The following is a 115,343-nucleotide window of genomic DNA, read 5'->3' as shown; positions in this document are numbered from 1 at the left end:
TTTTTGATGATAAAGACAGCGGAAAGTTGCATGTTATTGGGCGTACAGCAAGCATTCCACACCAGTATTACTATCGATACCAGCATAAGGATATGTGGAGCGCATGGGAGAAGATAGAAGTGGATGTTGAGGGCGACCACCTGCTCCCAGTTGTATGGAATGGTCGGCTCATACTCTTTTGGGGACAATTTACTGAGAAGCAGGAGCAAAGTTCAGCCAATTCATCAATTACTGGGAGTTTGTCAAACAAGGATCAAGAAAACGTAAGTGAAGCAAACTTGTCTTTGAGTTCTGCTGAACCGGTAAAGTATTACGATATGAAACTGGCCTGGACGGAGTACCGAAATGGAGGTTGGAGTGGGAAGAAGATGTCGAAACAGGTGATGAAAATCAGCGGCGGAGCACTTTTGCCTATTGACAGATATTCGCTCTCGAGTAGCTTTAAACAAGAGGAATTAAGAATTGGCACTTACCTGAAGAACGGCGGCGGAGTTTCAGGAGAATATGCGAGTGAATACATATTAACAAAATCGACATCCCCAAATTCTTTTTACTTTACTTCTTGCAATACAGATCGCCTGATTAACAATTTGAATCCTGATTATTTTTGTAGTCATAACAACAGGAATAATAAATTAGATTTTGAAGATCGCTTGGGATTAACCTTGTATTCCACACACAGCTTTTTTTCACCTAAATATTCTAACCTCGGCCCTACACAATTCACTATTTTAAAAGAGGTTGAAAATTCAAATTATATATCAACCGTAAGACATGATCTTGATAAGAGCGCTTTACCCATATTTTTTTTAGGAGGCTCGGAGATTTTATTTTTTGCAAAAGGTCAAAAAAGCACACTCGTCATTCCAGACATCCTCTCTACTCTGCCGCGTCGTGATACGACAGCAGCGGTTCTGTTTGACACGCCCGTTCAACGTGGAGATTCGTCGGAAAGGGAGTTACTTTTAAGAGCAGGCGTGCCACTCAACACCTCCGTCCAAAATGGAGACACCTCGGAAAAGAGATTCGGAGTTTTTTTTACTACAACCAAATACAAATTTTCAAATCACTTTCATTCATCGGTCTGCAGCTTCATCAAAACGATTAATACTAAAGGAGTTGATTCTCTTTATCAGCCGCAAAAGGAAAATGTGAGTTCCGAGGATATTTTCAAGGACAAATACAAGCCTTCTCTGAGTGTTTTAAAGCCTTATCCAAAAATAGGAGAGCTGGAATTTGATGCCAGAGGTTCGTACTCACTTTACAACTGGGAGGTTTTTTACCATATACCAATTACCATTGCCTCGCAGCTAATGGTTAACCAAAAGTTCGATCAGGCGCGCAAGTGGCTGCATTTCATTTTTGATCCAACCCAGGCAGGTAATGTCTCGGATGGTCTTAAGCGTTTTTGGATAATGAGACCCTTCCGTGATTGGGCAGATAGCCCGCTAAGCCTGACGGATCTTCTGCAAGACGAAGCCCAAGCGGCGAACCTGTCCGCCCAATTGGACTATTGGGAAGAACATCCATTTAACCCGCATGCAGTTGCCCGATTACGCATTTCGGCCTACATGCGTAAAACCGTGTTGCTATATCTTGACAACCTGATTAAATGGGGTGACCAGCTTTTTGCAAGGGATACCATTGAGAGCATCAATGAAGCTACATTACTCTATGTGTTAGCGGAAGAAATCCTTGGAGATCGGCCTCAGGTAATCCCTTCTCCGGTGAAAACCCCTTCTAGGACATTCAATGACATAGCTGAGAGTCTGAATGACTTCAGCAATGCTGATATAGAGGTTTTGATTCCCTACGGAAGCGGCGGCACGGAAAATCAAGTACCTGTACCTGTCCCGTATTTTTGTCTACCTTCCAACAAGGAGATTTTAAAATATTGGGACACTGTGGGGGATCGCTTGTTCAAAATCCGCAATTGCATGAATATAGCCGGCACTGTAAGAAGTTTGGCCTTGTTCGAACCACCTATTGATCCTGCTATGCTCGTAAGAGCTGCGGAAGCTGGTATATCTCTAAGTCAGATGCTTGATGAGAGTGTCTCTCTACCGTACTATCGTTTTCAGATTGTACTTCAGAAAGCCAATGAATTTTGTAACGACGTCAAAAATCTTGGAAGCATGATGCTTGCTGCTATCGAAAAGAAGGATGCAGAGGGGTTGTCTCTTCTTCGGTCAACACATGAACTAAGTATGTTGGATGCCGTGAAGCTGATCAAAGAGCGCCAGCGGGACGAGGCCAAGGAAAATCTGAACGGTTTGGAAAGATCAAGGGTGGTAGTGGAAGAAAGATATAGCTACTACTCTTCGAGGGAATTTATGAGTATTTGGGAAGCCTTGTACTTTCAATCTTCGTATTTGGGACTAGGTTTTCAGGCGGCGTCAGCTGAGGCGAAAGCACTTGCCGCAACTATTAATATAATCCCTGACATTAAAATGGGTTCGGGATTTACAATTGGCATCACTTCTGGAGGCAGTAACTTAGGAGCTGGCGCTGATGCCGCTGCAGACACCCTATCGGCCATAAGTTTTTTAAACAATGCCGCAGGTTTGATTTCCAACACACTAGCAGGTTACAAACGTCGCAAGGAAGATTGGGATTTTCAGGCTAGAACAGCCGAATTGGAATTGAGACAAATCGAAAAGCAGGTAATAGCAGCTGAAATCAGAGTGGCTATTGCAGAACAAGACCTGGAAAACCATAACCTTCAAAGGGAACAGTCGAGGGAGGTTGATGCGTACATGCGTAGTAAATTTAGCAACACAGAACTCTACAAATGGATAATTAAGGAATTAACCAGCCTTTACAACCAATGCTACCAGCTGGCCTACAAGATGGCAAGAAGAGCTGAGATGTGCATGCGCCATGAGCTAGGTGTCCAAAATACTGAATACATCAGATTTGGCTATTGGGACAATTTGAAACAGGGGCTGTTGAGCGGTGAAAGGCTTCAGTTTGACCTTAGGAGATTGGAAGATGCTTATATGAATGAAAATGTTCGCGAATTCGAACTTACAAAACATATTTCTCTGGCATTGATTGATCCGTGGGCTTTACAGCAACTCAAAGTTGAGGGCAAATGCGACTTCAAACTGAATGAGACGCTTTTCGATCTGGATTTCCCTGGACATTATTTCCGAAGGATTAAGGCAGTAAGCATTTCAATCCCGTGTATTGCAGGTCCATATACCTCTGTAAACGCGACCCTTCGTTTGCTCAGTAATACGGTTAGGATAAATCCCTCCATAACTGGCGGTGCATATGAGAAAGTAGGAAGTAATGACAACCGCTTCAATACGAACAATATTTCCTGCAAAGCAATTGCGACCAGTAATGCACAAAATGATAGCGGTATGTTTGAGCTGAATTTCAGAGATGAGAGATATCTGCCATTTGAATACGCAGGTGCAGAAAGTGATTGGCAGCTGGAGTTGAGTGGCAAATCCAAAGATGGAAATAAAGTGATAGATTTTTCAAGCTTTGATTTTCAAACGATTTCCGATGTGATCATACATTTAAGATATACCTCCAGGGATGGTGGGGATATACTTAAAGATCAGGTTTACAAACATTTAAATTCTAGACTTTTTACTACTCAACAAGAACCCCTACAACTTTTCGACAAGGTTATTAGTTTAAAAAATGACTTTCCGAATGCCTGGTTTGAGCTACAGAGTTCGGCAAAAACAAGTTTTATGCTGGGCGCGAAAGACTTTCCCTTCATTTCCAGAAAGAAAAGTATTAAAGTTACAAAAACAATTGAGGCCTATTCAACCACGAATGTTACAGAACCCTTGGATGCGACTGAGGGCTTTTCAATTGAAATGAACAGCCTTGATTTCCCCGCCAAGGATGGAACCAAGATATCGGTAAACAATTCGAACGAAGCGAATGTATCATACGATGATTTGATTCTTAAGTTCAGTTATAAGGTTAGCTGATAAAGTCGGTTGACAAAACTTGTATTCTTCGTAGTTTCAGACCGGAAACTAAAAGGCAAATCTAGCTATAAGTGAGTAGGTTTACCTTTACTGAACCCACTTGAAGAAGGAATTTGGGATATGGATAAACCTGGACATTTTGTAGTTGTAATATAGTAAATAACTTTATACCAATGATTAATACTTTGGGTTCCCAGCTCGACTTTAAAGAAATATCACCATATTTTAATACTCTGGGGTTCGAATTTGATGTACCGAATAAATGGAAGATTTGCCACAGTCTCACAGTACTTCACATTTTTATTGATGTGTCTTAACATTCATTCGGTTTTAAGCTGTTTCAGCCGGTCTTGCGCTTTCCTAGCTTCGGCTTGTCGCTGCTTTAACATTGCTTCTGCCTCTTTTACCGTTAGCTCATGCGCCTCACGCTTCTGGGTTTCAAATTCCGCCCGGTCAGGATCTTTGTAGTACATACTATCAGCTTTTGCTGTAAGGGCTGGACTGAGCTGCCTTGCAATCCGGAATTTGAGATCGCTTTCCTGCAAACGGCTGCTTTCAGTGTGACTGCTGATGGCAACGGCGATGCTTATGGCCGTTGTGATCAGAAGCATCGCTGCTGAGATAATAAAGCCTCTCGAGCGAAGGTCTAAGTGATGGTGGTGCTGGACTTCTGATGTTTTGGGGACAGTTACTAAAGCTTGCTTTATCTCCGAAAGGTAAGTCTCTAAATGTTGACTTGACAAATGCTGTTTTAAATCCCTTTTTAGCTCAATCAGCGTATCGGCAAATGTCTTGTTTTGAGATTCAGTCGCCGTTTGGATAAGGTTCTCAATAGATGCGTTTTTCCTTATCACAAGTGAAAGCACTTCTTCAATCGATTCGAGTTGTTCTTCTATCTTTTTCATAAGCTTTGTCCTAAGTATTTTTTACGTTTCTTCTTTTTTAATGGATTTGTAATCTGTTGGTCATATTGCTGGACAGGTCGGAGCAAGTCATCAAGTATTATGTCGTCCGTAGTTTGCTGTGAGTAAGTTGCGGGCCGAAATCTTTCTTCTGGGCGGTTGGGTACATATTCTGGCCGCTTTCGAAACTGCTGCACCATCGCCAGTTTCTGATTTTGCTGGATCAAAGCATCCAGTTTGCCAAAGCTCACGCTTCGGTCGATCTTAGACCCTTTGAATTGCAGACCACTTTTGCTGAAGCTGACACCCTGAATCTCACTAGTCCCAGAGTTATACTTGAAGATTGTTTCTATGCCATGCCTTCCAAGCTTCGTAGTCAACTCATTCCAGCTTGCAGCGGTTGCGCTTGCTACTTTGATTGCATCATGCAATTCATATCTGATTTTGTCTGCACCTTTAAGCTGCTGCCGGTTGACGAGCTGTTTTCCCCTGCCCAAATGGAATCCGTGTTTGAGCGTGATCTCTTTGCAGACCTTGTGGTTCCTGTCTTTCTGAAACCGGTCTGAGATAGTCTTGCCTTCGTTGTTAACCCGGTTGTAGATTAGATGCAGATGTGGATGATTTTTATCCCGGTGCTCGACCAGGATAAACTGGGTACCGGTGATCTTCATCTTTTCCATATAGTCTAATGCACGTTGCTTCATAATCTCAGGCGAAAGCCGGGCTGCGTCTTCCTTGCTCCAACTCAGCGAGATATGCCCGACTGCCTTTGTCAAGTCAGGGTTTAATTTCCTTTGCATATTAAAATCATCGATCATGGAGCGCACTTGATCTGTTCTCACGCCTTCGGCTAGCAACAGGCTCGCTTCCTGCTTTTCCATCGCATAGCGGATCACACCGCCGAAGCTGCTGCCAATCGTCACCTTACCGATCATCGCCGCCAAGCTTTTTAAGGATTCCATCGATTTGCAAAAGCAGTTCTTTGCAGGATTGCCGGATGAATGTTAATCCTTCCTTATGGGCAAGGTGCGTCAGCTGATTCAGGTTGTTGGCCATGCCTGTCATCGTCCTTAAATGTTTGAGGTCATCAGGTTTTAACCTGGCCAAAACTTTTGCTTTCTTGGCAGCCAACCTGAACCAGGCGCTTGGTTTCATCCCGGCATCCTTGGCTTTTTCTTCGATCAAAAAACGCTCGGTTTCTGTCAGCCTGACCATGAGTTGGCTCTGCCTTTTTACTTTTTTTAGTGGCCTGCCGCCTTTGGGGTTATAGGGCTTTCGGCCTTTGATTTCTGTCCTTTCCATCTCACATTCCATTTTCGTTTTAAACCTTTTGCGACCACCGGGAGAAAAAGGCAAGTTTCAGTCCCGCGGGAGCGGGACGGGTTTTTGCGAAGCGAAAACACAAACTTGCTCTCTGAAGACACTTACAAATTCAACCCGCTAGACTTTTTGAAAGTCTGCTGCTTTTTCATCTCTTTTTGGCTTGATTTCTGAGCCATTAGATAGTCATTGACATCTTTGTATTGCTTGTAGATCCCGGAAGCATCAACCGTATTAAGTCCGGCTAATTGGTATTTTTCTTGCGTCTTTTTGCCTGCATTGTCATGATCCAGATACAGGAAAACATTCTGGTAATCTTTCAAAACGTCCAGACTCCTTTCAGTCAGACTTACCGAATTCAGGATCAGAAAGTCACTCTGAATTGGATGCAAATTTTTTCGCAAAGTGAGCAGCGATAGAAAATCCATGAAGCCTTCAACTACACAAATTGACTTGCCTCGGTTCTCAATATGCGTAATATCCTTGGGTGAGGATGCGCCTTTGAAGTAGGCATTTCTCAGCTCATAGCCACCAGACCGATTTTCAAATCCAGCGGCGAAGTATTGTCTCTCTTCCAGCTGGTAATACACTTCCTTGCAATAAGGCCTTGCAATGTCGAGCGGAATACCCCGGCTTTCCAGATAGCTGGTTATCGCCGGATTATTTCCCAAGGGTTTAATCTCGTTGACAGTAATAGCAGGAGCATTAACCCGTTTCTCAATAACGCTTTGCCATATAGGTTGAGCCGTCAATGAAGAGGTCGGGCTTTGCTGTTCAAATAGAAAAAGACTATTCAATTTTTCTACCAGGTTACTTGCATCCTGATTTGGATAGAGCCTTTCGGCCAGGTCAAATAATTTCCCGCCCTGCATGAGCGCGTAGTCATACCATCTGTTAATGGCCGTGTTCACTTTAAACGACGGGGAATGCTCGGGCTCTCGGATAGGCGACACGTACCATTGACTTTCGCCTCTTTTATAGCTGGGCTGGATACCGATTTTACTCAGAAAATCAGTGATTGGTAGCTGGTTTAATTGCTTGATATTCATTGTTTTATTTTTTGATTAGCAACCACCTGTTTTAAGCAGGCTGGTAGAAGCCGTTTTTGTGATGAGAGGATGAGAAATAGAGATAAATAATTGGTAATGACATAAGTTAAGGGCTCATCAAAGCCTCATCAAGCATATTTACCATGATGAGTTTTGTCATCGTGCTCATCATACCTCATCATAAAGTAAGATACTTTGATGAGCATGTTACGTGTTGACATTTAGTTGGTTAAGTAGCATTTTATGGCCCCTCATCAAACTTTTGGCTAATCCAGTCCATAGAAACACTGTAATACCTGCCCGTTGAATGCACGGCAGTAAGGTCATTGCAGCTGTTGTACAAATAGGTCTGGTAGTTTAAACTGTTGGCTACGGGCTTCAACCCCCAATCATTTTGCAGCACATTGGAAACCTGCTGGCGCGTCAACCTTGGCATATTCCGCTTCAACAGTTCGAGCATGTCCTTATTGGTGAATTCAAGCTTGCTGATGCCCGTGTTCTCAAAAATCTCTCGAAGGATAAACAGCATTTCCGTTTCCAGCCGGTTGCGGTTATTTCGGATGACACTCATCAAAGCTTCCGTCCGAATTTGCCTTTCCGAAAACCACATTCTGGTTTGAGGTATGGGGACTGAGAGATTCCGGGAAAGCAGGTGATTCAAAAATGCTGGAAGCTCGCTAGCCATCAAATCCAGCAGATGGATATTTTCCGAGGGCAGCACCGGCACTTTCCGTACCCAATACCGGGTTTCGGCCGGGTCAATGACAATGAAGTTCTCTTCATTGTTGGAGCATAGGACAAACTTGCCAAAAAACTCGGTTTCCTTTCGGTCCTTGCCTTTAGCTTCTACCTTGGAATTGCGGGCCGTGCTCAGGTTCTTGATCTTTTCTGAATCCTCCCTTCGGTCAAGCAGCACTTCATCGACAGCAATTATCAAGGTGTTCATCCAATCGGAATTGAACTGCGAGCGGAAATCACTGTTGCCGTTAAAGGTCATGTTCTTTCCAAAGATCATTTTCAGAAAGTTTAGAAAAGTGGTCTTTCCGGTTTTGCGTTCTTTGGAGACCAGGCAAAGCACCGGAAGCTTTTGAGTCGGCCTTTGGTAAAGAAGGCTCAGATAGTCCAAGCCGAGCTCAAACTGCTCCCCGAAAATGTGCCGTATAAACCCTAGCGTAACAGAAGGGTCACCTGGCTCGGGCCCCGCTTCCAACCGGTGATAGAGATTGTAAAAGTTTCCGACAATCTCTTTGTAATCCAGATGGTCCGGCACGCAGCAAAAACCATCAAACTTTCTAATCTTCTTAATCTGGCTGGGTTCCAGGTCTTGCCTGAGCATTTCGGCTGACCATGGAATCCACATCTCCATAAATTCCTTGCTGACCGTGGGCTGCATACACTTTTTGTAATAGCCGGTCTGCACCCGTATGTAGCTGCCTGGCAGGTTCAACGGATAATTGTTGGCGGACATCATCAAATAAACCGCTTAGTGACGTCTTCCTTTGCGCCCACCCGTACATGTAGTAAGCTGCTCCCGAAGCTCTGACATTGTTTTCTTCTTGCCAGATTTGATCCACTCTTCCAGCTCGGATTTGTAGAAGTAAAGCCGTTTGCCCTTCTTGCTGACCGGGATCTCCCTGTGGCAGACTTTTCCATACAGCGTTTGTACAGAGAGATTAAGAAATTCGGCAGCCTGAGAAATGGTCATAAGCTCGACGGCTTGCGGAACGGGTTGCCGGGTTTCTAAAAGAAGGTCTTGGATACTGTCCAGCTTCTGGTGAAGCTCTGAAACTGCGCGGGGCAGCTGGTCAAATGAGTATTGCTCCATAACAATGCGTTTTTGTTTGATACCGCAATGTTAGGTGCTTGTTTTGGTGGGTTACAAGTAGGGAGCATTGTTACCTTACTTTTACCTACTGATATTTATTGATTTTTTGCTGAACGGGAACGACTATGTGGCGTGCTGAGATGATCGGTGGCCTATCCGAGGATACCAGGTTAAACAAAACGAAGAGCCGAGCTATTTAGCAGAGTAAAAAGTGAAAAGAAATAACTGGCGCAGAAGCCAGAAATCGCCGGGTTTCTATCAGAATCAATTGTTTCCTTTATATTTGATCAAACGTTGCCCTCAAAAATGCTAACCACGAAGAATATAAGATTTTTGATTATCTGGTTCTCAATAATCGCATTCGCGTTTATATGCAATGTCGTCCCTATTCACGGACATGTGAGCGACGTCAGCTGGCGAAAAGTAGGGAAGCCTGCATCAACGCCAATTTACTTATTTTCTTCTGGTTACAACAATGATGGCTTTTGGCCTTTTAGCACTTATATAATTGAATCTGAATATATGACGAATCCAAGCGAAGAAAATCTGGCAGAAAATGAAAGTAGAGAATACGCTAGGAATCATCCAGATATGTATGTTAGCGAGTCGCATCTTGACGTTAAAACATACAATGTTACCACGTTTAACGGAGTTTTCAATGGGTTTGATTATTGGGAGTTTTTAATTTACGGGATAATTGGTTTGGCCTTCGTTTATATTCCTAAGGTCTGGAATTGATTTTGACTGATGTTGTATACCACATATTAGTAAAGAAATGCAAATTATTATACCTTACTAATAGAGCCAGTACAAAGAGAGTTCGCTCGTGGCTAAGGTTACAGATATAAAAATCTGTCATTATGTGGAATTTGTCATCCGCATAACAACAATGCTAGGTTATTAGCTAATATCGTGCTTATCATTTAGGTCGTTAATCAGTTTTTCAGACTTGATATTAACTTCAAAAGGCGTTCTCTTTATAGCAATTAGGTCATCTAAAAGTAGAATTGTCCTTATGATACAACGTCGACATTCCTGTCTATGTGGGTCACTATGAGCTCCTCGATTGGATAGTTCATAAAGTTTCTTCCATTCCTCAAATAGTGTTGAAGTATTAGTAACAATTAAGTCAATGTTTTCTTTACTTTTAAACTCTCGTTTAGCAAATTCCAAAAGTCTATTTTTGTACGCATCTTTTGTTAACGAATGTCCTTCGATTATTTCGTTTGAAGCAGGAAATAAACAGTCTGTCACGTATTGAAATACTCTCCTACAGGAAGTCATTGCTTGGGCATATTGCTCACCCGTTTTAGCATTTAAGAAGTTTTGATTGATAGACCAAAGCTGATCTGTTAAATTTGGGGCTATGTCTGTTAGTTTTCCAATTATCTCATCAGTAATAGTTGAAAAAATTGAATCCATACCTTGCTTCCATTCAGTTACTCTTTTAGCGTTTTCATAATTATGTTTATCATCAAATATGATATGCCTATAATTTGAAACTTCAGTATTTATCTTATCAAATGGGATATTTTTTAGACGGTCTTTTATATCTTCAAAATATTCCAAATTCTCAGGTTCATTGTCATCAATGAGAATATTTATTTCTTTATTAAGTAATCTAAATTTAGGTCCAATACATTCACCATATAACCACCAGTGAAGTTCAAGCGAATTGTCAATTTCCAAGGCACCTAAATATCTTTCTTCATTTAACAGTGAGTCGTGTAATTTAATAGCAAGCTCTTTTGGAATTGTTTCAAAACATATCACAAAGGGAATGTCATTGACAAAGTATTTTACTCGATCTATGATAATTCGCTTCCAAATGTCTCCATTGTTTTGAAATAAGTGATTTAAGAAATCGTTTGGATCAATGTTTTTTGTTAAATATTCTGAAATTAATAAATCTCCAATTAGAATCTTAGAGGAAATAAATGCTTCATTTAATCTAAGAAGGTTATTGAAGATACGTCCATAAAATATACTGTCATACCTTCCCGAAATATCTGCACATTTAAAATGATATGCTACTTTCATCTTTTGAATAATTTATTATTTCTAGGCGAACTTAGGCAAAGGTATCCTATTCCTAAGCTATCAGTAAATATTTGATGGTTTACTATGAGTAAAGCTAAGTACTTGTTTAAGTTAGTTATTCAATTTTTCGAAGCTCGTCAATTAGCCCTGGTGCGATTTGTTTAGCAAAGTCAATTTCTGCAACAGTTAACCTTTGTTCTTCTCCATGAATTGCAGGTGATGCAATAGAAAATAAGTTTCTAATTACCTTATGTTGATTAGGTGTTATTATCTGTTGTTCTACAAGTCTCGGAAGTAACATAACAACTGGTCTAGGCCTGTCTTCTTCAATAAATTTTATTGTAATTCTTCTTAGTTCTTTTTCTATGCTATATCTTACTCCAAAAAGAAACTGTACATCATCTGAAACTTTGATAGATTGTTCTTTTGGCTCAGTTTTTATTCCTAACTCTTGGATTGTTTTCTTTATAATATCTTTATCAAAGTTAATTTCCTTATCTGGCTTTGGATCAATTAAAAACATCTTTTGAAAACTTTCATCTGTCTTATAGTCACTCGGGGCATAAATGACTTTTGTATTGAAGTTTAATGTTAGGAAAAATAGTATAATTAATAGTGTTGGAAATAGAATCACAAACCAAATAAATGTTTGTTGAAGTTCTTTATCAACAAGTCCAATAGAAACCGTTGCATTAATTTCCGCTAATGCTGCGAAAATTGCAATTATTGTTAGAGGATTAGAAATAAATTTTACCTTTTCGGTCATGGTGTACGTTTATGGATTTTTCTAGCTTTCTAGTCTAGGTATCTTAAAAATATGTGTAACTTATACCTTAAAGCCAGTTTTGTATTCAGTCTAACTAAATGTCCCTTTCCTGCACCTGGCGCCGGCCGTGAGTCGACCATCTTTAAAGGCCTAAAAATTGCATCATTTCGTTATCTCAGGAATCCATGCGTCAATTTTAACCACGCGACTAAGTCTGTGAGACACTGTTCTTAGAAAGCTGAATTAGTATTTTCATGGCCGCTTGGCTATGCTGCCTGCGGCATTTTCTCATTTATAAAGATTTCCAGGGGTAATCCTAAGTGCTTATGAAGGTTATGAATTTGCTGCAAGGTAAAGTATCGCTTCCGGTTAAGTATTTCAGACACCCTTGATTTGGGACCTATGAATTGCTCCAAATCTTTATTTTTCCAGCCATTTTCTTCCATCAAATATTTGATTGCGTCAATCGGATCCGGATAAGGAATATCGTTGTGCGTTTGTTCATAAGCATGAACCAAAGTGCTTATGACATCAAGCTCATCGTCCAATTCAGAATAAGGGGTCGGATCTAAAATAAGTAATTCGTCGATGCGCTTCAGGGCATTTTGATAGTCTAATGCTGTTTTTATGGGGGTTACAGTTACTGTATTCATTGATTGCTTAGATTTGAGTCGTTTGAACAATAATATGATTTATACGGTATGGGCATCAATCTTATCATATTCGGCATGTGTACCAATCCACCTGATGTAAACAATTTGCCGGTGTACCAGGACGACGGTAATGATTCGATACTTATTCCCTTTGATATCAAATATTACTCTATTGTTTCCAATAATGTCCACTGAATTAGCCACTTGTTTAAGATCGTTCAGGTTTTGGATATTTATATCCTTGATTTTAGCAATCCACACTTCTAACGCGATCTTCGAATCTGCATGTGTGTGATAGAACTCTCTTAAACGGGTTGTTGTAATAATTCTCATGACGCTAATTCACAGTAAAGTTACATAATTGGTAACCTAATTTCCAATAGATTGTTACATATTATGTAACAAATTTGTTGAGTCGATAATTTCTCCTTGCCTTTTTGGCTAACACATTGCCACAGTATACAAGATGTTGTGATTTGTTTGTCAATTACTCTGCAAGAGGATTTACACTGAGCTATCACTTCCCTTCTTATTTCTGCTAATAGCAGCCAAAGCGGGCTCTCCGAATCCTTTTCTGTTCACAGTCAAAATTGGTGACTTGCAAATTTTAACATCTGATGAAATGATACCATTCAGGTAGCCAGTTGTGAACGGCTTGGCGTGAGCATTTGAAACGTATTGAAAATTCTCTATAATCCAGCTTTCAAGTTCCGCCTTATTGCAGGAAACAATTAAATTCGCTTCGATGAGCTGTTTGAAGGCATCAGCAAGCTGATTGCCATTGCTATTGAAAAGCAGTTTCTGTTTGGGAGAAATGTTGTTGTTCAGCAGCGTGAATAACGGTTGCTGGTCTTTCTCTTCAAAATATTCCTTGAAGATCTTGAAAAACTGATCGGCTATACCTTCAACAAATACAGGATAGCGGCGGATTCGTATTGGCGTTGGTTTACCATCACCTATCTTTTCTACCTCCGAATCTTGACCTTCCGTTTTTACGAGCGCAGTGATTTCTGTGATAAACTCGGCCAAGCTTTCTTCTCTTTCCCGGATTGAATCGCAAAGGTCTTCAATAAATTCCGGGGTGACGATTGCATCTGTCTTATTAGGCTCCAGAAGATCGGTGTAAAAGATTTCGGCAAATTCAATCACAAGCAAAAAGTTGTCCTGCAAGTTTTCTCCATTCGCAGGGTAATGACGGAAGTAATTTTCCCAAAACCTGTTGAATAGGGATAAAAGCTTCTTTGCCTGATCCAAATATGCTTTTCGTCTCTCAGGATCTGCGCCAATGATGTCGATGACGGCCAAGTCCTTTAAGATTTGCAGATGCTTTGCAAACTGCAATGAGAAATGTGGGGTCTGATGGGTGATGTCGTATCCTGATTTGAAGACTGGGCCGAGTTCGGCAGGTTCGCGCTTGTCCCTGATTTCAGATATTTGAAGGTCAAATTTTTGTAAGAATGTAAAATATTCCTTGAAGTGTTCCATGCTTTGAAATTTCATTACTGGCTATTTAGACGATGTTAAAGGGCAGAAACTATAACAGCGCGCTGAGATATTTCTTAGTTTGTTCATCGTCAAAACTGCCTAAATAGCTTTCCGTGGTCGAAATCGAAGTGTGGCCGAGCGATTGGCTAATGAAAGCAAGTGGTGCTTCTGATTGGAGAAGGATCGTTGCGAAGGAATGTCTGGCGCTGTATGTATTAACGTCTCCTGTGATTTCATTAGCGGCCGCAATGTCCTTCATGTATTGATTTGTGATTTTCACCACCTGATTGATTACGGTCTTTTGTCTTTCTGGTGTCATATCGTGCTCCAAAAATGGGAAGACATAATCCTTTGGGTTTTTGCTCTTTACCGCCCAGCGTTCAATAATATCAAAAGTTTCTTTGAATAAGGAGACTTTGATCGTGTTTTGGTTACCTCTGGTTGAGCGAGCAGTCTTTTGGCGGATAAAGGTTAATCGGTCACCCTCTATATCCTGCCAGCGAATACGACAAATGTCATTCATGTTCATCCCATTACATAAATAGGAAAAAACCCATAGATCACGGCTTCGCTGTTCAAATCCTGGATTGCATTTATGCGTTATGATTTTTAGTACGTCATCCTTGCTGAGTGCTTTTTTGGTATTGCTGCCAGCTGGTATCATATACCTTCTCTTGCCAAAAGGGTATAACTCCCTATTCATAATGCCCGCGTCAATGGCGTCATTACAAACAGATCTGATGTGCCGGCAATATATGCCAACGGTTGTCAGGGTAGCGGGGGACGAGCTTCCTTTCGGTCCCCTACGTTTTCGACCATGCTTGAGCATCCATTTCTCATAACTTGTCAAAAACGTTGGAGTCAGATATTCAAAGCGGAGTACAATCTCCTTTTTCTTCGCCTCCTTGATTGTTACAGGCGGAAGGTTTAGCAATTCCTGACGTTGCTTTTCGGTAAGAGACTCGAGAAAACGTAGTAATGAGGTCGACGTTGAAGTGTAGCTCAATGCATTTCCAATCCGGCCTTCCTTATTCATATCGTTTGCTTTCAAAGTGAGAGCCTGAATGACATTGTTTTTATCCCTTGTCTCTTTGCTAGGCTTCGATTCCTGACCAAACATACTTATCTCATATGCGAATCGCTCAAAGCTGAAGTCGTCATCAAGCTTGCCCACAATTGTCCGGGCTCTGCCGAGGAAACTTTCAACTTCCTTGCCGGTATACTCTTCCTCATACGTACTTCCGAAAAGCTTGTTCCATAACTTCCTTCTGTAGTCGTTTTTCACTTGTCCGGGCATACCGGATTTGTGCTTTTTGAGAAAGTCCCAATCCTGCTCTGAGATTTTCAAACCCGTGGTAAAAAGTCGTTGTTTTCCTTCATGAGAAACCAACCATTTTATCACACCTTCATCACCTTTTGATGCTCTTTTGTCGAGGAATAAATTTACCGTTGTAGCGCTCATGATCGTTGGTCATTTCGTTCTAGTTGCAATAAACTTGCAATAGTAAATTAAAAAACATCGAAAGACATCACCAAATAAATCTGGAAATTAATTTTTCAATATATTGATAGTGAAGCAATTATATAAATATCGAAAAATGAGTGAAAACAAAAAAAGGCGTATTTTATGTGACTGTTAATCAGAGGGTCGTTGGTTCGAGCCCAACTTCGGGAGCCCTAGTTACGAAGCACTTAGCATTAATTTGCTAGGTGCTTTTTTTGTTGCAATAGATGTTGCAATAGTTATCGAATCGGTTGAAAGTGATTGGTGCGTGTTAATCTTAGGCTCACAACTACGAATGGGCTTACAAGGAAAGTTGATAAAATATTTGAGCTGTCTCAATTCCATATTTCCCAATCGGTTTTTTCGATCGGTTTCATCTAAAAATAACGTTTTGCGAATAAAGTCAATTTTTCAATATTTGCGTGATGCTACTCAAAATGAACATTTTATCTATTAGACAAAGAAATGATGAAAGCGAAACTATTTGTATCGATTATCCTTTTGACCATCTGTTTTGCAACATTCGGGCAGGAGAAGCAAAGCACGGCTGTTGTTGAGAAAGGTTTAACCAAAGTGTCCGTCATGTATCCGTTTGCCGAAGGTAAAACCTTTGATATGGAATATTACGAAACCAAGCACATGCCGATGGTAGCGGCGTTTTTAGGATCAAATCTGGTTAAATATACCATAGATAAAGGCGTTGCAAGCGGCATTCCTAACCAACCGTTGCCGTTCATGGCGATAGGGACATTTTATGTAAAAAACCTGAGTGAGTACCAGGCGGCCATCGCTCCAAACCGGGACGCTATCCGCGCTGATTTTCCAAGGTATACCAATATCAGCCCGGTCATACTGGTAAGTGAAGTGGTAAAATAGATTTTGATATATAAGTTACCACCCCCGGGTCACTGCTTCATTGATAATTTATAAATTTGGGGCAACTACTTTGTTTTTATCCTTATATGTTTTCAATCAAAGACCTTATTTCAAAATTTCGGGGGGTGGATAGGCGTTCGCAGGTTCATCAATATGATTTGGCCCTTTGTTGTATCGTTAAGGATGAAAACAACTATTTGGAAGAGTGGATTGGTTATCATGAGAAAATTGGTGTACAGGCGTTTTTTATTTATGACAATGGCAGCAAAGTGCCGATACGCACTGCATTAACAGCCATAAATACTTCGGCCAATGTGACGGTGATTGATATGCCTGGAAAAAACCAGCATGTTAAAGCTTATCAGCATTGTCTGGACACCTTCGGCGGCTCATCTACTTGGATCGGCTTTATTGATATTGACGAATTTATCGTACCAAAAACGGATAGCGCCAATCTGCCGGAATTTTTGAAAAACTATGAAAATTACGGTGGTTTAGGTGTTTCCTGGCTGATCTTTGGCTCCAATGGACACATCCAAAAGCCGACCGGGCGGCAGTTGGAAAATTTTATAAAACGCTCGGATGTTTCGTTCCCGCCCAACAGACATATCAAAAGCATTGTACAGCCCAGGTTTGTTAAATCGGCCTATAAGTCGCACTGCTTTCATTATAAACCCGGATATTTTTGTGTCAATGAGCACAACCTTCCCATTGACGGTGCGACGGCGGATGTCAGCGTAGATAAAATTCAGCTAAACCATTATTACTGCCGGTCTTTGGAGGAATATCATCAAAAGGTCGAACGCGGGATAAGCGATACCAAGCGCAAGAGAAAACTGGAAGAATTTCACAATCACGATATCGAATCTAACCTGATTGAAGACACCACTATCTTGAAAGTTTTAGAAAAACTAAACGCCGGTGTGAACTGATGAGGGCTATTTTTTAGACAAATGTTCTTTCTCTATAATGAGAATTTCTTGTAAAAGAGGATCATTAAGTATCATTTGTAATCGTTTAGGTTCAGGATATGGGATCTGGAAACCTGGTTTATTTATTGTAGAAAAATCCTTCGTAGCGAGATAGTTGCGGACATTTTCTGTCTGGGTCAGTCGCCTCACACGTTCTTCCTTTAATACCCTGAAATCCAGTACGGACCGTTGAATGTAGCTGAAAAAGACGGCGACGAAAAAAACGGCAACTACGGCCAAAATGGCCTTCCGGGCCAGAGGTTTGCCCGGTATGCTCGCAAGCCTCAAAACAAACCAGCTGTTCGCTGCCAAACCCAGCAGCAGAACTTCGGCATAGCGCGGCGGCATATGCGTAGAATCATGTCCGCGCCCGTAAGCGAGCGCAACGATCTGCATAGCGGTCCATGCGAGGCAGCCAAACATTAACAGATCGGTTTTGCTGATTTGTTGTCGCAGGAATAACAGGCGCAAGACGAAGAATAAGCCCGGCAACCACATGACTCCAATAAACAATTTGCTGCCACGCAATGGCCAGCCCATCAGGCGAAGCATTGTGGAAGCGAATTCTGAAAAATTGGTCGCATGCAAAATATAATGTTCTTCCACTCGGGGCATTGTGAGATAGGCAGAAACAGCCATTACAAGCAGAATAACCATTAGTATGACCACGTTTCCACTTATAAAACGTTGAAAATAAGCCCGGGCAAGATAAATAGATATTACTGCCAGCGGGGTCAGCAGGCCCGATGCCAATGTTAAAATGCTGATCAGGCTCAGGGCCAAAATCAGCCAAACCGACCAGTGCCTGTTATGGAAATGCGCAGCAATAATCAGCGAGGAAAGGGTAAAGAAGTTAACAAAGTAAAATTGGCTCTGAAATCCAATCAAAAAATTTTCCCAGGAAAAAGGGAGTGATCCGCCTGCAATGATAACGGCAATGACCAGCCATTTTAAACCGGATATTTTTTCAGTTCGGGCCAGGATCCAGATAAAAAGCAAGGGCGTTAAGGCGCCGAATGGAATGTTAAAGCGTGCTTCGACGATATTGTTCCATGATCCTGTCAGCGAGAAAATGAACAATGTCATGATGCGGGTAGGCAGTATGCGGTGCTCATTGTGCGCTATAAACAGGTCTTGAAATTGAAATTTCCCCTCGATCCACGGTTTCAGCAACCCGAGCCATTCGGCATCCCATTGATCCCAAAAAGGTAAGGAAACAGCAAACCGTTCCACATAATACAGGCGAGGGATGATTAAAGCTAGGGTAGAAAATCCTAATAGAAGGCTATTCTTGCTGTACTTATTCACAATTAACAGGCTAACATTTGACAAATATACGTTGTGCCTGATGAATTTAAAGTAAATCCATGAACCATATGAAAGCATTGCATAAAAAGCCGAATGTCGGGATCCCCAACATTCGGACTGAACACCTAAACCGTTTAATTAGTCATCAAAACTTCCTAAATATATGAACACACTAGAAACGACGCACAACCAACCAGCCACCGGTGAGAATGAACGAATTAACGGTCACTTTCCTATGCGTGAACACGTTGTGAATCAGCTTAGAATGGTGACTTTGATTGCGGATTTGAATGAAGTTCGTCGTATTAATTAGGGATTGAAAATTCGCCAAATTATCTTGCAAGGGCACATTCGCATATTACGTGCTATTCCTTCGTTTGCAATTGAGCGTATAGTTTGTAATATTTATTTGATAGATGCGCGCTTGACTAAAAATGCTTTGAAATGAGAATCTCAATCGTCTGCACGCTCATGCTGATGTCGATGATAATACCGGCCTTCGGTCAGGTGGAAATGATCCGTAAGTTGCAGCGATCGCTTCCGCAAATCACTGACAGTCTACGTTATGTGGACGCAGTTAATAAAATCTCCCTGCTTTTTTTTGAGCAAAATGCCGACAGCACTTTCTATTATTCTATGCAGGCGCGAGAAATCGCCACCAGGCTGGATTACCCGAAGGGCATTGCCGATGCGACCAATAATCTGGGAATTGTATTTGACATAAAAGGCAATGTGCAGCTCGCATTGCGCTATTATAACGATGCGTATAATCGTTACGTTGCCATCGGAGACTCGTCCAACATTGTTCAGACGCTCATGAACATTGGCCTGGTTTACAAGATCACCGGCAAAGACGAGAAGTCGATCGCCAACTTCGAGCAGGCACTGGAACTTGGCAGCCGTATTTCGCAAGATTCGATTACGGCGCTCGCGATCCTGAATTACATGCTGATTTACCCGGAAAATTTTGACGAGGAGCAAAAAAACAAGAATATCCGCCGCGCCAAAGCCATCGCCGAAAAGTATAAAGACCTTCGTGTCCAACTGGCAATTGAGCAGTTGCAGGCGGTTCATTATCTTTCTAACAATGAGTGGGATAGGGGAATTGGAATGCTGAAAAAAACGCTGAAAAAAAGCCTGGACATGAAGCTGTATTTTTTCAGTATGGACCTGCTTATCAGCCTGGGCGACCAGCACCTCAGAACCCTTCCTGACACCGCCATTGCTTATTATGAGCAAGCATTGCAGATATCGGAGCAAAAGGGATATCGCCTGTATGCGAGGGATATAGCAAACAAGCTTTATGATTTTTACACGGCGCGAAAGGACACAGCAAAAGCATACAGCTATGCCGAGAAAATTATCGGGTTGTTCGAAGAGCAGATTGAAATTGACAAAGTTTCGGGCGTGGACTACATTGAATATGCAGTTAAGGATCAGGAATTAAAGTCGGAGCAGTTGAAGGTTGCTTATAATAAACGGTTTCTATGGCTGGCAGTGGCCATATGCCTGCTGACGATCCTCAGCATCGTGTTTTTACTGCGCACCTGGATCATGTCCAAGCGGACCAATGTAATGCAGAAAATGCAGTTCCGGCAGCTCGAAACGACGATGGAAGCGCTGGAACTGACCAACAAAAATTATGCGCGCGTGATCAAAATTGTTGCGCACGATCTCAGAAATCCGATTGGCGCAATCAACGCAATGAGCTCAATGTTAATGGAATATGAAACAAGTCCGGAAGAAACGAAGGAATTTGTGCAAATGATCCATGAGTCGAGTAAGAATTGCATGACCATGATCGGCGATTTGCTCGTAACCGATTTTGATTTAAAAGAATCAGAACTGAATAAAGAAGAAACTGACCTTTCGGTTTTGCTGCAACAGGTTGTTAAATTATTGAATTTCAGAGCGAAAGAAAAAAATCAGGAGCTGGTTTTATCCAATGTTTTGAATGCAACTATTCTGGTTGACGGCGACAAAATTTCCCGCGTTTTGAGTAACCTGGTGATCAATGCAATAAAATTTAGTCCTCAGGGCGGTTTGATCCAAATCAGCACTTCTGACGCGCAAAATGGGATTTTAATAGCCATTCAGGACAATGGCCTTGGTATTCCCAAAGAATTCGAAAACAAGATATTTGATCCGTTTACGTCCTCAAAACGCGCCGGAACAGCCGGTGAACAGCCGTTTGGTCTTGGCTTATACATAAGCAAACAGATCATTGAAGCGCATCACGGCCACATTTGGTTCGAAAGTGAGCCAGGAGTAGTTACTACATTCTACATCCTGCTTCCCAGCAGCGTCATTTTAAGGACAGGAACACAAGCGTGACATGCATTGCTGCGCCTATCTGAGTTTCAATAATTTAACCACTTCCACCTTTTTGCGGCGGGATATTTCGACCTCCGTGCCGTCGCTTACAACAATGTACCCGTGATCGTGGCTCATTTGGGAAATGTGCCTGGGATTCACCAGATGTGATTTGTGGGTGCGGATAAAACCAAATTCATCCAGCATCTCATCGAAATATTTCAGTGTTTTGCTGGTAACGATGGGCTTCTTGTGGGTGGTGTGGATAAATGTATAATTGCCGTCTCCCTGCATACGGATAATTTGTTCCAATGTCAGAAAAAGCACACCGTCCTTGGAAGGAATAGCAAGCCGGAAGTCCTTGGTTTTACCTTTACGGATATTCTGGACGAGGTTATCATACAGGATCAGGTTGCTTTTGACATCCGGCAACTGCATTTTCAAATACCTGTCAATGGCATGCCTGAGTTCGTCAGGGTCAACGGGTTTGAGCAGAAAATCCAGCGCACTGAAACGGATCGCCTGAATCGCATACTGGTTGTAGGCAGTTGTGAAAATTACCTCGAATGACGGGTTTACCAACGCACGTAAAAAATCAAAACCATTACGTTTGGGCATTTCCACGTCCAGGAACACAATATTTGGACTAAAATTCCGCAAGATTTCAAGTCCATGGTCCACGGACTCGGCCTGCCGCACGTCAGTGATTTCCTCAACAAAAGTTTCAATATAATATTGTAGCACCGTTCGTGCTTTGGGTTCATCGTCAATAATCAGCGCTTTTATCATTTTCTTGCTTATACATTGTTGAGATACGTTGATAGTTCAATTTCAATGAGCGTGCCGGAAGCCTCGCCGTTTTCATCATAGAGGTCAAAAATAAACATCTCAATAATGTGAAGTAGCTCATTAACGGTGGCGCGTATACTTACCGTTCACCGTTAAATAGCCGGAACCGACCGTTCCCTCGTTGGTTTTGAAATTTAGCGTTGGATAAGCCAACTTTATAATGCAAGAAAGGCAATTGGCGGTGAAAAACCGACTTTAACCATTCACTTCTGCAAGCAACATTACTATACACATCAGGCGCAGCAATGCGCCTTTCTTTTTTATAGGATAAGGGGAAAGTTTGAAATCTTTGAAGTAATATTTTGCCCCTACTGTCTTGTATATGAATACAATTCAGATCTAAACTCTTAACTCATGTTGGCTTGCACACAAGCAAAGAACGCCGGACGCGTTGCCCGGTTTCTGTGTTCCCTGCTATTGCTATTCTTTCCCTATTTAGCCAATGCCCAGGAAATTGACCTTCTGCTAAAAGGCGGGCACGTCATCGATCCCAAAAACAACATTGATGCGGTTATGGATGTTGCCATTTCGGGCGGAAAAATCATACGGGTAGCCAGTAACATTGCAGCTTCGGACGCGAAAAAGACGGTGGATGTAAAAGGGTTTTATGTCACGCCCGGGCTGATTGATATGCACGCACACGTTTTCGCAGGAACTGTCCCCGACGCTTACATTGCCAATGCCTCTACCAGCCTGCCGCCGGACGGCTTCACGTTCCGCGCCGGAATTACAACGGTTGTCGATGCGGGCTCATCCGGCTGGCGCAACTTCCGGACTTTCAAAGCACAGACGATCGATAAAGCGCAAACGCGCGTCCTGGCGCTGCTCAACATTGTGGGCACAGGCATGGCGAGCCGCTATGAAGAGCAGGATCTTACGGATATGAACCCGGTTATGACCGCCAATATGATCCAAAGGCTTTTTCCAAAAATCATTGTGGGCGTGAAAGCGGCACATTTCTGGGGGGATTATGCGCAGGTAACAGCCGCGGTTGAAGCTGGGAAACTGGCCAATGTGCCGGTTATGGTTGATTTCGGTGAACACCGGCCGCCATTATCAATTGAAAAATTATTCAAAGAATATCTCCGTCCGGGCGACATTTTCACTCACACCTTTTCTTACGGACCGGCAGACCGTGAAACGGTGGTTGATGAAAATGGGAAAGTAAAACCATTCGTTTTCGAAGCGCAAAGAAACGGGCTGGTTTTCGACGTCGGGCATGGAGGCGGGGCATTTGCTTGGCGGCAGGCGATTCCGGCCTTGCAACAGGGATTTAAACCCAATGTAATCAGCACCGACTTGCATACCGACAGCATGAACGGCGCTATGAAAGGGCTGGACAATGTTATATCCAAGTTTCTCAACATGGGCATGACGCTTCCGGACGCCATTCTGCGTGCGACATGGAATCCCGCACAAGTCATCAAACGCCCGGATCTGGGAACATTGTCGTTAGGTTCAGAGGCGGATATTGCTGTGTTTAATTTAAGAAAAGGGGATTTCGGATTTTTAGACACCCGGAAACTGAAACTCAAAGGCGATAAAAAACTGGAAGCCGAACTGACCATTCGCGCGGGTAAGATCGTGTGGGACCTGAACGGGATCAGCGCGGCGGGCTGGGACTCTGAAACATTGGCTAAATAACGGATAGGGATGGATTTAAAGAATCTTCATAGCCACATTAATCTTGGCAAAAACTACTTCTGCATAGTGCTTTTACTTGCGCTTTGCGGCACTGTTTTTGGTCAAAAATTTGATCTGATCATAAAAGGCGGCCATGTGATTGACCCTGCAAATAACATTGATAAAGTAATGGATGTGGCTATAAGCAAGGGTGTTATAGCAAGAGTCGCTACTAAAATAGATGAGCCTGCTGAGAAAACGATCGATGCGAAAGGTTTATACGTGACGCCCGGCTTCATTGATATGCATACGCACGTTTTTGTCGGGCCTCATGCAGGGCTTTTTGCCAATGGTGTGAACAGCGTTTCTCCTGATGATTTTACATTCCGGTCCGGGGTGACGACGGTTGTGGACGCGGGGACTTCCGGCTGGCGTAGTTTTCCTTTGTTTAAAAAACAGGTGATCGATCAGTCCAAAACGCGCATTCTGGCTTTTATAAACATTGCAGGCGACGGAATGACGGGTGAGGAGCATGAACAAAATATTGCAGATATGGTCCCGGATTCCGCTTTGAGCGTGATTAACCAATATTCAGGGATAATCGTTGGGGTAAAAATCGGGCATTACAACGGGACCGACTGGACGCCTTATGACAATGCGATAAAATTAGCCAGGCAAGTTGAAAAGCCGCTTTTCGTGGAATGTCATTTACCCCAATATTCCTTACAGAATCAGCTTGCCAAGCTTAGTCCGGGCGATATGATTACGCATACTTTTGAAAATATTAAAGAGCGCATGCCCATCATTGGCGAAGATGGAAAAGTCCGGCCATTTGTCCTGGAAGCAAAAAAGCGGGGTATTTTATTTGATCTGGGGCACGGCGGCGCAGGTTTCTGGTTCGACCAGGCTGCTCCGGCGGTTAAGCAGGGTTTCGCTCCGAATTCTTTTGGGACAGATCTACACCGTTTCAGCATGAACTCGGCCATGAAGGATATGACGAATGTAATGTCAAAATTTATGGCACTGGGTTTGTCGCTCAATGATGTCGTGCAAATCGCCACCTGGAATGCTGCAACGGCCATTAATCATGAGGAATTAGGAAATATGAAAGTGGGCAATGTGGCTGATATAGCAATTTTTAAAGTCAGTGAAGGTACATTCGGTTTCACGGATTCTGCTGGAAAAAGCATATCCGGCTCAAAAAAACTGGAAATGGAAATGACGGTTAGGGACGGAAAAATTGTGTGGGATTTGAATGGGTTAGGTGCTAAAAAAATAGATAATTGAAATAATGGGATCCAATTTTTACCAACAAAAATGGAGGCTTGCACAGCGATATTTTTGCTTCGGCCTAGTAGTAATGCTTCTTTCAGGTGCACAAAGGCAGGATCTGCTTCCAAAAGGTGATCCGGACAATGGCGGCCTGGCCACACCGGCGGGTTTTGAAGCCCTCGTCGTGGCCGACAGCACCGGACTTGCCCGGCACATTGTGGTGAATGATAATGGGGATATCTATGTAAAGCTGCGGTATTTTGGAAAAGGCCAGCAAGGAGGGACGGTGGCGATCAGGGATACTAACCGGGATGGAAAAGCCGATATCATCAAAAATTTCGGCAATTATCCTGATCAGAGCAGCCTTGCCAACGGCATCATGATCCGTAATGGATATTTGTATTACAGTTCGTCACTGTTTGTTTACCGCAGTAAACTGATCCCGGGCCAGCTTCTGCCGGACAGCACCGTGGAAGTAATTTTAAAAGACGATCACGAGCACGGCACGCATTGGCACATTACCAAACCAATGGCTTTCGATGACAAAGGCAACATGTACGTGCCTTTCGGAGCGCCATCGGATGCGTGCCAGGATATGGTTAATTCCCCGGGTGGCAAGCCGGGAAACACTGGTATGAACCCTTGCCCGGACCTGGAAAAGCACGGTGGGATCTGGAAATTCAGTGCAGATAGGCTCAATCAAACGCAGGCAGACGGCACATTGTATGCGACAGGTTTGCGAAGCATTGTGGGCATGCGATGGAATCATGCAGACCAAAACTTATACGCAGTTGTGCATGGGCGCGATAATTTGCGCCGCCTGTTTCCCGACATTTATTCATCCTGGCAAAGTGCCGTTTTACCTGCCGAAGAATTTGTGAAAGTGACGCAGGGAACAAACCTGGGCTGGCCTTACTATTATTTCGATCAGATGAAGGGCAAAAAAGTCTTGAATCCCGAATATGGCGGTGATGGGAAAAAGGAGGGAGAAGGAGCTAAATATCAAAATCCGATCATTGGATTTCCGGGACATTGGGCGCCTAACGATATCTTGTTTTACACCGGGAACCAGTTTCCCGAACGCTATAAAAACGGCGCATTCATCGCATTTCATGGATCTACAAACCGCGCGCCCTATCCGCAGGCTGGCTATTTCGTTTGCTTTGTGCCTTGGGTCAATGGTAAGTTTTCGGAGAAATGGGAAGTTTTTGCCGACGGTTTCGCAGGCATGGACCCTATCATTAATGTAAGCGATGCCAAGGCGCGGCCTATGGGCCTCGCACAAGGGCCGGATGGTTCGCTTTATATTAGCGATTCAAAAAAAGGAAAAATTTGGCGGATCATGTTTAAGGGCAATAAGCAATCATTTGGAGCGCCGCAACTGGCTGCTATGGAAAAGCATAAGTTGGCGGGGAACATCCGCACGCCGGATGTGGTGAAGGATAATCTGGATAAGGATACAAAGCTCGCCGGAGAAAAAGTTTACAGCACGTATTGCACGCCATGCCACCAATCCAACGGCCTCGGTGACGGCAGCCGTTTTCCGCCGCTGGTGAATTCCGAATGGGTTACGGACGACAAAAGAAAGCTTATCCAGGCGGTGGCCAATGGTTTGGAAGGGCCGATAGAGGTGTTGGGCAAACCTTACAATGATCTCATGCCCAAGCACGATTTCATCCCGCCCGAGGAAATGGCGCAGCTGCTAACCTACGTAAGGCAACAATTCGGCAACATGCCTGACCGGGTTTCAGTGGACGAAGTGAAGCGGGTTTTGAAAAAATGATTTATGAAAAACAAAATTTATTTTTCAAAATCAAACGCACCTCACATGCAAAATGCGCACTTCCTCCGAGTGCATTTCGACATTGATTTTTTGCTGATCGTTGAAATTCAGCACATGCCCGTCGTGTCTTACTTCCTCGATTTTGGCGAAATCCAGCTGCTGGATCAGCCAGCCTTCTTTTTGAGGGATTTCCGCGGCAATGATGCCTTCTTCTGGTAAACCTTTGTCGGGTGTGGAATAGAATGCAGAATAACCGTAGTTGATATCCACTGCTGGCGACCAAGTTGCGTTGCCAACTGTTTGGGAAACAGCTGTGTAAGCCTGATTTTCCAAAGCGCGGGCCCTTGCGCCCACGTGCACCCGCGTAGCGCCCCGGATGGTTTCGGTGCAGCTTGGAACGAGAATTAGCGATGCACCTGCGCTGCAAAGCAATTGAGATCCCAGCCCGAATTCAATGTCATAACAGATCTGAATGCCAAATTTCCCCCATGCGGCTTCAAACACCGTAAGCACTTTGGGCGCGCTCTGGATGCCCCATTCTTCATTTTCAAAGCGCGTCATGAAAAATTTGTCTTGGTAACCAGCGAGGCCTTTGTCCGAAAACACAAAAACACGGTTCAAATGCTTTCCATTATCGATAACGGGCATGCTCGGCGCAACGATCACGACATGATGTTTCAGGGCAAGCTCAGCAAAAACCCCGCAGAACGACTCGGTAAAGTCATTCATAGCTGCAATTTGAAGGAAAATATCCTGTTGAATTTCAGGAGATAAAATGCTAATCAGTTCCATCGCACCATATTCAGGAAACAGCAATAGTTGGGCTCCCTTCGCAGCCGCGTCGGCCACCCAGTTTTCAATGTGTTTTTGCCAGCTTGCAAAATCAGCATGCTGGGAGATAGGATATTGCGCTGAGGCAATGGTTACAGACATAGGCAGTTAGCTATCAAGTGGTTTGATCCAGAAAATCATTTGTTTGGCCGAGGACGACGTTTCGCCAATATCAGGCCATTCCATGGTGCTTTGCAACGCAGGTTCCTTTATATATCCGCGTTTGATCCAGAATGCATCATTAGACCGGTAATCGGCTGGCCTGGCAGGGTGATTTTCGCCCCGGTCAACGGAACAGAAACAGCATAAATGATAATGTCCAAAGCTCCTGGTATGTGCTTCACGCTCATCAAAAAAGCGGTGCCCGAGGCCCAGACCGCGATATTGCGGAAGTAAAATGCTTTCTCCAAAGTAAAAAATGTTGCTGATATCAAATCCCGCATCTTCAAACGGTTTCCGGACTTCCGCCGCTTCGTCGGTTAACGGAATGCATGTCGTCGCGCCGACCATTTTCTCACCATCAAAAACAGCGAACAAAAAGGCGCGTTCAGACTGGACGTATATTTGCAGATATTCTTTTTCATAGTCCAGCGAACCCTCATACAAATAAGGATAATCGTGGAAAACGGCAATCCGCAATGCGCCCAATGCTTCTACAACGGCTGCTATTTCGAGGCCTTTATAAGATGCAAAAGTCAGTTGATCAGTCATTTTTCGGATTTGAAACCAGCTCTATCCAATGCGGCAGATTGTAGAAGGTGGTAACGCGGCAGATTTTTTCGTTTTTTAATTCCAAAAAAGCCGCAGCAGGAAGTTTGTAAGACTGGCCGTAAGCCTCGGGAAACCCTTCTTCGCCTTTTTTATAAATTCCTCTTACTGTGAATTCCACGGCCACACGAGAATCGTCCGCTGTTGTGAAGAAGACCATGTCGGTCAAAGTTTCTTCATAGGACTCGTCCATCTGGCCCAGAAACTCGGTGAATTTTTCAATGCCGATGCGCACTTCGCCCTGGTTGGGCTCGTGCCTTACTTCAGGGTGCAGCAATGCGAGCATGCCCTCCCAATTTTTATGATTGAAGCTTGAATAATATGCTTGTACGATGTCCAGAGAAGCCATGTCAGATCATTAATGTTTGTATTGATAATAAAATAGAGCGGTAACTAGTTCACCGGGACATATATAAAAGTGCCGTTAGCACTCCATTCTTTAACATAATGTCTGCCATGGTAATGCAAATGGTTGCCCTCATCATGTTCGGCAATAATGCAGTCGGGATTAAATGTTTTATGTTCCAAAAACTGCGAAGGATTGCGCACCATAACGTGTTCAAAGTGCCTGCCCGGCTTTCTGAGGACATATTGGTAAGCATAATCGAGGCTGGATTCAATAAAATCAAAACCAATTTTTTTCGCTCCGATCGAATCTACGTAAGCCCGCATGTTTAAGGCCTGTTCCTGGTAATCCCCCCAGACGATCTTTGTTGGTGCAGCAAATAAAATGCTGGGCTGTTTCAGGTTCATATTTCCTTTCCCAATGTGAATGTTCAGGTTCAATCCCGAGTTGACTTTTGGAAAAACTTCTTCAAAAAACCATTTTGTGGAAAGCAGCGGATGGCTCGTACTTAACACCGCAAACGGCAATGCCGCAAGCCAAAGCACAATGCTAATCAATGAAGGAATGGCAGGGGTGGAGAGCGATCCGTAAATGATGCCGATCACAGGCGCAACCAGCATAAAGAAAGTAATATGCAGCCGCGAGCCATAGATCTGGTAACCAATAAAAAAACAAAAGATCAGGAAGCTGGCAAATGCCATCAAGTTATACCAGCGGGCGGTTTTTGATAATTTAGTAAAAAACATCAACGGCAGCGAGAAGATAACCAGCCACATAGCAAAAAAATTATGTGCGAAATCTTCGTTGAAGTTGAGCTTATTCATTTTAAACTCCATTCCGGTGCCCGGCGAATTCAAGGGAATGCCGATCATTTGATGAAATCCGTCCAACACCTTCACCATAAACTGGTTATACTGATCACCCGGAGAAACGAATCCCAAATGCAGGAAAACATGCTTGGCTGTGGAGGAAAGCAAATTGCCGGGGTTCGAAATGTCGTTTTTGTTGCCATTGGTCATGGTGCCGATGGGTGAATCGAAAATCAGGTAAGTCCGGTACCAAAACGGGCCGTTAAGTAAAAGTACAAGCACCAAGGAACCGCAGACCAGCATAAAAAGCGCTCTGCGTTGCAGCGGTTTTGTAATCATAAAAATGAATACATACACGGCAAAAGGCAGCGTGTAGAATATAAAAGTACCCTTCGTCATCATGCCTAATGCCGCTGCCGGTGCCAGGAGCAGAAGCGAAATTCTACCGGGCTGCTTAACATAATCGACTGCATAAAATGCGCACGCAACAACGAAAAATGCGACGACAATGTCATTTTGGGTCGTCATGGATTCCAGGATGACGATAGGAACCGTAACAGCAAAAGAAAGCGCCATCCCCAGAGCAGTCCGGCTACCTGAAAGCAACTCGGTCAACAGCGAAATGTACATCAGGATGCCTGCAAAGCAGCTCCATTGCAACAATTGAAATGCGCGATCGCTATTGGAAAGCAAAAATGTATGCAAATGCACATATTCGGAGAACGGGCTGAACGAAATGGAGCGGACGATATGGGACGCATAATGTTCAACATTGCCATGCTGGATCCAGTAACCCAGCCGGCTCAAGTGATAGGCCATCGAATCCATATTATTGGGCGTGGCTACCACCGCAACAAGGCACGTTAAGCCCAAAATCGAGAATACAATGACATTGGTAAGAACGCCGGTTCCACGAAAAAAAGCACGCGCTGAGGAAAGCCATACTTTTGAAATGGATAGCATTGAAACATTTTCCTTATTGCTTAACCACCTGAAAATGAAAAAGAGGCCGATGTTGAGGATTGCCCACGCTATTTTTATAGCGACAGCATTGATCAGATTTACCACGCTGAGCAACTCCGTCAGACCTGCCACAAAAAATAATGATGCTATGCCAGCCGCCAATATGGAGCGACGAAACGCCTGCGGGCTTCCTTTGTAAAATGCCAGAAAACAATTGGCCGTGCCAAGCCAGATTGCCAGCGGAATAAGAAGGATCATGTAAATGGGTTAATGGTCAGTTTTATTCCCGCCACCAGGTCAGCAATGGTGAAATATTTCGAAGCTTTTTGCTGCCATTCCATTTGCCAGACTGTGTCTGCTCCGTCGAGGCTGCAACGGATTTTAAATGTGGCATTAGCTTCGTCGGTAATCCCGAAACCTTCGCGCTGCAATGCTCGTCTGGTCCAGAAAGTCAATATAGGATCGCCTGAAATGCTTATTGAATGTATGCAGACGTCCTGGTAAATATTAAATGTGCCGCTGGACTTATCGAAGAAGAAGCCGTTTTTCTCAAACGCAGCTTCAAACGCCCCGTTCAGGACGAGATCTTCCGCAACACCGGCAACAAATTCTCCGTTTTGCTGCATAAGCCACAGCATATCAGCTGCCTGTAACGCGAGGTCGAGTTCATGTGTGCTTAATAATATGGCTTTTCCGGTTTGTCTGGCGAGGTTATGCAGCAGGCGCATCATTTCCACACGGTTGGGCAGGTCCAAATGCGCGGTGGGTTCATCCAGCAGGATCAGCTCCGTATCTTGTGCAAGTGCACGCGCCAGCATGACCTTTTGCCGTTCACCATCACTTAGCTGGTGGATTTTTCTGTTGGTTAAATCTTCAACATTCGCCAGCGAAATTGCTTCATCAATTTTTTGATGGTCAATATCACTTAATGCGCCCAGCCAACCGGTGTAAGGTGTACGTCCTAATGTGATGACTTCCAGTGCAGTAAGGTTACCGGCTTCAATGCGCTCAGTCAAAACCAGGCTTAATGTTTGCGCCAGTTGAGCCGATTTCAAGCTTGCAAGAGGCTGCTCTCCAATATAAACAACGCCTTCCAAAGCTGGTTGCAGGCCAGCAATTGTGCGCATTAATGTTGATTTTCCAGAACCATTTGAGCCCAGCAGACACACAAGTTGTCCGGGTTTGAGCGTGAGGTTCAGGTTTTTTGAAATTGTCCGTTCTGTTCTTTTGGTTTTATATCCAATAGACAGATCCTTCGTTTCCAGAAATGGTTTGACGACACTCATGAGAAAGAAGAACGGAGGTTATTGCGACTGATAATGATCCAGATCACCACCGGCGCACCAAGTAAAGAAGTAACAACATTCACCGGAATGACGGTTTGCATGCCGGGCAATTGCGCAATAATATCGCATAAAAGCAGCAATACCATGCCGGTAAGGCAGCAGCCAGGAATAAGCACACGGTGATCCGAAGTGCCAAACAGTGAGCGGGTTATATGTGGAATAGCAATGCCTACGAAGCCGATCGGGCCGCAAAATGCGGTAATGCTGCCGGTTAACAAGCTGGTGCTGAGCATGATGATCAGCCGTGTTTTTCCAATGGTAAGCCCCATGCTTTTGGCATAATTTTCTCCCAGCAGTAATGCATTAAGCGATTTGGAAGAAATAAATGCAAGTAAAAGGCCAAATGCAACAACGCCGGAAAGTGCATACAAATGATACTGCGTAACGCCCCCCAACGACCCGAATGTCCACATAATGTATTCCTGCAACTGTTCGGGCTGACTGAAATATTGCCAAATACTAACAATAGATAGGGTTATTGTCCCAATCATCACTCCGACGATCAGCAAAATAACATTATCCCTGATCCTTCCTGCGATCAATAAAATCAGCGAAAGCACCAGTGCAGATCCCAAGGAGGCCATCACAATGATCAGCCAGCTGCCCGAAACACCGAGCTTACTGATGGCATACATGCTCGCGCTGCTTCCTCCCGCAAGCATTACCGCCGCCACGCCCAGTCCGGCGCCGGCTGTAATGCCCAGTTCCGACGGCCCTGCCAATGGGTTCCGGAATAAAGTCTGCATTTGTAATCCGCTCACAGATAGTCCACAACCGACCAGCATGGCCGTTATTGCTTTCGGAATGCGTATTTTTTCAATGATGAATAGCCAGGCAGTATTTTCAGATTCTTTTAGGAATATGATTTTAAAAACCTCTTTAAATGGGATTTGCACGGATCCCAGCATGACATCCAGAACAAAAAACACCACCGCAAGCGTTACCAGGCATAAAAAAGTCAGCCGGTGTGTGTTTAGGGGTGTTTTGGGCAATGGTTGTTTGTTGAGGGTTTCCGCCATTATTTAAGCTGTTTGTAATAGACCAACTTATGATTCGGCAGGAGTTCCGGATGCAAAATTTTGATCAGATCGGAAAGGACAATGTGCGGATTTACAGTTCCGGATTCAAAAAAATCGTTAGCACCCTGGTCATTAACGCGGCCATTGTAACTATACATTTGTCCAGACTTATAGGCCTTAAAATCGTTGTAACGAGAATCTTGTGCCAGAATGTTGGCTTTTGTGTCACTTTTATCGAACCCGACATTCAGCCAAACATCTGCTTTCAAAGCAATCGGATATACAGATTCGAAGTTAAGCGGCAAGCTGCCCGTTGCCTTTTTATCACTCCAAGGATAATTCCCGCCCGCGTCCCGGAAAAACTGCGCCATATAACTATCCCCATTCGGCAAAAACCAGGCGTCTTTTGTATTCAAGCCCGAAATAATTGTCGGGTTAGTCTTAACCTCCTTGGCAAGCTCAGCCAAACGAAGATATTCGCTTTCGATCTTACCAAATCTTTCATTAACCAGCTTTTCCTTGTTCAACAATGCTGCAACGAGTTTAACCCATTCAGCACGGGCCAGCGGCGTTTTTTCAATCCATTCTGAATTTATTAAAACAGGGATTCCCGCCTGGGTTAATATGCTGTATTGATCGACTTTGGCTCCCGGCCCGCCCATGGCCATCAGCACATCCGGGCGCATTTCTATGATCTTCTCCTCATTCAGCCCCTGATCCCGCCCAATATTTGCAACCTTCCCGGCTTCGATCAACGCGTTAATTTTTGGCGAAAAAATATATTGCGGATTGCTAATGCCAGTGATAATGGTCTCAGAATCCAGAAATTCCAGCAAAGCAGCATGCATGGAAGATGTCGCAACGATGCTCGCAACAGGAATGTAAATCACCTGCGCATCTTCGAAACCTTTCGGTCGCGACGTTCCCTTTTCCAGTAAAATATATTTCGAAGTATCCGTCGCCGTCTCAAACGGGCTCAGGATGTTTACGATTTTGTAATGGTTATAATATGTAATGGTAAAGCCTTGTGCGTGGTTGATTTTGGCTTGGTCCTTATAGTTAACCGATTTCGAAGTTATGTTCTCCTCTCTTTTCGATGAATTTTCGGGATTACAGCTAAGGATTGTTAGACAAAGAAAAAACGAAAGGCAGAGGTTTTTGATCATTAGACGATGTAAGGAGCGTTGAGCAGAATAAAAATGCAGAAACCAAGAATCAGATATAAGATAGCATTTGCTTCACATTTGCTAAGCCGTTCTGGATGACCTCAGCAGATTCTGTTCCTTGATAGTAACCAATAAGATGTAATTCGCTGTAAGCATTGATCGTATGTCTCAGCAACTTTTTGTCATATTTTCTTAATCTACCCTTGTAATCCTCAATGCTTTGTGGCTTTACAAAATGAATACCTTCGTTTTGTTTCAGATATTCATCAAGAATTAGCAACGCCGCTGAATAAGCAGTGCCTGCGGCCATTCTTACATATTTAATGTCCGAATACAATCCGTCCTTTTTGCCTGCTTTTTCAGTCAGTATTTGTCTGGCATTTTCAAGATATCTCGCTGCTTCCGCACTTGGAGATAAGGGGTTTTCCATACTTTTCTTTGACATAGTTGTGTATTTGATTACGATTTTTGTTTAGACGCAGGCCAGGGAAATTGGTCACTCAAAAATAGCACTTATTTTTTAAAGGCGTCGGAAGCCCCGGTCGGCAATTGGCACACTTTTAATATTTTCCAAGCCATGCCAGCACAATCTCTTTTACAATTTACAGGGAAAAGTATATACTGCGCCGTTGCAAATGCGCACATTGATCCGTGGATCCCCGTTGACCGGGCGATCATCACGCACGCGCACAGCGACCATGCGCGCTGGGGAAGCAAGCATTATCTGGCCCATAAGGATAGCGAGCCCATTTTACGGCTGCGCCTTGGGCAGGATATTTCATTACAAACTGTTGAGTATTACGAGAAATTTGTGATCAATGGGGTCACGTTTTCATTGCATCCTGCCGGGCATATCGTAGGTTCGGCGCAGGTTCGCGTGGAGTATAAAGGTGAAGTCTGGGTGGCGAGCGGTGACTATAAACTGGAAAACGATAATTTCGCAACGCCTTATGAGCCAGTTAAATGTAATGTGTTTATCACTGAATCAACATTCGGTTTGCCTATCTATAAATGGCAGCCTCAGCACGAGGTTATGAGTGAAATTGACAACTGGTGGCGGCAAAACAAAAGTGAAGATAAAGCCAGCGTGCTGATGGGCTATTCGCTGGGCAAAATGCAGAGGATTTTGAAGAATATAGAATTGCAAGACAAGGTTATCTACGCACACGGCGCTATTTATACATTAAATGAAAGGTTAAGGCAAGCCGGTTTCGACTTACCCGAACTGACATTGGTGACCAAAGAAACAGACCGGAAACTATTCCGCGGCTCATTGGTTTTAGCGCCACCATCGGTTGACAGCAGCACGTGGATCAAGAAATTTGCACCGTATTCCCTGGGCTATTGCTCGGGGTGGATGGCCCTGCGTGGCGCGAAAAACCGCCGTGCCGTAGACCAGGGTTTTGTACTAAGCGACCACGTAGACTGGCCGGATTTAAATACCGCGGTAAAGGAATCGGGAGCTGAAAAAGTGTACGTTACGCACGGATATACAAGCATTTACGCAAGATACCTGAATGAAAACGGCATTGAAGCCGGCGAGGTCCACACCATGTATGGCAATGAAGATGAGAACGAGGAGGAAGAAGTTGTACAAGATATCAGCGCCGGAACCGAAGCCTATGAAAAGCACAAAGAATCATTAGATGACGAAGTCATCATAGATACAAAGCCATCACCGAAACAGTCCCAAAAAGAAAAGTCCCCTTCCGGGGATTTAGGGGCAAACACGCACACAGCATGAAACAATTCGCAGAGCTCTTCATGAACCTGGACCGCACCAACAAAACCAATGCAAAGGTGGAGTTGATGAAGCAATATTTCCTGACGGCTTCCGACGAGGATAAGCTTTGGGCTTTAACACTTTTCACCGGCCGCAGGCCGTCGTTTAAGGTAAATCGGACCATGGTGAAGGAATGGGCGGCGGAAGAAGCGGGCATTCCGATGTGGCTTTTCCAGGAAAGTTATCATAGCGTCGGTGATTTAGGGGAAACCATTTCGTTGCTTTTACCGAAGAGTAAGGTCGATGGATCGGACAAATCGCTTACCGAATGGTTCTATTATTTAGGAATGCTGCCGGGCATGACCGACGAAGAAAAGCGCGACCATATTTTGCAGGCCTGGATGCAACTGTCTCAGCATGAAACATTTGTTTTCAATAAATTGCTGATGGGCAGTTTCAGGATCGGGGTTTCGCAAACATTGGTGGTGCGTGCATTGGCAGAAGCTACCGAAACCGATTCCAATGTGATCGCGCACCGGGTTATGGGTCAATGGGAGCCAGCCGGGACGACTTTTGAACAGTTAATTTTGGATAAAGGTGAAAATGACAACGCCTCGCGCCCTTATCCGTTTTTCCTGGCTTACCCGATCGAAGGCGACGTTTCGGGGTTGGGAAATCCCGAAGATTGGTTTGCCGAATGGAAGTGGGATGGGATCCGGTCTCAGATCATTTATCGCAATAATGAGCTTTTTATCTGGACGCGCGGCGAAGAACTATCAACCGAAAAATTCCCTGAACTGCATTTCCTGAGCGAGATTTTGCCAAACGGAACTGTTCTCGACGGAGAAATCGTAAGTTACATGGATGACAAGCCGATGCCATTCAATGTGCTGCAAACGCGCATTGGGCGGAAGAATCTATCCAAAAAAGTCTTGGAGGAGGCGCCGGTTGCGTTTCTGGCTTATGATATTTTGGAAGTCAATGGGGTCGACATTAGAAACCAAACCCAACAGCAACGCCGGGCCGAGCTGGAAATGATTCATGAAAAAGCGCCTGATCAGTTCATATTCAACCTATCGCCACTTATTGATTTTAAAGAATGGTCGGTTCTGCGGGAGTTACACACACTTTCCCGGCAGAATATTGCGGAAGGTTTTATGATCAAAAGGAAAGAGAGCACTTACCAGGTGGGTCGTAAAAAGGGCGATTGGTGGAAATGGAAAATCGATCCGCTAAGCGTAGACGCCGTGCTTATTTATGCTCAAAAAGGCTCCGGCAGGCGGGCTGAACTATTTACTGACTATACATTTGCCGTTTGGGGTGAAGATGGCAAGCTGGTTCCATTCGCAAAAGCCTACTCCGGCTTAACCGATGTAGAAATCGGCCAGGTCGATTATTTCATTAAACGCAACGTGCTTGAAAAATTCGGCCCTGTAAGAACAGTAAAACCAGAACTGGTCTTCGAAATCGGCTTCGAAGGCATCAATGAATCATCCCGACACAAGTCCGGCATCGCAGTAAGGTTTCCCAGGATCCTCCGTTGGCGAAAGGACAAGAAAGCCGAGGAAGCAGATACTTTGGAGGCTTTGAAGGGGATATTGGAGATGTATAAGTGAGGTTGAGCAGCAATCTTAATATCACTTGTCCAATTTACGGAGTTCAGCCCATGCCAAAAGTTTTGCTATTTTTGTATGTCAAATGAAAAAGTCATAATGATGGAAAATTATCTGGAAAGAGTCACGATAAATGAGGCAGTTTGTAACGGGAAGCCGACAATAAGGGGCTATCGTATCACTGTGAAATCGATTCTTGAATATTTGGCTGCAGGAGAAAGCTATGACAATATTTTAGAGGCATATTCCTTTCTGGAGGAAGCGGACATTAAAGCGTGCATTCAATTTGCCGCAAAAACAATGGATAGCGAGCACCACTCCCTAATTGCTGCCTAATGGCCCCCGTTCGCTTCCTTATCGATGTAAATCTTCCGAAGTATTTTGGTTTCTTCAATTCAGATGCATTTGAGTTTGTTATTGATATTAATGGCAGATGGCCTGATAAGGACATTTGGGATTATGCGAAAGAACATAATCTGGTTATCGTAACCAAAGACACGGATTTCTATTATCGATGTCTGTTAGATAATGAACCGGCCAAAGTGATATATTTAAAACTAGGTAATCTACTAATTCGTGATTTGCACATGTTTTTTCAACAAAATTGGGATGCAATCATAAGTCATCTTCCAGGCGCTAGAATGATTATCGCAACGCCCACGGGAATGGATATTATCGGGATTTAAAGACACGGGTGTTTCCGGGTACGATATTTATCCTACAACATTAGATATAACCACTACATCCTTTGGCCAAATCCTCCGGACATACAATTGTTGAAAATTGGTTTAAGGCCAAGAAATGGAAGTGGGCGGCGTTTCAGAAGGAGGCGGCGGAGGCTTATCTGGATGGGAAAAGCGGTCTGGTGAATGCGCCAACGGGCAGCGGAAAGACGTATTCGCTCTGGCTTCCTATTTTGATCCGGCATATTAATGAGAAGACCAATAAGGAACTTAAACCAAAACGGGGTCTCCAGGTTCTTTGGATAACACCTTTGCGTGCATTGTCCAAAGACTTGTTCCGGAATATGGAAAGTGCTTCGCTGGAAATGAACCTGACCTGGCGTGTAGGCATTCGCACCGGCGACACCAATTCCAAAGACAGAAGCGAGCAGAAAAAGCAAATGCCCGATGCGCTGATTATCACCCCGGAAAGCCTGCACATTCTTTTTGCACAAAAAAACAGCTCAGAAATATTCAAAAACCTGCATACCATCGTCGTGGACGAATGGCATGAGCTGATGGGCAGCAAGCGGGGAACGCAAACGGAGCTGGCACTGGCAAGGCTCAGAAGCATTAAGCCGGATCTGCAAACCTGGGGCATTTCAGCGACCATTGGAAACCTGGACGAAGCAAAACATGTGCTGCTCGGGATGAAGTTTCCGGTTGCAAAATCCGCCGTAATCAAGGCGAATACCGACAAAAAAATCCTTGTCGAAAGCATTATCCCTGAACGCGTTCAGACCTTGCCATGGTCGGGATATATGGGGACGAGCCTGGTTGATCAGGTTGTCAAAATCGTCAATGAGAGTAATACGACACTTCTTTTTACCAACACACGCTCCGGAACGGAAATCTGGTATCGCACCATTATTGATAAATATCCTGAATTTGCGGGCATTATGGCGCTGCACCACGCGTCGCTGGATCGGGAAATCAGGGATTGGGTGGAAGAAGCATTGCACGACGAGCGGCTCAAACTCGTCATCTGCACAGCCAGCCTCGATCTTGGAGTCGATTTCCGACCGGTTGACACTGTGATACAAGTCGGCAGTCCGAAAAGTATTGCGCGATTTATCCAGCGGGCGGGCAGGAGCGGGCACCGGCCTGGTGTGGATAGTAAAATTTATTTTTGTCCTACCAATGCATTGGAGCTCATTGAAGCGGTTTCACTTCGTGAGGGCGTTGCAAAAAATATGCTGGAAGATCGTCCGCCTGTCGCGCACGCTTTCGATGTGCTGGCGCAGTGGATGATGACTTTGGCCGTGGGAGAAGGTTTTGATGAAGCCCAATTATTCGATGAGGTCTGCGACGCTTACGGCTATCAATATCTCAACAGGCAGGAGTGGGAATGGCTTTTGGGATACATTACGACGGGCAGTTCGTCGCTGCATGTTTATGATGAGTACAAAAAAGTAGAGCGCATTGATGGCCTGTATAAAGTTACAAACCGGCGCGTTGCATTGCGTCACCGACTGAGTATGGGCACAATTGTCTCAGAGACAGGCATTAAGGTGAAATTGCAAAGTGGCAAATATCTTGGAACGGTTGAGGAATCATTTGTTACGTGGATGAAACCGGGTGATGTTTTTACTTTTGCCGGAATGACCGTTGAGTTTTTGCGAATTCATGAAATGACGGTCAGTGTTAAAAAAGCTGAAGGGAAAAAAGGCTTTTTGGTTCGCTGGGCGGGCGGACGAATGCCGCTATCTTCACAGTTGTCCACATTCATCCGTGAAAGACTCGCAGACGCCCTTGAAAATCCGCATAAGGAGCTCGAACTGGCCAAAATGCAACCATTATTGGAACTGCAGGCGAGCCGCTCTATGATCCCGAAAACCGATGAGCTGCTGATAGAGCAATGTGAAACGCGGGAAGGGCATCATATTTTCATTTTTCCGTTTGAAGGCCGTTTGGTGCATGAAGGAATGTCGATTATTTTGGCTTATCGTCTTAGCCAACTCAAACCCATCACCTTTTCGGTAGCAATGAATGATTACGGATTCGAATTGCTGAGTGATCAATATGTTGATTTTGAGAAAGTAATGGGCGAAGTTGACCTTTTTTCTACAAAACATTTGGTCGACGATATTTACCAGAGTGTGAATGCTACGGAAATGGCCAAACGGAAATTCAGGGAAATTGCAGCCATTTCGGGACTAATGTTCCAGGGTTACCCGGGGAAAAATGTCAAGACGCGGCAATTGCAGGCTTCCAGTTCGCTGCTGTTTACGGTGATGACCAAATATGAAGACAACAATTTATTGATCAAACAAGCTTACCAGGAGGTTTTAACCTATCAATTGGAGGAAGTGCGGATGCGTGACGCGCTGGACCGGATTGCAACTCAGAAAATTATTGTGAAACAAACCCGGAAACCGACGCCTTTTTCGTTCCCTATTATGGTGGATCGGTTACGCGAGCAACTTACATCGGAAAAGCTGGACGACCGGATCCAGAAAATGATCAAACAGTATAGTAATGCAGATTGAAATCAAAGAAAACCATTTTATTTTACTCACACAAAGAGCCATTTTTTGGCAGGAAACGCAGACATTATTAATCGGAGACCTTCACTTAGGCAAGATCACCCATTTCAGGAAAGAAGGAATTGCGGTGCCGCCTAATGCCATTGAAAACAATTTTCAAAGACTCAACGAGCTGGTTCAAAACACCGGCGCAACCCGCATCATTTTCCTAGGGGACTTATTTCACGCTCAATACAATGCCGAATGGGAGCTTTTCAAGAACTGGCGCACGGAGCACCATTACATTGAAATGCTTATCGTCATCGGCAACCACGATATTTTGCCCGTAAGTATGTTCCTGGAATGTAACCTGGAAGTGCATTTAAACGATTATGAAGAAGGAGATTTTATCTTCACCCACCACCCGAAAGTAGACGCCATCTCAGAAAAATTCATCTTCGCAGGCCACGTCCATCCGGTTTTTACCACTTATGGAAAGGGTCGCCAGAGCGTCCGCCTTCCCTGCTTCGTCATCGATAACCACCAAGCCATCGTCCCAAGCTTCGGCGTCTTCACAGGCGGTTTCCAAATGGATCTGGCAAAGGATCGAAAGATTTACATTACGACAGAGACGAAGGTCTTTTCTGTTTGTTAGGGAGTTTATTATCAAGTTATTAAACAAAAACCGGAAAAATATGGAATCAGATTCCATATTTTTCCGGTTTTTGTTATCTTCAAGTTATGATAGAACGTTTTGCAGCTCCAAAAATAGTCCAACTGGCTCGTTCCTTTAAATCTGTGGCCATAACCGGTCCCCGCCAATCGGGCAAAACAACGCTAGTAAAAAGCTTATTCCCGAACAAACCATATTTGTCTCTTGAAAATCTGGATGTCAGAAGATTTGCCCAGGAAGATCCCCGCGGATTTTTGAGCAGATACGAACAAGGCGCTATTTTTGATGAAGTCCAGAGAACACCTGAGCTCTTTTCTTATTTGCAAGAGATTTTGGATAATTCCACTCAAACCGGCCGCTTCATTTTAACAGGTTCAAATAATTTTCTGCTTCAGCAAAATATTTCACAAACCCTAGCAGGACGCGTCGCTATCATTAATTTACTTCCTTTTAGCACAGCCGAATTATTTTCTGGTCAAAAATCTGCCCCGGACGAAAACGTATTGATATTAAAAGGGCATTACCCGCCAATTTATGATCCAGGCATTCCTCCGGAAGACTGGTTTCCAAATTATCTGCGGACTTACATTGATCGGGATGTGCGTCAAATTAAAAATATAACTGATCTTATTGTTTTTGAGCGTTTTATCCGTCTGTTAGCAGGAAGAACCGGACAGGAATTAAATTTAACCTCGTTAGCTGTTGACACAGGGGTTGATACCAAGACGGTACAGTCCTGGATTGGTATTCTGGAAAGCAGTTTTATCATTTACTTATTGCGTCCGCATTTCAAAAATTTCAACAAAACACTTATAAAAAGGCCGAAAATATATTTCTATGACACCGGTCTGGTTTGTTCATTGATGGGGATTATTACAAAGGAGCAGCTAGCTGTGCATCCGTTAAGGGGAAGTTTATTTGAATGTTTGGTTGTAACTGAACTTTTGAAAAAGCGAACAAATGCTGGCAAGCCTATCAACCTATATTACTGGCGTGACAGAACGGGGCATGAGATCGACGTTGTTATTGACAACGGACTCTCGTTGCTGCCGATCGAAATTAAAGCTGGAAAAACCATAAATGGTGAATATTTCAAAAACCTTTTATATTGGAACAAGCTAAGCGGCGAGCAAAAAGCATACATTATTTACGCCGGCGATCAGGAAGAAGACCGGTCAAACGGCGTAACTGTTATTAATTGGTTTGAAATGGTTAATAGGGACATTTAGCTAAATACTGTTTTGCTTATATTACCAGATGTCTTTAATTCTCCGCTCTTCGAGCCGTTATAACTATCCCCAAGCCTAGCAATCAAAGTTGCCACACGGAGCTGGTTCACAATATGTTCCCGCATTTCTGGTGATACTTGGCTCAGATTTTCGGAAAATAAATAGCTTTCTACCATTGCGTGCAGCGATCCGATCATTTCACTTCCGCTGTCTGTTTGAAAAAACTCTTTTACGATCTCGAATTGCTGCATTAACGCAGCTTCATTACCGATAAATTTTTCATTCCCGCCGTTCATTTCTTTGTTTGTTGATTTTTGTTGTGTGTACATATTTTTGATGAAGTTTGATTGTGAACTTGATTGAACGAACCCGGATGCCATTGTTCTGTGGCAATGCTCCGGGTTTTTCGGTGCGTCTGTCTTGGGGAAGTTTCCCCAAATTAAATGCAAATAAAAAGCCCGTTACGGCTTATATGTTATAATCGTCTCAATTTCAAAGTGACCGTATTCGATTAGAATTTCCTTCATTCTGGACTCCGACATGCTTCCCTTATGCGTGTAATCCCGCCATGCATTTGTCAATTTTCCCTTCTTCTCATCGGGAGAAAGATTTGGATAAATATTCTTAATCCACCAGTCGAATGCCTCTTTAATTGTTGAGAATTTCTTCATTAAACAAACATAAAATTTATTTGGGGAAATTTCAACAAATTAATCGAAACTGAGATTTTAATTTTTCAAAAGCTCCCTAACCTCATCCTTGAACTCTTCATCAATACGCCTACTTATCAGAAGACCGTTGATGATTTTTTGGAATTCAAATTCTGTAATAACTCCGCAAGATGGGATGTCTCGCTTTGCATTTAATGCTAATAATTCACTTTCTGTGTAGGAAAAGTAATTGTTGCAATTGACGTAAGTAAAATCATGCAATCGATTATTGGCAGTTTCATGGTCAATGCAGACCAATGTATCGAGACTTTCCCTGACGCGCGTGATATGCTTAAGATTTTTCTCAAACTGAGAGGTGCAGCAAACCGTAGTTAAATAACCGCCATTCATTTTCTTGATAAAGATGTGATAGTGCGGAATGCCGTTGGCGATTTGCGGGTCAGAGATATATAGGATGTGTCGTGCAACGAGTGCGTGCATTAATTCTTCTGCCTTCATGTTGTTGGCAGACTAAGCGTTGGCTGTTTCGAAAAATAGCTCCTTAGCTATTTCCAAATCTTCCTTTTTGTCGTTGAATAAGCCTTTATCATCAATGTAGTTTTCAAAAAAATCATTGATATCCATTTTGTAGCTGGATCCTGACGTTTCTATTTTTTCCTGAAATCTTTTCCACTCAGGGAAATAATGAGAGTAAGTGGCAAGCTCGAATTGATCGAGGGCGTTGTAGTTTTTCAGTATTTCATCAGCTGCTTCCAGGTCAGTTTCTGAAAAAACCTTTGCATTTACCTGTTGAATGGAAGTGATAGTCTGCCCATCCAAAGACAAATACTGATCAAAATATTGCTTTTCTGCTGACTGAGGACTTACCTTACTTTCCACAAAATCCTTGGTGTTTGACGGCACCGGGCCCCAAACCATTGCGTAATGTGTGTCTCCTGTTACAGTGCGGGCATATCTCCTCAGGTGCAGCCTGTTAACCAGCCAAATCAATTTAAATGCTTTCATTTTATTAATAGCACCATAATTGTGGGCAGCGAAATAGTTGATTAGCTGGGCAGCTTTTTTGTAGTTATAACCCTTCATGATTTGTGCGTGAATATGCGTTACAAAGATAGCCTATTAGCCTCGCAATTCATGACCAGCAATCCACATCAAGCGCTATCACTTACCCACCGCCGCCTCCCGCTTATCCTGCGGCATTCTCCTCTTATTATCCGCGGTTTTCATGAACTCTACAATCTCCTCATATCTGCCATTCCAGGGATTGAAAAATTGGGTGATCATGGGAATGTGCTTTTTGCTTTTTTGGATGTGGTAAGGCGTTTTTGGGGCGTAGGCTTGTAGGGCTTTGATGAATTTTTCGTTGCTTTTCAGGATGGAGGGATAGGTTTTTCCGCCCCGGTAAATGAGCATAGGGGGCATGTTTTGGTGCAAATGATAAAGCGGAGTGGCTTTTTTCCAGGTAATTGGGTCGTTGGTGAATGTGTTGAGATAGGTGTTTCCCTTTTCAAACTTTTCTTCCAGCAGATAACCATGCATATCCAGCCCTGCAGCGTCGATGAGGATGAGCCCTGCGAGGGGGTTTTCCAGGCCTATGTTTTTGAAATAATGGTCGTCAAGCGCTACAAGTGCCGCAAGATGGCCACCTGCCGAATGTCCTGACAGAAATATTTTATCTGGATCTCCTCCATACTGACTGATATTTTCCTTCACCCATTTCACGGATCTAGCAACGGAAATGGCCATAGCATCATAATCCGCAGCCGGACTTAACGGATAATCAACGATCACTGTCACAACATCTTTCTTAGCCCAATGTCCGCCGATAATGTTGTACTGCGACTTTTTACCTGAATTCCAGTTGCCGCCATGGACGAAAATCAGAACGTTCTTAGGTTCGGAATGCTTTTTAGGTGCAAAGACATTCAGTTGCTGTTCCGCGGAAGTTTTATCTGCTTTTTGGTATACAATATTCTTCGACTTCGTTATTCTTTTGAAAGAACAACCTGATAATGTGAGCATAAACGCGCCCAACAAAATGATCAAAAGTATCAGTGCGATCCGCGCCTGCGTTTTCATAAATGCTTTCTAATTATGATAACACATACGCAGAAAGGATGTTGAAAGATCTAAAAGCAAGTAGTTAAATGATGGCTCAGGCTTAATTTTAGTATTCTGATCGCTAAACACAGTGCAATATGGCTGAGCTGATTAACATTAAAGTGAATGGCAAAAACCACCACGTTACGGTGGATCCCGAAATGCCGCTGCTTTATCTTTTACGGAATAACCTGAGACTGAACGGCCCGAAATATGGCTGCGGAATTGAGCGTTGTGGCAGTTGTATGGTGCTGCTGAACGGCAAAGCGCAACCCTCATGCGTTATTCCCGGCGCTGCGGCAGCGGTTTATGAGGTTACGACTTTGGAAGGTTTGACCAAGAATAATGTCCTTGATCCCATTCAGGAAGCATTTATTGAGGAGCAGGCTGCGCAATGCGGTTATTGCATTAGCGGAATGATCATCTCCGCAAAAGCATTGTTGACAGAGAACAAAAATCCAACCGATCAGGAAATACGGCAGGCTTTGCAACGCAATTTGTGCCGTTGCGGGACACACACGCGCATCATCAATGCTGTGAAAAAGGCGGCGGCTAAAATGAACAAAGGATGAAACAGTTCAACGATATAAAGTCTGGCAGGCGCGAATTTCTTCGGGGTTCGGGTTATTTATTGATGGGTTTTACACTCATGCCCGGGCTGGGATTTACCACTGAACCGGACGAATGTTATTTGCCGGAACAAACATTAATAGCTGATCGTGAAGCGATTGACTCGTGGATCCGGTTTGATGCCGACGGGATTTTGACGGTCTTAACGGGCAAAATGGAGCTCGGTCAGGGCATCCGGACGGCCTTAATGCAAATGGCGGCGGAAGAACTGGACATTGATATCAAAAAGGTTCGGATTATCATTGCGGACACCGGCCAAACACAGGACGAGCGCTACACAGCCGGAAGCGGATCCATTGAAGGAAGCGGTAATGCGATCAGAAATGCTGCTGCTGAGGCCAGGAAGTATCTTATGGCATTGGCTGCAAAGGAATTGGGGTCAAATGTTGCGGAACTTTCGGTTAAGAATGGAATTGTAAAATCTAACAAAAATCAGAAAACGATTGCCTATAAAGACCTGGTGAAGGGCAAGCGGTTCGAGGCGGAAGTTTCAGAAAAGTCTGAGTTGAAAAAGCCGGCTGATTACAAGCTGGTTGGAAAATCCATTAAACGGACAGACATTAATGACATTGCCGCGGCGAAATCGCGTTTCATACAGGACCTGCGCCTGCCGGATATGGTGCATGCTCGCGTGATGAGGCCGCCGGTTTACAAGGCCAGCTTGGTTTCGCTGCCAACGGAGCAAGTTCAAAAATCACCTGGCGTTTTGAAGGTGGTGGTGAATGGGAATTTCGCTGCAGTAATTGCTTCGCAGGAATATGAGAGCATGAAGGCGCTGGAAAAAATGAAGCAGACTGCCAAGTGGGAAAGCAAGCCCATCATGCCATTGCAAGCTCAGTTATATGCTGATATGGTCCAAAATGGCAATGCTGGTGAAATGGTTGAAGGTGATAAAAAAACAAGTAAAAAACCTTCGGAGAGCGCAGTTATGCTTGAAGCGGAGTACAAACGGCCTTACCAAATGCATGGCTCCATTGGCACCTCTTGTGCAATCGGGCTTTGGAAGGATGGTCAACTGACGATTTGGTCGCATACGCAAGGTGTGTATCCGTTGCGGAGTACGATAAGCGATTTGGTAAACCTTCCATTGGAAAAAATCAGGGTGATCGGTGTGCCGGGGGCGGGGTGTTACGGGCATAATGGCGCTGATGATGTGGGCGGCGATGCTGCCTTACTGGCTTTGCAAATGCCGGGAAAGCCGGTTCGGGTGCAATGGATGCGGGAAGATGAACATAAATGGGAGCCTTACGGATCAGCAATGGTGCTGAAAATTAAAGCGGAACTCAATCCAGAGGGTAAAGTAACATCCTGGCAAACAGACATTTGGTCGGATACGCATAGTTCGCGGCCCGGCGGAAAGGCGGGACATTTGATTGCGGGACAGCATCTGGAAAAGCCGTTTACGTTCGAAGGCGGCGGTTTTTCTGGTGGAAGTCATCGGAACTCGCTTCCGTTATATGATTTTGAAACCAAAAATGTTGCTTTACACAATTACAAAGGCCCATTACGTACGTCTGCCCTGCGAAGCCTGGGCGCTTACGGGAATATTTTTGCATTGGAATCCTTTATGGACGAGCTGGCGTTGAAAGCGGGAAAAGATCCTGTTCAGTTCCGTTTGGATCATTTAACTGACGATCGCGCCAAGGAAGTGATTACGACATTGGTAAAAAAAACAGGCTGGGATTTGAAAAAGGAGCCAGGCATAGGAAAAGGTTTCGCTTTTGCCCAATATAAAAACAATGCTTCCTATTTCGCTGTAAAGGCGGAGGTCAAGCTGGATCGTGCTGCTCAAACTTACCGTTTGGTGAAATTAACAGGTGTAATTGACTCAGGACAAGCCATTAACCCGGACGGCATTATCAATCAGACTTCCGGCGGAATGATCCAGGCTGCGAGTTGGACCATGTTGGAACAGGTTAATTATAGTTCCGATGGCATAGAAAGCAATTCCTGGGAAACTTATCCAATCTTTCGCTTTGAAGATGTGCCTGATACAGAAGTATTTGTCATAGATCGGCCGGAACTCGAACCGCTCGGAGCAGGAGAAGCTGCGCAGGGGCCCGTTTCCGCTGCGATTGCCAATGCGATCTTTGATGCGACGGGAAGCAGGTTGAGGGAAATTCCGCTGACGCCCGATAAGATCGATTGGAGTAAAGTCAGCTGACAATCACCGGACGGGCAGCGTTACTGAACGCAAGATGTCTTGAAATGACGCGGATCAGTTCTTCTGCTTTAAATGGTTTGGTTACAAAATCATTGAAATGGCATGATGCAAGTTCAGGGGCGTTCTCAGCGAAAGTATCTGCTGTAAAGGCAATTACAGGAACGTTGGCGTATTTTGGATAATGGCTTCGAATGGTTTTCATCGCAGTAATGCCATCCATCACAGGCATCTGAATGTCCATTAAAATCAGGTCATAATCACCGTCTTCATCCAGGCTGGTGAGCACTTCCCTGCCATTTCCGCAAATTGTAAATTCTGCTTCCCATTTTCGAAGTAAATGTTTGAGTAACATTTGGTTAGCAGGAACATCATCCGCTGCGAGGATCCGGAAACCTTTGAGTGACAGCGTCTCCGGCGCATTGGCCTTTTCTTCTTCTATCGAAATTCCCCCTTTTCCGAAATTAAGCACAACACTGAAAGTCGCACCTTCTCCGAGCTTGCTTTTGGCTGAAATCGTGCCATTCATTAGCTCCGTAATTTTCCGGGTAATGCTCAAACCGAGCCCGGTGCCGCCGAAATACCTGGTTGCGTTATTGTGATGTGCTTGTGAAAAGCTGTCGAAAATGTCGTTTAGTTTATCTTCGGAAATACCTATACCTGAGTCGGATACGTCAATTCTTAGGTCAACATTCGTGCCGTAATCTTTTTCCAGACGGACGGTAATTTTAACAAAACCATTTTCAGTAAACTTAATGGCATTGCCAACCAGGTTGACCAAAATCTGGTTTAAACGATACGCATCGCCCAGCAAGATTTGCGGGACATCATCGTCACATTCAAAAAGCAGTTTGACCAATTTTTCCTTGGCCCTTACATCAAATGTCCTGACCAAAACATCCAGCTTTTCTTTCAGGTCAAACTGAAAACTTTCCAGCCCGAATTTCCCGGCTTCAATTTTAGAGAAATCCAGAATGTCGTTCAGGATAACCAGCAGGTTATCAGCGGAATTTTTGATCATTTTCAAATATTCCTTATCCTGTCCTTTGAAATCACTGTTTAACAAAATATCGGTAAAACCAATAATCCCGTTCATCGGCGTGCGGATCTCGTGGCTCATTGTCGACAGGAAGTCGGACTTGATGCGCGTTGCTTCTTCGGCGTCACGTTTGGCTTGTATGAGTTCCTGTTCGGCCTGTTTTCGGCTGGTAATGTCTATCGCCGTGCCGAGCACCTCCTGCACGTTTCCTTCTTCATTTCGCTTAAAAGGCACTTCCCGGGTGATAATCCAGACTTCCGAACCGTTCTTGTGTTTCAGCCTGAACTCCTTTTCGATCACATCTTCGTCCTTCACATAATGCCGCATATAATGATAATGCTGACGGAAATTAAGCTGATCCTGATTATTAATAATCTGTTTCAGGCCGTTCTTCGTATCAGTAACAATGTCATTTTCGGAGTAGCCCAGGATTTTCCAGATCTGCTTGTTATGAAAGATATTGGTCCATTTCTCAATGTCGATGACGTAGATAATGTTGGGCGACAGGAGGGCAATTTTATTAATAAATTCCTCTTTTTCAGCCAATTCCTGCCTGGCGTCTTCCCTGCCTTTCTCCACCTCAATCATTTGCCCGAGCGTATGAAAAGCCTTCGTCAGCCGTTCTGCATTGATCTCCGATTTGGGATAGTAATCTGTTGCACCGGCCTTCATCATTTCCACCGCAATCCGCTCGTCGCCCTGGGAAGTGAGTACGATCACGGGCAGTTGCGGCACCATTTGCTTGATCTTTTTAAGCAATTCCAAACCGCTCGTTTTGGGCAGCTGATAATCCAGAAACACACATCCCGGCACCCAGGTATCCAGGGTTAGCAACGCATCTTCGGCATATTTGCAGATTTTGACCTCTCCGATTTCCACCTGAGATTTCTTGATCGCACGAAGCAGGTTCATCGCGTCGATCTCATCGTCCTCAACCAGAAGGATACTTAATGGTGCCATAGGAGGGTAAATAAGCGTTTTTGTGATTTTATCCGGGATATTCGCAGAGTGTCCAGTAACTGTTAAGCGTAGAAACGGCTGAAATGAAGCGGTCCATTGAAAGGGGTTTCAGAATGTAGCCGGCTACATTCAGATTAAAGGCTTCAATCTTGTCGCTGTCCTCATTGGAAGTTGTCATCACGAAAACAGACAAAGAACTCAGTTCCGGATCCTGGCGGATTTCTTTCAAAAACTCAATTCCACCCATTCTGGGCATATTAAGATCGAGTAACACGATCCTTGGCCTGGGATTTTCGGGCGAGACGGAGCGAAGCACTTCCAGCGCTTCAATGCCGTTGGATGCGACAACAAGCGGGTTCGAAATGTTGTTCTTTTTAAATGCGCGCTTCACATTCATTACATCTACTTCATCGTCTTCAACCAATAATATGGTCATGGGGACTGGGGTTAAGAGGGACATTTGTGTAAAAAATTCTAGTTAGGGAAAAGGGTTATTTTAGAGTGAGATTTCTTCTGCTTCTTTGACTTCTTTTTTTGGCCAGGTGAAAATGAATTTTGTGCCTTCTGTCATGGTGGATTCGATACGGATCACGCCGCCTTTTTCATCCAGAATTTTCTTCACAATGGCCAATCCTACGCCGGTGCTTTCGATTTCGTCACGTGCCTGCAATGTTTGGAAAATGACAAAAATGCGTTCGTGAAACTCGGGGCTGATGCCCGGGCCATTGTCGCGGACGTAAAATTCGTATTTACTTTCTTCTTCCGTCCAGCCCACGGTTATTTCAACTTCGGGCTTGTCGTTGTACTTGATGCCGTTGGAAATCAGGTTTTGCAGGATTTGGGTCAATGTGATTTTCTCCGTTTCCAGCTCCATCGCCATATTTCCGTCGAACACAAAACTCACGGGTTTTTTGCTGTTGAATGTTTCGTGCAGGTCATCCAAAAGAGAGCTGATCACAAAACGCTCTTTCACCGTCTTCATCCTGCCCGCTCGGGAATAGGACAAAATGCCGTTGATCAGGCTCTCCATGCGGTGAACACGTCCGCGAAGCAGCTTGAACTGATCCAAAGTGTCCCCTTCGAGCAAGTGGCTGATATCTTCTTCAATCCACTCCGAAAGGTTGTTAATCGCCCTTAAAGGCGCTTTCAAATCGTGACTTACGACATAGGCAAACTGGTCGAGTTCCGCATTAATACGTTCCAGGTCGCGCATGTAGGATTTCAATTTCTTTTCAGCCGAAACACGCTCGGTAACATCTGAAAATGTGCCGATATAGCCTGTGAGCGCGTCATCGCAATATTGCCTCGTCAGCGACACGCCTATCCAGATTTCCTTTCCTTTGGCAGTGAAGATCTTGATCGTAGCGTGAATAGTTGTCCGGTCCGTAAGCAGCATTTCACTGATCTCCTCAGCCGAATCGGAGAAGAAATCCATCCAGTTCCTATTAATGCATTCATTTACAGTGTATCCTGTGATGGTTTCCCAGGCTTTGTTCATGTAAATAATGTTGCCGTTTTGATCCAGCTGCACCAAAACTTCGGTAATGCTGCTGACCACTTCTTCCAGCCTTTTATTCGTTAATGCAGCTTCTTCGGTTTTTTCTGCGGCAATGCGGCTTAGTTCGCGGTTGGCTTTGAAAAGCTCGCCGGAGCTTTGTTCCAAAATGAGTTCCACACGGCCGAGATCGTCCTGGTATTCAGTATATGCCTGATTTACAGACATTAAAAAGTCCTGCAAATCGGGATGTTCGGCTAATTGGGGAGGCAGTGATTTCCGGATCTGACGTTTCAGCAACCGGTGATAATTGACGTCCGTAAGTTCGGGCATGTTCATCTTAATATTCTCTGAAAGTTGTAACGGTCATTGTCTGGTTGTGCAGCTCGCAAAGCGAATTGCGGTTGAATGGCGCGAGCTCCCCATAGGAGTAAAATCCGGTAATAACCGGGCTGCCCAGCACATCCGAGACGCTCTCAACTTCTTCTTCAACCATTTGTTTAAGCACGAGTTTTCTGCCCACACAACTAACAAGAATGGCAAATTCAGGGCTGTTTTTCAATCCTTCCGAAGCGGCCTGCGCGGCTTCTTCGGCACCGTTAATCAGCCTGTCGTTATTCGCTTTCATCAAACGGACAAATGACCCCTCAGGAATGTCTCCTGCGAAAGTGAGGCTTTTTTCTTCTTCATTAATCCCTAAAATCGTCCGCACTACCGGCGCACGATCTTCACTGTCACGCATGCTGAGCGGGAAAAGGAGCCCGGAAGCAGGCAGTTCCTTGGCCTTGTCGCCCAGAAACGATTTATACAGATCGAGCGCGGGCTCGCCGTCAATTTCAAACAATATATTTTCACGGGATCTGGTCACGCGCCTGTCCAGCCCAAAGCTGTCCCAGCCGCCGCGTGAGCCAAAACCGATCGTCAGGTTTTCACCGTAAAATCCGATTGCCGCCACCGTTTCACTGGCAATGTTTCCATCTGGTTCAACAATTACCGTTCTGGCGAAATGAGATCCGTCACCCGCAAGTCCGCCTGTAAGCGAAACTTCGGAACCAAGGCCTTCGGCCATGCCTTTTACAAGGTCGGTGCCATTTACTTTTAGACCGTCCGAAACCACAAAAACGTGTTTCAGGCCTTCTTTGGGAAGTTGAGAAACGAGTTTTTTGCCCGCTTCGCTGCTGCTGAATTGAATGTCTTCCAGCGCAACTTTGGAGCTTTTTACCATCGTATCATCAAAGCGGATGGCAGTGATAATGATGGTGTTGTCCTTTACCGAAACATTTGAAATTTCGCCTGCTGTGGAGCAGCCAGAAAAAAGAGATTCAGGATAAAGTGCTGCCAGTTGGGCGATTACGTCACTTTTTTCAAGAAGTTCTCTGTTTCCAAAAACAAAAAAAAGTTGGGGTGTAAAGGGGAATGTAATGTTAGAGGAGGCATTGGTGTACACCAATTGTTTGATTTCCATAAAAAGATTGATCGGGCTTATGAATTAGATCAACAATTTACAGAAAACTTTTGACAGACGAATTAATTTTACATTTAACCAAAAGTTTCTATTTCAAAAAACATTTTCAGGAGAGCGAAGGGAACGAAATACCCTTAATTTTTCTGAATAACTCCACTGCATACAGATCCGTCATGCCCGAAACAAAATCCAGGACCGTTTGAATTTTAGCATATTCGTCGGTTTTTGAAGTGATAAATTGTTTAGGAATCAGGTCGACCAACTTCCGTGAATAATGTGAATTGTTGTTGAGATAAGCCGGGACAAATTCTTCGAGCAAGCCGCCCATCACCTTATAACCCGCCACTTCGATCTGAACAACGGACGAGTAATTATAGATTTTGTTCACAGAAATGTTCACAATGTCCTTCATCACCGAGCGATATGGCTCCTGAATTGCATCGATCAGCCCTGAGTTAAAGTCGCCGCTGAGAATGGCGTCCTGTTCATTATAGAACAATTCCGAACATTGGAAAATCAATGTACTGATGGATTTGGCCCTTAACAAACTGATTTTGGCGTCTTCGTCATCAATTTCTGTTAGGCGCGCAGGCATTTTCGGATCATTACAAAGCCGCAGTAGCAATGTTTCAACCTCGCCGTAAGATAAGATTTTCAGCCGGTGCGCATCTTCAAGGTCGATAATGTTGTAGCAAATATCATCTGCTGCTTCAACGAGATAAACCAGCGGATGTCGCTTGTAAACCAATGGGGAATCCGTAACCATATCCAGTTCCAGATCCGCTGCAATCTTCTGAAAACCAGCTTGCTCTGATTGGAAGAAGCCGTATTTTTTTGTGTAGATGTTAGATTTATTATGGCCGGCAATCGACTCGCACGGATATTTTGCAATGGCCGCAAGCGTGGAATAAGTGAGCGCAAAACTGCCGTAACCCTTACCGGCATAAGGGTGCGTAAGAATGCGAAAAGCATTGGCATTTCCCTCAAAATGCGTCAGATCAGCCCATTGTGATTCGGTGACTTTGTCGCGATACTGCAAGCCGGCATCATTGGTAAAATAATGTGAGATCGCAGCCTCGCCCGAATGTCCAAATGCCGGGTTACCGAGGTCGTGCGCGAGGCAGGCAGCCGAAACAATGTTCCCGATTTCGCTGATTAACGGCAGCTTGTCGTCGATGTTAGGATCGTCTTTTTTGAGTTTATTATAAAAAATTCTTCCTAATGACTTTCCTACGCTGGCCACTTCCAGGCTGTGTGTGAGTCTGTTATGAACGAATACGCTTCCGGGAAGCGGGAAAACCTGAGTCTTGTTCTGCAATCTTCTGAATGGTGAGGAGAAAATCAGCCGGTCGTAATCGCGCTGGAATTCCGACCGCGCCTCGGCCGGATCCGCATTGTATTTGTCTTCACTGCCCCACCGCTTCGCCGAAAGTAATTTCTCCCAATTCATCATTCAAAAATTTTAATTGCCGGCAAAACTAATCCCTTTCCGGTAATTAAGGAATAACCGGCGTTGTCCTGCTGGCCGCGGAGAAACTCACATTGGTAGTTTCGCAAGGCATGGGGCTTTTGATTTATACATTGTTCTAATGTGAATTTCTCAAATAAGATATAGATGAAAAAGTTTCTGATAGTAATCGCTCTGCTGTTCAACATGCTCATATTCAGCGGTTCAATGTTTTTATGGGCCGCAGGGAATGATATTGATAAAGACCTTGCAAAAGACGAAAAGTTAGCCAGAGAAATGGCAGTTGCCGCCACAACATTCCTTCAATCACTTTCAGCAGAACAGCTGGCAGAAACCAAGTTACCCTACGACGATCCTGCCCGCTTCGACTGGAATTTCACTCCCCGGAAACGGAAAGGAATCACATTCAAAACCATGACTGCCGCCCAGCGAAAAGTGGCTATGGATATGATCAAGCTGGTTTTGAGCCAGGAAGGTTATGCCAAAGCCGAGCAGATCATTGACCTTGAAAATGTACTGAGAGTTGTTGAAACACGGCCTGCCAACGACACTTACCGCGATCCTGAAAACTTTGCTTTTCTGGTTTTTGGAGAGCCAGGTAAGGATCCCTGGGGCTGGCGGGTGGAAGGGCATCATTTGTCGCTGCATTTTTCGTCCATCAAAGGCGAGATCACTTACACACCGAGTTTCATGGGCAGTAACCCTGGTAATGTGCAGGCGGATGTGCCGCAAAAAGGTTTGCGCATCCTGAAAAACGAGGAAGATTCAGCATTTGAGTTACTACACTTATTCGATGAAAAACAGCTCGAAAAAGCCGTCATAGGCAGCACCGCACCCAACGAAATGTTTACTTCCAATTCCAGAAAGGCATCGTTGGAAAAAATGCAAGGCATCCCCATGGCTGAAATGACCGCACCGCAAAAAGCAGCCTTCAAAAAACTGATTATGTCGTATTTACAGCGTTATCACGTGACATTGAAAAACCAGCAATGGGCAGAATTGGAAAAAACAGGCCTGGATAAAATACATTTTGCCTGGATGGGCGATCAAAAAAACATCATCGGATCCGGCCAGGGCCACTACTACCGCATCCACGGCCCCACCTTCCTCATCGAATTCGACAACACCCAAAACGAAGGAAACCACATTCACTCTGTTGTGAGGGATTTGGTAAATGATTTCGGGGAAGATATGTTGCGGAGGCATTACGAGAAGGCGCATTAACTTTGGGCATGAATTCAATTAATAAACCGCACCGTTACTTTATCATCAACAAGCCCCCCAATATGGTTTCGCAGTTTGTGAGTCCGGATGATGTGGGGTTGCTGGGGGATCTGGGGTTTGATTTTCCGGAGGGGATTCATGCGATTGGGCGGTTGGACGGGCATTCTGAGGGGCTTTTGATCCTTACTACAAATAAGCGTGTTACCAATTTGCTGTTTCAGGGCGAGGTGCCGCATAAGCGGACTTACTGGGTGAATGTAGGCCATCATGTCAGTGAGGAAACGCTGCATAAGCTCAGGACGGGGATTGGAATAAAAATAAAAGGCGGCGTTGAATATGTGACGTCATCATGCGAAGTTGAAATCATTCCAAGGCCCGTAATATTGCCTCCGCATTCGAGTGAAAGCTGGGAAGGCGTGCCGAACACCTGGCTGAAAATCACATTAACCGAAGGGAAATATCATCAGATCCGCAAAATGGTGCGGACCGCTGGTCACCGCTGCAAACGACTCATCCGCGTAAGCATAGAGGACCTGGAATTGGGCGACCTGGTTGCCGGTGGTGTAAAAGAGATTGAAGAGAACGAATTTTTTAGGTTATTGAAGATCAATAATTGGAAATAACTAAAACGACCTCAACATGAACTTAATAGGTAACATCATCTGGCTGATCTTTGGCGGATTTATCGTTTTTCTGGAATACATGATCGTTGGTTTTGCACTCTGCCTGACCATTATCGGCATTCCATTTGGCGTCCAATGCTTCAAAATCGGGATGCTTACATTGTTTCCTTTCGGGCAGCAGGTGAGAGATGTTCCGGGGAATACGGGTTGTTTGTCCACTATTTTTAACATTATCTGGATCGTGCTGGGTGGGATCTGGATTGCAATCACCCACCTTGTTTTTGGCATAATCCTGGCCATTACCATCATTGGCTTGCCATTTGCGAAGCAACATTTCAAATTGATGAGCTTGTCTTTCACGCCGTTTGGCAAAGAAATTTACTAGTCATTATCTCATTTGACAGTAAAAACATGAAAGCCATTATAATATCACAGCCCGGCGGCCCGGAAGTGCTTCGTATGGAAGAGCGTCCAACGCCACAACCTGCTGACAACCAGGTACTAATTAAAGTTTATGCAGCCGGGATCAACCGTCCCGACGTTTTCCAACGCAAAGGAAATTATCCGCCGCCGGCCTGGGCACCACAAGATATTCCGGGGTTGGAAGTGGCGGGGATCATTGAGCAGGTTGGGCATCAGGTTACTAACTGGAAAAAAGGCGATGCCGTTTGCGCGTTGCTGGCGGGAGGCGGTTATGCTCAGTATGCCATCGCACAAGCCGGACATTGTTTGCCCGTCCCCAATGGCTTCGATTTCGTGCAGGCTGCGTCTTTGCCGGAAACGGTTTTTACCGTCTGGCATAATGCATTTCAACGTGGGAAACTTATTGAGGGAGAAAATTTTCTGGTTCATGGCGGCACAAGCGGGATCGGAATTACGGCTATTCAACTTGCAAAAGCATTTGGTGCGAAGGTTTTCACAACGGCTGGCTCGGATGAAAAGTGCAATGCTTGCCTTGGGTTAGGCGCAGATATTGGCATTAATTATAAAACCGAAGATTTTGAAGAAAACCTGAAGAGTGAAGGTGTGGATGCGATCCTGGACATGGTAGGAGGCGATTACATTCCAAAAAATATCAGATTGTTGCGGGAAGACGGCCGGCTTGTCTTTATCAACACCATGAAAGGCAGTAAACTTGAAGGGACCGAGGTGGATTTTGGATTAATTATGAAAAAACGCCTTACGATCACCGGGAGCACATTGCGTAACAGAAGCGACGAATTCAAAACTGAGCTTGCAAATGAAATTCTCGACAATGTTTGGCCCGTAATCAATTCCGGAAAGTTTAAAACTGTGATCGCCGCTCAATTTCCTATGAATGAAGCATCCCAAGCACACGCATTAATGGAAACGAGCGATCATATCGGAAAGATTATTTTGGTCAACGAGTGGGCGTCGTGACCCAGTTATCGCTCAGTTTTTTATTTAAAATATCCGATATCTGCTTGGCTTGGGCGTAAACCATCAAATGGCCCGCGCCATCAATGGACACATCGGGTTTTACCATTTTGATGGGGATCAACTTATCTGCCGTGCCGTGAATGTGATACAGATTTTCAAGGTTGTCCTGCCTTTTCCAGGTTCCCATTCTTACCAAAGCCCATTTCAGGAATTTGCTGTCGGTGTCATGCAAAATGGATTTCAGCAGAGCTTTCAGTTCTGGCGTGTCGGCGCCGAAAAATTTGTAGGTAAATGTATTGGTAGACTTCAAAAACGGTGCAGCAAATGGGCTTAGCAACAAAAATTTTGTTAATCCCTGATAAAATTTGGAGATCGGAACGCCTGTTGGTGTGCTCGAAATAATGATTATTTGCTCCGGGTGAACGATTTCAGAAAGCTCGGAGGCAATAATCCCGCCAAATGACAAGCCTACTAATTGAAATGGCCGCGTGGTGTCAATCTGCGAAGCCAGCCTGCCCGCATAGTGTGCAATTGTTTCTTTTTTCTCCGGCTTGATCCAATCGATATAATGAACAGCAAACCGTTCGTCCAAAACTAATTTGCTAAAAACGCGCTTGTCAGCTCCTAAGCCGCTTAAAAAATAGAGATTCATTTTATCGGGGTCCGGCGCGGAAGATCGTTCGTGAGTAGTCGCCGTTCCATCCGATAAAGTATGATCATTCTCCTGATTTAACGCAAATGATTTTTCTAACGGTCGGTTTGCACCATTTACCGTAGACTGACCAAAAATTTCGGCGCTGCGGACCGTTAGGTAAATGGTCAGGAAAATTGAGGGGATGTAGATATTCGAAAGCATAATCATGTCAGAAAGCTATTCGAATATACGGGCTGACAGATAATAAAGATTCTCTATTTGATAAAATTGAATCTCAAACCGGCCATCGCCCATCGGCCCGGCATTTTGGAGCCAAGCAGATCGCTGTACTGAACGTCAAATGCATTGTCGGCCTGCACGAATACGGCCAGGCTGCGGTTCAGAAAAGCATATTCCGCCTTTGCATTTAGTAAAAAATAATCTTTCGAAATGTTCGCTTCAATGGCTGATGCCGCACGCTCTGCCCTGTTTTTATACAACCCATTCAGACTAATTGAAAACCCGGAGACCTGGTAAATGGCAGAAAAGTTGCCCAGGAATTTCGCGTGAGACGATACATAAAAAGAAGGCTGCGCATTGCTGCTTTCGCTTTTCAACCACGTTAATCCTGCATTGAATATCAGCTTTTGATTGGATGAGAGAGCATTAACAGTCTGAAAATCAAGCTCGAATCCCGTTGTATTCACTTCTGCAATGTTCAGTGCCAAGCCAAAAGTCCCGGTTGGAGATAAGTTCTCTTTACGTGGCATTTGGGCATAAGGGGTTGAAACGTAATCAATTAGGTCGTTTTGTAGTCTTTGAAAAAATGTCCCGGAAATTTTGAGCTGATTTGTGTTGCTGTTGGTCAAAAACCAATCCGCACCTGCTTCATAACTGAATGATTTTTCAGCTTTTAATGCTGGATTGCCCACATTTCCGCCTGTTACCAAGGTTTTTTGATAGTTATTAAATCGCTCGGTGAAGTCAGCGTCGCGGATCGTTTTACCAGCGCTTCCGCGCACTTGCCAGTTGTCTTTTTTATAAGATAAATTGATCTGCGGGACCACTTCCGAACCAATGCTTTCGCGCCAATCCAATCTTACAGAAGGTGTTACTGTGAAATTGGAGCCGATATTTTGGACCAAAGAAACAAACGGCGCGAGCTGGCTCAGCGAATGGTCGCCGCGGTCATTGGAAGCAATGTTCCGGTTTTGGTAATTTACGCCAGCAATCAGGTTCGTGCTTTGCGTGAATGTTTGCTGCCAGGTTAGCAGGCCTTGCCACAACTGCGATTTGCTGTTATTAGCGATGGAATGAGGGTTAAATAGATACTGATCGCGAACAAATTTATAGCCTCCATCTAGCGTAATGGCCGTTTTTTCTTTCTTAAAACCGATTTTAATCTGATTCCAGGATGTTTTTACCTTCTCACTCGCTGTATCGGATTTGAGGGCTGTGTAAAAATTCTGGGCAGCAAAATCGCGGTGATCGTAGGCACTCCGCACGGCTACATTCAGACTGGGAGAAAGCGCATAATTGAGCGAAAGCGACGCCGTATTGTTATGAAAATATCCCTTAATGCCTCGCTGCTGAACGCCGGAAGCGTTATTTGATAAAAAACCACCTGAAACCGCCAGCCTATTTCGCTGTACAAACGCTCCCACATTGGCATTTTTTAAGCCATATTCACCAGCGGTTAACGCGCCATTAATGCTCGTTCTCTGCACTGCATCTGTATTTTCACCATTATTTCCTGATTGTAAGCGTGCTGCAAATGTTTTGGAAATTACATGAATCACACCACCCACAGCATCGGAACCATAAATGGCTGAGGAAGCGCCTTTCAAAACTTCGATACGCTCGATTTCAGAAGGGGAAATAGGTATATATGCATTAAAATGGCCTGTATTAGGATCATTCAGCCTTAAACCGTCCAGAATAATGAGCACTTGCTGAAAGGTCCCGCCGCGTAACACAATGTCACTTTGCGAACCCATCGGCCCACGCGCCTGGATTTCCACGCCCGGCACATAACGAAGCAAATCATCAATGCTATGAACAGGCAGGTTCTGAAAATATTCGCCTTTGATAACAGCAATGTTCCGGCCAGTCTGCGAAGCCCGTTGCTCAACAAGCGAAGAAGTTACGGTAACAGGATCCAAAGAAATATCCTGCGCATAAAGCATATTGGAATACAAAATTGCAAAGCAAAACATTGCCGGGCCTTTCAAAATTGAAAAGCAAAACATTGCCGGGCCTTTCAAAATTGCAAAGTAAAACATTGCCGGGCCTTTCAAGGCCCGGACTAAAAAAGATAATAGCATTGTCATCATGGCTGAAATATCAGAATCAAAGTTATTTTGGACAAACTTACTATCTTGCCGGACTGTTAACATGCTCCGGTTTTAAGTTTATGAGTAGTCCGGTTGAAATTCCATTCCAAAGTATTGTCACCATCGACCGGCAAAATGAGACGCCGGTTTATCTGCAAATATCTCGTCAGATGATCAATGCGATCCAGCGTGGCGTGCTATATACAGGCGCCAGATTGCCGGGGAGCCGTTCGCTTGCAGAAATTCTGGAAGTGCACAGAAAAACCGTGGTAGCAGCTTATAATGAGCTTGATGCACAGGGCTGGATCGAGCTCAGGCCGAATAAGGGAACATTTGTAACCCAAAAGTCACCCGCACATTCCGGAAATCCGTTGCCTTTTAATGCTGATTATTTGGTTAAATATCCTCAAAAAGCAGGCTTTGCATTTGAAGAAAGCATGCTTCTGGACAGGCCCGTCTCCGTTTCCAAAGCCGAACTCGAATTCACCGACGGACTTCCCGACGTGCGCCTGGCTCCCATGGACAAGCTTGCAAAAGCCTATTCAAGTGTTTTAAGAAGAAATAACAACCGGAAATTGCTTAGCTATTCCCATGTGGAAGGCAATGCTTTTTTTAGGACAAAGCTCGCTGATTATCTGAATAATACGCGCGGTCTGCATATTGGAGAAGAGAACATTATCACCACACGCGGCATTCAGATGGGCATTTATCTCGCTTCTATGCTGCTTCTTAAAAAGGGAGATAATGTGGTGGTGGGGAACCTGAGTTACTATGTGGCGAACATGATTTTTCAGCAGGCCGGGGCCAATATTATTTCGGTTCCGGTGGATGAGCAGGGTATTTCCGTGGACGCTGTGCGGAAATTATGTGAAACGAAGCGGCTGAGGATGCTTTACATTACGCCTCACCATCATTATCCTACAACTGTGACTTTGAGTGCGGAGCGGCGCATGGAATTGCTCAATCTTTCGGTGCAGTATGGCTTTATCATTCTGGAAGATGACCATGACTACGATTTTCATTACAACAGCAGTCCGGTTTTACCGCTTGCGAGCGCCGATCCGGCTGGAATGGTGGTTTATATCGGCTCATTTTGCAAAGCGCTGGCACCCGGATTGCGTTCCGGCTACATTGTTGCTCCACAAAATCTGATCACAGAACTCGGGAAATTCCGCAGGATCATTGACCGGCAGGGTGATCTGATGATGGAACAGGCATTAGGAGAGCTTTTGGATGAGGGTGAAATTCAGCGACATATTAAAAAGGCGCAGAAAGTTTATCACCAGCGACGCGATCTTTTGGATACATTACTGCGCACTAATTTCGACGAATTTCTCAATTTCAAAACCCCTCCCGGCGGACTGGCGATCTGGACGGAGTGGCGAAAAGACATTAATCTAATGCGGGTTAGCAAGACCTGTTTGAAACAAAACCTGCATTTGCCCCAAACATTGCTTTTCCAAACCGGCCAGCTCAGCGCTATGCGGCTTGGATTCGGGAATCTGGACGAGGGAGAAATCAGAACGGCGGTTGAAATCCTGAATTATTCAATTAATTTGTGATTTAATCATATCCATCTGGTTTTCATTATGCTTTCTCCCCAAACTATGAATAAGAGAACATTTATAAAACTTTCATCCGCATTAATGACAGCTCCATTATTTACACCATTAACCGGCTGGGCGAAAGCCGATAAATTGAAAAACTGGGCCGGTAACCTGGAATACAGCACCGGGAAACTGGATCAGGCGAAGACTTTGGGGCAGGTTCAGGAAATTGTAAAAAAATATCCCAAGCTGAAAGTGCTCGGAACCCGGCATTGTTTCAACAACATTGCGGACACGAAGGACCAGTTTATTTCGCTGGTAAATGCGGAGGAACACATTGTTTTGGATGAAACGAATAAAACGGTGACGGTCAATTCCGGCATGAAATATGGTCAGTTAAGCCCTTATCTGCATAAAAAAGGCTTCGCGCTGCATAATCTGGCCTCACTGCCACACATTTCTGTTGCGGGCGCTTGTGCAACGGCTACGCATGGATCCGGCGACAAAAACGGAAACCTTGCAACGGCTGTTTCGGCGATGGAAGTTGTGACTGCGGCTGGTGATGTAATGCAATTGAGCCGTAAAAATGATGGGGAGAAATTCAATGCTGCCGTTGTGAACCTGGGCGCTTTGGGCGTGGTCACAAAAGTGACATTGGATATGGTGCCAACGTTTATGATGGGGCAGTTTGTTTACGAAAATCTGCCTCTGGATCAGTTGAAGGATAATTTTGAAAAGATCGAATCTAGCGGATATAGCGTGAGTTTGTTTACAAACTGGCAAAGTCAGGACATTACGGAAGTTTGGGTTAAGCAAAAGATAGAAGACGGGAAGCCCTTAAAAGCCGAGCAAGAATTCTTTGGCGCAAAACTGGCCACCAAAAACCTCCACCCGATCCCTGAACTTTCTGCCGAAAACTGCACCGAGCAAATGGGCGTTTCCGGCCCCTGGTATGAACGCATGCCGCATTTCAAGATGGGTTTTACGCCTAGCAGCGGGGTTGAGCTGCAATCGGAATTTTTTGTGCCCAGAAAAAATGCTGTGGATGCCATAATGGCTATTTCCAAGCTTGGAAGTCAGGTTGGGCCGCATTTGCTTACTTCGGAAATACGGACCATTGCGGCAGATGATTTCTGGTTGAGCCCTTGTTATAAGCAGGATTCTGTGGCCATTCACTTTACCTGGAAACAGGAATGGGATGCGGTTAGCAAGCTTTTGCCCATTATCGAGCGAGAATTGGCGCCTTATGATGTGCGGCCGCATTGGGGCAAATTGTTTTCGGTTTCTCCGGATCTGCTTGCGAAGCGCTATGTCAAAATGGAAGAGTTCATCACACTGGCTATTGAAATGGATCCGAAAGGGAAGTTTAGAAATGACTTCCTTAACCTGAATATTTTCAGGGTTTAGAAAATTATTAAGCGGTTTGGTGAATGATTACTGCCCTTTATTTTGTTGCTAAATAGTCCGCTATGAATATTTTAAGCGGCCTGACATTCGTTTTGTAAGCGTGGATTAACACTTTGTAAACAGATAAAATAATGGCAGCAAAATTGAAGGAAGTTCCGGGTGGTGCCCTACCAAATGCAGCCCGGGAAATCACGTCCGATAAGATCATTGAATTATATATGCACGATTGCCTTGAACACAACAAAAAGCCGGAATCGGTTTATTTGTTCTGTAAGCGGCACGGCATTATTGAAAAGGAATTTTACAAACATTTCTCTTCGATTGAGGCTATTGAAAAAAGCGTTTTCGTGAGCTTTCACAGGCTTGCGGTTGAGCTCATGAACCAAAGCGGCGACATGCCTGCGCTTGGTTTCAGGGACAAGCTTTTGACTTACTATTTCACTTATTTTGAAATACTTACGGCTAACAGAAGCTATGTAGTGTTTGATCTGAAAAGCGAAAAGAACCGCCTGGCCGGACTAATGAAATTGAAAGATTTCAGGAACCAGTTCAAGTCTTTCATCAGCCAGATCAGCGAAGGTTATCTCAAATCCAAAAGCGAGCGGATCCGCAAGGCGCAGCAGGATGCGTTGGAGGAAGGCGCGTGGATCCAGTTTATGGTAACACTCAAATTCTGGCTTGACGATGAATCTATTGGCTTTGAAAAGACAGATCTTTTCATCGAAAAATCAATCCGTGCAACATTTGATCTCATTGATATCACGCCGCTGGAAAGTGTGATCGATTTTGGTAAATTTCTCATTAAAGAAAAGTTGAGGTAAGGAATGGAAACAATTGACAGCATACCTACTTCGAAAATTCAGCGTGCAACCAGATTGATTTCGACCGGTGTAAAAATCGGGGGTAACTATTTAAAATATTATGGTGAGAAGATCACCAATCCTGAGTCGGCGCGGGATAACCTGAATACCAACAACGCTGAGGATATTTACGACGGACTTAAAAACCTGAAAGGCAGCGCATTAAAAGTGGCGCAAATGCTGAGTATGGAGAAAAATTTTCTTCCGCAGGCTTATGTGGAGAAGTTTTCATTGTCCCAATTCTCTGTTCCGCCGTTGTCGGCGCCGCTGGTTGTGAAGACATTCAAGAAATATTTTGGCAAAGCGCCGCTGGATCTTTTTGATTCATTTGACGCCAATGCAATCAATGCTGCGAGCATTGGTCAGGTGCATAAGGCGACGAAAGATGGGAAAGATCTGGCTGTGAAAATCCAGTATCCGGGCGTCGCAGAAAGCATTTCTTCTGACCTGGCGATGGTGAAACCGATTGCCATGAGCATGTTCAACATTCAGGCGAAGGACTCGGATAAGTATTTCAAAGAGGTGGAAACGAAGCTTACCGAGGAAACCAATTATTTTCTTGAAATAGCCCAGAGTACAGAAATCGCTGAGGCTTGCGCCCATATTCCTAACCTGCGTTTTCCTAAATATTATCCCGAGTTATCCTGCGAAAGGGTGATTTCAATGGATTGGATGACGGGCAAGCATTTGTCTGAATTTACGAAAATCAACACTGATCAGCATTTAGCGAACAAGATCGGGCAGGCACTTTGGGATTTTTATATGTTCCAGGTTCATCAGTTGAGAAAAGTGCATGCGGACCCACACCCGGGCAACTTCCTGGTTGACAATGCTGGAAACCTGATTGCCATTGATTTTGGCTGCATTAAGGAGATTCCGGAATCGTTTTACACGCCTTATTTCGAGCTGGCCGAGCCAGAAAAACTTAATGATCCTGAGATTTTCTATTCGAGAATGGAGGCTTTGGAGATTCTTTCAAGTAAGGATACGCCACAGGAAACGGTTTATTTTTCGAAGCTTTTCAAAGAAATCCTATCATTGCTAACCCAGCCTTTCCAGTCTGAAACATTCGATTTTTCGGATGAAACATTCTTTGGGAAATTAGCGGCGTTGGGTGAGAAATATGCTAATGATAAGGAGCTTCGGAAAATGAATGTGAACCGCGGATCCAAACATTTTATTTACATCAACCGCACATTCTTCGGGCTTTTCAGTCTGTTACACGATTTGAAAGCGACTGTGGAAACGAAGCAATTTGTCATGTAAATGATTGATTATTAAATTATTCAAACCGGCGAAAGACTAAACATCTTCGTCGGTTTTCTTTTTGGGTTTCCGCTTGTTTACAAGCCTGAACAAGTTATTATTCGCCTGTTCGGGCGTTTGGTCGCCCAGTAAAATCCCCCAGGGTTTAAGCTCGTCAATCCGGTCAAAGACCACTTTCATCATCGCGATCGCAGGAATAGAAAGGAACATTCCCGACAAACCAGCCAAGGCACCACCGACCAGCACACCCACAATGGAGACCAACGCATTGATCTTCACTTTGGAACCGACAATCAATGGCACCAGGAAATTATTATCCACAAACTGGACCGCAATAAACACACCCACAACACCCAGTAACGTATGCGCATCGGGATGGCTGATGAACGTCACCATTACCGCCAGGGCAGTTGCCACAAGTCCGCCAATGTATGGGACGAGGTTCAGAATAGCGGCCATAATGCCCAGCAACATGGCGTACTGAACATTTAAGAGTAACAATCCCACTGAATTCAGCACGGCAACAGCGGCAGTTTCGAGCAGTAAACCCACCATGTAACTCTGGATAATGGACTTAATTTCTCCCAGCACTTCCAGCACCCGCGGTTTGTATTCTTCTGCAAACAAAACGACCATAAAGTGCAGCAGCATAGTCCGGTAATAGAGGAGCAAAAAGGCGTAAATAGGGATCAGGATCAATGTTCCCAGTGGTCCGGTTACCACGCCTAGCGTCTCGGCACCCTGGAAATTTTCGAGCGTTTTTGTCTGGGCGTTTTTGAGATATTCGGCCTGCTTGCTATAACTAACGCTATATTCCCGCCTGATCCAGCGCCGCGCATCGCGGTAAAATTCATTGATGTTTCGTTTTAGCTTAGGCCATTCATCCGAGAAATCGGAAAGCTGCATCGAAAGCAAAATCGCGACGCCGGAAACGATCACAACCGCCAGCAGCACAGCCAGAGTGATCGCCAGCACCTTATGCACCCCCATCCGCGTAAGCCAGGCCTCCACCGGCCTCAGCAAAACCGCAATCAACCCCGCCATCGCCAGCGGGACAATAATGTCTTGTCCCAGATAAATCCCCAGCATGATCAAGCCTATGGCCAGGAGGGAGTAGGTTAGTTTTTGGTGGAAGGGGGCGGGGGAAGTAGATAAAGACAATGTGGTTTGTTTAGATTTTCTAAATAATTTTTAAAAATATTAATTTTCTCGTAAGTTTGATTTGGAACACACTATCTCATAATGGTAATACTTAGCTATAAAGCTATAAGAGAATTTGGGAAAAAGCACCACGATTCGGAAGAAGCTTTAAAGAGCTGGTATAAGATTGCCGAGCGATCAAACTGGGCTCATTTTCATGACGTAAAGCAAGTCTTTAATTCCGTCGATTCGGTTGGAAACGATCGATATGTTTTTAATATCAAGGGAAATAATACAGGCTGGTAGCCCTCATAAGCTTCAATGTCAGAACCCTTTATATTCTCTTTATTGGTACGCACGCTGAATATGACCAAGTTGACGCCTCGCTTATCAAATTTAAATAGAAGAACATGGAATTTGAAGAGATAAAAAGTGAACGAGAGTATGACCGTATCATGGAAGAGATACTGGACATAATGAATAAAGGGGAAGCTAACCTCTCCTCGGACGAGTCAGAAAAACTCCGTTTAATGGCGCTCGCGGCGCAGGCTTATGAGAAAAAGCATTACTACGTGGAGCCGCCGAGGACTTTTCAGGGGATGATTGAGTTGCGGATGTATGAATTGAAATTAAAACAGAAGGACCTGGCTACCAAGCTGGGTGTAAGTAATGCTAAGTTGTCACTCATTTTAAGTGGAAAGCAGCGGCCTGATGTTCCCTTCATCAAGGCAGTGCACACTGAACTTGATATTCCTGCGGATTTTATTTTACACCATATCTAAGCAAGGAATTTTCTAAACCAGCCGCTTCCTCATAAATACGCTATGCCCGATTTCATGATTTTGACCGGTTTTTTCGGAAATCGAATAGCCTAGTTTTTGGTACATTGAGATGGCTTCGGATTGTTTGTTGCCGGTTTCAAGGACTGCTTCCTGGAAGCCTAGTTGTTTGGCCCAATGTTCTAATTCAGTCACCATGGCGGAAGCAATGCCCTTTCCTCTGAGTGCTGGGGCGACGAACATGCGCTTTAATTCGATGGTTTTTTCGTCATGAATTTTGAAGCATCCGCAGCCGATGGCAGCGTTATCCGCGTAAGCCAGGATCACCGTCGGCAGGTTTGTAATGCGGTTGTATTCTTCGTAATCCGCTTTTTGTGTGTTGTATAGGAGGCAGAGCTCGTCGTCCAGAAGATCCGTTAGGCGTTTGAAATCCGGATTCTCGCTATTTGTTCTGATCATTGTTGGCATGTCTGGGAAAATGGATTGCGAAATTAGGCGATAAGCTTATGATTAGCAGCTTATTGTTTGTCCAGTTTCTTCAAAAAATCATCAGCGTGCTGTAAATGGGCTTGCTTTTTGGCTTCGTCCATATTGTCAAATGTTCTGATTAGCATGCCTAATCTCGGATTTTTCAGGAAAAATTTTCGGTTTTTATCCATGAACCGCCAAAAGAGCCCGTCCCAGGTTTGCTGCCATTCGCCTTTTGGGAAATCGCTCATTTTCATCAGATAGTTGCTGCCGCTAATGTACGGTTTGGTTGCCATGAGCCCACCGTCGGCGAACTGGCTCATGCCGTAGACGTTGGGCACCATTACCCAGTCGTAAGCGTCGATGAACATTTCCATAAACCACCGATACACATCATCCGGGTCGAATTCACATAATAGCATGAAGTTTCCGAGCACCATTAAGCGCTCGATGTGGTGGCAGTAGCCAATGTCAAGCACCTTGTTGATGACAATGTCGACCGGCTCAATGCCCGTTGTCCCGGTCCAGAAGGATTCAGGCATTTTTCTTGTGAAGCCCCAATAATTTCGTGTCCGTTCTTTGCTTCCTTTGAATTCATATACACCATGAATAAATTCTCGCCAGCCAACGATCTGCCGGACAAAACCTTCCGTCGAATTAAGCGGGATGTTGTGTTTTCGTGCATACTTCAATGTTGCGTTGATGACTTTTTTCGGCGTTAGTAAGCCGGTGTTAAGCATTGGTGTCAACACGCTGTGATGGAGAAAATGTTCTGAAATGACCATGGCATCTTCATATTTGCCAAATTCTTCAAAACGTTTTGCCATAAACTGTTCCAGCCAGGCATCGCTTTCCTCAAAAGTGATCGGAAAGCGTATTTCATCCGGAATGTTCCCGTAATTATCCCGATAATGCTTCTCAACGTAGCGCTTCGCCTCCGCATATTGATCATTAGTTGCTGGAAACTGAATTGCAGGAGGCACTTGTTTTTTGGGATATTTCAAACGGTTTTCCGTATCAAAGCTCCATTTGCCGCCTTCGGGCTCACCAGATTCGTCGAGCAGGATTTTGTATTTCTTCCGTTGAGCGGTGTAAAAGTCTGCCTGGAAATAGCGCTTTTTATTCATGAAATACATTTCCAGATCCTCTTTGGAATTCACAAACATGGGCGTTTCGAATTCAATAAGCTCGATCTGGTTCTTTTTAGCCGTTTCTGCAAGTCTTTTTTGCAGCCAGTTATCAGTTACATCAGCGTAGAAAATCACTTCAACACCTTTCTTTTTCAGCATAGGAACCAGTTTCCGGACGTCTGAGAACGAATCCTGCGCCTCAATGTAATGCACGGTGATTTTTTGGCTTTCCAAATACAATTTGTAAGCCTGCATGGACGCACGGTGGAAGCATATTTTATGCTTGTGAAATGAGAATTGGTTGAAAAACAAATCTTCTTCAACCAGAAAAACGTCTCTTTCTGACGTGAGCGCAGGATGTTTCTCAAATAACTGATGCGGGAAAATTAATGTAATTGACTTCATTTGTCTATTAAATGTCGATTCCTTTCGGCCAACTTCATTACTAAAATCATGCGCATCCTGTTATCATCAATCTCGGCCTTTATTCTTTCGATTTGCTTTTGCCTAGCGCAGGGCGGTTTTCGTGTTGTGCCGCTGGGCGTGCGCGGTGGAGGGGACGATGGCAACTTGTCTGCTTATATGGTAGCGCCAGTGAATTCCAATGCGTTTGTATGCCTGGATGCCGGGACTGTCACAAATGGGATTTCAAAAGCGGTGGCTAATAAAGTTTTTACAGTTCCGGCTGATGTTGTTTTGAGGAAATATATCAAAGCGTACCTGATCTCGCACCCGCATCTGGACCATCTTTCAGGCATGGTGATCAATTCTGTGGAAGACACTGCGAAGCGTGTTTATGGGACGGAATATTGCATTGAAACGCTTAAAGCGCATTATTTCAACTGGCAAAGCTGGCCGAATGTTGCGAACGAGGGCGTGGGGCCAGAGCTAAAAAAATACACTTATAAAATGCTGGGCGAAGATCAGGAAGTGAACATTGAGCAGACAGAAATGTCGGTGCAGGTTTTTAAGCTCAGTCATTCAAATCCCTACGAAAGCACTGCGTTTCTGATCCGAAAGGGTGAAAGATATCTGTTGTATTTTGGCGATACAGGCCCTGATGAAATCGAGAAATCGGATAAAATGCAGCAGGTTTGGAAAGCGGTCGCGCCACTGGTAAAGGCAAAGCAGCTTGCAGGGATTTTTTTAGAAGTCTCGTATCCTAATAAGCAGCTGGACAGGCAATTATATGGTCATTTGACCCCAAAATGGTTTATGAAAGAGTTAGATTTTCTTGCAGGAATTTCCGGCGCAGGAAGTTTGAGAGGCATGAATGTGGTTGTTACGCACATGAAGCCAGGCGGTGATAATGTATTGAAGATCAAAGCAGAACTGGCAGCTGATAATGCGCTGGGATTAAATCTGATCTTCCCTGAGCAGGGCAGCGCATTTGAATTGAAATAACAACTTCCGGTTCAAAAATTACATTCGCCCCGAAAGTTGATAACATTATTTTTTAGTGGTAATGGGTGTCGGTTGCGCTGGCACTGTGAGCTTCGTTCCCAGCTTTTCGTTGAATTTTTCGATCAGGTAAGCAGATAATAATGGCGATGCCTCTTCGTGATTTTGGTGAACGAAGAAGTAAATATTTTTAATCCCTTCTTCCGTCCATAATTTCAATCTTTCAAACCAGTCATCCAGCCTGGTGTAATCAGAATCCACATTTGCACCATTATAGCGCACAAATGCAGTCGGTGTTGTCAACCGCATGTGCAGCAAATCACGGCGACCGGCTGAGTCTGTGACGATGTGGGTAATGTTGTTTTTTTCTAAAACTTTATAAAGTTCTTCGCTGTCGAAAGACCCGTCGTACCAGCCTTTATGACGCAGTTCCAGCGCAAGTGGAAATCCTGATGGCCATTCTTCGAGATACGCTTTCAGAAACTCCCAGTTTTTCGGGGCAAAGTTATCAGGCATTTGTAAAAACAGCATTCCAAGTTTTTCCTGCAAATGCGCAATGCCGTCCAGATACACTTCTGTTGGTTCCTTCGCTTCTTTTAATCTTTTCCAGTGACTTATTCCCTGATGCAGTTTTGGGAAGAAACGGAATTCGGCGGGGGTTTTGTTGTACCAGCTTTCGATCGTTTCAACGGGGAAATTGTTATAAAAAGTCGCATTTAACTCAATGCTGTTGAACTGCGTTGCATAATAAGCCAGCTCGTCTTTTGTTCCTTTGGGATAAAAACTTTTGAGATCCGCCTTGTTCCATTTAGCGCAACCAATGTAAATATTCGGCTTGCCTTTTTTTGCGCCTTTCAACAATTTCTTGTTAGCAGCGGCATCCTCCGGCAATGTAAAATCAATGTCTTCTGGATTATCAACTTTCCCGAATTTCATGGTCTAATGTCTAAATGTTTTGATTTAAATATAAATTTCCCGTCGGTTTAAACCGACGGGAAAATCTCAATTTTTATCTTCCGAAATCGTCTTGCACGCGGACGATATCGTCTTCGTCCGATGGATTTGCGGCATCTGTATGTTTCCAGATTTCTGCCACAAAACCCCATTCATCAACGCCTACCAAACGGTGACGCTCTCCTTGTTGCAGCTCCACAACCGTTCCGATCGGCAGCTGGCGCAATGGTGTTTCTTCATCCGTATCGCTGATCACAATGCCTGCATTGCCGCCGATTACTTTCCAAATTTCCGCACGTCGGTGGTGGTACTGCCACGAAAGTCGCTTATTAGGGGCTACAACCAGTATTTTTGGGCTGAGTTTTTCGTAACCTGCAAAATCTTCAATAGATAAATGAGGGAAGAACGTGGATATGAATTTCGGCGCTTCTGACTCTTCCAAAACAAAAAAACCTCCCCAGGGTCTTGAATGATCCTTGCTTACAACGGTGAAGCCCTGTTCGTCTATAAATTGCTGAACTTTTGCAAAAACGACATCCTTATCGGCTGTCGCGGTGAAAGATTGTATCATAAATCGTGATGTTGGTAAAATCAGTGATAGTTTCAAAATTAGGATAAAAAACAAAAAGATGCCCCAAAATATTCAGGGCACCTTTTGAATTATATCTACTAATTTATACTATTTGTCCCACCAAACTTTGGTCGTGAATTCGTCTGGCAGCGTTGCGCCTGTTTGATAATTCGGATTTCCGGCAACTTCATTGGTCGGATAGCGCAACCTTACAGGAATTGTCCCGTTTGTAACGTTACCAGGGTAATTTGTCGGCGTCAATTTAGGATATCCCGTTCTTCTCCAGTCCGACCAAGCTTCCCACCAGTTAAAAAATTTGTTCACCCACATCTGCTCGCCGATCATTTCCAATGCAGGCTTTGTAACGCCGTAAGGATAAGTGGTGAGATATTGTGTGACAGCCGCATCGGAGACAGTCAATGATGCATCAAAAGGCGTATACATTTGCATAGAAGCCTTTACGCCAGCCTCGTAATGCGACTTTGCAGTCCCCGCAATGCCAGTTCCGATCTTCCGCTCTATCGCTTCCGCAAGCAGAAATTCGACTTCGCCATAGTTCATGATCATGTAAGGATCAGAATCCTGCAGCATTTTGGCGTTAATTCTTGAATAGGTTTTGGACACATCCAGCGGTTTCTGGTTTTCGAATTTTTCAAGCATGGCCAGATCGTATCCGTTAGGCATTCCTTTTTGCTTAACAGGATCCGTATTCACCGTTCCGCTGCCAATTCCTCCGCTAATGATCATCAACCGAGGGTCATCGTCAGTGGCAGCTGCCTGGTTAGTGCCTTTCAGGAAATTAACCAGTGTAGCGCTCAGGTAAGTAGGCTGCCCGCCATCACCCGCATCAAATGCCCGGGAAATACCATTTTGATTCACCCATTCACTTGGACCGTCAGCCAATTTGACCCACACATTATCTGCATTGCTCGCGAAGACACCTCCTGCGGCAGCCTTCGTTACGTAAGTTGCCGCTTTCGCTGCATCAACATTCGAGATACGCATAGCCAGACGCAGCATTAAGGAATAGCCCCATTTTTTCCATCTGGCAATGTCACCATTGTAGATGAAATCCGCGGTTTTAAATCCTTCATCCGGATTGGACGCGTTCAAAGCAGCCGTGGCCTCGTCAAGCTCTTTCAGCAAGTCGGCATAGACGGCATCCTGCGTATCATATTTTGGGAAAAAGATCCCTTCGATGCCCTTATTGGCTTCAAAGTAAGGAATATTGCCGTAAAGGTCAGTAAGGCGGGCGAAGCTGAACGCACGGATAATCCGGGCAGCTTCACGCATATTCTTATACTTTCCTTCCGCAAAACCACCAGGGCCAGATTGTTTCAGGATTTCTGCAACATTTTTGAGCTGGTCATTATAGGTAAATTCAAATGGCGCCGCATTGGTTTCTGAATTAACCGTGTATTTGTCGCCGGGAGCTATGCCACCGCCCGAATTCGCCAGGTGCTGAATGGCATAGGAGAACATGCCGATGTTTGTACGCCAGTCAATAAAGCGGTTATCGCCCGAGGAACCGTTGGAGGCAATGCCCAGTTCAGCCGAAGTGAAAATGAAGTTAAGATTCACCTCGTTCAAGGCCTGTGGGTTAATGTTCAAATCGTGTAATTGTTTTGTGTCACAACCCGTTACCAACACTGCTGCCAATCCGTATTTTATATATTTTTTCAAATTTTTCATCTTTCGTTAATTAGAATGTTGCTCTCAGATTGAAACCATAGCTGCGTGTCGAAGGAAATCCGAAGTAATCAAAACCCTGCGAGTTACCATTTGCATAGTTGGATTCAGGATCAATGTTCGGCGTATTTTTAAACAAAATAGCCAGGTTACGACCTACAAACGACAGCGACAGGTTTTGCAATGGCGTTTTTGAAAGCAGTTTTTTCGGGAATGAATATCCTACGGTGAGCTGTCTCAATTTAATAAATGAAGCATCGTAGAGATACATTGTGGTTACAGCATTGTCTCCTTCACCACCCACGGCACCCCAGTAATTGTAGGCTTCCAAAGGAGTGAGTGTTTTGTTAAATGGCTTGTACTCGGTTCCTTCCTGCGTCACGCCGGTTACTGTAAGCGGCGCTTCACCTTCGCGACCTTGTAACGAAGCTTTGCTCAATCCCCACTGGTCCAGCCTCATGTTTGTTCCCGAAAGAATGTCGCCACCCACTTTGAAGTCAACCAGGAACGAGAGGTCAAATCCTTTGTAATTGAATGCATTGGTCACACCACCAGTCATTTTTGCAATGCCGTTTCCAATGACCTTATAGCCGGCCTCGCTTACCGGACGGCCATCTTTATCGAATACAGGCTGACCATCCGGTGACATTTTCTGCACGCGTCCGGTAATCATTCCAAATGGCTGGCCTACAATGTTCTTAACAAATGCATTCCGCGTCCTTGGCTCATCCATGACCAATTCTGTTGTTCCTTCAATAAGCGATTTCACCTTGCTGTTGTTTTTCGCAAGGTTCACCGTTACGTCCCATACCAGGTTGTTGCTTTTGAGCGGCGTTGCAGATAACAAAAGCTCGATACCACGGTTTTGTAATTTACCCAGGTTCACAGAAGTGCTGCCGAAGCCCGAAGCTTTCGAGATTGTAGCATTCAGGATATCGTCCGTAGTTTGCTGGTCGTAGTAGGTGAAGTCAATGCCCAGCTTGTTGTTGAAAACCCTGAAATCAATTCCGACTTCGGTTTCTGTTACAGTCAAAGGTTTGAGCGCCGGATTCGGGATGTTTCCGCCATTGCCCATTGCCTGAGAAAATGAAGCCATAGGGATTCCCAAATGCGCGTTTCCATTCAGAGAATAGGTCAGATTGTTTTGGTAAGCATCTATTGTAACATTACCAACCTGTGCCCAGGATGCCCTTACTTTACCATAAGATAACCACGCTGGAAGTCCTTTGAAGGCATCAGAGAAAACAAAGCTACCACCCAAAGATGGATATAAGATGCTGTTTGTTGCCGGGTTAAGCACTGAAAACCAGTCATTTCTTGCTGTTGCTGTAAGGAACAGATAGCCGTCGTAAGAGACTTCCGCCGATCCCAGAAGCGAATTGATACCACTTTCTTTTGGATCGTAATTAAAGGATCTTTCTTTCACATTGTTCAAAGCAGGGAAGAACTGGACATTGAATCCGTTGCCGTAAATATTTGTGTATTCGTACTTCCTCCGCATCCTGTTTCCGCCTGCGAAAGCCGTAAATCCAATTTTTCCAAATTCCTTGGATGCGCCAATGGTATACTCTGCATTAAGCTCCGATACATCCCAGTTTCCCAGATTTCGGGCACCGCCGCGCTGGTAACCTGTGCCTTCCGGCGTTAGGGCTTCTGCCCGTCTGCTGTATTTGTCAAGACCTACACGTCCCTGGATGAAAAGCCAGTCCGTAATCTGGTATTTCAATTGACCGGAAGTGATAATCCTGTTTTTCTGGTCAGATTTGATGAATTGGTAAGCAACCCAATATGGATTCTGGCCCCAGTTGTTGCTGGCCTGCTGCATTTCTTCTCCTACTGATCTCGACTCGGACACACCCCAGACAGCGAGGCTGGCGGGGTCGGTGCCTGCCGGGATAGCACCCGGTTTTGCAGGATCTCCGTAGTAATCCAGCACATTCTGGTCACCCGGAATCCGCCAGATCGATTGAATGGCATTACCTGGTGAGTCAGAAACATTAGGTCTGTTTTTCGCTTTTTCTTCTGAGTAAAGCACCTTGGCATCGAAAAACAGTCTTTTGCCAAATTTCGATTGCGTAGACAATGAAAGGTTAATCCTGTCAAAACCAGAGTTCGGGATAATGGTTGTGCTTTTCAGGTTGGTTACCGACGCACGGAAATTTTGTGTTTCATTTCCACCGGAGAATGCAAGGTTGTTTGTAAACGCATATCCTGTTTTCAAATAGCGTGAAAAATTGTCGCCGGCGTAGGAATAAGGGTGCATTTTACCATCAAAACCAATCGCCTGGCTGTTGTCAAACTTTGGTCCCCATGAATCGTCGCCCCAGTCGTAAGCCTGGGCCTGGTTGGCGGGCTTGCTGGCAACGCCGTTTACATAACCGCCTGCTCCATACGAATGTTGCAGGTCAGAAAGGTCATTTAATTTTTCAAAAACATAATTTGAGCCGAATTCAATGCCGACGCCTTTTCTTTTGGTGCCGCGTTTTGTGGTTACGTTGATAACCCCGTTGGCAGCGCGCGAACCGTAAAGTGCGGCTGCGTTAGCCCCTTTTAACACCGTTATTGATTCAATGTCGTCCGGGTTGATGCTGGACAATCCATCTCCTTCATCCGATCCGCCCCAAAGACCTGCCTGTCCGAAATTGCTGTTATCCATAGGGATACCATCGATTACATAAAGCGGCTGGTTATTGCCTTGAAGCGACTTGTTACCACGGATAATCACGCGGGATGATCCGGCAGGGCCAGATGCCACTTTGCTTACATTAACCCCGGCAACACGCCCGGCTAATGAGTTACCCAGGTTCGCTTCCCGGGCAGCTGTCAGGTTATTGCCGTTCACTTCCGTAATGGAATAGGCGAGTGCACGTTTATCGCGGCTGATACCCAGGGCAGTAACCACAACCTCATTCAATGCAGTGGCTTCGGCAGCCAGGCTCACATCCACCACACTTGCATTCACCACCACTTCTTTGGAAACGTAGCCAATGTAGCTGAATGTTAAAGTTTTTCCTTTGTCAACGGAAATGGAATATTCCCCCTTATCGTTGGTTGTTGTTCCCCGCGTCGTTCCCTTCACCACAACGTTCACACCGGCGATTTCTCCGCCGGATGCGTCATTTACTTTCCCGGATACTGTCATTTCCTGTGCATAGCCGTTGAGGGCGAGCATGGAGAGAAGTACCAACACAATGTTCAGTACAAGTTTTTTCATACGCTTTCTTTTCTGGAATAGGTTAATCAAATTGGTAACATTGGATCTTGCAAAATCCGGCTCAAATATACCACCTAGTAGAGCATACCGTTATAATTCTTTTTTATCTAAAAATAACACATTTCTGACAGTTATTCAATGTGTTATGTACTTTTTTTTTCTTTAAAATCTGCTGTAATGCCTTGTTTATCAGCATTAAGCTTTAAGAAATTGTACAGGCGAATTTTTCTGTGCTAATACTATTATCAAGAATGTCGCCTATCTATATACGTTCAGATTTTGTCTAGCAATTTCAGGGGCAACTTTCATTGCGTGAGTCAGGTTTTTACGATCTAATGATTGGGCAACTTCTTATACCAGGTTTTCCAGAGGATCAATGCGGATAGGGCTAGTATGACTGCTGCAATCGCTGTTTCTGTCGGCATGAGCAGCACCAGAAATACAGGCAGTGCAGTAATGGAAGTCTGTGCAATGATACCAACCAGAACATTAAACATATCCCACTTGAAATTTTGGTTGGGTTCAAACAGCGGATCTTCCGATTTTACAGCATCTGCCACCGGTCCCCAAAAGCCCCAAGGCCGGATCGTTTTGTAGAAGTTCTTTAATGTTTCAAAATCTGTGGGAGGCGTTAGCAATGAGCCTGCAACCGCGCCAATCGTTGAAATCAGCAGGATTATTGGAAAATAAAATAGCGGGACGGTTCCCCGGAAAATGTATGGAGCCACCAATGCGCAGAGAATACCCGAAAGCATTCCCCAGAAAAAACCACTGCTATTAAACCGCCACCAATGCCATTTCAGCACATTAGAAGCAATGTAACCGCCAAAAAGCGCTGAGACGATCCATTGCAGAATGCTGTTGACGTCTCTGGCCAGAAAACCGAGCAGGATACTGATCGTCACAACGGCAAGGCCCAGCAGGTAATTCATTCTGGAAATCTGCTTGTTAGTAGCTTTCGGATTAAATGATTTCAGGTAAATGTCATTAACAAGATAAGCCTGCGCGGCATTGAATGTGCCCGCAAATGTTCCCATAAAAGCGCCCATCAGCCCCACCAACACCAATCCAAGCAAACCTGACGGAATATAAGTGTTGAGCACGGCAGGCAGGATCCGTTCAAAATCCGTTTTGTCTGCGATTGAAATATTGAGATCTTTATAAAACAGCAAGCCAAGAATGGTGACGCCGATAATGAGCAGATAACGCGTAGGAAGCAGCACCACATTTACGATCATGCTCATCAATGCAGCCTCACGGGGTGTTTTGGTTGAAAGGATCTTTTGCATATCATAACTGGGAACAGGACCGGCCAGACTGGCTAAAATGCCTTTGGCTGTCATTAACGCAAAGAAATAACCGAAAGGTGAGAAGCCATTGGCCTTGATTTTCTCGTTTACTTCCGGAATGTGCATGCTCCAATCCAGGTCAAGTTCTTTACCAAAAAACAAATCGTTCCAGCCTACAGGAACGGGCAGTGAACGCACATTATGCAGTGCCATCATGGCAATAACAGCGATGGCGACGGATACGAAAACCATGATTGCATAATGGATCAGATCGGCCCAGACGATACTTTTCATGCCGCCCAGTAATGAATAAAAAACCGTGAACAATGTAAAAATGACCCCGTAAACATGCGCTGTATAGTCGGGACTAATTGTAAAGGGCAAATATGGCTGGACAAAACGCCAGGGAATAAAAATCTCGATAAACTTGCCCAATCCAATAAATCCGTAAGCCATGAAACCAAGACAACTCAGGAGCGCAAATGCAATGATGGTCTTATGCGATGGCAATGCGTCCTCTGTGTTCCCAAACCGTGTCAGCATCCATTCGGCACCCGTTGAAACATTGGATCGCCGCAGCCATACTGACAGGTAAACCATCATGAATATCTGGTTAAAAACCGGCCATAACCACGGCAGCCAGATGCTTTTGACACCGTAAACGAACATAATAGAAACCATCCAGACAGTCCCGGAAATATCGAACATTCCCGATGCATTAGAGACGCCCAGCATCCAGAACGGCATGGATCTACCGCCCAGCATGTAATCATTCTTACTTTTTTGCGCCTGTTTTTTAAGTATGATTCCAATCACCGTTACCAGCAGCAGATAGGCAATGATGACAAGGAAATCAATCAGTTTTATTTTCATGAAAAAGGTCCGGCGTCCATGATATTCTTATAGTGGTGAATTTAAAATAATCGACGAATATTTTTTACAAACAGATCAACAATCGCGTGTTAAGTATAGTACTATTTTATCTGGAATTGTAATTTTTAAAATAAACAGAATCTGAAATTTTGAATTCTATGAAATTAAAAGTCTCCTAATCCGTCATATTTAAAATTTTCTGCTCCAATTTAGCAGCTATGTGATTGAAAATTCATTATTTTGGTATAATACATTTTAAACATTAAATCATTATATTAACACACTTTGTAAACCAAAATAATGTATGAGTGAAATTTACCGTGAAATTACCCCATTGACTCAGTATGACTGCTTTACAATTTTCGCCAGGAAAAAAACCGTTTTTGATTTCCCTTTACACAGCCACGATGAATTTGAGTTGAACCTGGTGTTGTCGGCTAAGGGGGTGAAAAGAATTGTGGGAGATCATACCGAAGTTATTGACGATGCCGAGCTGGTGTTGGTAGGAAACAATCTGCCGCACGGCTGGCTAACCAATGCGTACAAATGGCAGGAAGGCGGGCCTGAGGTGCATGAAATTACCGTCCAGTTTCACCGTGACCTGTTTGATGATAAATTTCTGAAACGCAATCAGCTGTTTTTTGTGCGGTCATTGCTTGAAAAATCTTCAAAAGGAATTGCTTTTTCGAGGGAAACCATCGAGCGCATTACGCCGCGACTTACCGCACTCGTTCAGAAAAGCGGTTTTGATTCCATTCTCGAACTAATGTCTATCCTGCACGATCTGTCCGTTTCCAGGAACATGCGGACGCTTTCAAACAGCACATTTACAGGCGAAAGCGTCAACTTTAATAGCAGAAGAATTGAAAAAGTGTTTGCGTATATGCGCGACAATTATGACAAGGAGGTTAATCTGGAAGGTGTTTCAAAATTGGCGGGAATGTCCGAAGTTTCGTTCAGCCGGTTTATCAAAAAACGGACAGGCAAGACATTCATCGAAAGTCTGAACGAGATCAGGCTGGGACACGCGTCCAGGTCGCTGATTAACACCTCGAACACGATTTCGGAAATTGCTTACAAATGCGGATTTAATAATCTGTCGTATTTCAACCGTATTTTCAAAAACAAAAACGGCTGCACGCCCAAGGAATTCCGGGACAATTATTCAGGGACGCGGACATTTATCTAAGGGTAAAAAAGCCAAAAGTTCAGAGTTTAAAGTTGTTCAAACCTTTAACTCTGAACTTTTGGCTGTTAAACGCAAAGTTGAAATCACTTTCAACTTTGAATTCTAAAAACTAGACTTTCAGCATCCAGCCGAATGTATCTTCTTCCTTGCCAGTACGTAAATCGGTCAGGTAACGCTTCACCTTATTTACAAATGAATCTTCTTTGATCTCCGGAAGTGGGTAATCGACGCCTTCATAAGCGATGGACGCAAATGGAGAAATAACAACCGCCGTTCCAGCGCCAAATGCAGCTTCCAGACTTCCGTCTTTCAGGCCATCAACAATTTCTTTTACACTTACCCGACGCTCTTCCACCGGAATGCCCCAATGTTGTGCAATGGCGACAATGCTTTTGCGCGTAATGCCGTCCAAAGTTGTTTCAGAAACATAAGGCGTAACCAATTTCCCATCCAAAATGAACATAATGTTCATCGTTCCCGATTCTTCAATGTAGGCATGCTCACGAGCATCCGTCCAGATCAATTGATCATAGCCTTCCTGCTGCGCCAGTTTTGCCGGATAAAGTGAACCAGCGTAGTTTCCAGCACATTTGGTTGCACCCACACCACCTTCGGCGGCACGGATAAAATGCGTTTCCACTTTCACGCGCGGCGGTTTTGCATAATATGTGCCAACCGGGCTTGTGAATATGATAAAGTAGTAAGAATCAGATGGTTTTACACCAATATATGGGTCCGTAGCGAACATATACGGGCGAATATATAGCGAGCAGCCCTCTTGCGATGGCACCCAATCCGCATCCTGACGAAGCAATTCTGTAAGCCCGCTCATGAAGACTTCTTCCGGGATTGTGGGCATGCAAAGGCGTTCTGCCGATTTATTCAGTCGTTTCCAGTTGTCGATAGCGCGGAAAAGAAGCACTTCACCTTCTGCACTTTTATAGGCTTTCATGCCCTCAAAAATAGCCTGGCCGTAATGCAGTGCAGCGGTTGCAGGGCTTAGCGAAAGGTCACCGTAAGGGACAATGCGCAGGTCTTGCCATTGGCCTTCGCGATATTCGGCGATAAACATGTGGTCGGAGATGTTCCGGCCAAAAACGAGATTGTTGAAATCAACCTCTTGCAAACGTGAATTTGTTGTCTGCTGAACCTCTATTTGCAACGTGTCGGCTGTCATAATGCCTAAAATTTAGATTGCGGATATTGTTTTTTAAGGAAGTTTTGCGTCTTTCTTAAGTCCCGCAATTTAAAAAAATAAATCAATAATCAACAGATATTTAGTATAACAATTAAATTTTCGGAGTAACCCTGGGTTTCCACGTAACTTCCTCAATTTCCAGCTCGTAGGTCATGGCGCGGCAGAGCATAAACAAGTAATCAGAAAGCCTGTTAAGATAGCGGATCACAATATCCTCAACCTCCTCGCCCTGCTGCAAATGGATCACCGCACGCTCCGCACGGCGGCAAACTGTGCGGGCAATGTGGCCAAACGAAACCGATTGGTGCCCGCCTGGCAAAACAAATGCTCTTAAAGGTGGAATTTGCGAATCAATCACATCCATTTCCGTTTCCAGCAGCGTTACGTCATCTTCCAATAAATCCGGCAAAACCCGCTTCACTTGATCCGACTCAGAAGCCAAATGCGACCCAATCGTAAAAAGCCGGTCCTGGATTTCCTTCAAAAGATCCCGCCGCTGTGCATTCACAGGCTGATCCCGCAGCATGCCAATATAACTATTCAGCTCATCCACAGTCCCATAAGCATCAATCCGCACATGCGCCTTACTCAACCGCGTCCCGCCGATCAACGACGTAGTGCCTCGGTCACCTGTTTTGGTGTATATTTTCATTGTATTAAAATTTTAGATTCACTCCCTCATCTGAAAGTAGGGTGTAAAATTGTTTTGGATTCAAAATCGACAATCTTGGGAAGTCAGTGTTTTTGAAAATTTCAAAATGCTTGTCGAATGTAACCAAGCAAGTGGCATTAGCGGATATTGCGAGATCTGAAAACTTGTTATCATCAGGATCATCTTCAATTAAATTCCATCGAAAATGAGGTTCTGCGAAAATAACGTTACTAGCGGTGCAGAGAATTTCAAGGACGAGTTGTGCCGTTTTCTGAGAATAGAATTCAGTCAGTTTTTCTTCATATTCATCTAAAACACTTGTGCTGACGATCCAATCAAAAGCTTCTGCTTCGAACGATTGGTAAAGGAAGAATTCAAAATTTGTTCTTTTAATGGTCTTAATCAAGACATTTGTATCAATGACCACACTCAGTTTACTCATGCGCCTCGCCTGATTTGGATCTCAAATCATTTGATTCCAACTTTTCATAGTCTGAAGCAGAAATCCCTTTTTCTTGCACGACCTTATCCACTTCGTCAAACAGTTTTTTCCCAAGATGCTTTACAATGATCTTTTTGATTTCCAGAACATCTTCATCCGGAATTTTTCGGTCAAACATTCTGAGAAGGCCAATTTGGATTTCATTAAGCCCTGCTGTGTGATGGGTCGTTTTCATGGCAAATCATTTTATTTCAAATATATCAAGATTTCAGTTGAGAAGAGAATCAAGTCTACTTCTTTAAAAAGCTGAATCATTAACATTCCCAATTAGGTTTTAGAAACTCCCCAACCTAATTTTGCACCCAAATTTACTATGGCGAAAAAACCTTTTGGAGGTTCCTGATTCATGAAAGTTACAACATTTGTTATAAAAGTATGGCGTTGGATGTCCCTTCTGCTGGTTATCGGGGCACTGGTATGGACTTATTCGGTTTTTCCGCAAACGGTTGCCGTGGATTTTTCAGACAACGGGCTGGCTGAAAAATATCTGGAAAAAGAACATATTTTTTACATTATCATGGGTTTGTTTCTTTTGAATAATGTGCTGATAACGGGCTTAGCAAGACATATCCCGAAAGTGGATCCGATGCATTTGCCTATTTTGAACAAGAAAGTCTGGGCACAGCACCGCGAAGCTCTGAATGAGCACCTTACCAACTGGCTTTTTTGTCTCGTTGCCGTTATCAATACGATTATCGGATTCAGTCTCTTCGCATTGGCCACGATCAACAGTCAGCAATACAAGTTGGATGTTTTTGATTTTTCGTGGTTGTATTATGTGGGTATAGGCCTGATGGTTATCATTTTCCTATTGCCACTACGGCTTTTGTGGACGCCTGCTCCTGAGGATAAATTATAAGTTAAAACGGGATGAAGGAAGGAGAAAACGGGAGCACGGAAAGTTTGCAAAGCAATTGGTTTAAAGCCGCAGAATCGATTCGTCTGGAAGATTACATTTACGATCTGCCCGACGAAAAAATCGCAAAATATCCGTTGGAACAGCGCGATCATTCAAAGCTGATGATTTATAAAGACGGTGAGATTGCGCATAAGCAGTTCAGCGACCTTCCCGAAAACCTGCCAGCCAAAACGCTTCTCGTTTTCAATGACACCAAAGTAATCCCTGCAAGGGCTTATTTCAAAAAAGAAACCGGCGCTGTAATAGAGGTTTTGCTGCTCCATCCTGAGCTTCCGACGCGCGTTATTAATGATGCAATGCTGGTCAGGCATTCCTGCGTTTGGGAATGTATGATTGGCAACAAAAAGCGCTGGAAATTAGCGGATAAGCTAACCACGAACATTGAAATCACTGGTCAGCAAGTTAGTTTAAGCGTTAATTATGAAGATTATGATCAAAATCTGGTTCGCTTAACCTGGGATGGTGACTTTGTGTTTTTAGATATTGTAAAAGCACTCGGCGAGATTCCATTGCCGCCTTACCTGAACCGCGACACCGAAGAGCGTGATTCTGAAACTTACCAAACCGTTTACGCGCATCATGACGGAGCCGTGGCAGCTCCCACTGCTGGCCTGCACTTCACGCAGAATATTTTTGAGAAACTGGAATCAAAAGGCGTAAAGCGTTCATTTCTGACATTGCATGTGGGCGCAGGAACGTTTCAGCCTATCAAAGTCACTTCTGTAACGGAGCATAGAATGCATTCTGAGCAGGTTGTTTTTACTAAGCAACTGATTAATGATCTGCTGGAAAATCTGGAAACGATCGTTCCGGTCGGAACCACGTCCTTGCGGTCTCTGGAAAGCTTATACTGGTTCGGCGTAAAGCTTTTTCGCCAGGAGACAACGGAATTTTTCATTGAGAAGCTATATCCCTATCCGTTTGCCGAAAAGGATCTTCCATCTGCAAGCGAAGCATTGCGTTCAATTCTGGCTTTCATGGAGGAGCGAAACATGGACCATATTTTCGGCGAAACAGAAATCTTCATCTTTCCAGGCTACGAATTTCGTCTCTGTAAAGGCATAGTAACCAATTTCCATCAGCCAGGCTCCACTTTAATTTTATTAGTCGCTGCTTTCACGGGACAAGATTGGAAGCGCATTTACGCTGAGGCGTTGCAGAAGGATTACCGGTTTTTGAGTTATGGGGATTCTTCGTTGTTGTGGCGTAAGGATTGATTTGGTTAGCTAGCAAATCACTTCACGCTCACAACCTCACTCATCTTAGAAACACCATTCTCATTAAAAGCCTCAATAGCAAAATAATACGGGACACCAACATTCAAAGCCCTCAACTCAAATGTATTAGGCTCATCATTCCAAAATTGGTAAGTCTGATATAATTTATCTGGCGCAATGCCCCAAAGCACATTATAACCAATCACTCCCGGCACTTTCTCCCATTTCAAATCTGCATTTCTTGTGTCTTTCTGACGAATCGCGGTGAAGCTTGCAGGCGTCTGCGGCGCTTTGCCAAAGCCATTCCCAAAAACTCTGAATTCACTAATTGCTAAATTGGGTGAAGCAACGTAAATGTGCTCATAGCGGACATAACGCGCTTTTAAAGGTTTTGAAAGCTCAATGTAAGCGCATGGACGGTCGCGTTTGGGCTCGTTCGTGAGGTCGCTTACAACGTCCCATTTCTTGCCATCAATAGAAGTCAGAATTTTGAATTGTGTATAGACGACTTCTGGTTTGTTATCAAAAATGTCTGATTTGTAATCTGAATAATTTACCTGTACAGCTTTAATTTCCTGCTCTTTTTGGAGATCAATGGTAAGCGTTTCGCCTGGTTTGTTTTGTTTGGCGACCCAGAATGTTCTTGGATTTTCGTCTGTGATTTTTGCGGCGGACATAGTGTCCATGACGGATGATGCTGTAACCGGCTTTTTGTAAGAGAGCAGCATCCAGCCTGTGAACAATTCATCGCCTTTTCCTTCCCACTTTTTAGTTGTCATCTTGTGCGGGAAATCACCAAATCTGGTGTTGGCGAACATTTGGCCGTCTTTGTCAAACCCGGCTGCATATCTCACGATCCTTCTTTCCATGCCCCAATTGTAGCCGATCCAAGATGTTCCGGTGTTCCAGTAATTGCCATAATGATCCTCAAATGTATTTCCATGCCCCGCCCCGGTCGCGAAGCCGCCGGGCTTGTAGGAAACTGGGTTGTACGGGGCATAAGTGAACGGCCCGAGCGGATCGTCGCCGACGTAAGTGCCGTTGGCATAAACATTATATTCCGTGCCTGGCGCACCGTATTGCAGGTAATATTTGCCATTATGCTTGGTCATCCAGGCGCCTTCGGTAAATGGTTTGAAGGGATCGGAATGGTTTGGGCCGAAGCGTTCCCAGCCGTGTTCGTATTGATTTAACCAAAACATGGCCTTGTATTGATCTTTGAAAGCCAGCTTTTTGCTATGGTCCAGCTCCGCGCCGAAAATTGGATAGACATTCGACGAACCCCAATACATGAACCACCTGTCTGTATCCGGGTCATGATAAATGGCTGGGTCCCAAGGGCCAATGTCTTTCGGCAAGCGCGGCGTCCAGCGGTTATAAAACTCCCAAATGGCTTTTTCCGGCGCAACGGAATAAAGAATGGGACGCGATTCGAAAGTGGACTGAAACAAAAAAAGTGTGTCACGAACAGAAACCGCCGCCGGTGCACACATATCCTCGAACGGCCAACGATTTGCCGTCAGATATTTCCAATTAATCATGTCTTTGGAATGCCAGTAACCGCCCTGAATGGTCACAAACATGTAATAATCACTCCCTTTGCCCGAAACTTTATGGTTAATGATCACCGGATCAGCACCGGAGCGGTAACTGATTTTTTCGTTCAACTGCTCAAAATTGTATTTGTAATCAATGTCCATCGGATTACAATAGGTCGTTTGGGCAGAGGAAGGCAGAAAAGTGGCGGCGAATAATGTGCAGCAAATGGCTAGTAAAATGTTTCTGATCATTAGTATGTGAGGTTTGAATGCAGGAAAATCTTTTAATCATGCTAAAATAGGCACTTTCCCGGTAAACCGATAACGTTTACCTTTGCGCTTCGATTTTGAAATAAGAAACACCATTTATAATGACAATTGATTTTGTTGAAGAACTGCGCTGGCGCGGAATGCTTCATGATATGATGCCGGGAACGCACGAGCAACTGCAGAAAGGAATGACGGCCGGTTATATCGGTTTCGATCCCACGGCATCTTCTCTGCACATCGGCAACCTGGCAACAATTATGCTGCTCGTTCACTTCCAACGTGCAGGCCACAAGCCTTTTGCATTGATTGGCGGTGCAACCGGAATGATCGGCGATCCGTCATTTAAGGCTTCGGAACGGTCATTTTTGGATGAAGACACATTGCGTATCAACCAGGAAGGCATTCGCAAGCAATTGGAACAATTCCTGGATTTTGACTGTGGTGAGAATTCGGCTGAGATGGTCAATAATTATGATTGGTTCAAGGACATTGGCTTTCTTCAATTCCTACGCGAGGCAGGTAAATTTTTGAGCGTCAATTACATGATGTCCAAAGATTCAGTTAAAAAGCGTCTGGAAACGGGCATTTCATTTACTGAGTTTTCTTACCAATTGCTGCAAGGCTACGATTTTTATCATTTATACAAAAACAAGAATATCCGCTTGCAAATGGGCGGCTCCGATCAATGGGGCAACATTACAACCGGCACCGAAATCATCCGCCGCAAGGAAGGCGACGAAGAAGGCTATTTCAAAGCCTACGCACTAACAACGCCGCTTTTAACTAAATCTGACGGCTCGAAATTCGGCAAGAGCGAAGGCGGAAACATTTGGCTTGACGCTGAGAAAACGTCTCCATACGAATTCTATCAATTCTGGCTTAATCAGTCCGATGAGGATTTACCGCGTTATCTGCGGGTTTTTTCTTTCAAAAACAAAGAGGAAATTGAAGCATTAGAGACCAGCCACGCCGCCGAGCCACATTTGCGTATCATGCAAAAGGCATTGGCATCGGAACTAACAATCCGCATCCACTCAGAACGTGCATATCAAACTGTTTTGAAAGCATCGGAAGTGTTATTCGGCAAAGCAACATTGGAAACATTGCAAAGCATCGAAGCCGACGAATTCGACACAATCTTTGCAGGCGTGCCGCAGACTGAGATTTCAAAACAAGAATGGAGCGAAACGGCTAATATTACCGACCTGATCTCGACTGTTACAAAATCAGAAATTTACGCTTCAAAAGGTGAGGCTAGGAGAGCGATCCAGCAGAATGCGGTTAGTGTTAATAAGGTAAAAGTCACTTCTGCTGAGCAGGCTTTGAGTGATTTCAGTTTGCTGCAAAATCGGTTTTTGCTGATTTCGAAAGGGAAGAAGAATCATTTGGTTAGGGTTGTTTAGTTAGTTCACCAAATAAATTCCGGAGGAGTAACCTGTTTCTAGCTATAAAGTTAAATTTATTCGAGGCTCCGGTTGGGGCCTCATTTTTTATCATAGTTTTTATAAGTCCTTTTTCTAGATTTGAAAAAGATCTAAACTTTCTTGTAAGATTTTCTTACAAAAACTTTACTTTTGAATGTCAAAATCATTTAACTCAATAGAGGAGGCATTTGCCTGGTTTTTGGAACACGTTTACAAAAACCTGTCGCCGGAAGAGAAAAAAGGCGAATTGGTAAGCGCTTGGCGAAGTTTTACATTTAAACAAGGCATATCTCAAAAGCGGATGATCTCCATTTTAGAGCGTTATGGTTTTGATGTAAATATTTCAGTGACTTATAAAAAGTAAATTTTTTTGTTCAGGTTTTGTAAGATTTCCCTACATCATTATTAACTATAACCACTATCAAAGATGATTATCAAGTCAAACCTAAACAATGAACAACGGTCTTTTACGGAAGCAGAGGCTCAACTGCTATTTCAGCAGCATGAAACAATTAAAGGATTTTTCCAACGGGATAGTAGCGTTGAGATAGTAAACTCACTAAACACTTTGGTTGAAACTTTTTTGTTTTCGGAAGATTCAGATAATGTAACTCCGGAAATGCGCGTGCACATTGCAAATCAGCTGCGCGTGGTAACTTTTATCACCAAGCTTGGTGAAACAACGGTTAAATGGTAGACAATTTGATTGGAGTAAGTATATACTTATAGCTCGATATCCCTATTTCCACTGAATCGGGAACCGTAAATCATAGCATTTAACTCTTCCCAGTAAAACTATTCAAAACCGGCGCAGCCGTGGGATTGTATTGATACGATTGCCAAGTGCTATCCTCGTAGATCTCCACAATCCGATATCCCTTATAAGTCGTTCCCCAATTTCCACCGAAGTGCCCGTCAAAGAAGTAAGGCTTCTTTCCGTAGATTTTGGTGCTGTCCTGGTCGTGGTCGTGGCCGTTGAAGATGGCTTTGATGTTGGGGGTGTTTTCGAAGAGGGCGATGACTTCTTTGCATTCGATTCCGTTGACGGTCCATTTTGCGGGGGTGATGTGCAGGAATACGAAGATGCCTTTTTTGTCTTTGTGTTTGGCGATTTCGTTTTTTAGCCAGGTTGCGTCCGGGCACACGTATTCGCCTTTTTCATTGGATGTATCGCCGATGATGAATGCGTATTCGCCTTTTGCAAAGCTGTGGTTGGTAGGATAACCCCAGGTGCTTTGCCACACGTCCAAACCAACCTTGTCATGGTTGCCGCGACTTACATAAAACGGCACGCTAAGGTTGCTAATGGTGTTTTTGAAATCATATAATAATGTTGGGTCGTCGTGGATAAGGTCGCCGTTGAAGAATAGGAAATCAACTCCTTTCTGCATCTTTTCCCGATTTACCCAGCTGATCAAGTCCGTGTGGAATTGCTTGAAATCGGTGTCAGGCTGGCCATAATGTCCATCGGAAGCGACTATGAACCGCATGGAAATTCTTGCGGGAACATTGTTTTCTTTTGGTTTTGATATGAATGAAAGGCCTGGCAATGCGGGTAAAAGTTTGAGAAAAGAGCGGCGTTTGAATGTCATTGTATCGTTCAGGTTTGGGTCGTTTCAGGGTGGTGATATTATTCCAAAAATAGTTATTCGCGAAGGATATTTTCTTTATTCTTGCACCTTGTTAAGAATATTTAATATAAAATTCAATTCATGGATCGCTTAATCCTGCAAAAAGCTGCGTCTTATTGTGCTTACCAGGAAAGGACGCAAGATGAAGTAAGACAACGCCTGAAAAAATGGAATGTGTGGGGAGATGAGGCCGATGAGCTCATTGCGGAGCTGATTTCAATGAATTATCTGAGTGAAGAACGCTTTGCGAAAACCTATGCGGGAGGGAAGTTTCGGATGAAAAACTGGGGCAGGATGAAGATCAGGCAGGAGCTTAACCGGCGTGGGTTAAGTCAATATAGCATTGAAAAGGGGATGGGGGAGATTGAGGATAAGGCGTATGTGGAAGGGTTGAAAACGCTTTTAGAGAAGAAGAGAAATTTGCTTTTGAAAACGGAGAATGATCCTTTTAAGCTGAAACAGAAATTAGTGAGGTTTGCGTTAGGGAAGGGTTATGAGAGTGAGTTGGTTTGGAAAACGGTTGATGAGTTGCTGGCATAAATGCCTGTCAGCCTGAGCCTAAACGCCTGTCAGCCTGAGCGGAGTCGAAGGCGCGCTACTCCTGGGTAACGCGCCGTCGACTCCGCTCAGGCTGACAGAGGCTTAGTTAGCTAACATCTTACTTAAAAATCCGAATCAAACGAAATCTTGTGCCCCGAATCCTTATCCTTCACACCGCTCATAACCCCAGCTTTCTGATATTCTCCAACGCGTTTTTCGAAGAAGTTGGTTTTTCCTGGGAGTGAGATTAATTCCATGAAATCGAACGGGTTAGCGGAACCGAATTGTTTGTCGCAGCCCAATCTTTCCAGCCAGAAATCGGCGATGTATTCAATGTATTGTTTCATCAGCTCTGCATTCATGCCGATTAAGGAAACCGGCAATGCTTCAGTAATGAACTCTTTTTCAATTTCAACCGCGTCCAGCATGATTTCGATCACGCGTTCCTTTGGTAATTGGTTTACAATGTGTCTGGTATAGAGCAAACATGCGAATTCACAGTGTAAACCTTCGTCGCGGGAAATAAGCTCATTCGAGAAAGAAAGTCCGGGCATTAAGCCGCGTTTTTTGAGCCAGAAAATAGAGCAGAACGATCCTGAAAAGAAAATTCCTTCTACTGCTGCAAATGCAATGATCCTTTCAGCAAACACCGGACTGTTGATCCATTTCAATGCCCAATCTGCTTTTTTCTGAACGCAAGGAATGGTGTCGATGGCGCGTAGCAAATGGTCTTTTTCAGACGGATCTTTAATATATGTATCGATCAGCAACGAGTAAGTTTCGGAATGGATGTTTTCCATCGCGATCTGGAAGCCGTAAAAACACTTGGCTTCTGCATATTGTACTTCACTCAGAAAGTTGACTGCCAGGTTTTCATTTACAATTCCATCGGATGCCGCAAAAAATGCAAGCACGTGAGAGATAAAATGCCTCTCACCGTCGCTCAGATTCTCCCAGTCTTTCATATCCTGAGAAAGATCGATCTCTTCGGCCGTCCAGAAAGACGCTTCGTGGCGTTTGTACATTTCCCAGATATCGGAATGTTTGATCGGAAATAGCACAAACCGCAAAGGATCTTCTACTAACAGGGGTTCCTGCCTGGTAAGTTCTTGTGACATAAGTATTTAAAAATTTTAACGGGGACCAGATGTATAATTTATTGATTAATCCGCGCCAGATTTGCCGGACTGGAGAAAACAAATCTACATGCTTTGATTCGGAAATTCAAGGAGAAACTGATCAAATTGAATTCTTATCCGGGCGATATTCTTAGGACGAATAAACTAACTTTGTCATGCTCACATCACTTTAAATTGCGCTTACATTGAAGATTTCCGGATTCACAATTATCAGAAATGCCATCATTAACGACTACCCGATTGTAGAGGCAATCACGTCCATACTGCCGGTTGTGGACGAAATGCTGGTGAGTGTTGGGCTTAGTGATGATGATACATTGGGTCTGATCCGGTCCATTGCTTCGGACAAGATCAGGATCGTGGAATCGGAATGGGATATGTCGCTGCGGGAAGGTGGAAAAGTGCTGGCGGTGGAGACAGACAAGGCTCTAAAAAAAATCTCGCCGGACGCGGATTGGGCATTTTACATTCAGGGTGACGAAGCCGTGCATGAAAAATATCATCAGGCAATCATTGATTCCTGTGCGCGTCACCTGGATGATGAGCGTGTAGAAGGCCTATTGTTTGATTACGTGCATTTTTATGGGACCTACGATTATATTGGAGACAGCAGAAAGTGGTATCGACGGGAAATCCGCATTATAAGGAATGAGAAAAAACCCAAAGCTCAGCCCATTTCGGCTTATCGCGATGCGCAGGGATTTCGTCGGGGAAACCAGAAATTAAATGTCATGCACTCCGGCGCTGCGGTTTATCATTATGGTTGGGTGAAAAGCCCGGCGCAGATGAAAACCAAGATGAAGAATGTGAGCCGTTTCTGGAACGAAGGTGAAGCCTGGGATAAGATTTTGGAATCGGAAGATTTTTTCAATTACGAAGAATTTGACTCGCTGACGCATTTCAAAGGATCGCATCCATCGGTGATGGAAAGCCGGATCGCCCGGCAGAGCTGGAAAGTGGAACTGGATACGTCCAAAAAGAAATTCAAGTTGAAGGACGCGCTGCTTTACTGGTATGAAAAACGGACGGGGAGGCGTCTTTTCGAATTCAGAAATTACCGCTTATTATAGCGCAGATGTGCAAATCCATGGAATCAGATAACAAATTTTAGCGTTTTAATACTTAATATTGTAATTTCAGTTACTCACAAAATTCTTTCTATTGCATGTTTGAGTATTTTAAAAATTCAATGGCTCGTAAAAAAGCCCGTCGCCAGTTTCAGGAATATCCTCATAAAACGGATACATTTTTGCTGGCGGAAGAAGGAGAAATATCATTCGCAAACTGGAAAAACCCATTGGTAAATCCAAAGGTCATTACACAGGAAGAAGTTAATTTTTTCAAGAAATTTATTCCAAAGGGAAGCCTTTGCATTGACATCGGGACAAATATCGGTGACACTACTGTGCCGATGGCACTAGCCACCGGAAAAACCGGTACGACCATCGGTTTTGACCCTAATCCGCACGTTTTCAAGATTTTAGAAAAGAACGTTTCACTTAATGTTGATAAAACCAATATAATCCCACTGCCCTACGCGATCACGAAAGAAGAAGGCGAATTCTATTACAGTTCTTCTGAGGCTTCGTTTGGTAACGGTGGAATTTCAAATGAAATCGTTGAAGATCAGGGTTCCTTTCAGCTTCCCGAGAAAATCAAGGGCATTAACCTTGAAAATTTCTTGAAATCGAATTACGCTTCTCTGTTATCAAAATTATCATTCATCAAAGTGGATGTGGAAGGCGCTGATATGGAAGTGATTAGGTCAATTAGTAATCTCATCAGACAATTCAAACCCGTGCTTGTGGCTGAATGTTTTCCAAAAGCAACAACAGAAGAACGCGCTGAATTGTATCACATCGTTTCCGAATTTGGCTACACATTACATTACTTTTCAGACTTCAACGAGCACGCGAAGATTATCAAAATCGAAGGTCCGCGCGATATGAATAAGTGGAAGACCTTCAATTTTTACGCTGTTCCAAACGAAGCCTAAATCCAGCGTTTTCGGCGGAAAAACCAAAGTACAATCAGCGAAGAAAGCAGCATTAACAGCAGCGAGACCCAGAATCCCCACGGTTCTGCTGTTGAGGGAATATGATTGTAATTCATACCAAAAATCCCTGCAATGAGCGTCGGCGGCATGAATATGATCGTCACCACCGTGAAAATTTTGATCACCTGGCTTTGCTCAATGTTGATCAAACCCATGAATGTATTTTGCAGATATTCAAGGCGTTCGAAATTAAAAGTGGTGTATTCCAATAGTGAGCTGATGTCTTTCAGGATAATGCGCAAATGTTCCTTCCTGTCCTCCGGAAAATACTGACTTCTTAAAATTCCTGACAAAACGCGTTGCTTGTCAATGCTCGTTTCCCGGAGCATCATTGTAATTTCCTGTAAACCACTGATGCGGATCAGGACTTCCTGACGGGCTTTTTGTTCGCGTGTCAGGTCTTTACTAATGGCAGAAATATCCCGCGAGATGCCTTCCAGGGAATCTGCATCGGCTTCAATACGCGTTTCCAGCAACAATAGCATGAAGTCCACGCCACTCTGAATTCCTTCCGGGCTGACTTTCATTTTCTTAACCGTATCAGCAAATGTTTTGGAGTCGCCTCGCCGGTATGTGAAGAGCACATTTTGGTATAATATGAAGGAAACCGGATATGTTTCATAACTATCCCGATCAATTTTCAGGAAGTTTGAGTTGGCGTTAATGGTGTCATTTTGTTCAAAAAACCGCGAACTGCTCTCAATTTCGACGATTTCCTGAGGCGTCTGGAAGCTGATATTACATTTATTCTCCACCCATTCCTCTTCCTCAGCACTCGGCGACTGCAAATCAACCCAAACCAAATTTTTAACTTTTCCAAGCTCACGAATATCATTCTCGCGCTTGATCAGCCGGCCTTCCTTATAAAATATGCGTACCATTTTTTAAAGTTGGGAAAAAAGAAGCAACCACAAAAACCGATTTCCAAAAATGCGGATTTAAGTTAACTTGCATACAGATCTCAGTACTCAATCACACACTATTTTGAAACACAACTTTTACCCGATCGAAGCATCGACAGATTATTTACGCTTTACCTTTGAAAGCAGGTCAGCAAGTAAGCGAATCCGTATACACGTTCAATTTCTTTTGATTGATGAAAATGTTTACAATCTTGCCTTTGGTGATATTGACAAGTATGGAGAGCTTGATGATTTATCCGTGAGTGACAATCAGGATATGGAGCTAGTTTTAGCCACAGTAATCCAGACCGTTTTCTCATTTCTTGAATTAAATCCTGACAAAAAAGTGTTCTTTCAGGGGAGCACTCCTTCAAGAACTCGACTCTACCAAATCGTCATCACTAGGGAAAAGCAACATTGGGATGATCAATATGTTGTTGAGGGAATTATTAATGAAATTAGTGAAGCATTTCAACCCGGGAAGAACTATGAAGCCTTCCTTATCAATCTAAAACATAGGATATGAAGACAACCACAAAATACTCGGTAGACATTTCAAAAATAACGATTAACGATAACATTAAAAGCCATGCTAATGACCCATTTGTCATCAAAAAAATGGAGATGGCTAGGGAGACTTTAAGTAAGCTCAAAAAGAAATTTTAAACTCAGACATTCACGAACTTTTGAAATTTGCGATCTATATTTTATAGGATCATCGTACTTTTGCATCATGCAAAGTACAAGTTCCCCAAGTATCTTCACAACTCAATTCTGGTTACTTGGCCTTAGTTCGTTTCTTTTTTCTTCCAGCTTCAACATGCTCATTCCCGAGCTTCCGGGATATCTTACCGAGATGGGCGGTGCCGAATATAAAGGCGCGATCATTGGATTATTCACATTAACAGCCGGACTTTCTCGTCCATTCAGTGGTCGCTTAACCGACCGCATTGGCCGCGTTCCTGTCATGGCGTTCGGCTCGATTGTATGCTTCGTTTGCGGATTTTTGTATCCAATTTTCACAACAGTAATGCCTTTTCTGCTACTAAGGCTAGTTCATGGTTTTTCAACAGGCTTTAAGCCAACCGGAACATCAGCCTATGTCGCGGACATTGTTCCTGCGAGCAGGCGCGGGGAGGCGATGGGCGTGCACGGGATGTGTATGGGCGTTGGTTCTGCCTTCGGGCCGGCGGTTGGGAGTATGATTAGCGAGGCGTTTTCCTTGAATGCATTGTTTTATACTTCTTCGCTATTTGCGTTTTTATCCATTGCGATCTTGCTGAATATGAAAGAGACGCTGGTTAAAAAAGAGCGGCTTTCTTTAAATGCTTTTAAAATCACGGGTAGGGATATTTTTGAGCCTGCTGTTTTTAGCCCTGCACTGGTCACATTCCTTTGCTACTTTGGTTATGGCGCTGTGGCGACGGTTACACCGGATTTCAGTGGCTATTTAGGATTGCAGAACCGTGGTTTTTATTTCATGTTTTTCACCATTTTCTCTATTCTGATCAGACTTTTTGCCGGAAAGATTTCGGATAGGCATGGTCGGATTCCCGTGACCATTGCTGGTTGCGTTGTGCTTATTATCGCGATGATCATAACAGGTTATGCTGATTCCGTCCCGATGTTTTTTGCCGGGGCTGCATTTTTTGGCATGTCGATGGGCATTTTGTCGCCTGTGCTTTCGGCCTGGACGGTCGATTTGAGCCAGGATGATAATCGCGGACGATCCATTGCTACAATGTTCATTTCTTTGGAAGCGGGAATTGGCTTAGGCGCATTTTTATCGGCTGAACTCTTTGCAAACCGACGCGGGAATCTGCCGCTGGTTTTCTTTGTCATGGCCGGCTTTGCCATGGCCGCATTAATTTACACGGTCTTGATTTATCAATTCAAAAAACGCCGCGCCCGTGTTATTTGACGATAGTTACCAAACCGTCACCGGGCCAGCGGAAGGTTTTTTCAAAGATAAAGGCAGCAAATTTCTGGCTTACAGTTTTCCAATAGAAGGCGAAACGGATGCAAAAGCACATCTGGCGACATTGCGGGAGCTGCATCCCAAAGCCGTGCATCATTGCTACGCCTACCGGTTGGGCGCGGACCGCATGAGTTACAGAATGAGCGATGATGGCGAACCATCGGGAACTGCGGGCCGACCGATCCTTAATACATTGTATTCCAGGAATGTTACCAATGTGCTGGTGGTTGTGGTACGTTATTTTGGGGGCACATTACTGGGTGTTCCGGGATTGATTAATGCTTATAAACTGGCGACCGAGGATGCTTTAAGCCAGTTGGAGATTGTTACTCGGCATTTCTACAATTTATATCAGCTCAATTTTTCCTATCCGCAAATGAATGGTGTCATGCGGATTGTGAAGGAAATGGAACTGCCTATCAGAGAGCAGGTTTTTGAGATGGAATGTCGCTTAGTCGCGGAAGTTCGTGTAGCAAGCACGGAAAGGTTTATTGCTCGCTGTGACCAGGTTGAGGGACTTACTCACTCTCTTTTAACATCCGAATGAAATCGTCTTCGTAATCTTTAATCGCTTTTAGCAATTCCTTTAACTCCTGTTCTTCCGGCGAGCCTTTTTTTGCGCCAAAGATTTCATCTGCCCGTTCCGAGGCCTTTTCGTATTCGCTTTCGTTGTTGATTTTCATAATATTGCTTTTTGAATCAAGATCGGACGCGTCAAGATGCGTCAAATTTTTGCTAAAATAATAAAGAACACGCAGGTGACATTGCTTATTACATATTTTAGATACCAGGGATTTGCAATGATCCGCCGAAGCACAATGTTGTAAGCAAACTTTGCAACTCTGAGCCGATTTTTTGGGTTATCCAATAACCAGTTTTACTGAACTTTATCGCAAACGGAAATATCATTTTGGAACATTTGAATGCAACTGAGCTCGAAGGCCAGGATTTAATTGAAGTAGAAGGTGCACGCGAGCATAATTTAAAGAATATTGACGTCAATATCCCGCGAAACAAGCTTGTGGTGGTCACAGGCATCAGCGGAAGTGGGAAATCTTCATTGGCTTTTGACACGATTTATGCGGAGGGACAGCGCCGATATATGGAGAGTTTTTCTTCGTATGCGCGCGGATTTATCGGCGAAATGGAGCGGCCGGATGTGGACAAGATCAGCGGGTTGTCGCCCGTAATCAGCATTGAGCAGAAGACCACTTCCCGTAACCCGCGATCAACGGTTGGGACGGTTACCGAAATTTATGACTTCCTGAGGTTGCTTTACGCGCGTGCGGGCGAGGCGTTTTCTTATGTTACAGGCCGGAAGATGGTCAAGCAATCGCAGGATCAGATCATTAATCAGTTATTTACACAGTTTTTAGGCAAAAAAATCAGCCTGCTTGCGCCTGCGGTGAAGGGCCGTAAAGGGCATTATAGAGAGCTTTTTGTTCAAATCGCGAGGCTTGGTTATAATAAGGTTCGAGTGGATGGCGAAGTGCAGGAAATTGCGCCGAAAATGCAGCTGGACCGCTATAAAGTCCATGATATTGAGATTGTTATTGACCGAGTTGTTCCAAAAAAAGAATCCGAAGATCCGCAGTCGCGCTATCGGTTGAGCCAGTCTGTGGCAACGGCGATTAAGCAGGGAAAAGGAGCATTGATGGTTTTGGACGAAAAAGGAGAAACTTACTATTTTTCTCAAAACCTGATGGACCCGGAATCGGGCATAAGCTATGACGATCCTGCGCCTAATGCATTCTCTTTCAACTCGCCTTATGGCTGGTGCCCGACTTGTCAGGGTTTGGGAATGATCGAGGAAATCACGGAAGAGTCCATAATGCCGGATAAATCTTTGAGTATTACCAAAGGCGGCATTGCGCCGATGGGCGAATATCGGGAAGCCTGGATTTTCAAGCAGTTGGAGGTTTTGCTAAAACCGTTTAAAGTGACATTGGCAACGCCTTTGGACAAATTTCCTGAGGAGGCAATGAAACTCGTGCTTTACGGAAGTGAGGACGCGGTGCCTGTTCCCTCCAAAAAATACCCCGGAACAGAGTGGGAAACCAAGTTTGACGGCATTATAAACTTCCTGAAACGCCAGCAGGAAAGCGGAAATGATAAAATCCAGGATTGGTTAAAGGATTTTATGACTGTCCAGACTTGCCCTGAATGTAATGGCAAACGTTTGAGAAAGGAATCTTTGCATTTCCGGGTGGATGGTAAAGACATTGCAGAACTTGCGGATAGCGACATTCGGGTGTTGGCAGAATGGCTGGTAGGTTTGGAAGATAGATTAGAGGAAAAGCAACGCGTTATTGGTCACGAAGTTTTAAAGGAAATCAGGAAAAGAGTCGGTTTCCTGCTTGATGTGGGACTTGACTATCTGACATTGAACCGCGCATTAAGGACACTTTCAGGTGGAGAAGCGCAGCGGATCAGGCTTGCAACGCAGATCGGAACGCAGCTGACGGGTGTGCTTTACATTATGGATGAGCCTAGTATTGGTTTGCATCAACGTGATAATGTGCGGCTTATCAATTCTTTGAAGAGTTTGCGCGATCTTGGAAACACGGTTTTGGTTGTGGAGCACGATAAGGATATGATGCTGGCTTCTGACTACATTCTGGACATTGGACCTGGCGCTGGACGTCATGGCGGCAATGTTGTGGGAGCCGGAACGCCGGAAGTTTTTCTTCAAAATGGCTCGTTAACCGCAGAATATCTGAGCGGCAGAACTGCGATTGAGGTTCCCAAGAAACGCCGGAAAGGAAGTGGCAAAACGATCTCTATCAAAGGCTGCACTGGACATAATTTAAAAAATGTAAACATGTCGTTTCCGTTGGGAACGATGGTGTGTGTGACAGGTGTGAGTGGGAGTGGAAAGTCGTCGCTGATCCACGAAACGCTGTTTCCGTTGCTAAATCAATTCTTTTATAAATCAAGAAGAGAGCCGCTGCCGTACAAATCGGTGGAAGGGCTGGAAAATATTGATAAAGTTATTGAAGTGGATCAATCGCCAATTGGGCGTACGCCACGCTCGAATCCAGCGACTTACACGAATTTATTCACAGACATTCGGACACTTTTTGCTGAATTGCCGGAAGCGAAAATCCGTGGTTATAAGCCTGGGCGTTTCTCTTTTAATGTCAAAGGAGGACGTTGTGAGGATTGCGAAGGTGCGGGAATGAAGAAGATTGAGATGGATTTTCTTCCAGATGTGCATATCAATTGTGAAACTTGTAAAGGAAAGCGCTTCAATCGGGAAACATTGGAAGTGCGTTTCAAAGGAAAATCGGTCGCAGACATTCTGGATATGACCGTAGAATCTGCATTGGAATTCTTTGAAAATCAGCCACGGATTTTACGTAAAGTGCAGACATTAAATGATGTTGGCTTGGGTTATATTACATTAGGTCAGCACGCAACAACATTGTCCGGCGGAGAAGCGCAGCGGGTGAAACTTTCAGAAGAGCTTTCCAAACGCGACACCGGAAAAACGCTTTACATTCTTGATGAACCTACAACCGGTTTACATTTCCAGGATATCAGGCATTTGCTGAATGTGTTGAACAAACTGGTTGAAAAAGGAAATACAGTGCTCATCATCGAGCATAACCTCGACGTTATCAAAGTAGCGGATCACGTCATTGACGTTGGCCCCGAAGGTGGCGCGAAAGGCGGACGCATTATTGCAGAAGGAACGCCCGAAAAAGTGTCGAAGGTGAAGGGAAGTTACACCGGACATTTCTTGAAGGAAGAGCTGAAATAAGCCTTCCTCCTACATCCATTTGCTCAAAAACTGATTAAAACCATCCTTATGCTGGTCGCTGACGGGAATCGTCATGCTGCCGATTTGGATGGTATTTTTTGTTACAGCGCTGATTTTATCTAAGTTAACAATGAATGAGCGGTGGACACGCATGAATTTCGAAACCGGAAGTTTTTCCTCCAATGCTTTCAGGCTGGTTAACGACAGGATTGGTTTTGGATCGGATTTTAAATGAACCTTCACGTAATCCTTCAACCCTTCCATATAAAGAATGTCCTCATAAGCAATCCTAACCAGCTGATATTCAACTTTAAGGAACAAATATCCATCTTTCGGATCGGGCGCGCTTGCAGAGGAAGCCTTGTTTAGCAATTCGCTGTAAGCCTGCGCTTTGGAAGCGGCTCGCAGGAATTCTTCGTAATTAAAGGGTTTTAGGAGATAGTCAAGTGCGTCTACGCGAAAGCCATCCAGCGCATATTGATTGAATGCAGTCGTAAAAATGATCCTTGGCGCACGGCTGTCGGCTTTGTCGATAACGCGGGCCAGTTCAATGCCTGTCAGATCAGGCATTTGAATGTCCAGGAAAATGACATCAATGTGCTTGGAATGAATGGCTTGAAGCGCTTCCACAGCGCTGGAAAATCGACCGGCAAGTGCCAGGAAAGGGGTTTTTTCTATAAATGAACAAACAAGTCCAAGCGCTAATGGCTCGTCATCGACTGCTATGCATTGGAGTACACTCATGCAGTTTCTAATTCCAAATGAACTTCAAATTCTTTTTCTTCCTTATTCTCAGTCACTTCCAACTGATATTTTCCGGGATATAAAAGGTCAAGCCGGCGTTGCGTGTTGACAAGCCCTATGCCGTTACTTTCATCCAAAATGGCCCTTTTGTCGGTAAATAAAGTGTTTTTAACCTCAACAAATATCTTATGCTTGTCCTGGCGGATCTGAATGTCGATCCGGCTCGGCTGCACCGCGCTTACGCCGTGTTTAAATGCATTTTCAATAAACGGTAAAAAAAGCATCGGAGCAATAGAAACATCATGCATCGGGCTCGGCGGATCTAAATGAACGGTCACTTTATCGGTCAATCGCAGCTGCATTAATTGGATGTAATCCTGTGCAAAAGCGATTTCCTGGCTTAGTAACACGGTTCCGTGCTGCGTTTCGTAAAGAACGTAGCGCATCATGCGGGAAAGTTTGTGCAAAGCTTCTCTTGCTGCTTCTACATCAATGACCGTAAGTGCATATATGTTATTTAATGTATTGAAAAAGAAATGCGGATTGATCTGCGCTTTCAAAAACGAAAGCTCCGAATTGATTTTTTCCTTTTCCAGATTTTCCCTGTATTGTTTATCACGCTGCACGTCCTTCACCGCCGCTACGCTCGTGCTAATGCCTATAATAAGCAACGCCGTCATGAGCGAGAAATAATCCAGTCTGTCCTGAGGTTTCTTGTCGCCGTTTGCTTCGCGGGCTGTTTTGAATGCCCTGTCCATTTGTTCGCCGTGATTAATAGCAATTTTTACCTGCTCAATAATGACAGCCAACGCGATCACAGACACCAGATTCAGCAATATAAAGCGACTATAACTGTTTCGGGCGAGAAATTTGGGAAACCAGAAATAATAGTTCAGATAAAAAATCCCGATGAGTAACGTGAACAAAACGGCTTGCTTAACCCAGAAAGTTACGGGAAACTGAATCTGCCAGCTCAGCGGTTGCCACATGAGAAACAGGGCCAGAAAGGTCCATCCCAAAAGATGCAGAAAAAATGGAGGATATTTTCGTGCGGTATTAGCGTCCATTGTCAGTTCATTAGATGAGTATAGCAAACGTTGCTTGCAATTACAATCTTACGCGTAATATATCAAAGTGCCTAGCCCAATCGATTAACACCCGGCAAATACCGACTGATCAGCGCCATCACTCTATAAAGCAACTTTGCGGCACAAATACTGATTTCTGCACTATTCTAAGAATGAGATCGGACGACTTATCGGCTAAAAGCAGGGTTTGATCGGTGGAAGCGTCCTCTCCATCTATTGCCCGATTTATTGTCAGGTTAAGGTATTTACTTTGAAATTGAATCGAACAATTATTGCAATACAACCATGAACATGACAAGAAAAGTTACTCCTATTATACTTATGATGTTGCTGAGCTTCGCAGCCTCAGCGCAATTCCCCGGAGGCGGCGGCGGATTTGGCGGAAACCGGGGAGGTGGAAATGACAGACCACAGCGGCAGACAGTTATCCCGGGAACGGCCGAGGACACGCCCAAAGGAAATGGTAAAATTAAAGGAATCCTGATTGACTCGGTAAGCAAAAAGCCGGTCGAATTTGCAGCGCTATCTTTGGTTGACATCAAAACCAACAACCCGATCGACGGAACGACAACTGACGAAAAAGGTGCTTTTGAACTTACAAAAGTGGCATCAGGAACCTTCAAGATTTTGATTTCTTTTATTGGTTATAAAACCAAAACCATCAATGACATTAAGATTGACCGCAAAACAGAACTTAACCTGGGCAATGTAAGCCTTGGACCGGATGTGGTTCAGTTGAATGAGGTTGAAGTTGTGGGCATGGCGCAATTGATAGAGGAGAAAGTGGACAGGCTTGTTTACAACAATGAAAAAGACATTACAAGCAAGGGCGGTGACGCTTCGGACGTAATGAAGAAAGTGCCGATGTTGACGGTCGATCTGGATGGAAATGTCTCATTGAGAGGAAGTTCCAATGTTCGGGTTTTGATTAATAACAAACCTTCGACCATCATCGCAACCAGCGTTGCGGATGCATTGAAGCAGATTCCTGCGGATATGATCAAATCTGTTGAAGTAATCACGTCGCCATCAGCTAAATACGATGCGGAAGGTTCTGCGGGGATTATCAACATTGTTACCAAAAAGAGCACGATCCAGGGCGGAACATTGAATCTGGATACGGGCATTGGTAACCGGGGTTCAAACCTGGGATTGAGAGGAAATTACAGAGTTGGTAAAATGGGTTTCAGTTTAGGTGGTTTTGGCCGTTTCAACTACAACATGCCGGGCAAGTCTGAAAACCTGCAAGTTGGTAAAATTGATAAATTCTCGATCCGCCAGATGAGCGAGTCGGATAATAAGATGGCGTTCGGTTCTTATAACTTTGGGTGGGATTATGAGATTGATTCCAAAACTTCACTTTCTGCCGGCGTGCGTTATGGAATGCGTAACATGCGTAATCAACAGGATTTGTCCACATTCAACACGCAAAGCGATGGCACAACGCGCAATAGCTTCCGGGATGTAAATACAAAAGACTTGTCGGGAACCTGGGATGTGAATGTGGATTATATCAAAACATTAGCTAAGCCACAGCAGGAATTGAGCATTTCTACGCAGTTTAGCCGAAACAACCGGACGAATGATTTTGACGCAGACATTTATTCATTGAATAACAGTCAATTGCGTGAATTACTGGGAAGCCAGGGCAACAACAACGCCAGCCATAACCAGGAAAGCACAATCCAGGTCGATTACCAAACGCCGGTTAAAGACAATCAGCTGATTGAATTTGGTGGAAAAGGAATCTTCCGTCAGGTGGTTAGTAATTTTGATTACTATAATACAGTCGACACACCGCAAGCAGCAAGCAGTCTGAATTATGACCAGAATGTTGCAGCAGGATATTTGTCCTACACATATACAACAAAAAGCAAATTTACCGTGAAGGCGGGCTCGCGTTACGAGTATACCAGCATTGATGCTACGCAGGGTGAGCAGGGCGACCTGAGCATTCCGGCTTACAGCAACCTGGTGCCGAGTCTTAACTTGTCCCAAACATTTGGTAAGGGGCAAACCGTTAAGCTGGGTTATAACCGCCGCCTTCAACGTCCAGGCATTCAATTCCTAAACCCTAATGAAAATGCGTCGAACCCACAGAACATCACTGTGGGTAACCCGCAACTCCGTCCTGAATTGACGGATCAGGTTGAATTGGGAACAAGTTTCTTCAAGAATTCGCTTTATGTGAACGTGTCTACGTTCGCCCGTTTTACAAACAGCTCCATTGAAAGCATCCGGACAACCAGCGAAACGGGGGTTATCACGACAACTTACGGTAACATTGGTTCGAAGAAAAACTATGGTGTGAATGTGTTTGGAAACATGACATTCTTCAAAAGATGGCAGGTAGGAGGAGGTTTTGACGCTTACTATGCAGATCTTACCAATAATAATCCTGATCCTTTATTGGCAGCTTCAAACACAGGTTTCGTACTAAGCGGCCGTTTCAGAACCAGCCTTAACATTAAAAATGGATGGGGATTGCAAGCGGGCGGTTTCATGAGAGGACGCGATGTTCAGCTTCAAGGAACACAAGCCGGATTCAGAATGTATGACCTCGGAATCAAAAAGGATTTTACCAACAAGCGCGGAAGCATTGGATTTGGAATGGAGAACTTCCTGGCCCCATCATTCAAAATGAAAACGCAGCTTGAAACGCCATCATTTACACAGAACAATACGAACTATCTGTTTAACAGAGGATTCCGGATCAACTTCTCTTATCGTTTAGGTAAAATGACCTTTACAGAACAAAAAACACGCAGAAGAAAATCAGTTAATAACGACGATCAGAAAAGCGAAGGTGGCGGAATGGATGCAGGTGCCGGAGCCGGCGCCGTACAAGGAGCCCCAGCAGTTGTAGTGCCAACCATGCGCCCAGCTGCTCCAAACGCCTCACGCCCAGAAGGCGCGGGCCGCCCAGCAGGCATCGACAGCACAGCAAGGCCAGCCAGACAAGGCATGCCAATTCAGCCAGGCGCAAGACCGGATTCAACAGCACGCCCAATGTCTGCTCCGGCAGACTCAACTGCAAGACCAGCAGCAATGCCAGCCGACTCTATGGCAAGACCAGTTATGCCAGCAGATTCGACTGCACGACCAGTTGTTCCCGCAGATTCAACAGCGAAGCCTGCTATCCCAGCAACACCAGCTGATTCAACTGTGAAACCTGTTTTCCCAGCCGATTCAACTGCCATTCCTGCAAAACCAGCAGTGCCAGCAGACTCAACTAAGAGGCCATAAGTTTTTTGGATGATATTGAAAAGGCGAAGCCCGGACATTTGTTCGGGCTTCGTTTGTTATAGATGTTCGTGAAATGCTTTCAATAGCACTTACTGTTCAATCGAATTCACATTAACCTGCGACTTAATCTCTGCTAAAATCCGATCCGCGCCAGCATCCAGCAACTCGTTAGCCAATGCAGTTCCTAATTCCTCTGGAAATGTGATCGACCCCGTTTCAGTTCTTCTTATAAGTTCTTGCCCGTCTAGGCTAATGATGCCGCCGGTAATGTTGATTTGATCGTCTTTTAATGTTGCTAACCCGAAAACCGGAATGCTGCATCCGCCTTGCAGGCGTTTTAAGAATGCTCTTTCTGCTAATAAGCAGGTTTCTGTTTCAGCATGGTTTGTCAAGCTTTTGATCATTGCTTTCTTTTCCTCAGACAAATTAACCGCACATTCAATCGCAACGCTTCCTTGTCCGACGGCTGGCGTAAATTCATCCAGTAATAAATGTTCAGCTATTTTATCGTCGTATTTCATTCGGTGCACACCTGCGTATGCAAGGAGCAAGGCATCGCAATGACCTTCATTCAGTTTTCCCAAGCGTGTTTGCAAATTTCCTCGCATGTCAACTGTTTGAATATGCGGGTAAAAATGTCGCAAAACAGCAATTCTGCGTGTTGATGACGTGCCTACAACGAAAGATTCACCGCTTTTTAAAGACAGCTCATTATTATGACTTACCAAAACATCATTCGCCTTCTCACGCTCTGTAAAAGCAATCAGCTCAAAAGCATCATCAAGCTGCGATTGCAAGTCTTTTGCACTATGCACCGCAATGTCAATGCTACCATCCAGCAACTGATCTTCCAATTCCTGCGTAAAAACACCCTTGCTGCCAATTTTTGACAAAGCTCGGTTCAGGATTTTATCTCCCTTAGTTTCAATAATGACAACTTCCGTCTCAACGCCGCCTTCTCTCAGCATCTCCTCCACATAATGAGCCTGCCAAAGCGCGAGTTTGCTGCCGCGTGTTCCTATTTTTATATGCATGGTTTCCCGTATTCGGATGTCTCTTGTTGGAGACAAATAATCACTAATTAGTAAGCTTGAATTAATATATCTGCTGGAATATGCAAGATCTCGTTCAGTTTCCGAATCATAGCAAGACTTAACTTCCGTTTTCCAGACAAGATTTCTGACTTACGAGATCGATACCCTAAAATTTCGGAAAGATCCTTTTCCGACATTTTCATTTGCTCCATTCTAAACTTGATTGCTTCGAGTGGATTTGGTTTTGGGATCGGAAAATGTACATGCTCATAATCCTTTACTAAAATTGCAAGCACTTCCAGTTCGTCAGATTCTTTCGAGTCAGCCGAAATATCCATTTGCATTAATGTATAGATATTTGCTAGCGCCTCTTCGTACTGTTCGTTATTTTTTATTGGACCGATCATAGCTTATCGTCTTTGCGTCAATTTTGTCGTATGCGTCATGTGTTCCGAACCAAACAATAAAAACTATTTTCAGGCGAAATTCTATATCTACAATGAGTCGATAGGAATTGCCATGAATGTTAAAGACAACGCGTTTATTACTTAAAATCGACGCGTTTCCATAATGTTCCTTCAACGCGTTAGGTGAATTCCAGTCACTGATTTCAACTTCTTCAAACCAGGAAAGTAATGCCTGCTCAGCCCTGGGATATGTTTCCAAATATTCTTTCAGCGTTTTTACAGCTATAATGCGCATATAACAACATAAAGATAAGAAATGTTACCATATTGGTTACGCTGAGTCGTTTTATAAAGTCAATCAAACCCCAACCGTATCCCCTTCGTCCGTAACAATCTTATCTTCTATATAAGCAACAATCAAAGACGCGATATCAATTCCACTTACTTCTTCAATTCCGCGGAGGCCGGGGGAGGAGTTTACTTCCATGACCAGCGGGCCGCGTTCTGATTGCAGCAAATCTACACCTGCGATGCGGACGCCTAATGCTTTGGCGGCGGCGATGGCTGTGTGTTCCTCTTCTGCGGTGAGCTCGACCAAATGTCCTTCGCCGCCTCTGTGCAAGTTCGATCGGAAATCACTTTCGTGTCCCTGGCGTTTCATAGCGGCAATGACCTTGTTGCCAATCACAAAAGCCCGAATATCGGCACCTTTGGATTCTGCAATGTATTCCTGGATCAGAAAATTAGCCTTTAATCCGTAAAATGCCTCAATAGTGGATTTTGCAGCCTTGGTGCTTTCTGCCAAAACCACTCCAACGCCTTGGGTTCCTTCGAGCAATTTAATGATCACCGGTGGCCCGCCTACCATGTGGATCAGCTCATTAACCTGACTTGGATTTTTGGCAAAAACAGTTTTTGGAATGTCCACCCCCGATTTTGCCAAAACCTGCATGCTCCGCAATTTATCACGGGAACGAAGAATGGCCTGCGATTTCACTGTCGTGAACACTTTCATTAATTCCAATTGCCGCACCACAGCGCAGCCAAATGCATTCACAGATGTGCCGATTCTGGGAATGACGGCGTCAATTTCCGTGATCGGTTTTCCTTTGTAAATAATGGTCGGTTTGCCTCCTTCAATCATTACGAAGCACTTCACATGGTCGATAACCACAGCCTGATGACCCCTTTGTTTAATTGCCTCCACCAGACGCTTCGTTGAATAAAGGTCGGGATTGGTGGATAACACGGCGATTTTCATATAAATAATTAAAAAATAAAATGGGGTAAATTCAGGATTGATGTCGGGCGTGAGTACGATGAGTTGCCTTTGAACGCTTTGCAGCGGATAAATCTTTTTGCGAGACATCCACCAAAAACCGCTTTTTGAGCAGTTTGCGTCCTAAAAGGATTGGATATCTCATTTTGCGCCGGTTGGCGAGTGAAAATTCAGTTCGTATTTTTTTACCAAAGATGGTGATCTTCGTTTTGATCACATAACGTTTTTCTTCTTTTCCCGAAGAGTTTCTGACAATGGTTTCCTTAAATTCGGTCACCGTGAAAGATTGTTCCGGGGCGCCCTTTTTTGCGTCTAAATAAAAACATAATTGCGGCTGCTCACCATTTGTAATCAGCCGGACACGTGAACAATGTATGGAAGAAGTCGTTGCACCGGAATCAATGCGGACAGGAACATTGAACCAGCCCAAATCAGGCAAATCAACAATGTCGGTCGCGCCGATAATGTCCAATGACTGTTTCATCGCCTTTGAAAAAAATGAGCAACAGTTAACGACAAATCAAGAAAAACCATTTTTGCCCGCACATTCCGTTCCATATGATAATAGGCCAGATTCACTTCTTCAATCATTTTTTCAAGTGAATCAAAGTTAACCGCTTTTGAAAAGTTTTGTACAAATGTCAGCTCTTCATCCGGAACGCGCAGCAACTCACCAGCGCCATGGCTCCAAATAAGCATGTCGCGAAAAAGCCTTAATGCATATTCCAGCAGGCCTTTTTGCTTCTCTTTGTTCATGACATCGAAGTTATCGGCGAGCTTTACCAAATGCGAAATATCATACTTATAACAGGAACGCATCCAGCCCGCAAACCACCCAGAACGATCGTCCTCAGCGTCTTGGACCAATTTCAATGCTTCCGACAAATTTCCGTCACACAAATAAGCAATCGATTTGGCAGCAGTGTCGCTAACTTGTTGAAGTTTCAAAAAATAGCGAACCTCTTCATCCGAAAATGCCGGAATGTTAATGCGTTGCGTCCGGGAAATAATGGTGGTTAGCAACTTGTCTGACTGGTCACTAACCAACAAAAAAAGCGTTTTCTCAGGCGGTTCTTCCAATATTTTCAAAATCGCATTCGAAGAAGCCGCATTCATAATGTCCGGTTTCCAGATCAGCAGAATTTTATATTCACCCTCATAAGCCTTCACCGACAATTTTCGCAAAATGCCACGCGCTTCTTCCACGGAAATGTTGCCCTGCTTGTTTTCAGCGCTAATGTGATCGAGCCATTCAGGCAAAATGCGATAAGGATTTTCCAGCAAAAACGAGCGCCATAAGCCTAGAAAAGCCTCGCTCGTTTTGCCATCGATCTTTTTTGAAGTCGCGATCGGAAATATGAAGTGAAAATCGGGATGGATCAGTTTGGCCATTTTTGCGCAGGAAGCACAAACGCCGCAAGCATCCTCTTCGCCTTTATTTTCACAATTAATATATGTTGCAAAAGCAAGCGCCATCGCAAGGCCCCCACCGCCGGCTGGAGAATCAAATAGCTGTGCGTGAGCCAAATGGCTATTCTTAACCGAGCGCCTTAACGTTGATTTTATATGTTCAAGTCCCGGTATTTCTCTGAAAAGCACGGTGGATGATTTTTAAACTAAAAGTGAATTAACATTCAAAATTGCGTTGTACGCGCGTTTGCTCAAAAACAGATTTCAAAATTTCTTCGTCCGTTTCCCCAAATGTAACATTGCGCCGACTGACCGTGTCCTGCGCCACATGAAGCGCTTTTTGAAAACGATATTCTGCAAATCCTTCTGCATTTCCGCCCCAGGAAAACGAAGGCGTATGCTTCGCTTGAAAACCCGCCCCGAACACATTTACACTTACGCCAACAACAGAGCCCGTGTTGAACATCGTGGAAATCCCGGCCTTTGAATAATCGCCCATCATTAATCCACAAAACCTTAACCCTGTATCTGCCAGATCATTGGTCACATAACTATGCAGTTTCACATTGCTATGGTCATTCTTTAAATTCGAATTATTCGTGTTGGCACCCAGGTTACACCATTCACCCAACACAGAATTTCCCAAATAACCATCATGCCCCTTGTTACTATAACCAAATACAACACAGTTACTGACCTCGCCGCCCAGCTTGCTAAACGGCCCAACCGTTGTATTCGGCCGAATCTTCGTTCCCTGTGCCAGCACGCTGCCTTCTCCAATCGAAAACGGTCCCTGAACCATTGAACCTTCCTGGATCAAAGCATCTTTTCCAATGTAAATAGGCCCATTCTCAGCATTCAAAATGGAGGCTTTTACAACAGCTCCTTTCTCAATGAAAATATTCTCAGGTTTATAGCAATGTGTAAAGGGATCAGTTAATGGCTCTGAGGTTCTATTCTCCGTTATTTTTCTAAAATCGGTTTCAATCTGCTCACCATTGAAAGCAAAAATGTCCCAAACGTGTCGGATCAATGTAAATGAGCCAGCATAATGTTGCGGCTCGAAATGCGTAACGTTCATGCCAGGCGTCCACATCTCGCCGGTTCTGATGACGAGGATGTCATCACCAGAAACCAGTGCCGACTGCTCGGGCAGCTTTTTGATTTCTTCCACGAGAGCAGCATCCGGGCAAAGGCTGCCATTGATATATAGGTTATCAGAGGAACTTGTTGCCGGGAAGGCCGATGCTAAGTAATCCGCAGTCTGATAAGAAACAGCCGAATCCAGCCATAAACCCCATTTTTCAGAAATCTTATGAATGCCGCAGCGAATTCCTGAAACAGGCCTGGTGTATGTGAATGGTAAAAGTTGAACGCGGATCGTAGGATCGTCAAACAGGATAATGGTAGGCATAAGTGATGCTAGTATGTGGGGCCAAAGTTCGCCCATTTTTTTGGTTAGGCAAAAAAAGAAGCAGTCTCTTGTACATTTTACAAGAGACTGCTTCTTTTAATTTCGGTATGGAAAGCGCTGATTAAGCTTCTTTCTGTGCTCCGTAACGTTTTCTGAACTTGTCTACACGGCCAGCAGTATCTACAAGTACATTTTTACCTGTGTAGAAAGGGTGCGACTGAGAAGAAACCTCGACTTTATATACCGGATAAGACTTGCCATCTTCCCAAGTAATATTTTCGCTAGTTTCTATGGTAGAGCGCGTAATGAATTTAAAATCGCTTGATAGATCCCAGAAAACTACGTCTCTATAATTGGGATGAATATCTTTTTTCATTGGTATATGGTATTATGTGTTTCGATACAATTCTCAAAAAGGATTGCAAAAGTAAAAATTCTAATTTAGTAAACCAAGAAATGAACGCCTATCTTTTTGATAAAACTTTGATATACGCAACGGTAAGTGATTAAACTTCACTCAATTGCTGTTTCAACACTTCCACACCCTTACGTGCTTCTTTGTCAAAATCTGTATAAGTGAAACATTCTATGGACAATCCGCCTTTATAACCGATCTTTTTCAAGGCACTTAGATAGGCTCTGAAATCATCTCCTTTCACCCCGGGAGGCGTTCGGTTTTCCTTTTCGGCAATGTGGCAATGCACAATGTATTTACCAAATTTCACAATCTCATCCGGTGACTCGTCTTCCTTCAACATATGAAAAATGTCGCATAACAGCTTCACTCTGGGGCTTTTTACGGCATCAATGATTTCAACGCCTTCGGCTAAGCTGTTTATAAAATTCGTCTCGCCACGATTTAATGGCTCCACAGCAATGGTAACACCATATTTTTCAGCCAGCGGCGCCATTTTCCTGGTCAACTCAATGTGTTGTGCCTTTGCCTTTTCCCGATCAAACCCCTCCGGAATGATCCGCGAACCGCCGCTTCCAAAAACCACATATTGCGATTTACATTCTTTCGCGCGCTTCAAAACAAGGTCTGTCCTTTCGAGAATTGCCTCATGGTTCGCATCCGGCCCCAGCGTTTTCAGGCTTCCGGGCAATAAAATGACATAGGACTTAATGGGAAACTTCTCTTCATGAAGCTGTTGCAGATTTTTGGCATACTGCGCATCGCCGTCTTTTGGAATCAAAAAATTCCCAACCGACTCCTCTATATATGTACAACCCGATTCACGCAGATATTCAGCTTTATTATAAGGTGCAAAAACGCCAAGTTGCAAGGCATATCCAGGCCCGGTATTTTTAGCAAATACGATTTCTGGCACGGCAAGTCCGGCCGCAAGCCCCGTAACGATTCCCGTTGAGGTTTTTAGAAAATTCCGGCGTGATGGAGAATCAATTAGCTTAGTCATAATGTACTAGTTTTGATCAGTATGTAAATGAGTTTATATAGTGCTTAATATCATACGCAATTTTAAAAATTATCAAATGTTTGCTTGTTTAGAATTTATTTAAATAATATAATCGTTATAACAAGCTGATATTCAAATTTTTGTTCCCAAATTCTCCGTCATACTCTTAATTCTTCTCAGATAAAAGTTTGCAAATTTTAAACATTAAATTTTTGTAAATTTTTTTTCAGTTCCATTTTAATGTTGATAAACCGTAAATCGCTAGCATTTAGAATATTACAAATCATGCGATTTGGATTATCCCTATAAACCCAAAACTAGTCTGGTAATACTGGTTGCGAATGCGATTAATTTAATGTTATTTCAAGGACTGTTAAACTCCTCCAAAGAACGATTTCGACTGTAAGATACATCACTAACTTCCTTAAAAACAATCTATTAACATGTCAATGTATGTAATAAAACGCGACGGTCGCCGAGAATCGGTAAAGTTCGATAAGGTCACTGCGCGAATCGAGAAATTGAGCTATGGGCTTGATTCAAATTATATCCAACCCATAGAGGTGGCCAAAAAAGTTGTCTCCGGCATCTATGACGGCGTAACAACTGCGGAATTGGACAATTTGGCTGCTGAAACGGCCGCGTCCATGACCACCAAGCACCCGGATTATGCGATTTTAGCAGCCCGCGTTGCGATCTCAAATCTTCATAAAAATACATTGAAGTCGTTTTCAGCAACCATGAAACGCCTTTATACATATGTTGATGGCAAAACAGGTGAAAATGCTTCATTGATTGCCAAGGATGTTTATGAAGTAATCCGCCAAAATGCCTCGCTTCTGGATTCTACTATTATATATGACCGCGATTACGCCTATGATTATTTCGGTTACAAAACGCTTGAAAAGTCTTACCTATTAAAGGTTGACGGTAAAATCGTAGAAAGACCCCAACACATGCTGATGCGGGTTGCGATCGGGATCCACCAGGAAGATGTTCAGGCTGCGATTGAAACGTATCATTTGCTTTCGGAAAAATGGTTTACACACGCAACGCCAACATTGTTTAATGCCGGAACGCCGAAACCACAAATGTCGTCTTGCTTCCTGTTGACCATGAAGGAAGACAGCATTAACGGGATTTACGATACGCTTAAAAATTGCGCATTGATCTCGCAATCTGCCGGTGGCATCGGTTTGAGCATTCACGATGTGCGTGCGACAGGCACTTATATTAAAGGAACAAATGGTCAGTCTAACGGGATTGTGCCGATGCTTCGTGTCTTCAATGATACGGCAAGATATGTGGATCAGGGAGGTGGAAAGCGCAAAGGTTCTTTTGCTATATATATGGAACCTTGGCACTCAGACATTTTTGATTTCCTTGACTTAAAGAAAAATCACGGAAAAGAAGAGCAGCGTGCGAGAGATTTGTTCTATGCACTTTGGATTCCGGATCTTTTCATGAAACGCGTGGAAGCCAATGATACGTGGTCATTATTCTGTCCGCACGAATGTCCGGGACTTTCGGATACGCATAGCGAGGAATTCGTGAAGCTTTATGAGCGATATGAATTGGAAGGCAAAGCGCGTAAAACCATAAAGGCGCAAGATCTTTGGTTCGCCATCATGGAATCGCAGATTGAGACCGGCACTCCTTACATGTTATATAAGGACCACGCGAACAGCAAATCAAACCAGAAAAACCTGGGAACGATTAAGTCTTCAAACCTTTGCACCGAAATCATTGAATACACAGCGCCGGACGAAGTGGCGGTTTGTAACCTCGCTTCAATCGCATTGCCAAAATTCATCGAGCAAGGCCCTGACGGCTTCATGCGTTTTGATCATCAGAAATTGTACGAGATCACAAAAGTGATCACACGCAACCTGAATAAGATCATTGACCTGAATTACTATCCCGTTCCGGAAGCAGAAAAAAGCAATAAAAGACACCGCCCAATCGGGATTGGTGTACAAGGATTGGCGGATGCATTCTGCATGATGCGCATGCCGTTTGATTCTGACGAGGCGCGTCAGTTGAATAAGGACATTTTCGAAACCATCTATTATGGTGCTATGGAATCTTCCATGGAGCTGGCCGAAAAGCTGGGGCCATACGAAACTTGGGCAGGAAGTCCGGTTTCGCAAGGGATTTTCCAATTCGATATGTGGAATGTAACGCCGGATAGCAATCGCTGGGATTGGGAGAAATTGAGAAAGGGTGTCATTCAACATGGTGTTCGTAACTCGTTGCTCCTGGCGCCAATGCCGACTGCTTCTACAAGCCAGATTTTGGGTAATAATGAATGTTTCGAACCATTCACTTCTAATATATATGTAAGAAGGGTTTTATCGGGAGAATTTGTGGTGGTGAATAAATATCTGTTGAAAGACCTTGTAAGGCTAGGACTTTGGAATGAGGAAATGAAAAACAACCTCGTTCGTGCAAGCGGATCTGTTCAGGCTATTCCAAACATTCCGCAGAACATTAAAGAACTATATAAAACAGCGTGGGAGATTAAGCAGCGTAGCTTGCTCGATATGTCTGCCGATCGTGGTGCATTCATTTGTCAGTCTCAGTCTCTGAATATTTTCATGGAAGAAGCGAATTTTGGCAAACTAACCTCCATGCACTTCTACGCCTGGAAGAAAGGACTAAAAACGGGAATGTATTATCTCCGCACCCGCGCAGCTTCCGATCCGGTTCAATTCACCTTAAGCAAGCAAGCAGAGCCGCAAATCGAGCCTGCGACAGTTGTGGTTGCCGAGAAGGAGTTGAATTACGTTCAATACGCAGAAGATCACGCGAAGCCTATTGTTCCAAGAGACAACAAGGCGGATATGCAATGCTCATTAGACGATCCCGAAAGCTGCGAAGCTTGCGGTTCGTAATTAGGATAAATGTGTTGAAGGACGGGCTCTTGCTTTTTAGCAAGGGCCCGTTTTGTTTTGTGGTACTAAAAAAGGAATTTGTATAAACTGTAAAAATGGCGTTCTGGCCGGATGGGCGGCATATAATCGGGCATGAAAAAAAGTTTAAAATTATTTTCCGCTAAATAAATATGATTATCAGACGGTTAGGAAAAACTTTCAAAAAAGTTGATAAATATTTCTGTCTAGTGCTTGCTTATAAAAAATAAAGCCTGCACTTTTGCACTCCCAATCGGGAACAACGGTTTAGCAGACGGCTAGACAACGAGTTCTGAAAGATTCAGAGCAACGTTCTTTGACATGATGAAGAGAGCAAAAAGATAGTTCGTTTAAGAAGATTCGGTCCTCTTAGCGATAAGAGAGATCACAACAAAATTTACAATGGAGAGTTTGATCCTGGCTCAGGATGAACGCTAGCGGCAGGCTTAATACATGCAAGGCGAGGGGGCAGCAATGTCACCGTCGTACGGGTGCGTAACGCGTATGCAACCT

The 115,343-nt window shown here is 44.2% G+C and carries 104 protein-coding genes, 1 rRNA gene and 1 pseudogene (1 of these 106 running past the window's edge); 44 read left to right on the top strand and 62 right to left on the bottom strand.

The features are described from left to right. On the top strand, positions 1–3,956 hold the final stretch of the coding sequence (locus L0659_RS18850) for a neuraminidase-like domain-containing protein (protein ID WP_235128154.1). Its footprint begins 4,450 nt before the window's first position; the window shows 3,956 of its 8,406 coding nt (coding positions 4,451–8,406); its start codon lies off the left edge, out of view; it ends in the stop codon at positions 3,954–3,956. 320 nt (positions 3,957–4,276) lie between these two features. Here L0659_RS18850 and L0659_RS18845 read toward each other — a convergent pair whose 3' ends face one another. The 6 genes from L0659_RS18845 to L0659_RS18820 all read right to left on the bottom strand — a co-directional run bounded on the left by L0659_RS18845 (position 4,277) and on the right by L0659_RS18820 (position 9,052). Beyond that, on the bottom strand, positions 4,277–4,861 hold the full coding sequence (locus L0659_RS18845; protein ID WP_235128153.1) for a hypothetical protein: 585 nt from the start codon (positions 4,859–4,861) through the stop codon (positions 4,277–4,279). Beyond that, positions 4,858–5,820 carry a relaxase/mobilization nuclease domain-containing protein gene (locus L0659_RS18840; RefSeq protein WP_235128152.1) on the bottom strand — a complete coding sequence of 321 codons (963 nt, stop codon included), beginning with the start codon at positions 5,818–5,820 and terminating at the stop codon, positions 4,858–4,860. The genes L0659_RS18845 and L0659_RS18840 overlap by 4 nt, the downstream gene beginning before the upstream one ends. Continuing rightward, positions 5,783–6,160 (bottom strand): plasmid mobilization protein, encoded by a 378-nt coding sequence (locus L0659_RS18835; protein WP_235128151.1) that lies wholly within the window; start codon positions 6,158–6,160, stop codon positions 5,783–5,785. The genes L0659_RS18840 and L0659_RS18835 overlap by 38 nt, the downstream gene beginning before the upstream one ends. Before the next feature lie 122 nt (positions 6,161–6,282). After that, a complete protein-coding gene (locus L0659_RS18830) occupies positions 6,283–7,227 on the bottom strand; it encodes a toprim domain-containing protein (protein ID WP_235128150.1) in 945 nt (314 codons plus the stop codon). Between the two features lie 241 nt (positions 7,228–7,468). After that, positions 7,469–8,698 carry a primase-helicase family protein gene (locus L0659_RS18825; RefSeq protein WP_235128148.1) on the bottom strand — a complete coding sequence of 410 codons (1,230 nt, stop codon included), beginning with the start codon at positions 8,696–8,698 and terminating at the stop codon, positions 7,469–7,471. 12 nt (positions 8,699–8,710) lie between these two features. Continuing rightward, positions 8,711–9,052, bottom strand: coding sequence for a helix-turn-helix domain-containing protein (locus L0659_RS18820; protein WP_235128147.1), 342 nt, complete (start codon positions 9,050–9,052; stop codon positions 8,711–8,713). 399 nt (positions 9,053–9,451) lie between these two features. Between L0659_RS18820 and L0659_RS18815 the strand changes: the two genes are divergently transcribed. Then, positions 9,452–9,790 (top strand): hypothetical protein, encoded by a 339-nt coding sequence (locus L0659_RS18815; protein WP_235128146.1) that lies wholly within the window; start codon positions 9,452–9,454, stop codon positions 9,788–9,790. 162 nt (positions 9,791–9,952) lie between these two features. Here L0659_RS18815 and L0659_RS18810 read toward each other — a convergent pair whose 3' ends face one another. The 6 genes from L0659_RS18810 to L0659_RS18785 all read right to left on the bottom strand — a co-directional run bounded on the left by L0659_RS18810 (position 9,953) and on the right by L0659_RS18785 (position 15,458). After that, positions 9,953–11,092, bottom strand: coding sequence for a hypothetical protein (locus tag L0659_RS18810; protein ID WP_235128145.1), 1,140 nt, complete (start codon positions 11,090–11,092; stop codon positions 9,953–9,955). A gap of 115 nt (positions 11,093–11,207) precedes the next feature. Beyond that, positions 11,208–11,858 (bottom strand): hypothetical protein, encoded by a 651-nt coding sequence (locus tag L0659_RS18805; RefSeq protein WP_235128144.1) that lies wholly within the window; start codon positions 11,856–11,858, stop codon positions 11,208–11,210. Positions 11,859–12,124: 266 nt separating this feature from the next. Then, a complete protein-coding gene (locus L0659_RS18800; RefSeq protein WP_235128143.1) occupies positions 12,125–12,511 on the bottom strand; it encodes a type II toxin-antitoxin system HigA family antitoxin in 387 nt (128 codons plus the stop codon). 39 nt (positions 12,512–12,550) lie between these two features. Then, positions 12,551–12,844: a type II toxin-antitoxin system HigB family toxin gene (locus L0659_RS18795; RefSeq protein WP_235128142.1), complete on the bottom strand. Its 294-nt coding sequence runs from the start codon at positions 12,842–12,844 to the stop codon at positions 12,551–12,553. Between the two features lie 171 nt (positions 12,845–13,015). Next, positions 13,016–14,011: a hypothetical protein gene (locus tag L0659_RS18790; RefSeq protein WP_235128141.1), complete on the bottom strand. Its 996-nt coding sequence runs from the start codon at positions 14,009–14,011 to the stop codon at positions 13,016–13,018. 34 nt (positions 14,012–14,045) lie between these two features. Continuing rightward, complete coding sequence (locus tag L0659_RS18785) at positions 14,046–15,458, bottom strand: tyrosine-type recombinase/integrase (protein ID WP_235128140.1); 1,413 nt, start codon at positions 15,456–15,458, stop codon at positions 14,046–14,048. Between the two features lie 507 nt (positions 15,459–15,965). On the opposite strand from L0659_RS18785, the gene L0659_RS18780 reads away from it, so the two are divergent. Together L0659_RS18780 and L0659_RS18775 are read left to right on the top strand one after the other, a co-directional pair. Beyond that, the gene (locus L0659_RS18780; protein ID WP_235128139.1) at positions 15,966–16,376 is read left to right on the top strand and encodes an EthD family reductase; all 411 of its coding nucleotides are present in this window, start codon (positions 15,966–15,968) and stop codon (positions 16,374–16,376) included. Between the two features lie 125 nt (positions 16,377–16,501). Continuing rightward, positions 16,502–17,308: a glycosyltransferase family 2 protein gene (locus tag L0659_RS18775; RefSeq protein WP_235128138.1), complete on the top strand. Its 807-nt coding sequence runs from the start codon at positions 16,502–16,504 to the stop codon at positions 17,306–17,308. 6 nt (positions 17,309–17,314) lie between these two features. Here the strand turns inward: L0659_RS18775 and L0659_RS18770 are convergent, their stop codons facing one another. Continuing rightward, the gene (locus L0659_RS18770) at positions 17,315–18,580 is read right to left on the bottom strand and encodes a hypothetical protein (protein ID WP_235128137.1); all 1,266 of its coding nucleotides are present in this window, start codon (positions 18,578–18,580) and stop codon (positions 17,315–17,317) included. Between the two features lie 519 nt (positions 18,581–19,099). Between L0659_RS18770 and L0659_RS18765 the strand changes: the two genes are divergently transcribed. After that, a complete protein-coding gene (locus L0659_RS18765) occupies positions 19,100–20,989 on the top strand; it encodes an ATP-binding protein (protein ID WP_235128136.1) in 1,890 nt (629 codons plus the stop codon). A gap of 15 nt (positions 20,990–21,004) precedes the next feature. Here the strand turns inward: L0659_RS18765 and L0659_RS18760 are convergent, their stop codons facing one another. Beyond that, the gene (locus L0659_RS18760; protein ID WP_235128135.1) at positions 21,005–21,757 is read right to left on the bottom strand and encodes a LytTR family DNA-binding domain-containing protein; all 753 of its coding nucleotides are present in this window, start codon (positions 21,755–21,757) and stop codon (positions 21,005–21,007) included. 414 nt (positions 21,758–22,171) lie between these two features. On the opposite strand from L0659_RS18760, the gene L0659_RS18755 reads away from it, so the two are divergent. From L0659_RS18755 to L0659_RS18745, 3 genes are read left to right on the top strand one after another with little or no spacing between them, the layout of a single operon-like run. Beyond that, a complete protein-coding gene (locus tag L0659_RS18755; RefSeq protein ID WP_235128134.1) occupies positions 22,172–23,461 on the top strand; it encodes an amidohydrolase/deacetylase family metallohydrolase in 1,290 nt (429 codons plus the stop codon). A gap of 9 nt (positions 23,462–23,470) precedes the next feature. Continuing rightward, entirely contained in the window at positions 23,471–24,727 is a 1,257-nt protein-coding gene (locus L0659_RS18750) for an amidohydrolase/deacetylase family metallohydrolase (RefSeq protein WP_235128133.1), read from the top strand. 4 nt (positions 24,728–24,731) lie between these two features. Further along, positions 24,732–26,495: a PQQ-dependent sugar dehydrogenase gene (locus L0659_RS18745; protein ID WP_235128132.1), complete on the top strand. Its 1,764-nt coding sequence runs from the start codon at positions 24,732–24,734 to the stop codon at positions 26,493–26,495. A gap of 30 nt (positions 26,496–26,525) precedes the next feature. Here the strand turns inward: L0659_RS18745 and L0659_RS18740 are convergent, their stop codons facing one another. Genes L0659_RS18740 through L0659_RS18705 form a run of 8 tightly spaced genes read right to left on the bottom strand, consistent with a single transcriptional unit; the run spans position 26,526 to position 34,188 of the window. Next, the gene (locus tag L0659_RS18740; RefSeq protein ID WP_235128131.1) at positions 26,526–27,428 is read right to left on the bottom strand and encodes a carbon-nitrogen hydrolase family protein; all 903 of its coding nucleotides are present in this window, start codon (positions 27,426–27,428) and stop codon (positions 26,526–26,528) included. 6 nt (positions 27,429–27,434) lie between these two features. After that, positions 27,435–28,037 (bottom strand): GNAT family N-acetyltransferase, encoded by a 603-nt coding sequence (locus L0659_RS18735; protein WP_235128130.1) that lies wholly within the window; start codon positions 28,035–28,037, stop codon positions 27,435–27,437. Further along, positions 28,030–28,443 (bottom strand): nuclear transport factor 2 family protein, encoded by a 414-nt coding sequence (locus L0659_RS18730; RefSeq protein ID WP_235128129.1) that lies wholly within the window; start codon positions 28,441–28,443, stop codon positions 28,030–28,032. The genes L0659_RS18735 and L0659_RS18730 overlap by 8 nt, the downstream gene beginning before the upstream one ends. A gap of 44 nt (positions 28,444–28,487) precedes the next feature. After that, positions 28,488–30,470, bottom strand: coding sequence for a glycosyltransferase family 39 protein (locus L0659_RS18725; RefSeq protein WP_235128128.1), 1,983 nt, complete (start codon positions 30,468–30,470; stop codon positions 28,488–28,490). Next, the gene (locus tag L0659_RS18720) at positions 30,467–31,498 is read right to left on the bottom strand and encodes an ABC transporter ATP-binding protein (protein WP_235128127.1); all 1,032 of its coding nucleotides are present in this window, start codon (positions 31,496–31,498) and stop codon (positions 30,467–30,469) included. Before L0659_RS18720 ends, L0659_RS18725 begins: the two co-directional genes overlap by 4 nt. Continuing rightward, complete coding sequence (locus tag L0659_RS18715) at positions 31,495–32,577, bottom strand: iron ABC transporter permease (RefSeq protein WP_235128126.1); 1,083 nt, start codon at positions 32,575–32,577, stop codon at positions 31,495–31,497. Before L0659_RS18715 ends, L0659_RS18720 begins: the two co-directional genes overlap by 4 nt. Further along, a complete protein-coding gene (locus L0659_RS18710; RefSeq protein WP_235128125.1) occupies positions 32,577–33,743 on the bottom strand; it encodes an ABC transporter substrate-binding protein in 1,167 nt (388 codons plus the stop codon). Before L0659_RS18710 ends, L0659_RS18715 begins: the two co-directional genes overlap by 1 nt. Before the next feature lie 49 nt (positions 33,744–33,792). Further along, on the bottom strand, positions 33,793–34,188 hold the full coding sequence (locus L0659_RS18705; RefSeq protein WP_235128124.1) for a DUF5618 family protein: 396 nt from the start codon (positions 34,186–34,188) through the stop codon (positions 33,793–33,795). 132 nt (positions 34,189–34,320) lie between these two features. Between L0659_RS18705 and L0659_RS18700 the strand changes: the two genes are divergently transcribed. The 7 genes from L0659_RS18700 (at position 34,321) to L0659_RS18670 (ending at position 42,168) form a co-directional block, all read left to right on the top strand. Then, positions 34,321–35,487 carry a ligase-associated DNA damage response exonuclease gene (locus tag L0659_RS18700; RefSeq protein ID WP_235128123.1) on the top strand — a complete coding sequence of 389 codons (1,167 nt, stop codon included), beginning with the start codon at positions 34,321–34,323 and terminating at the stop codon, positions 35,485–35,487. Next, positions 35,484–37,082, top strand: coding sequence for an ATP-dependent DNA ligase (locus L0659_RS18695; RefSeq protein WP_235128122.1), 1,599 nt, complete (start codon positions 35,484–35,486; stop codon positions 37,080–37,082). The genes L0659_RS18700 and L0659_RS18695 overlap by 4 nt, the downstream gene beginning before the upstream one ends. A 96-nt stretch (positions 37,083–37,178) precedes the next feature. Beyond that, positions 37,179–37,415, top strand: a complete 237-nt coding sequence (locus L0659_RS18690; protein WP_235128121.1) for a DUF433 domain-containing protein — start codon at positions 37,179–37,181, stop codon at positions 37,413–37,415. Continuing rightward, entirely contained in the window at positions 37,415–37,765 is a 351-nt protein-coding gene (locus tag L0659_RS18685) for a DUF5615 family PIN-like protein (protein WP_235128120.1), read from the top strand. Before L0659_RS18690 ends, L0659_RS18685 begins: the two co-directional genes overlap by 1 nt. Before the next feature lie 62 nt (positions 37,766–37,827). Next, on the top strand, positions 37,828–40,290 hold the full coding sequence (locus L0659_RS18680; RefSeq protein ID WP_235128119.1) for a ligase-associated DNA damage response DEXH box helicase: 2,463 nt from the start codon (positions 37,828–37,830) through the stop codon (positions 40,288–40,290). Beyond that, the gene (gene pdeM, locus L0659_RS18675; RefSeq protein WP_235128118.1) at positions 40,280–40,921 is read left to right on the top strand and encodes a ligase-associated DNA damage response endonuclease PdeM; all 642 of its coding nucleotides are present in this window, start codon (positions 40,280–40,282) and stop codon (positions 40,919–40,921) included. Before L0659_RS18680 ends, pdeM begins: the two co-directional genes overlap by 11 nt. Positions 40,922–41,007: 86 nt before the next feature. Beyond that, positions 41,008–42,168 carry an ATP-binding protein gene (locus L0659_RS18670; protein WP_235128117.1) on the top strand — a complete coding sequence of 387 codons (1,161 nt, stop codon included), beginning with the start codon at positions 41,008–41,010 and terminating at the stop codon, positions 42,166–42,168. Here the strand turns inward: L0659_RS18670 and L0659_RS18665 are convergent. The 5 genes from L0659_RS18665 to L0659_RS18645 form a co-directional block, all read right to left on the bottom strand. Then, a complete protein-coding gene (locus L0659_RS18665; RefSeq protein WP_235128116.1) occupies positions 42,165–42,497 on the bottom strand; it encodes a hypothetical protein in 333 nt (110 codons plus the stop codon). The genes L0659_RS18670 and L0659_RS18665 overlap by 4 nt on opposite strands. 132 nt (positions 42,498–42,629) lie before the next feature. Continuing rightward, positions 42,630–42,839 carry a hypothetical protein gene (locus L0659_RS18660; protein ID WP_026632409.1) on the bottom strand — a complete coding sequence of 70 codons (210 nt, stop codon included), beginning with the start codon at positions 42,837–42,839 and terminating at the stop codon, positions 42,630–42,632. A gap of 57 nt (positions 42,840–42,896) precedes the next feature. After that, a complete protein-coding gene (locus L0659_RS18655) occupies positions 42,897–43,337 on the bottom strand; it encodes a hypothetical protein (protein WP_235128115.1) in 441 nt (146 codons plus the stop codon). Between the two features lie 12 nt (positions 43,338–43,349). Further along, positions 43,350–43,922 carry a Panacea domain-containing protein gene (locus tag L0659_RS18650; protein ID WP_235128114.1) on the bottom strand — a complete coding sequence of 191 codons (573 nt, stop codon included), beginning with the start codon at positions 43,920–43,922 and terminating at the stop codon, positions 43,350–43,352. Positions 43,923–44,000: 78 nt separating this feature from the next. Next, positions 44,001–44,918, bottom strand: a complete 918-nt coding sequence (locus L0659_RS18645) for an alpha/beta hydrolase (RefSeq protein WP_235128113.1) — start codon at positions 44,916–44,918, stop codon at positions 44,001–44,003. Positions 44,919–45,037: 119 nt separating this feature from the next. On the opposite strand from L0659_RS18645, the gene L0659_RS18640 reads away from it, so the two are divergent. Both L0659_RS18640 and L0659_RS18635 read left to right on the top strand, forming a co-directional pair. Then, a complete protein-coding gene (locus tag L0659_RS18640; RefSeq protein WP_235128112.1) occupies positions 45,038–45,511 on the top strand; it encodes a (2Fe-2S)-binding protein in 474 nt (157 codons plus the stop codon). Then, on the top strand, positions 45,508–47,733 hold the full coding sequence (locus tag L0659_RS18635) for a molybdopterin cofactor-binding domain-containing protein (protein WP_235128111.1): 2,226 nt from the start codon (positions 45,508–45,510) through the stop codon (positions 47,731–47,733). Before L0659_RS18640 ends, L0659_RS18635 begins: the two co-directional genes overlap by 4 nt. Here the strand turns inward: L0659_RS18635 and L0659_RS18630 are convergent. From L0659_RS18630 to L0659_RS18610, 5 genes are all read right to left on the bottom strand, one after another. Further along, complete coding sequence (locus L0659_RS18630; RefSeq protein WP_235128110.1) at positions 47,726–49,729, bottom strand: response regulator; 2,004 nt, start codon at positions 49,727–49,729, stop codon at positions 47,726–47,728. The genes L0659_RS18635 and L0659_RS18630 overlap by 8 nt on opposite strands. Positions 49,730–49,757: 28 nt before the next feature. Further along, positions 49,758–50,189: a response regulator gene (locus tag L0659_RS18625; protein WP_235128109.1), complete on the bottom strand. Its 432-nt coding sequence runs from the start codon at positions 50,187–50,189 to the stop codon at positions 49,758–49,760. A 36-nt stretch (positions 50,190–50,225) separates the two neighbouring features. Then, positions 50,226–51,557: an ATP-binding protein gene (locus L0659_RS18620; protein ID WP_235128108.1), complete on the bottom strand. Its 1,332-nt coding sequence runs from the start codon at positions 51,555–51,557 to the stop codon at positions 50,226–50,228. Between the two features lie 7 nt (positions 51,558–51,564). Beyond that, positions 51,565–52,689, bottom strand: coding sequence for an FIST signal transduction protein (locus L0659_RS18615; RefSeq protein WP_235128107.1), 1,125 nt, complete (start codon positions 52,687–52,689; stop codon positions 51,565–51,567). A gap of 106 nt (positions 52,690–52,795) precedes the next feature. Beyond that, positions 52,796–54,142: a deoxyguanosinetriphosphate triphosphohydrolase gene (locus L0659_RS18610; RefSeq protein WP_235128106.1), complete on the bottom strand. Its 1,347-nt coding sequence runs from the start codon at positions 54,140–54,142 to the stop codon at positions 52,796–52,798. Positions 54,143–54,304: 162 nt separating this feature from the next. Between L0659_RS18610 and L0659_RS18605 the strand changes: the two genes are divergently transcribed. From L0659_RS18605 to L0659_RS18590, 4 genes are read left to right on the top strand one after another with little or no spacing between them, the layout of a single operon-like run. Beyond that, complete coding sequence (locus tag L0659_RS18605; protein ID WP_235128105.1) at positions 54,305–55,381, top strand: DUF3500 domain-containing protein; 1,077 nt, start codon at positions 54,305–54,307, stop codon at positions 55,379–55,381. A gap of 8 nt (positions 55,382–55,389) precedes the next feature. Next, positions 55,390–56,004, top strand: coding sequence for a pseudouridine synthase (locus tag L0659_RS18600; RefSeq protein ID WP_235128104.1), 615 nt, complete (start codon positions 55,390–55,392; stop codon positions 56,002–56,004). Between the two features lie 16 nt (positions 56,005–56,020). After that, positions 56,021–56,389, top strand: a complete 369-nt coding sequence (locus tag L0659_RS18595; RefSeq protein WP_235128103.1) for a YccF domain-containing protein — start codon at positions 56,021–56,023, stop codon at positions 56,387–56,389. 26 nt (positions 56,390–56,415) lie between these two features. Next, on the top strand, positions 56,416–57,405 hold the full coding sequence (locus L0659_RS18590; RefSeq protein WP_235128102.1) for an NAD(P)H-quinone oxidoreductase: 990 nt from the start codon (positions 56,416–56,418) through the stop codon (positions 57,403–57,405). Here the strand turns inward: L0659_RS18590 and L0659_RS18585 are convergent. Then, the gene (locus L0659_RS18585; RefSeq protein ID WP_235128101.1) at positions 57,386–58,261 is read right to left on the bottom strand and encodes an alpha/beta fold hydrolase; all 876 of its coding nucleotides are present in this window, start codon (positions 58,259–58,261) and stop codon (positions 57,386–57,388) included. The genes L0659_RS18590 and L0659_RS18585 overlap by 20 nt on opposite strands. 53 nt (positions 58,262–58,314) lie before the next feature. Next, positions 58,315–60,255 (bottom strand): TonB-dependent siderophore receptor, encoded by a 1,941-nt coding sequence (locus L0659_RS18580; RefSeq protein ID WP_235128100.1) that lies wholly within the window; start codon positions 60,253–60,255, stop codon positions 58,315–58,317. 17 nt (positions 60,256–60,272) lie between these two features. On the opposite strand from L0659_RS18580, the gene L0659_RS18575 reads away from it, so the two are divergent. The 4 genes from L0659_RS18575 to L0659_RS18560 all read left to right on the top strand — a co-directional run bounded on the left by L0659_RS18575 (position 60,273) and on the right by L0659_RS18560 (position 65,452). Next, positions 60,273–61,934 (top strand): PLP-dependent aminotransferase family protein, encoded by a 1,662-nt coding sequence (locus L0659_RS18575; RefSeq protein ID WP_235128099.1) that lies wholly within the window; start codon positions 60,273–60,275, stop codon positions 61,932–61,934. Positions 61,935–61,979: 45 nt separating this feature from the next. After that, the gene (locus tag L0659_RS18570; protein WP_235128098.1) at positions 61,980–63,326 is read left to right on the top strand and encodes a D-arabinono-1,4-lactone oxidase; all 1,347 of its coding nucleotides are present in this window, start codon (positions 61,980–61,982) and stop codon (positions 63,324–63,326) included. Between the two features lie 131 nt (positions 63,327–63,457). Continuing rightward, positions 63,458–64,147: a TetR family transcriptional regulator C-terminal domain-containing protein gene (locus L0659_RS18565; protein ID WP_235128097.1), complete on the top strand. Its 690-nt coding sequence runs from the start codon at positions 63,458–63,460 to the stop codon at positions 64,145–64,147. Between the two features lie 3 nt (positions 64,148–64,150). Next, the gene (locus tag L0659_RS18560; RefSeq protein ID WP_235128096.1) at positions 64,151–65,452 is read left to right on the top strand and encodes an AarF/ABC1/UbiB kinase family protein; all 1,302 of its coding nucleotides are present in this window, start codon (positions 64,151–64,153) and stop codon (positions 65,450–65,452) included. Positions 65,453–65,488: 36 nt separating this feature from the next. Here L0659_RS18560 and L0659_RS18555 read toward each other — a convergent pair whose 3' ends face one another. Beyond that, a complete protein-coding gene (locus tag L0659_RS18555; RefSeq protein ID WP_255727466.1) occupies positions 65,489–66,613 on the bottom strand; it encodes an AI-2E family transporter in 1,125 nt (374 codons plus the stop codon). Positions 66,614–66,694: 81 nt separating this feature from the next. On the opposite strand from L0659_RS18555, the pseudogene L0659_RS18550 reads away from it, so the two are divergent. Both L0659_RS18550 and L0659_RS18545 read left to right on the top strand, forming a co-directional pair. Next, positions 66,695–66,996 (top strand): annotated as a pseudogene (locus tag L0659_RS18550) (type II toxin-antitoxin system HigB family toxin). 6 nt (positions 66,997–67,002) lie between these two features. Further along, the gene (locus L0659_RS18545; RefSeq protein WP_235128095.1) at positions 67,003–67,374 is read left to right on the top strand and encodes a type II toxin-antitoxin system HigA family antitoxin; all 372 of its coding nucleotides are present in this window, start codon (positions 67,003–67,005) and stop codon (positions 67,372–67,374) included. A 12-nt stretch (positions 67,375–67,386) separates the two neighbouring features. Here the strand turns inward: L0659_RS18545 and L0659_RS18540 are convergent, their stop codons facing one another. Next, positions 67,387–67,830, bottom strand: coding sequence for a GNAT family N-acetyltransferase (locus tag L0659_RS18540; protein ID WP_235128094.1), 444 nt, complete (start codon positions 67,828–67,830; stop codon positions 67,387–67,389). Between the two features lie 59 nt (positions 67,831–67,889). Further along, the gene (locus L0659_RS18535) at positions 67,890–69,374 is read right to left on the bottom strand and encodes a cryptochrome/photolyase family protein (RefSeq protein ID WP_235128093.1); all 1,485 of its coding nucleotides are present in this window, start codon (positions 69,372–69,374) and stop codon (positions 67,890–67,892) included. 48 nt (positions 69,375–69,422) lie between these two features. Here L0659_RS18535 and L0659_RS18530 point away from each other — a divergent pair, with 48 nt between their 5' ends. After that, positions 69,423–70,373, top strand: coding sequence for an MBL fold metallo-hydrolase (locus L0659_RS18530; RefSeq protein ID WP_235128092.1), 951 nt, complete (start codon positions 69,423–69,425; stop codon positions 70,371–70,373). Positions 70,374–70,418: 45 nt separating this feature from the next. Here the strand turns inward: L0659_RS18530 and L0659_RS18525 are convergent, their stop codons facing one another. The 5 genes from L0659_RS18525 to L0659_RS18505 all read right to left on the bottom strand — a co-directional run bounded on the left by L0659_RS18525 (position 70,419) and on the right by L0659_RS18505 (position 78,960). Next, complete coding sequence (locus tag L0659_RS18525) at positions 70,419–71,306, bottom strand: DUF72 domain-containing protein (protein ID WP_235128091.1); 888 nt, start codon at positions 71,304–71,306, stop codon at positions 70,419–70,421. A 73-nt stretch (positions 71,307–71,379) separates the two neighbouring features. Continuing rightward, the gene (locus L0659_RS18520; RefSeq protein WP_235128090.1) at positions 71,380–71,895 is read right to left on the bottom strand and encodes a phosphoheptose isomerase; all 516 of its coding nucleotides are present in this window, start codon (positions 71,893–71,895) and stop codon (positions 71,380–71,382) included. A gap of 108 nt (positions 71,896–72,003) precedes the next feature. Continuing rightward, a complete protein-coding gene (locus L0659_RS18515) occupies positions 72,004–73,587 on the bottom strand; it encodes a SusD/RagB family nutrient-binding outer membrane lipoprotein (RefSeq protein ID WP_235128089.1) in 1,584 nt (527 codons plus the stop codon). A 10-nt stretch (positions 73,588–73,597) separates the two neighbouring features. Continuing rightward, positions 73,598–76,798 carry a SusC/RagA family TonB-linked outer membrane protein gene (locus L0659_RS18510; protein ID WP_235128088.1) on the bottom strand — a complete coding sequence of 1,067 codons (3,201 nt, stop codon included), beginning with the start codon at positions 76,796–76,798 and terminating at the stop codon, positions 73,598–73,600. A gap of 332 nt (positions 76,799–77,130) precedes the next feature. Further along, positions 77,131–78,960: a sodium:solute symporter family protein gene (locus tag L0659_RS18505; protein WP_235128087.1), complete on the bottom strand. Its 1,830-nt coding sequence runs from the start codon at positions 78,958–78,960 to the stop codon at positions 77,131–77,133. Positions 78,961–79,264: 304 nt separating this feature from the next. On the opposite strand from L0659_RS18505, the gene L0659_RS18500 reads away from it, so the two are divergent. Next, the gene (locus L0659_RS18500) at positions 79,265–80,149 is read left to right on the top strand and encodes an AraC family transcriptional regulator (protein ID WP_235128086.1); all 885 of its coding nucleotides are present in this window, start codon (positions 79,265–79,267) and stop codon (positions 80,147–80,149) included. A 109-nt stretch (positions 80,150–80,258) separates the two neighbouring features. Here the strand turns inward: L0659_RS18500 and L0659_RS18495 are convergent, their stop codons facing one another. The 4 genes from L0659_RS18495 to L0659_RS18480 all read right to left on the bottom strand — a co-directional run bounded on the left by L0659_RS18495 (position 80,259) and on the right by L0659_RS18480 (position 82,676). Beyond that, on the bottom strand, positions 80,259–81,326 hold the full coding sequence (locus L0659_RS18495) for a branched-chain amino acid aminotransferase (RefSeq protein WP_235128085.1): 1,068 nt from the start codon (positions 81,324–81,326) through the stop codon (positions 80,259–80,261). Between the two features lie 112 nt (positions 81,327–81,438). Next, complete coding sequence (locus tag L0659_RS18490) at positions 81,439–81,999, bottom strand: cob(I)yrinic acid a,c-diamide adenosyltransferase (RefSeq protein WP_235128084.1); 561 nt, start codon at positions 81,997–81,999, stop codon at positions 81,439–81,441. Between the two features lie 4 nt (positions 82,000–82,003). Continuing rightward, entirely contained in the window at positions 82,004–82,441 is a 438-nt protein-coding gene (locus L0659_RS18485; protein ID WP_235128083.1) for a putative toxin-antitoxin system toxin component, PIN family, read from the bottom strand. Next, complete coding sequence (locus L0659_RS18480; RefSeq protein ID WP_235128082.1) at positions 82,434–82,676, bottom strand: hypothetical protein; 243 nt, start codon at positions 82,674–82,676, stop codon at positions 82,434–82,436. The genes L0659_RS18485 and L0659_RS18480 overlap by 8 nt, the downstream gene beginning before the upstream one ends. 210 nt (positions 82,677–82,886) lie before the next feature. Here L0659_RS18480 and L0659_RS18475 point away from each other — a divergent pair, with 210 nt between their 5' ends. Both L0659_RS18475 and L0659_RS18470 read left to right on the top strand, forming a co-directional pair. Further along, positions 82,887–83,360 (top strand): hypothetical protein, encoded by a 474-nt coding sequence (locus L0659_RS18475; protein ID WP_235128081.1) that lies wholly within the window; start codon positions 82,887–82,889, stop codon positions 83,358–83,360. 11 nt (positions 83,361–83,371) lie between these two features. After that, entirely contained in the window at positions 83,372–84,637 is a 1,266-nt protein-coding gene (locus tag L0659_RS18470; RefSeq protein ID WP_235128080.1) for an S-adenosylmethionine:tRNA ribosyltransferase-isomerase, read from the top strand. A gap of 17 nt (positions 84,638–84,654) precedes the next feature. On the opposite strand, the gene L0659_RS18465 is transcribed toward L0659_RS18470, so the two are convergent. Further along, entirely contained in the window at positions 84,655–86,427 is a 1,773-nt protein-coding gene (locus tag L0659_RS18465; protein ID WP_235128079.1) for a discoidin domain-containing protein, read from the bottom strand. A 125-nt stretch (positions 86,428–86,552) separates the two neighbouring features. Here L0659_RS18465 and tyrS point away from each other — a divergent pair, with 125 nt between their 5' ends. The 3 genes from tyrS (at position 86,553) to L0659_RS18450 (ending at position 88,566) form a co-directional block, all read left to right on the top strand. Beyond that, positions 86,553–87,848: a tyrosine--tRNA ligase gene (tyrS, locus tag L0659_RS18460; protein ID WP_235128510.1), complete on the top strand. Its 1,296-nt coding sequence runs from the start codon at positions 86,553–86,555 to the stop codon at positions 87,846–87,848. Positions 87,849–88,023: 175 nt separating this feature from the next. Further along, positions 88,024–88,233 (top strand): hypothetical protein, encoded by a 210-nt coding sequence (locus tag L0659_RS18455; protein WP_082217618.1) that lies wholly within the window; start codon positions 88,024–88,026, stop codon positions 88,231–88,233. Positions 88,234–88,296: 63 nt separating this feature from the next. Continuing rightward, positions 88,297–88,566 carry a hypothetical protein gene (locus L0659_RS18450; protein WP_235128078.1) on the top strand — a complete coding sequence of 90 codons (270 nt, stop codon included), beginning with the start codon at positions 88,297–88,299 and terminating at the stop codon, positions 88,564–88,566. Between the two features lie 79 nt (positions 88,567–88,645). Here L0659_RS18450 and L0659_RS18445 read toward each other — a convergent pair whose 3' ends face one another. Continuing rightward, the gene (locus tag L0659_RS18445; protein WP_235128077.1) at positions 88,646–89,461 is read right to left on the bottom strand and encodes a metallophosphoesterase; all 816 of its coding nucleotides are present in this window, start codon (positions 89,459–89,461) and stop codon (positions 88,646–88,648) included. 120 nt (positions 89,462–89,581) lie between these two features. Here L0659_RS18445 and L0659_RS18440 point away from each other — a divergent pair, with 120 nt between their 5' ends. Then, complete coding sequence (locus L0659_RS18440; RefSeq protein ID WP_235128076.1) at positions 89,582–90,040, top strand: regulatory protein RecX; 459 nt, start codon at positions 89,582–89,584, stop codon at positions 90,038–90,040. A gap of 122 nt (positions 90,041–90,162) precedes the next feature. Here the strand turns inward: L0659_RS18440 and L0659_RS18435 are convergent, their stop codons facing one another. Continuing rightward, complete coding sequence (locus L0659_RS18435) at positions 90,163–91,158, bottom strand: ribonucleoside-diphosphate reductase small subunit (protein WP_235128075.1); 996 nt, start codon at positions 91,156–91,158, stop codon at positions 90,163–90,165. Between the two features lie 206 nt (positions 91,159–91,364). Between L0659_RS18435 and L0659_RS18430 the strand changes: the two genes are divergently transcribed. Both L0659_RS18430 and L0659_RS18425 read left to right on the top strand, forming a co-directional pair. Continuing rightward, positions 91,365–92,249, top strand: a complete 885-nt coding sequence (locus L0659_RS18430) for a glycosyltransferase family 2 protein (RefSeq protein ID WP_235128074.1) — start codon at positions 91,365–91,367, stop codon at positions 92,247–92,249. 119 nt (positions 92,250–92,368) lie between these two features. Next, positions 92,369–93,175: an FkbM family methyltransferase gene (locus L0659_RS18425; protein ID WP_235128073.1), complete on the top strand. Its 807-nt coding sequence runs from the start codon at positions 92,369–92,371 to the stop codon at positions 93,173–93,175. On the opposite strand, the gene corA is transcribed toward L0659_RS18425, so the two are convergent. After that, a complete protein-coding gene (corA, locus tag L0659_RS18420; protein ID WP_235128072.1) occupies positions 93,172–94,116 on the bottom strand; it encodes a magnesium/cobalt transporter CorA in 945 nt (314 codons plus the stop codon). The genes L0659_RS18425 and corA overlap by 4 nt on opposite strands. Before the next feature lie 103 nt (positions 94,117–94,219). On the opposite strand from corA, the gene L0659_RS18415 reads away from it, so the two are divergent. The 3 genes from L0659_RS18415 (at position 94,220) to L0659_RS18405 (ending at position 96,662) form a co-directional block, all read left to right on the top strand. Next, entirely contained in the window at positions 94,220–94,663 is a 444-nt protein-coding gene (locus L0659_RS18415) for a DUF6934 family protein (protein WP_235128071.1), read from the top strand. A gap of 207 nt (positions 94,664–94,870) precedes the next feature. After that, positions 94,871–96,058 (top strand): MFS transporter, encoded by a 1,188-nt coding sequence (locus L0659_RS18410; RefSeq protein WP_235128070.1) that lies wholly within the window; start codon positions 94,871–94,873, stop codon positions 96,056–96,058. Continuing rightward, positions 96,048–96,662, top strand: coding sequence for a YigZ family protein (locus tag L0659_RS18405; protein ID WP_235128069.1), 615 nt, complete (start codon positions 96,048–96,050; stop codon positions 96,660–96,662). The genes L0659_RS18410 and L0659_RS18405 overlap by 11 nt, the downstream gene beginning before the upstream one ends. Here L0659_RS18405 and L0659_RS18400 read toward each other — a convergent pair. Further along, positions 96,634–96,798: a hypothetical protein gene (locus tag L0659_RS18400; RefSeq protein WP_235128068.1), complete on the bottom strand. Its 165-nt coding sequence runs from the start codon at positions 96,796–96,798 to the stop codon at positions 96,634–96,636. The two genes, L0659_RS18405 and L0659_RS18400, sit on opposite strands and share 29 nt — an antisense overlap. A gap of 227 nt (positions 96,799–97,025) precedes the next feature. Here L0659_RS18400 and uvrA point away from each other — a divergent pair, with 227 nt between their 5' ends. After that, positions 97,026–99,878, top strand: a complete 2,853-nt coding sequence (gene uvrA, locus L0659_RS18395) for an excinuclease ABC subunit UvrA (protein ID WP_235128067.1) — start codon at positions 97,026–97,028, stop codon at positions 99,876–99,878. A gap of 9 nt (positions 99,879–99,887) precedes the next feature. Here the strand turns inward: uvrA and L0659_RS18390 are convergent, their stop codons facing one another. Then, positions 99,888–100,622: a LytTR family DNA-binding domain-containing protein gene (locus L0659_RS18390; protein ID WP_235128066.1), complete on the bottom strand. Its 735-nt coding sequence runs from the start codon at positions 100,620–100,622 to the stop codon at positions 99,888–99,890. Then, a complete protein-coding gene (locus tag L0659_RS18385) occupies positions 100,619–101,689 on the bottom strand; it encodes a sensor histidine kinase (RefSeq protein WP_235128065.1) in 1,071 nt (356 codons plus the stop codon). Before L0659_RS18385 ends, L0659_RS18390 begins: the two co-directional genes overlap by 4 nt. Positions 101,690–101,995: 306 nt before the next feature. Here L0659_RS18385 and L0659_RS18380 point away from each other — a divergent pair, with 306 nt between their 5' ends. Beyond that, positions 101,996–104,956, top strand: a complete 2,961-nt coding sequence (locus tag L0659_RS18380) for a TonB-dependent receptor domain-containing protein (RefSeq protein WP_235128064.1) — start codon at positions 101,996–101,998, stop codon at positions 104,954–104,956. A gap of 89 nt (positions 104,957–105,045) precedes the next feature. Here the strand turns inward: L0659_RS18380 and hemC are convergent, their stop codons facing one another. The 9 genes from hemC to L0659_RS18335 all read right to left on the bottom strand — a co-directional run bounded on the left by hemC (position 105,046) and on the right by L0659_RS18335 (position 111,918). Then, entirely contained in the window at positions 105,046–105,990 is a 945-nt protein-coding gene (hemC, locus tag L0659_RS18375; protein ID WP_235128063.1) for a hydroxymethylbilane synthase, read from the bottom strand. 47 nt (positions 105,991–106,037) lie between these two features. Then, on the bottom strand, positions 106,038–106,397 hold the full coding sequence (locus L0659_RS18370) for a type II toxin-antitoxin system HigA family antitoxin (protein WP_235128062.1): 360 nt from the start codon (positions 106,395–106,397) through the stop codon (positions 106,038–106,040). Continuing rightward, positions 106,375–106,692 carry a type II toxin-antitoxin system HigB family toxin gene (locus tag L0659_RS18365; protein WP_235128061.1) on the bottom strand — a complete coding sequence of 106 codons (318 nt, stop codon included), beginning with the start codon at positions 106,690–106,692 and terminating at the stop codon, positions 106,375–106,377. The genes L0659_RS18370 and L0659_RS18365 overlap by 23 nt, the downstream gene beginning before the upstream one ends. A gap of 63 nt (positions 106,693–106,755) precedes the next feature. Continuing rightward, on the bottom strand, positions 106,756–107,658 hold the full coding sequence (gene rimK / locus L0659_RS18360; RefSeq protein ID WP_235128060.1) for a 30S ribosomal protein S6--L-glutamate ligase: 903 nt from the start codon (positions 107,656–107,658) through the stop codon (positions 106,756–106,758). A 31-nt stretch (positions 107,659–107,689) separates the two neighbouring features. Continuing rightward, positions 107,690–108,160 carry a RimK/LysX family protein gene (locus L0659_RS18355; RefSeq protein WP_235128059.1) on the bottom strand — a complete coding sequence of 157 codons (471 nt, stop codon included), beginning with the start codon at positions 108,158–108,160 and terminating at the stop codon, positions 107,690–107,692. Continuing rightward, positions 108,157–109,275: a DNA polymerase III subunit delta' gene (locus L0659_RS18350; protein WP_235128058.1), complete on the bottom strand. Its 1,119-nt coding sequence runs from the start codon at positions 109,273–109,275 to the stop codon at positions 108,157–108,159. The genes L0659_RS18355 and L0659_RS18350 overlap by 4 nt, the downstream gene beginning before the upstream one ends. A gap of 28 nt (positions 109,276–109,303) precedes the next feature. Beyond that, entirely contained in the window at positions 109,304–110,500 is a 1,197-nt protein-coding gene (locus tag L0659_RS18345) for a putative sugar nucleotidyl transferase (protein WP_235128057.1), read from the bottom strand. Between the two features lie 121 nt (positions 110,501–110,621). Continuing rightward, on the bottom strand, positions 110,622–110,876 hold the full coding sequence (locus tag L0659_RS18340) for a type B 50S ribosomal protein L31 (protein WP_233854552.1): 255 nt from the start codon (positions 110,874–110,876) through the stop codon (positions 110,622–110,624). A 130-nt stretch (positions 110,877–111,006) separates the two neighbouring features. Beyond that, the gene (locus tag L0659_RS18335; RefSeq protein ID WP_235128056.1) at positions 111,007–111,918 is read right to left on the bottom strand and encodes a TIM barrel protein; all 912 of its coding nucleotides are present in this window, start codon (positions 111,916–111,918) and stop codon (positions 111,007–111,009) included. A gap of 449 nt (positions 111,919–112,367) precedes the next feature. Here L0659_RS18335 and L0659_RS18330 point away from each other — a divergent pair, with 449 nt between their 5' ends. Both L0659_RS18330 and L0659_RS18325 read left to right on the top strand, forming a co-directional pair. Next, positions 112,368–114,812 (top strand): ribonucleoside-diphosphate reductase subunit alpha, encoded by a 2,445-nt coding sequence (locus tag L0659_RS18330; RefSeq protein WP_235128055.1) that lies wholly within the window; start codon positions 112,368–112,370, stop codon positions 114,810–114,812. A 417-nt stretch (positions 114,813–115,229) separates the two neighbouring features. Further along, positions 115,230–115,343: ribosomal RNA gene (locus L0659_RS18325) — 16S ribosomal RNA — on the top strand; the annotation flags it as partial.

Origin of the sequence: Dyadobacter sp. CY347, from assembly GCF_021502655.1 — a bacterium.
GTDB lineage: Bacteria > Bacteroidota > Bacteroidia > Cytophagales > Spirosomataceae > Dyadobacter.
This window is presented reverse-complemented; position numbering and strand designations above follow the sequence as displayed.

Bases quoted from the DNA above. Each gene is read 5' to 3' on its own strand.
- L0659_RS18685 (WP_235128120.1), top strand. From the start codon at position 37,415: ATGGCCCCCGTTCGCTTCCTTATCGATGTAAATCTTCCGAAGTATTTT.
- L0659_RS18655 (WP_235128115.1), bottom strand. From the start codon at position 43,337: ATGAAGGCAGAAGAATTAATGCACGCACTCGTTGCACGACACATCCTA.
- L0659_RS18790 (WP_235128141.1), bottom strand. From the start codon at position 14,011: ATGAAATTTCAAAGCATGGAACACTTCAAGGAATATTTTACATTCTTA.
- L0659_RS18480 (WP_235128082.1), bottom strand. From the start codon at position 82,676: ATGAAAACGACCCATCACACAGCAGGGCTTAATGAAATCCAAATTGGC.
- L0659_RS18525 (WP_235128091.1), bottom strand. From the start codon at position 71,306: ATGAAATTCGGGAAAGTTGATAATCCAGAAGACATTGATTTTACATTG.
- L0659_RS18755 (WP_235128134.1), top strand. From the start codon at position 22,172: ATGTTGGCTTGCACACAAGCAAAGAACGCCGGACGCGTTGCCCGGTTT.
- L0659_RS18365 (WP_235128061.1), bottom strand. From the start codon at position 106,692: ATGCGCATTATAGCTGTAAAAACGCTGAAAGAATATTTGGAAACATAT.
- L0659_RS18605 (WP_235128105.1), top strand. From the start codon at position 54,305: ATGAAAAAGTTTCTGATAGTAATCGCTCTGCTGTTCAACATGCTCATA.
- L0659_RS18465 (WP_235128079.1), bottom strand. From the start codon at position 86,427: ATGATCAGAAACATTTTACTAGCCATTTGCTGCACATTATTCGCCGCC.
- L0659_RS18580 (WP_235128100.1), bottom strand. From the start codon at position 60,255: ATGTTTTGCTTTGCAATTTTGTATTCCAATATGCTTTATGCGCAGGAT.
- L0659_RS18455 (WP_082217618.1), top strand. From the start codon at position 88,024: ATGTCAAAATCATTTAACTCAATAGAGGAGGCATTTGCCTGGTTTTTG.
- L0659_RS18730 (WP_235128129.1), bottom strand. From the start codon at position 28,443: ATGGCTTCTCTGGACATCGTACAAGCATATTATTCAAGCTTCAATCAT.
- L0659_RS18710 (WP_235128125.1), bottom strand. From the start codon at position 33,743: ATGATCAAAAACCTCTGCCTTTCGTTTTTTCTTTGTCTAACAATCCTT.
- L0659_RS18540 (WP_235128094.1), bottom strand. From the start codon at position 67,830: ATGATCAGAACAAATAGCGAGAATCCGGATTTCAAACGCCTAACGGAT.
- L0659_RS18665 (WP_235128116.1), bottom strand. From the start codon at position 42,497: ATGTACACACAACAAAAATCAACAAACAAAGAAATGAACGGCGGGAAT.
- L0659_RS18725 (WP_235128128.1), bottom strand. From the start codon at position 30,470: ATGATCCTTCTTATTCCGCTGGCAATCTGGCTTGGCACGGCCAATTGT.
- L0659_RS18590 (WP_235128102.1), top strand. From the start codon at position 56,416: ATGAAAGCCATTATAATATCACAGCCCGGCGGCCCGGAAGTGCTTCGT.
- L0659_RS18845 (WP_235128153.1), bottom strand. From the start codon at position 4,861: ATGAAAAAGATAGAAGAACAACTCGAATCGATTGAAGAAGTGCTTTCA.
- L0659_RS18720 (WP_235128127.1), bottom strand. From the start codon at position 31,498: ATGAGTGTCGTCAAACCATTTCTGGAAACGAAGGATCTGTCTATTGGA.
- L0659_RS18370 (WP_235128062.1), bottom strand. From the start codon at position 106,397: ATGATCGGTCCAATAAAAAATAACGAACAGTACGAAGAGGCGCTAGCA.
- L0659_RS18545 (WP_235128095.1), top strand. From the start codon at position 67,003: ATGGAATTTGAAGAGATAAAAAGTGAACGAGAGTATGACCGTATCATG.
- L0659_RS18475 (WP_235128081.1), top strand. From the start codon at position 82,887: ATGTCCCTTCTGCTGGTTATCGGGGCACTGGTATGGACTTATTCGGTT.
- L0659_RS18785 (WP_235128140.1), bottom strand. From the start codon at position 15,458: ATGAGCGCTACAACGGTAAATTTATTCCTCGACAAAAGAGCATCAAAA.
- L0659_RS18470 (WP_235128080.1), top strand. From the start codon at position 83,372: ATGAAGGAAGGAGAAAACGGGAGCACGGAAAGTTTGCAAAGCAATTGG.
- L0659_RS18705 (WP_235128124.1), bottom strand. From the start codon at position 34,188: ATGTCAAAGAAAAGTATGGAAAACCCCTTATCTCCAAGTGCGGAAGCA.
- L0659_RS18390 (WP_235128066.1), bottom strand. From the start codon at position 100,622: ATGAGTGTACTCCAATGCATAGCAGTCGATGACGAGCCATTAGCGCTT.
- L0659_RS18830 (WP_235128150.1), bottom strand. From the start codon at position 7,227: ATGAATATCAAGCAATTAAACCAGCTACCAATCACTGATTTTCTGAGT.
- L0659_RS18355 (WP_235128059.1), bottom strand. From the start codon at position 108,160: ATGAAACAGTCATTGGACATTATCGGCGCGACCGACATTGTTGATTTG.
- L0659_RS18560 (WP_235128096.1), top strand. From the start codon at position 64,151: ATGGAAACAATTGACAGCATACCTACTTCGAAAATTCAGCGTGCAACC.
- hemC (WP_235128063.1), bottom strand. From the start codon at position 105,990: ATGCATATAAAAATAGGAACACGCGGCAGCAAACTCGCGCTTTGGCAG.
- L0659_RS18500 (WP_235128086.1), top strand. From the start codon at position 79,265: ATGAGTGAAATTTACCGTGAAATTACCCCATTGACTCAGTATGACTGC.
- L0659_RS18670 (WP_235128117.1), top strand. From the start codon at position 41,008: ATGATAGAACGTTTTGCAGCTCCAAAAATAGTCCAACTGGCTCGTTCC.
- L0659_RS18825 (WP_235128148.1), bottom strand. From the start codon at position 8,698: ATGATGTCCGCCAACAATTATCCGTTGAACCTGCCAGGCAGCTACATA.
- L0659_RS18400 (WP_235128068.1), bottom strand. From the start codon at position 96,798: ATGAAAATCAACAACGAAAGCGAATACGAAAAGGCCTCGGAACGGGCA.
- L0659_RS18425 (WP_235128073.1), top strand. From the start codon at position 92,369: ATGGCTCGTAAAAAAGCCCGTCGCCAGTTTCAGGAATATCCTCATAAA.
- L0659_RS18800 (WP_235128143.1), bottom strand. From the start codon at position 12,511: ATGAATACAGTAACTGTAACCCCCATAAAAACAGCATTAGACTATCAA.
- L0659_RS18610 (WP_235128106.1), bottom strand. From the start codon at position 54,142: ATGATGAATTGGGAGAAATTACTTTCGGCGAAGCGGTGGGGCAGTGAA.
- L0659_RS18385 (WP_235128065.1), bottom strand. From the start codon at position 101,689: ATGGACGCTAATACCGCACGAAAATATCCTCCATTTTTTCTGCATCTT.
- L0659_RS18695 (WP_235128122.1), top strand. From the start codon at position 35,484: ATGAAACAATTCGCAGAGCTCTTCATGAACCTGGACCGCACCAACAAA.
- L0659_RS18565 (WP_235128097.1), top strand. From the start codon at position 63,458: ATGGCAGCAAAATTGAAGGAAGTTCCGGGTGGTGCCCTACCAAATGCA.
- L0659_RS18435 (WP_235128075.1), bottom strand. From the start codon at position 91,158: ATGTCACAAGAACTTACCAGGCAGGAACCCCTGTTAGTAGAAGATCCT.
- L0659_RS18835 (WP_235128151.1), bottom strand. From the start codon at position 6,160: ATGGAAAGGACAGAAATCAAAGGCCGAAAGCCCTATAACCCCAAAGGC.
- L0659_RS18645 (WP_235128113.1), bottom strand. From the start codon at position 44,918: ATGAAAACGCAGGCGCGGATCGCACTGATACTTTTGATCATTTTGTTG.
- L0659_RS18650 (WP_235128114.1), bottom strand. From the start codon at position 43,922: ATGAAGGGTTATAACTACAAAAAAGCTGCCCAGCTAATCAACTATTTC.
- L0659_RS18630 (WP_235128110.1), bottom strand. From the start codon at position 49,729: ATGGCACCATTAAGTATCCTTCTGGTTGAGGACGATGAGATCGACGCG.
- L0659_RS18620 (WP_235128108.1), bottom strand. From the start codon at position 51,557: ATGCCCGAACTTACGGACGTCAATTATCACCGGTTGCTGAAACGTCAG.
- L0659_RS18515 (WP_235128089.1), bottom strand. From the start codon at position 73,587: ATGAAAAATTTGAAAAAATATATAAAATACGGATTGGCAGCAGTGTTG.
- L0659_RS18505 (WP_235128087.1), bottom strand. From the start codon at position 78,960: ATGAAAATAAAACTGATTGATTTCCTTGTCATCATTGCCTATCTGCTG.
- L0659_RS18745 (WP_235128132.1), top strand. From the start codon at position 24,732: ATGGGATCCAATTTTTACCAACAAAAATGGAGGCTTGCACAGCGATAT.
- L0659_RS18535 (WP_235128093.1), bottom strand. From the start codon at position 69,374: ATGAAGTCAATTACATTAATTTTCCCGCATCAGTTATTTGAGAAACAT.
- L0659_RS18520 (WP_235128090.1), bottom strand. From the start codon at position 71,895: ATGATACAATCTTTCACCGCGACAGCCGATAAGGATGTCGTTTTTGCA.
- L0659_RS18635 (WP_235128111.1), top strand. From the start codon at position 45,508: ATGAAACAGTTCAACGATATAAAGTCTGGCAGGCGCGAATTTCTTCGG.
- L0659_RS18495 (WP_235128085.1), bottom strand. From the start codon at position 81,326: ATGACAGCCGACACGTTGCAAATAGAGGTTCAGCAGACAACAAATTCA.
- L0659_RS18335 (WP_235128056.1), bottom strand. From the start codon at position 111,918: ATGACTAAGCTAATTGATTCTCCATCACGCCGGAATTTTCTAAAAACC.
- L0659_RS18410 (WP_235128070.1), top strand. From the start codon at position 94,871: ATGCAAAGTACAAGTTCCCCAAGTATCTTCACAACTCAATTCTGGTTA.
- L0659_RS18780 (WP_235128139.1), top strand. From the start codon at position 15,966: ATGATGAAAGCGAAACTATTTGTATCGATTATCCTTTTGACCATCTGT.
- L0659_RS18615 (WP_235128107.1), bottom strand. From the start codon at position 52,689: ATGGAAATCAAACAATTGGTGTACACCAATGCCTCCTCTAACATTACA.
- pdeM (WP_235128118.1), top strand. From the start codon at position 40,280: ATGCAGATTGAAATCAAAGAAAACCATTTTATTTTACTCACACAAAGA.
- L0659_RS18600 (WP_235128104.1), top strand. From the start codon at position 55,390: ATGAATTCAATTAATAAACCGCACCGTTACTTTATCATCAACAAGCCC.
- L0659_RS18510 (WP_235128088.1), bottom strand. From the start codon at position 76,798: ATGAAAAAACTTGTACTGAACATTGTGTTGGTACTTCTCTCCATGCTC.
- L0659_RS18490 (WP_235128084.1), bottom strand. From the start codon at position 81,999: ATGAAAATATACACCAAAACAGGTGACCGAGGCACTACGTCGTTGATC.
- L0659_RS18450 (WP_235128078.1), top strand. From the start codon at position 88,297: ATGATTATCAAGTCAAACCTAAACAATGAACAACGGTCTTTTACGGAA.
- L0659_RS18585 (WP_235128101.1), bottom strand. From the start codon at position 58,261: ATGCTTTCGAATATCTACATCCCCTCAATTTTCCTGACCATTTACCTA.
- rimK (WP_235128060.1), bottom strand. From the start codon at position 107,658: ATGAAAATCGCCGTGTTATCCACCAATCCCGACCTTTATTCAACGAAG.
- L0659_RS18715 (WP_235128126.1), bottom strand. From the start codon at position 32,577: ATGGCGGAAACCCTCAACAAACAACCATTGCCCAAAACACCCCTAAAC.
- L0659_RS18810 (WP_235128145.1), bottom strand. From the start codon at position 11,092: ATGAAAGTAGCATATCATTTTAAATGTGCAGATATTTCGGGAAGGTAT.
- L0659_RS18625 (WP_235128109.1), bottom strand. From the start codon at position 50,189: ATGTCCCTCTTAACCCCAGTCCCCATGACCATATTATTGGTTGAAGAC.
- L0659_RS18765 (WP_235128136.1), top strand. From the start codon at position 19,100: ATGAGAATCTCAATCGTCTGCACGCTCATGCTGATGTCGATGATAATA.
- L0659_RS18735 (WP_235128130.1), bottom strand. From the start codon at position 28,037: ATGACTGATCAACTGACTTTTGCATCTTATAAAGGCCTCGAAATAGCA.
- L0659_RS18595 (WP_235128103.1), top strand. From the start codon at position 56,021: ATGAACTTAATAGGTAACATCATCTGGCTGATCTTTGGCGGATTTATC.
- L0659_RS18795 (WP_235128142.1), bottom strand. From the start codon at position 12,844: ATGAGAATTATTACAACAACCCGTTTAAGAGAGTTCTATCACACACAT.
- L0659_RS18380 (WP_235128064.1), top strand. From the start codon at position 101,996: ATGAACATGACAAGAAAAGTTACTCCTATTATACTTATGATGTTGCTG.
- L0659_RS18445 (WP_235128077.1), bottom strand. From the start codon at position 89,461: ATGACATTCAAACGCCGCTCTTTTCTCAAACTTTTACCCGCATTGCCA.
- L0659_RS18760 (WP_235128135.1), bottom strand. From the start codon at position 21,757: ATGATAAAAGCGCTGATTATTGACGATGAACCCAAAGCACGAACGGTG.
- L0659_RS18840 (WP_235128152.1), bottom strand. From the start codon at position 5,820: ATGGAATCCTTAAAAAGCTTGGCGGCGATGATCGGTAAGGTGACGATT.
- L0659_RS18330 (WP_235128055.1), top strand. From the start codon at position 112,368: ATGTATGTAATAAAACGCGACGGTCGCCGAGAATCGGTAAAGTTCGAT.
- L0659_RS18640 (WP_235128112.1), top strand. From the start codon at position 45,038: ATGGCTGAGCTGATTAACATTAAAGTGAATGGCAAAAACCACCACGTT.
- L0659_RS18570 (WP_235128098.1), top strand. From the start codon at position 61,980: ATGAATAAGAGAACATTTATAAAACTTTCATCCGCATTAATGACAGCT.
- L0659_RS18750 (WP_235128133.1), top strand. From the start codon at position 23,471: ATGGATTTAAAGAATCTTCATAGCCACATTAATCTTGGCAAAAACTAC.
- L0659_RS18700 (WP_235128123.1), top strand. From the start codon at position 34,321: ATGCCAGCACAATCTCTTTTACAATTTACAGGGAAAAGTATATACTGC.
- L0659_RS18740 (WP_235128131.1), bottom strand. From the start codon at position 27,428: ATGTCTGTAACCATTGCCTCAGCGCAATATCCTATCTCCCAGCATGCT.
- L0659_RS18340 (WP_233854552.1), bottom strand. From the start codon at position 110,876: ATGAAAAAAGATATTCATCCCAATTATAGAGACGTAGTTTTCTGGGAT.
- L0659_RS18485 (WP_235128083.1), bottom strand. From the start codon at position 82,441: ATGAGTAAACTGAGTGTGGTCATTGATACAAATGTCTTGATTAAGACC.
- L0659_RS18660 (WP_026632409.1), bottom strand. From the start codon at position 42,839: ATGAAGAAATTCTCAACAATTAAAGAGGCATTCGACTGGTGGATTAAG.
- corA (WP_235128072.1), bottom strand. From the start codon at position 94,116: ATGGTACGCATATTTTATAAGGAAGGCCGGCTGATCAAGCGCGAGAAT.
- L0659_RS18820 (WP_235128147.1), bottom strand. From the start codon at position 9,052: ATGGAGCAATACTCATTTGACCAGCTGCCCCGCGCAGTTTCAGAGCTT.
- L0659_RS18345 (WP_235128057.1), bottom strand. From the start codon at position 110,500: ATGCCTACCATTATCCTGTTTGACGATCCTACGATCCGCGTTCAACTT.
- L0659_RS18440 (WP_235128076.1), top strand. From the start codon at position 89,582: ATGGATCGCTTAATCCTGCAAAAAGCTGCGTCTTATTGTGCTTACCAG.
- L0659_RS18805 (WP_235128144.1), bottom strand. From the start codon at position 11,858: ATGACCGAAAAGGTAAAATTTATTTCTAATCCTCTAACAATAATTGCA.
- L0659_RS18530 (WP_235128092.1), top strand. From the start codon at position 69,423: ATGCGCATCCTGTTATCATCAATCTCGGCCTTTATTCTTTCGATTTGC.
- L0659_RS18690 (WP_235128121.1), top strand. From the start codon at position 37,179: ATGATGGAAAATTATCTGGAAAGAGTCACGATAAATGAGGCAGTTTGT.